The organism is Cellulosimicrobium sp. BMG9.23 (assembly GCF_059159985.1).
This window is the reverse complement of sequence record NZ_JBZGBZ010000001.1, coordinates 1-115,343: the sequence shown is the minus strand read 5'-3', so window position 1 is coordinate 115,343 and position 115,343 is coordinate 1. Positions and strand designations below refer to the sequence as shown.

The window sequence follows — 115,343 nt, the reverse complement described above, 5'->3', positions numbered from 1 at the left end:
CGAGAGAGGTCACGTAGCTCCCGGCACCGGCGGCCGCGTCGTCCACGACCTCGACGCCCTCGGCCGCGTCGTACCACTCGGCCTGCTGCACCTCGGGCTTGAGGATGTGCGTGGCCTCGGCGGTGATGGCGGGCACCTCACCCTGCGCCTGGTCGGTGTACGTCACGACGAGGGTGCCGAAGATCTTCTCGCCCTCACCGTGCTCGACCGCGTCCGGGCTCGTCTGGATCGTGAAGCCGCAGCCCGCCTCGGTGGCCGCGGCACGTCCGCTCACCTCGGGGTGCGCGTGCGTGTTGTGGCCGAGACCGAACGTGTACTGGATGTTGCGGCACGTCGGCTGGTCGCCGTCCTCGGCGTCGTTCACCGAGACGGTGTACGGGACGGCGTCGCCCCAGGTGAAGATGGCGCCGTCCGGCTGGTCCAGCGTGATCTCCGGAGCGGTGTTGCCGACCGTGATCCGCTGGATCGCGAGGCCGAAGTTGCCGCCCGGGTCGGTGACGCGCAGCTGCACGTTGTACTGACCGAGCTCGGTGAACGTGTTCGTCACCGTCTCGCCCTCGGCGTCGTACTCACCGTCGGCGTCGAAGTCCCACTCGAACGTGAGCTCCGAGTTGGGGGTCTCGGCGTCCGTCGTCGCCGACGCGTCGAACGTCACCTCGAGCGGCGCGGTGCTGCCCGAGATCGGGTCGGCCGAGATGAACGCGCGCGGAGTGCGGTTCTCGGAGCCGTACGTGATCTTGTACAGGCCCGCGTCGGGGTTCTGGCGGAAGAAGCCGTCGCCGTACTCGAGGACGTAGAGGGCGCCGTCAGGGCCGAACTCCATGTCCATGACGTTGTCCCAGATCGGCTGGTTGACCGTCTCGAGGTGGTCGTTCGGCAGGAAGTCCTCGACCGCGGTGACCTCACCGGCGGACGAGAGCTCGTCCATCGTGAAGGCCACCACGTAGTCCTGCGAGAACTCCGCCATGAGCGGGTGCCCGTCCCAGTACTCCGGGAACTTGACGTCGGACTCGAGGTTCTCGTCGTAGCGGTAGATCGGGCCGCCCATGGGCGCCTGACCGCCGCCGCCCAGCTCCACCAGCGGGTCGAGCAGCTCGGGCTGGTCGCCCGGGTTGTCGCCGTAGTAGACCTGCGGCGCGGTGACCGACGGGACCTGGTCGAGACCCGTGTTCCACGTCGAGTTGTTCTCGGGTCCGGCCTCGCAGTCGAATAACTGCGCCCCCGGCGTACCGGTCGCGTAGTCCCACTCGTTGTACGCGGCGTTCGGGCCGTGGCAGTACGGCCAGCCGCCGTTGAGGGGCTCGGTCGTGAGCTGCCACTCCACGTAGCCCATGGGGCCGCGGTCGGCCTGCGCAGCGCCGGCGTCGGGCCCGTAGTCGCCCCAGAAGAGCGAGCCGGACTCGAGGTCGTAGTCGATCCGGAAGGGGTTGCGCACACCCATCACGTAGATCTCTTCACGCACGAGGTCGGACTGCTCGGCGCCGTCGAAGAGGTTGCCCTCGGGAATCGTGTAGGTGCTGTCGGGGCCGACCTCGGTGTCGGCCGCGAGGTCCTCGATCGGGTTGATCCGCAGGATCTTGCCGCGCAGGTCGTTGGTGTTGCCGGCGCCACGTCGGGCGTCGAAGCCGGGGTTCATGCCGGGCGCGTTGTTGATCGGCGCGTAGCCGTTGGCACCCGGGGTGCCGGCGGGGGTGTTGTCACCGGTCGACAGGAACAGGTTGCCCTCGGCGTCCCAGGCCATGTCCGCACCCACGTGGCAGCACTGGCCGCGCTGGGCGTCGACCTTGATGATCTCGCGCTCGGTGGAAAGGTCGAGCGTGGCGGTCTCCGGGTCCCACGTGAACCGGGAGAGCTGGTTGTAGCCGAGCCACTGGTCCCAGTAGCTCTCGTCCTCGCCCGCGGGCAGCGAGTTGGGCGCGCTCCCCTGCGGGGTCGTCTCGGGGTACTCGACCCCCGTCGGCGACGTGCCCTCCATCACGCGGGGCGCGTAGACCATGTAGACGAAGTTGTTCTCCTCGAAGCTCGGGTCGAGGGAGATGCCCTGCAGCCCGTCCTCGGAGTTCGAGTAGACGTCGAGGTCCGCGATCTGCGTGGTCCGCCCGGTCGCCGGGTCGGAGAGCCGCACGACGCCGTCGCGTGCGGTGTGCAGGATGCGCGAGTCGGGCAGCACGGCGAGGTCGATCGGCTCGCCCGTGTTCTTCGAGATCAGGGTCTTCTCGTACTGGTTCCAGTCCGTCGCCGGTTCCTCGGCGGACGGTTGTTCCTCATGGCCGGGGTGCGCGCTCGCCGCGCTGATCGTCAGTGGTACGACCACCGCGGCGGACAGCGCCGCTGCGATGGTTCGGGACAGCCAGCGGCGGCCCATGGTCGGTCTGTGCACAACGTCCTCCTTGACGTGGATCGAGGAGCCGGCGGCCCGGATCGTGTGCAAGGCGTCGTGACCGTTCGTCGTGCCGCCCCGCACGGATCGGTGGACCTCCAGACAGGCTGGGAGCACTCTGCCTCGAGAGCTCCCGTGCGACGGACGAGAGAGATCTCCCGCGTCACGCGATCGACCCTACCCGGCACTTTTGCCGATGCCAATACCAAAGGCGGTAGGTATTCTCGCAGTTGCGTCGTCGCGATGTCTGAAGTAAAGGCCCCGTGGCGATCGGCCGGAACGGGCCTCAGGACGGCACGCGGCCGGGTGGTGCGGGATCGGATCCCGCACCACCCGGCCGTGAGATGCCGCTCGCCGGGGACGTCAGCCGCAGGTCGCGGCGTCGTAGCCCTCCGTGACGGTCGTCGTGGCGCCGTCACCGTCGGTCGCCGTGACGGTCACCTCGCCGGCCCCGACCGACGTCGCGCGCACCGCGAACGACTGGTACGCGTTCTTCCCGGGCTGGACGTCCACGACCTCCCTCGAGCCGTACGGCGTCGTCAGCACGACGTCGACCGGTGCGTCGTCGTCGTTGGTCGCGCGGACGGCCACGTAGACCTTGCCCGCGAGGCACCTCGCCTGCGCCGTCGCCGAGACCTCGGGCCCGACCGGCCCGCCGTCGCCGACCGTGAGGGTGAGCGTCGTCGTCGTCGTGCCGGCCGTGCTCACGTAGTCGGGCAGGACGAGGTCGCCCTGGATGACGTAGACGCCCGGCTGCTCGACGACCGACTCGTCGTAGCCCCACTCGACGCCGATCGCCTGGTTGTCGCGCGAGCCGTCGTTGTACGACACCGCCACCTTCGTGGGCAGCCAGGGCTGCTCGCCGACGTCGACGCTCTGCTCGAACTGTTCGGCGCCCTGGATCGAGATGCCGCCCGGCGAGTCCTCCGGCCGCACGTAGACCTGCGCCTCGGCGATCAGGCCGTACGTCGTGTTGGTCCCGTAGACCGTGAACGGCTCGACGTTGGTCTCCGCCACCATGGCCGGCGTGATCGGCTGCCACGTGAAGTCGACCGTGCCCCGGCGACCGCTCGAGTAGACGACGTCGAGCGCCGCCGGGAGCGTCGGGACCACGCCGGTCACCGTGCGCATCACGACCGGGCTGGCCACGGTGTCCACGGTGTCGCCGTTGACGCGCCACCGCAGGACGCCGGTGCCGGCACCCGTGCCTTGCACGCCGGTGATCCGGACCCGCAGGTACTGCGCCTCGACGGCCTCGAACTCGAGGTGGTTGTACGCGTCGCGCTGGAGCGCGCCCGCGTACGTCGAGCCACCGGTGAGCGTGACGGGCGTCCAGTCGGTGCCGTTCTGCGAGTGCTCGACCACGTACGTGTCCGCGCGCGGCATGCGCGTCCCGCCGTTGTCGTCGTACCAGTAGAGGTCGGTCGACGCGACGAGCACGGGCGACTCCCACGCGTACCGGATCCACGCCGCGTTCTGCGGGCTCGTCCCGTTCGCGGGCTGTCCCCACGTTCCCCAGCCGTTGCCGGCGCCGGGGTTCGAGCTCGCCGGGGTGGTCGCCTCGTTGACGCGCAGCGGGTTCTCCCACGACGCCGACCCGCTCGTCGTGATCGTCGCGAGCGCACCGAACTCGGCCGACGTGGCCTTCTCGGTGAGCTCGACCTCGACGTCGCGCTCGGTCGTGAGCTCGCCGTCGGTGGCGGTGAGCCGGAAGACGTACGTCCCCGGCTCGGTGCCGGTCACCGTGGTCCTGAGCGCTGCGGCGTCGCCGTAGATCACGCCCGCTCCCTCGGGCGCGGAGACGGTCGACCACCCGGAGGTGAGCTCGCCGTCGTCGGGCAGGCCGTCGTCGGTCACCGTGGCGACAAGGCTCGTGGACAGGTTGCCGTCGGTCGAGCGGTCGACGTTCACCGAGACCGTCGGCGCATCGTTGACCACCTCGGGGACGTCCCGACCGGAGTCGAAGACCTGGATCTCCGAGATCGCCGTCCAGAACGACGGCGTGTTCGTGAAGGCGACGCGCACGCGGTCGGTCGTGACCGACTCGAAGAGCGCCTCGTTGAACTTCGGGCCCGGGACCTTGGGCGCCTTGAACGTGTCGGGGACCGTGGTCCAGCCGCCGGAGCCGTCCGGGACCTGGATCGAGTACCGCGACGGCTCGCGATAGCCGTCCACCTGCCGGTCGCTGACGAACCACACCTTGACGTTGTCGAACGACGTCGGCTCGCCGAGGTCGAGCTCGACGTACCCGGTGTCGCCCTCGGTCCCGTAGTTGCCCCAGTAGGGCTCGTTGACGGTCGTGCCGTCGGTGACCGCGTCGAGGGACACGGGCTGCTCGGTCGTGCTGATCGCGCCCGGGGTGTAGTTCATCGACCCCGTGCTCCAGCCGGGCGTGTGGAACTGGCGCCACGGCGTCGGCCGCGGACCCTCCTGCGTCGCGGACGACGACAGCTCGGCGCCGAGCGCCAGGTTCTCCGCGTCCTCGGTGAGGTCGATGCCGGCCGTCTTCAGGTACGACACGACGCGCTCGTCGTCGATCGGGGTGTCGACGGCCGTGGGCACGTCGGCGCCCGTGTCGTCGACGACCTCCACGGTGAGGCCCTCGTCGGACTCGACGACCGCGTTGGTCGCCGGGTCGTAAACGAACCGGCCGAGCGCGTCGGCGGTCACCTTGCGCTCGCCGTCGACGAACAGCGAGTAGCCCTCGCCGAGGCCGTAGTGCGAGCCGTCCTCGTCCCACACGATCGTGACGTCGTGGCCGTGGTACCGCAGGTTGTTGACCATGAAGTGGTCGTACCCGAGGTCGATCGGCCAGAGCTCGATCTTGTCGTCGGACCGCGGCTGGATGCCGCCCATGTCCTCGACGTAGATGTAGTTCATGTTCCCGAGCATCACGTGGTTCGGGTTGTTGCGGTTGTACGTCTGCGTGGCCGGGTTCCAGCTCGAGTAGTACTCGGCCTGGTTCGGCGCGCGCAGGTCGCCGCCCGGGTAGACGCTCCACGCCATCCAGTCGAGCAGCCGTGCGGCGTACTCGGGCGTCACGTACTTCTGGTCGGGGTCGTAGTGCCGCAGCGCGGAGCGCACGGCCCGGTACTGCACGGTGAAGTTGATGTTGGAGAAGTTGTTCGACCCGCCGATGTTGTACTTCGTCTTGTCGTACTGGTTCGCCGTGTAGAACGGGAAGATCGGGAAGTTGTCCCCGTAGCGCAGGAAGCGGAACCCGTCGACGTACTGCTCGGCGTCCTCGACCGGGATGAGGTCCTGGGCGTAGACGTCGTACAGGTTGGACTCGCGCGCCGGGATGAGGTCCCGCTCGGACTCCGGGAGCGGGTTCACCGCACCGTTGTTCGAGGTCGGGGCCGACTGCGCGCCGTGCGACGTGCCCGCGAGGAACATGCGTGCCGACTCGCTCCAGAGCCGGTCCAGGACCGCCGTCCGGATCTCGTCCGCCTGGGTCTGCATCTCGGCGACCTTGGCGTCGTCGGCGCCGGACATGGCGTACAGCTGCGCGGCCGCGTCGAAGTCGCCCCAGACGTAGGCCGACTCGGGCCGCTCGATCGTGCGCGCGCCCGGTGCCCCGGCGTTCACCTTGGGGAACCCGAACGAGATGGCGTCCGAGTCGTTGCCGGGCATGTAGTTCGTGTCGTACGCGATGAGGTGGTCGTCGTTGCCGTCGTAGTGCTCGAGCTGGCCCTTGCCGTCGCCCTCGAAGTACGTCGCGAAGCGCTCGGCGACCGCCGGACCGCCGCCGTGCACGTTGTACGCCTCGAGGCCCGCGGTGCCGAGGTACTGCGAGTAGTGGTTGTTCCAGCTCGTGTGCCCCGGGCTGTCGAGGAACGCCGACGAGCCGGACAGCTCGCCGATGTTGAGGATCTGCCCGTACCCGAGGTAGGGGTTGCGGATCCACTTCGTGTCCTGCAGGTGCATCGGCTGCGTGAGGGCTACCGAGTTCTGGTACAGGTTCACGCCCTCGATCGTCGTCGGGTACTGGTACACGTAGCCGGGCTCGTCGGTGTCGAGGCTGTTGTAGCGCTCGCCCCACCAGCGGTAGACGATCGCCTTCTCGATGGCGTCGCTCGGCACGTCGATGTACGGGATGTCCTGCGCCCACTGCCGGTTGAACGCCGTGACACCGTCACGGAACGCCTCGGCCGGCGCCATCGCCGCGTACTGGTCGAACTGCTCGAACGACTGCGGCAGTGCGGCCGACCCGAGGACGCCCACGACCGACAGCTCGACGGACCCGCCCGCAGGCACCGTCACGGCACGGTCCAGGTTCGTGCCCGACCGCTCGAAGCCCTCGGCCTTCAGGCCGACCGTCACGGTGGACCAGGGCGTGTCGACCAGGCCGTTGTTCGCACCGCTCGTCAGGGTGCGCGTGCCGGTCAGCTCGTCGGCCGCGTCGGTCGACGTCGTCGCGAGCGGCGATGCCGCGCGGACCGTGAACGACGCGTCGGCCGCGCCCGGGTTGGTGAACGTGATCGTCGTGAGCGCCACGTTGTCGTACGTGACGAGCTTCCTGAGGTCGGCCGTGACACCTGTGGTGCCGACCGTATACCGCGCCTTCGCGTGGCTCGGTGCGTTGAACCGCTGCGCCCCGACCTCGGTCACGGTCTGCCCCGGGACCGTCACGGTGTAGAGGTTGCCGAGGTTGTTCGGCCCGCCCGCGAAGGCGGACCCGGCGAAGCCCATGACGTTCCAGTTGCTGTTGCCCCGCAGGTAGAGCGAGCGCCCGCGCGTCTGGAGCACCCCGTTGCCCTGCGTCCCGCTGACCCCCAGGACGCGGTCCAGGTAGTAGTCGGTGCCCCCCGCGGCCAGGTCCTTGTCGAAGATCGACCCGTGCATGGACCCCGCGGTCCACGGGACACCGGGCGCGAGCGCCGCGCTGGCGGCGTCGAGGCCCGTGTACGTGGGGTCACCGATGTCCATCGAGTCGGTCTCGCCGTTCGTGTACACCCCCACGTCGCTCTCGTTGCCCGGCAGCACGTCGGCGTGCGCGGACGCCGGTACCAGCGCGACGCCCGTGACGGCGAGCGCGCCCGTCATCGCCGAGGCGACGACCCTTCTCAACGTTCTCCCCGACATCACTGTGTCCTCTCCATCGGGAACCGGAACGGGACAGGGCACCGTCGCCGACGCGTCGGCGCGGGACGACGACGTCCCGTGCCGCGCCCCGTCGCACCCGCGACGACCACGCACCCTGCTCGCGTCCCGTCCTCCAGACGTCCCCGCCCGGGACGACGGCGCAGCGGGGGTGAGCGCTTCAGCGCGCCACCCCGTGCCACCGCCCCGTGAGCACCTGGGCCGTCTCGACGACGAGATCGCCAGCCGCTCGTCAGTCAACCAGCCCGACCACTCGACCGCAATGGTTTTCGGTGAAGCGAGCGGCAGGCGTCGACGTCGAGGCCCGACCGCAGATCGGCCAGTTCTCCCGGATCGGCGCCATTCCGCGCCCCAGAGATCAGCGGGGAGGCATCACGGATCCGCAGCGTCTCGCGTGTCGCTCGAAACATCACGGAGGGGTTTTCGGTCCGCGGTGACCCGGGTGCCGCGGATCCGCCGTCGACGAGGTGCCCTCAGCCCGCCGGCTCGGCCGGCTGCTCGGCCGGCTTCGGGGTCTCGGCCGGCTTCGGGGTCTCGGCCGGCGCCGGGGTCTCGGTCGGTGCGGGGGTCTCGGTCGGTGCGGGCTTCTCGGTCGGTGCGGGCGTCTCGGTCGGCGTGGGCCCGAGGATCGTGAACGTGGCGGGGTCGCTCGTCGCCCCCTCGACAGCGGCGACGCTCACGAGCGCCGTGTACGTGCCGGGCCCTGCGACGGGCTGGTCGGGCGCGCAGCCCTCCGCGGAACGGCGCATGTCCCACCGCACGGTCGCCGACACCTCGTCCCCCCGGCTCATGAGCAGGAGGTTGTCGCCGGACGCGCAGTGCGCCGACGACCACACGAGCTCGTCCCCGGCGCGCACGAGCACCTGGCGTACCGCGTCGGAGCCGTCGACGAGGCACGGCCGCGCCCCGACGTGGCGCATCGTCACCGCGAGCTCCACGGCCTCGTTCTCGGTGAACTCGCTCTTCGCGGGGGCGACGGTGAGCTCGAGGGATGCGGCGCCGCAGTCCTGGGGGGGCCCTGCCGCCTCGGGCGTGGGTGGTGCCGAGCGCCCCTCCTGCGGCGCGCCGTCGCCCGAGAGCATCGGCTGCACGGCCCGGACGACGACCTGCCCGAGCAGGACGAGCGCCACGACGAGAGCGGCGAGGAGCGCGAGCGCCACGACGCGGCGGCGCCAGAGGACGCCCCGTGGGGGTCGGGCGTCGGCACCTCTCGGGGTGCTGCTCGTCCGCGGCGTGCTCAACGAGGGCCTCCAGGTCACGGGCTGTCGATGGTCGTCCAGGGGTCGGCCGATACCGCTCGACCCCGCTCGTGCCCACGCTAGTTCCGCGCGCGCCGATGCCGACCGAGCCGCGCCGAGGCGCCCCGACCTCGGGGCACAATGGGGCCGTGGCCGGGGCCCTCGACGTCCCGACAGCCGCTCGACGCCCCGCCAACCGCCACCGCCACCAGGAGGGCCGCCCAGGTGCCCGACACGCTCGACCGCAGGCCGTCCGTGGACGCTCACGCCGAGCTGCGCGGCGCCGTCGGGCGGTGGTTCCGGCGCACGGCCCGGGACCTGCCGTGGCGCGCGGACGACCGGACCGCGTGGGGCGTGCTGGTCAGCGAGGTCATGCTCCAGCAGACGCCGGTCGTCCGGGTCGAGCCCGTGTGGCGCGAGTGGATGGAGCGCTGGCCCACCCCGGCCGACCTCGCGGACGCCCCGACGGCGGACGTCCTGCGCGCGTGGGGACGCCTGGGCTACCCGCGCCGCGCGCTGCGCCTGCAGGACTGCGCGCGGGCCGTCGTCGACCACCACGACGGCGAGGTGCCGACCGGCGAGGAGGCGCTGCGCGCGCTGCCGGGGATCGGCGAGTACACCGCCGCGGCCGTCACCGCGTTCGCCCACGGCCGTCACGCCGTGGTCGTCGACACGAACGTGCGGCGCGTCCTCGCGCGGGCGGTCGACGGCGTCGCGCTCCCCGCGCCGTCGTACACGGCGGCGGAGCGGCGCCTCGCCCACGCCACCGCGCCCGCGGACGACGACGCAGCGACGCTGTGGGCCGCCGCGTCCATGGAGCTCGGCGCGCTCGTGTGCACCGCCCGCGCGCCTCGGTGCGGCGCGTGCCCCGTCGCGGACCTGTGCGCGTGGCGGCGCGCGGGCCGGCCCGCGGACGCCCACGCGGGCCGACGCCGCACCCAGGCCTGGGCGGGCACGGACCGCCAGGTCCGGGGCCGGGTGATGGGCCTGCTGCGCGAGGCCCCGGGGCCGGTCCCCCGGGACGTCGTCACGGGGTCGTGGCCCGACGCCGCGCAGCTCGACCGGTGCGTCGCGAGCCTCGTGGAAGACGGCCTGGTCGAGCAGGACGGCGACGCGTACCGCCTGCCGGCCTGAGCGCGCCCGGCTCAGCGTGCCCGCCGGCTCAGGTCGTCGGGAGCCAGACCCGCATCGTCGACGGTCCGCGGCTCGCCCAGTCGTGGTAGGCGACGAGCGGCACGTCGATCCCCGCCACCCCGTCCTCCTCGTCGCGAGCGCCGGGGCGTGCGCCGCCCGGCGCGTACGGCCACGGGGCGGTCCGCCCGTGCTCGACGACGACACCCCGCACGACGACGCGCCCGTCGACCTCACGGGGCGGCACCGAGGGGTCGACGCGCAGGTCGGCGACGTCGCGGCCGCCGGGCAGGTCGACCGACTCGACGCACAGCACCTCGGGCCCGCGCTGCACGGCGACGCAGCCGCGGACCGCGTCGATCCGGTCGTCGGGACGCAGGAAGCGCGGCGACGTGTCGAGGTCGAGGACGACGACGCTGCCCTCCCGCAGGTCCGGCACGGCCACCGAGCCCGCGGGCACCGTGCGCTCCGCCCCGTCGTCCACGGTGAGCGTCGCGGTCGGCGACCACGCGGGGACGCGCAGCGTCAGCGCCCAGCGGCCCGCGGGCGCCTCGACGACCCGCACGCGCACGCGCCCGTCCGCCGGGTAGGCCGTCTCGACGTCCACGGCGACCGCCGCCCCGGACGGGAGGGTCGCGCGCACCTCGCTCGTCGCGTACTGGTGGAGCTGCAGGCCGCCGTGGTCGACGGTCGCGACGTACGCCGCGAGGCTCGCGAACGTGCGGGCGACGTTCGGCGGGCAGCACGAGACGTGGAACCACGGGGCGCGCAGGGACGACTCGGCGCGCGCGCTCGCGACGTCGGTCGCGGCGGGCTCCCCCGGGACGCGCTGGTGGAGCGTGTTCGCGTAGTAGAAGGCCCGGCCGTCGTCCGCGGGCGACGTCGCGACGACGTTGAACAGCGCGCGCTCGATCGCGTCGGCGTACCGCGCGTCCCCCCGCGCGAGCAGCAGCCGCCACGCGACCATGACCGACCCCACGGCGGCGCACGTCTCGGAGTAGGCGCGGTCGGGCGGGAGGACGAAGTCCTCGCCGAACGCCTCGTCCTGGTGGTGCGAGCCCTGCCCGCCGGTGACGTACGTGCGCGCCGCTGTCGTCCGTGCCCACTGCCGGGCGACGGCCTCGACGAGCGCGTCGTCGCGCGAGTCCACCCCGACGTCGAGCGCACCGGCCGCCAGATAGTTCGCGCGCACCGCGTGGCCGCGGAACACCTCGGCGTCGCGCACGGGCACGTCGTCCTGGTAGTAGGAGCGCCCCCACTCGATGTCGGCGAGCGTCCCGTGCCCGCGGCGCTCGACGAACAGCGCGGCCTGGCGCAAGTACCGCGGCTCGTCGAGCGCGCGGCCCAGCTCGGCGAGGCCGACCTCGATCTCGGCGTGGCCGCACACGCCCTGGTTTCCCGCCGGCCCGAACGTCTCGCAGACGTGGTCCGCCGACGCGCGGGCGACCTGGACGAGCAGGTCGCCCGGGTGGCCCGTGCGGGCGCGGGCGACCGCCGCCTGCAGGAGGTGGCCCTGGCAGTACAGCTCGTGGCCCCACTCGAGGTCGGAGTACCGCGCGCCCTGCCCGGGGCGGCCGAACATCGTGCTGACGTACCCGTCGGGGTCCTGGGCGGCCGCGACGCGCCGCACGATCGCGTCGAAGCGCTCCTCGAGCCCGAGGTCCGGGTGACGGCCGAGCTCCCACGCCATCGCCTCGAGCAGCTTGTACACCTCGGAGTCGCTGAACTCCCGGCCGCGGCGTCCCTCGGGGAGCCCGCCCTGCGCCGCGAGGTCGAAGTTCGGCAGCCAGCCCTCGCGCTCGAGCCAGTGCTCGATGTGCCCGAGGGTCGCGGTGCGGTTCACGTCCTGGCGCCGTGCCCAGAAGCCGTCGGTGATCCGCACCTCCGCGAGGCCGAGCGGCTGCAGGCGCCCGGAGGCGGGGACGACCGGCCGCCCGCCGTCGCCCGCGGGGGCGGCGCCGGTGGGCGGGGTCGCGGCCGGGCGCGACGGGGTCATGGTCATGGGGGAACCTCCGGGGGCGGCGCGTCCGCCCGGGTCGTCGGGGAGGCCGCCCGGGGGCGGCGGCGGGTTCGGGGACGGCGTCGTGGACGCCCGGTCGTCGGTCATCCCTTCAGCGCGCCGGACATGAAGCCCCGCACGTAGTGGCGCTGGAGGAGCAGGAACAGGACGATGCACGGGACGGCGAGCACGACGACGCCCGCCTGGGTCGCGCCGTAGTCGACGATGCCCATGACCTGCTGACGCATGTTCGCGACGGCGAGCGGCAGGGGCGCCTTCGTGGAGTCGGTGATGAGGATGAGGGGTGCGACGAAGTCGTTCCACGCCGCGAGGAACGCGAACAGCCCGACCGTGATGAGCCCCGGCTTGACCGCGGGCAGCAGCACGCGCCACAGCGCGCCGAACGACGAGCAGCCGTCCACGAGCGCGGCCTCGTCGAGCTCGCGCGGCACGGACTCGAAGGAGATGCGCATCATGAACGTGGCGAAGGGCAGCTGGAACATCGCGAGCACGAGCGCGAGCCCGACGAGCGAGTTCTGCAGGCCGATCTCGTTGAGCAGCACGTACAGCGGGATGAGCAGCGTCGCGTACGGGACCATGAGGATCGCGAGGGTCACGAGGAACAGCACGTCGCGCCCGGGGAAGCGGAAGCGCGCGAACGCGTACCCGCCGAGCAGCGAGACGCCGAGCGTGAAGAGCACGGTGAGCCCCGAGACGACGACCGAGTTCCACAGGTACTGGACGATCCCGGCCTGGTAGCCCGCGAGCGTCACGTAGTTGCCGAAGCCCCACCCGTCGACCTGGTTGGAGCCGGGCTGCGGCGAGACCGACGCGACGCCCGCCCACACCAGGGGGAAGAGGAAGACGAGCGCGAGCCCGCCCGTGAGGACCCAGTACGGGGTGCGCGTGGCGACGCCGGCGATGCGGGCGCGCGGGGCCCGTGCCCGCGGCGTCGGCCGGGCGGGGGCCGGTGCGGTGGCGGTTCCGGTCATGTCACTTCTCCTCGGGGGCGCGCATCGCACGGATCTGCGCGAGGTTGATGAGGACGAGGGCGGCGAGCACGATGATCGACAGCGCGGCCGCGACGCCCAGGTCGTTCTGTCCCTGGAAGGCCACGTTGTAGATGAGCTGGACCACGGTGATCGTGCTGTTGTCCGGGCCGCCCTTCGTGAGGATGTAGAACTGGTCGAACGCGAGCAGCGACCCGGTGACGCAGAGGATCGTGCACAGCGCGAGCGACGGGCGCAGCAGCGGGAGCGTCACGCGCGAGAAGGTCTGCCAGCGGCTCGCGCCGTCCATGCGCGCGGCCTCGTACACCTCGTGCGGGATGCCCTGCAGCCCCACCATGAGCAGGAGCATGTAGAACCCGGCGAAGCGCCAGACGACGAGGAACACCGTCGACCACAGCGCGCCCTCGGGCGTGCCGAGGAACGACACGGGCTCGTCGACGACGCCGAGCGCCTCCAGCACGGGCGAGATGGGCCCGACCTGCGGCGAGTACAGCGCGTAGAACAGGAGCGACGCCGACGCGAGCCCGAGCGCGCTCGGCACGAGGACCGCGGTGCGCAGGAAGCTCTTCCAGCGCGAGGCCTCCTGCACGAGGAGCGCGAGGCCGAGCCCCAGCCCGATGAGCAGGACGGTCGCGATGACCGTGTACTTCAGCGTGAAGACGACCGAGTCCCAGAAGAACCGGTTGTCGACGGCGTCCTGGAAGTTCTCGGGGAAGTTCGGCCCCTGGTTGCCGGCCAGGAGCGGCCAGTCGGACGCGGACATCTGGCCGACGAGGAGCACGGGGAGCACGAAGAAGACGAGGACGAAGATCGCGGTCGGCGCGGCATAGGCCCAGCCGCGCGAGGCCTGATGCCGACCGGGCCGCCGACGCCGGCCGGTGGCCGGGGGCGGCGGGGTCCCGGGCCCCACGGTGTCGCTCGAGAGCGGGAGCTGCACCGGCGTGGTCCGTCGGGACGACGGCGGAGGTGCGGACTGCACGGACATGACGGTCTCCAGGAAGGTGCCGAGGGAAGGCGTGCGGGGCGCGCCGCCGTCGCCCGGCGTCCGGGCGACGGCGGCGCCGTCCTGCTACTGGGAGAGCACCGCGGTGATCTCCTCGTTGTCCTCCTCGATGCTCGACGCGTCCTCGAACACGGCGTTGCGGACGAGCGTGAGCCACGGGCTGTTCGGCGCGTTGAACGCCTGCTGGAAGTTGCGCGCGACGGGCGTGCGACCGGCGGCGGCGACCTCGTTGATCGTCACGACGCGCGGGTCGGCCGAGGAGTACTCGTTGTCGACCAGGTCGGCGCGCGAGACGACGTCGCCGTTCTGCGCGAGGACCTCGACCTGCGCCTCCTCCGACATCAGCCAGGACAGGAAGTTCCAGGCCTGGTCGGCCTTCACGCTGTCCTTGGAGATGCCGATGCCGTCGCCGCCGACGAAGGTCGAGCTGCCGCCGCCCGGTCCGGGGATCGGCGCGACACCCACGTCGACGGTCTCGTCCGCCGTCGACAGGAGCGTCGCCGGGTACGGCATGACGCCGATCTTGCCCTCCTGGAAGGGTGCGACCCACGTCGCACCGGTCTCGTCGCGCGTGCCGGCACCGACGGCGTCGGAGTCGACGAGGTCCTTGTAGACGGCGTAGACCTCCTGCGCGGTGTCGCTCGCGAGGAGCGACTCCGTGCCCTCCGCGTTCATGACGTCCTCGTCCGCGGCCCAGATCGACGGGAACCACGTGAACACCAGGCACCCGCCGCAGTTGCCGCCGAAGAAGGTGCCGTCGACGCCGCCGCCGAGAGCGTCGACCGCCTTCGCCTGCTCGGCGAACTCCTCGAGCGACGTCGGCCCGGCCTCCGGGTCGAGGCCGGCCTGCTCGTAGAGGTCCTTGTTGTAGAAGAGGACCGACACGTCCAGCACGAAGGGCAGGACGTGCTCCGCGTCCTCGGAGGTGCCGGCCTCGAGGTGGCCAGCGTTGATCTCGTCCGCGAAGTCCAGCTGGTCGATGCGGCTCGTCACGTCCTGGAAGAGGCCCTGCTCGACCCAGTTCGGCACGTACACGATGTCGGCCGCGAAGAGGTCGGGCAGACCGTCGCTGCCCGCCGCGGCACCGACCTTGGCGACGTAGTCGTCGTTGGGGACGATGGTCAGCTCGACCTGGTTCTCGTGGCTCTCGTTGTAGGCGTCCACGAGCAGGTTCGCCTGCTTCTCCAGCGGTGCTCGCGTCCACAGCGTGAGCGTGCTGCCGTCGTCGACGCCCTCGGCACCTCCGGCGCCGGCGGTCGCGGGGGCGTCGTCGCCCCCGTCGGAGCCGCCGCACGCGGCGAGGCCGAGAGCGGTCAGGCCGATCACCAGCGTCGAGGCCGCGGCCTTCGTCGCCGTCGTCCTGCGGTGGTTCGTCATCTCGCGTCTCCTGTACTCGTCGTCGAGCCCGATGCGCTCGCCCAGCAGGTCCGCCGGACGTCCGAACGCCTTTTCGGTCCGGGTGTCGCCGCCGGGATCGTCGCCTGGCCGTCCTGCCCCGCTGACGGCTAGTCTTCGATGCTCCAGGGCCCCACCGGGCCGGTTCTGCACGATCTCCACTTGACCGAAAGCACCCGAAAAGGTTTTCTGAATCTAGGACAGCCGCGCGGAGCCGTCAAGCGGTGCGCAGGGTTACAGTTCGATCACGGCACTCGGTCGACGGCGACCACGCCGTGGGACCAGGAGGGGGCACGGCCTCATGACCACCCAGAACGGCAGCGCGACGCCGCGCGCCGCGACGCTGACCGACGTGGCCCGCCTCGCCGGCGTCTCGATCGCCACGGCGTCCAAGGCGATCAACGGGCGCGACCAGGTGAAGGCCGAGACGCGCCTGCGCGTCCTCGAGGCGGCGGAACGGCTCTCGTTCGCGCCGAACGCGCTCGCGCGCGGGCTCCTCAAGGGCCGCACGGGCACCGTCGGGCTGCTCACGAGCGACCTCGAGGGCCGCTTCTCGATCCCGGTGCTCATGGGGGCCGAGGACGCGTTCGGTGCCGGTCGCGTCTCGGTCTTCCTGTGCGACGCGCGGGGTGACGCCATCCGCGAGCAGCACCACGTCCGCGCGCTGCTGTCGCGACGGGTCGACGGCCTCATCGTCGTGGGCTCGCGCACCGACCCGCGACCGCCCCTGAGCGCCGAGATCCCGGTCCCGGTGGTCTACGCCTACGCCCCCTCGGAGGAGCCCGGGGACGTGTCGATCACCGCCGACAACGTGGGCGCCGGGCGGCTCGCGGTCGAGCACCTCCTCGCGTGCGGACGACGCCGCGTGGCCCACGTGTCGGGCGACCCCGGCTACCAGGCGGCCCAGGACCGCGCCGCCGGCGCACAGTCCGCGCTGGCCGCCGCCGGGCTCGAGGTCGTCGGCGGGCACACGTACTTCGGCTCGTGGAGCGAGGGCTGGGGCCGGGGCGCGGCCCGCATGGTCGTCGAGCAGCACCCCGACGTCGACGGGTTCTTCTGCGGCAGCGACCAGATCGCGCGCGGCGTGCTCGACGCGCTGCGCGAGCTCGGCCGCGACGTCCCCGGGGAGGTGTCCGTCATCGGCTTCGACAACTGGGAGGTGCTCTCCGCGAACGCGCGACCGCAGCTGACGAGCGTCGACATGAACCTCGAGCGGCTCGGCCGCGTGGCCGCCCAGCGACTCTTCGCCGCGATCGACGGGACGGTGCGGCCGGGCATCGAGGAGCTCCCGTGCCGCGTCGTCACCCGCGCGTCGACGGCGCCCATCGCCTGAGCCTGGCGGGCGAGCTCAGTCGAGCTCAGTCGAGCTCGAGGAGCATGCGCGTGTTGCCGAGCGTGTTCGGCTTCACGCGCGCGAGGTCGAGGAACTCCGCGACGCCGTCGTCGTGCGAGCGCAGCAGCTCGGCGTAGACGTCGTGCGTGACCGGGGTCCCGTCGATCGGCCGGAAGCCGTGCCGCACGAAGAAGTCGACCTCGAACGTCAGGCAGAAGACACGGCGCAGCCCGAGCGCCCGGGCGCGGGCGAGGAGCTCCACGACGAGCGCGTGTCCCACGCGGTGCCCGCGCCAGGCCGGGTCCACGGCGAGCGTGCGGATCTCGGCGAGGTCGTCCCACATGACGTGGAGCGCCCCGCAGCCGACCACCTCAGGAGCCGCGCCGGGCTGCGCGGCCGGGCGGACGGCGTCGGCCACGACGAACTCCTGCACGGCCTCGTAGTAGCCGACCATCTCCTTCGCGAGGAGGATGCGCGCCTCGGCGTACGGCTGGACGAGAGCCCGGATCGACCGGACGTCCGCGGGGAGCGCGGGGCGCACGCGGACCCCCGTGGGGTCGGGGCGCGCGTCGTCGGCGGGGGGCGTCAGCACGACGTCACTGTACGACGATCCGGCCTCTACTGCATACTCACGCAGGCGAGTGCATACCTGCTCATGCGCTCGCGACGAGCCGCGACGCGGTGATCTCGTCGATCACCAGGTCCGTCACCACGCCGGCGCGCAGCGCCGCCCGCAGCGGCGCGACCTTGTTGTCCCCCGCCACGACGCACACGCGTCGCGGGACGCGGCGCAGCTCGTCCGGCGCCGGACCCGTGGCGCGCGCGTTGAGCGCGATGTCGCGATAGGTCCCGTCCGGCCGCAGGAACACGGTGCACACGTCGCCGACCACGCCCTCGCCGTCGAGCACCGCGATGTCCTCCCGCTCCAGGTAGCCCGCGGAGTAGACGTGCGAGGGCACGCCGCCGGCGACCGCCCCCACCGAGAAGAGCGCGATGTCCGCCCGGCGCTGGACATCCAGCACGCGCCGCACCGACCGCTCGCGCCACATCGCCTGCTTGGTCTCGGCGTAGTCGAAGAACGCCGGCACCGGGAAATGGTGCACGTGCGCGTCGAACGCGGTCCCGAACCCGGCGATGAGGTCACCCGCGTAGTGCACCCCGGACGTGCGCGTGTTCGCGGCGCCGTTGAGCTGCACGACGGCACTGCCGCGCGTCGGCTTGCGGGGCAGGTGCCGCGAGACGGCGGAGAGCGTCGTGCCCCACGCGATGCCGAGGACCATGTCGGAGTCGAACCACGTCGAGAGCAGGCGCGCCGTCGTCATCGCCACCTGCTCGAGCCGGTCGACCTGCGGCGCCTGGTCCGGGACGGGGACGACGTAGGCGTCGATCCCCCACGTGCTCGCGACGTGCTGGCCGAGACCCGGCGCGCGGCTCTGCGTCGGCCGCAGCGAGATCTCGACCAGGCCGGTCTCGCGGGCGCGCTTCACGAGCCGCGACACGGTCGACCGCGACGTGCGCAGGTGCTTCGCGATCGCCTCCATCTTCATGTCCTGCAGGTAGTACATCGACGCTGCGCGCAGCACGTCCTGCTCTCGGTCGACCATCACGGCTCCGTCCGTCGGGAACCCCCATTCTGCACGTTCGTGCACAGGGCTTGCGCGTCCGTTCGGGCCGTGGTGGTGTGAAGGGCGTGCGAGGACGCGACGGTCCGCCCGGACCAGGACGTTTCCGGCTCGCGCGCCTCGGTCGTGCGTGGGAACGTCGGCTGTGAGCGTCACCTGAGCGGTACCTGAGCGGCGTACGACGCCGCAGCGGTCGCGTCGGCGTCCCGCACGCAGGACGACACGGACGGGAAGAGGTTGGACGGATGGCATCCACGAGACTCACCGCGGACTCGCGTCGCCAGGCGCTCGCAGCGCTCGAGGCGAGCACGAGCGCCGACGCCGAGCTGGACGTCCTCGTCATCGGTGGCGGTGTGACCGGGGCCGGCATCGCCCTCGACGCGGTGACCCGCGGGCTCTCGACGGCGATCGTCGAGGCCCAGGACTGGGCCGCCGGGACGTCGAGCCGGTCGAGCAAGCTCGTCCACGGCGGCCTGCGGTACCTGCAGATGCTCGACTTCCACCTCGTGCACGAGGCGCTCACCGAGCGCGACCTGCTCCTCAAGGAGATCGCGCCCCACCTCGTCCGCCCCGTCCCGTTCCTCTACCCCCTCGAGCACCGCGTCTGGGAACGCGCCTACGTCGGCGCCGGCATCGCCCTGTACGACACGCTCGCGAGCGTCGCCCCTGGCAAACGCGCCCTCCCGTTCCACCGGCACCTGAGCCGGAGCCGCATGGAGAAGAAGTTCCCCGATCTCGCGCACGACGCGGCGGTCGGCGCGGTGCAGTACTGGGACGCGTCCGTCGACGACGCCCGCCTCGTGAGCACGCTCGTGCGCACCGCCGCCTCGTACGGCGCGCACGCGGCGTCGCGCACGCAGGTGGTCTCCCTCACCAAGGGCGCGACCGGCGCGGTCAACGGCGCGGTGCTCGTCGACCTCGAGACCGGCCACGAGCTCACCGTCCGCGCACGCTCGGTCATCAACGCGACCGGCGTCTGGACCGAGGACACCGAGGCGCTCGCCGGTTCCGAGGGCGGACTGCGCGTGCTCGCCTCCAAGGGCATCCACATCGTCGTCCCGCGCGAGCGCATCAAGGGGCAGGTCGGGCTGATCCTGCAGACCGAGAAGTCGGTCCTGTTCGTCATCCCGTGGTCGCGCTACTGGGTCGTCGGCACCACGGACACCCCGTGGGAGCAGGAGCTGCAGCACCCCGTCGCGACGTCCGCCGACATCGACTACGTGCTCGAGCACGCCAACGCCGTGCTGGCCCACCCGCTCACGCGCGACGACATCATCGGCACGTGGGCCGGCCTGCGCCCGCTCCTGCAGCCCGGCACCAAGGAGGGCACGAGCTCCGCCAAGGTGTCGCGCGAGCACACCGTCGCCTCGCCGACGCCGGGCCTCACCGTCATCGCCGGCGGCAAGCTCACGACCTACCGGGTCATGGCCAAGGACGCCGTCGACTTCGCGATCGGCCAGCGCGCGAGCGCCCTCGGGTCCATCACCCACAAGGTCCCCCTGCTCGGCGCCGTCGGGCTCGACGCCGTGCGTCGCCAGGCGCGGCCCTGGGCGTCGCGCTACCGCTGGACGCCCGCGATGGTCGACCACCTGCTGCACCGGTACGGCTCGAACCTGCGCGAGATCGTCGAGCTGTGCGAGGAGCAGCCGGACCTCGCGACGCCGCTCGAGCACGCGCCCGCCTACCTGCGCGCGGAGATCGCGTACGGCGTGTCCCACGAGGGCGCCTTGCACCTCGAGGACCTGCTGCTGCACCGGACGCGGCTCAACTACGAGGTCGCGGACCGCGGGCTCGCCGCCCTCCCGGAGATCGCCGAGATCGCGGCTGGTCTCCTCGGCTGGGACGACGCGACGCGGGACGCCGAGGTCCGCAGCTACACCGACCGCGCGAACGCCGAGGCCGCCGCCGAGCAGCAGCCGGACGACGACGCGGCCGAGCGCACCCGCCTCGCGGTCGACGACGTCGCCCCGCTCCAGCCGCTGCGGGACAGCTGAGCGGGCAACGAGACATCCCGGGCGCACCGCGACCCGGGCCGGTTGAGACAGAGCAGTCCACCACGAAAGAGAGCGCACCATGGATCAACTCCTCATGAACGCCTTCTGGTCCGAGGTCCTCGGAACGGCGACCCTGATCCTCCTCGGCGCGGGCGTCGTCGCGAACGTCGTCCTGCCGAGGAGCAAGGGCTTCAACGGCGGCTGGCTCCTCATCAACTTCGGATGGGGCCTCGCCGTGTTCGCGGGTGTGTTCGTCGCCTTCAAGTCGGGCGCCCACCTCAACCCCGCGGTGACGATCGGGCTCTTCGCCGCGGACATGCCGTTCGCCACGCTCACCGGGCCTGAGGGCGCGGTGACGGCGACGATCGAACCGACCGTCGGCAACATGTTCATGTACTTCGGCGCGGAGCTGCTCGGCGCGATCATCGGCGCCGTCCTCGCGTACCTCGCCTACAAGAAGCACTTCGACGAGGACGCGCCCGCCGCCACGAAGCTCGCCGTGTTCTCGACCGGCCCGGAGATCCGCTCCTACGGATGGAACTTCGTCACCGAGGTCCTCGCGACGTTCGTGCTGGTGTTCTTCGTCGTCGTCTCGGGCAGGACGCCGTCCGGGCTCGGTCCGCTCGCCGTCGCGCTCATCGTCGTCGGCATCGGCGCGAGCCTCGGTGGCCCGACGGGGTACGCCATCAACCCTGCCCGCGACCTCGGCCCGCGCATCGCCCACGCCCTGCTGCCGATCCGCGGCAAGGGGTCGAGCGACTGGGCCTACTCGTGGGTCCCGGTCGCCGGTCCGCTGGTCGGCGGCGTCCTCGCCGGCCTCCTCGGCGGCGTCTACGCCTAGGTCGCCCGTCGCGTGACCGGGGTGCCGGGGGCCACCCCGGTCAGGCGGCCACGCGGCGTCGGGCACCCGTGACCGACGCCGCGACCCTGACCAACCCGACCCGCATCAACTTCCCCGTACACCACACCGACGTGAAGGACTGAACTCACCATGGCCGACTACGTTCTCGCCATCGACCAGGGGACCACGAGCTCCCGGGCCATCGTCTTCAACCACTCCGGGGAGATCGTCTCCACGGGCCAGCTCGAGCACGACCAGATCTTCCCCCGCGCCGGGTGGGTGGAGCACAACCCGGAGCAGATCTGGAACAACGTGCGCGAGGCCGTGGGCCTGGCGCTGACCCGGGCGAACGTCACCCACAACGACATCGCCGCCGTCGGCATCACCAACCAGCGTGAGACGGCCGTCGTCTGGGACAAGACCACCGGCAAGCCCGTGTACAACGCCATCGTCTGGCAGGACACCCGCACGCAGAAGATCGTCGACGAGCTCGGTGGTTCGGACGGCCCCGAGAAGTACAAGTCGATCGTCGGTCTGCCGCTCGCCACCTACTTCTCCGGGCCGAAGGTCAAGTGGATCCTCGACAATGTCGAGGGAGCGCGCGAGAAGGCCGAGGCCGGCGACCTCGTCTTCGGCAACACCGACACCTGGACCCTGTGGAACCTCACGGGCGGCGTCGACGGCGGCGTGCACATCACCGACGTGACCAACGCGTCGCGCACCATGCTCATGGATCTCGACACGCTCTCGTGGCGTGAGGACATCGCCGCGGACATGGGCATCCCGCTGTCGATGCTCCCCGAGATCCGGTCGTCGTCCGAGGTCTACGGCAAGGGTCGCCAGCAGGGCCTCCTGCCCGGCGTGCCGATCGCCGGCATCCTCGGCGACCAGCAGGCCGCGACGTTCGGCCAGGCGTGCTTCGAGATCGGACAGGCCAAGAACACGTACGGCACAGGCAACTTCATGCTGCTCAACACGGGCACCGAGAAGGTCATGAGCGAGAACGGGCTCCTGACGACGGTCTGCTACAAGATCGGCGACCAGCCGCAGCGCTACGCGCTCGAGGGCTCGATCGCGGTCACCGGGTCCCTCATCCAGTGGCTGCGCGACAACCTCGGCATGTTCGAGGACTCGCCCGACGTCGAGTGGCTCGCCGGCAAGGTCGAGGACAACGGCGGCGCGTACTTCGTGCCCGCGTTCTCCGGCCTGTTCGCGCCGTACTGGCGGCCCGACGCGCGCGGTGCGCTCGTCGGCCTCACGCGGTACGTCAACCGCAACCACATCGCGCGCGCCGCGCTCGAGGCCACCGCGTACCAGACGCGCGAGGTGCTCGACGCCATGAACGCCGACTCTGGCGTCGACCTCACCGAGCTCCGCGTCGACGGCGGCATGGTCGCCAACGAGCTGCTCATGCAGTTCCAGGCCGACCAGCTCGGCGTCGACGTCGTGCGGCCCAAGGTCGCCGAGACGACGGCGCTCGGTGCCGCGTACGCCGCGGGCATCGCCGTCGGGTACTGGAAGGGCGAGCAGGACGTCATCGACAACTGGGCCGAGGACAAGCGCTGGACGCCCGCCGTCGAGGAGGTCGAGCGCGAGCGGCTGTACCGCAACTGGAAGAAGGCCGTGACGAAGACGTTCGAGTGGGTGGACGAGGACGTGGAGCAGTAAGCCCGCACTCGACGTAGGTCTCGCCTTCTCGTCCGGAGGGGGTGGGATGGGATCGCCGGTCTACCATCCGCGCGCTCGTTCCTCGCGCGCTCCCGCCAGACCCGCCACGACCGGCGATCCCATCCCACCCCCTCCTTTCGTGTCGCCTTCGCGGGGGTGCGGCCGGGCTGCTGGCCGACGTGGGCGGGGGGTTGGGTGTGTGGTGCGCTCGCTCCGGGGTCACGGAGTCCCTACGGTGGTCGGGTGCGCGCGTGGGTGTACGAGCGGTACGGGTCGGTCGACGAGCTGCGGTTCCGGGAGGTGCCGACGCCCGCGCCGGCGCGGGGCGAGGTGCTCGTCGAGGTCGTCGCGACGTCGGTGAACCTGTCGGACTGGGAGGCGCTGCGGGGCAGTCCGGGCTACGCGCGCCTCGACGGGCTCCGCGCCCCGCGCACGAGGACCCTCGGGTCAGACGTTGCCGGGCGGGTCGTCGCGGTCGGCGAGGGCGTCGTGCGCTTCCGGCCGGGTGACGACGTCTACGGCGACAACCTCCCGCGCCGCGGCGGGTTCGCGGAGTTCGTGGCTATGCCGGAGAAGGTGCTCGCGCACAAGCCGCCGACCCTGACCTTCGCCGAGGCGTCCACGATCCCGCAGTCGGGCGCCATCGCCCTGCAGGCCCTCGCGTCCGGTGCGCCGGGTCGACGTCTTCTCGTCAACGGCGCCGGCGGGGGCACCGGGAGCTTCCTCGTCCAGCTGGCGGTGGCGCGGGGCATGCACGTCACCGGTGTCGACGCCGAGGACAAGCTCGACTTCGTCCGCCGGCTGGGCGCGCACGAGGTGATCGACTACCGGCGGACCGACTTCACGCGGACCGGCCCGTACGACCTCGTCGTGGACCTGGTCGCACACCGGTCGGTGTTCGCCTACCGGCGCTCGCTCGCCCGTCGCGGTCGGTGCCTCATGGTCGGCGGGACGCTGCGGACTCTGCTCCGCATGCTCACCGTCGGGCCGGTCGTGGGAGCGCTGACCGGCGCCCGGCTCGGCGTCCTGCTCGTGCGGTCGGGTCCTCGCCACTTCGGACCGCTCGCCGACCTGTGCGCCGCCGGCGACGTCGCGATCCACGTCGACCGCACGTTCCCCCTCGCGGAGGTGCCCGAGGCTCTCACCGTCCACGGCACGGGTAGGGCCCGGGGCAAGGTCGTCGTCGTGCGCGACGTGTGACCGCACGCCCGACCCGACCTCGGGCCTCGGGTCTCGGGCTCGGCGAGCGAGCGGGGCGAGGGCTGCCTAGCGTCGAGTACGGGCCGCACGACGGCGGTCCGCCATCCACGGGAGGCGACATGACCGACACGCACCACGAGCTGCCGCACGCGGGGTCCGACGAGGTCGCGAAGGTGCGCGAGCTCATCAAGGACGAGAACATCGCGATGCTGACGACCGTCGCCGAGGACGGGAGCCTCGTCAGCCGGCCGATGGGCGTCCAGGCCGTCGACTTCGACGGCGACCTGTGGTTCTTCGCGGCCCAGGACTCGCACAAGGTCGCGGAGATCGCGCACGACTCGTCGGCGAACGCCGCGTTCTCCGGGTCGAGCTCGTGGGTCTCCCTGTCCGGCCGGGCGAGCGTCGTCCGGGACCGCGCGAAGATCCGCGAGCTGTGGAACGCCGTCGCCGACGCGTGGTTCCCCGACGGGCCCGACACCCCCGAGGTCGTGCTCATCCGGCTGCACGCGGACACGGCCGAGTACTGGGACTCCCCCGGCGGTCGCGTCGCGACGCTCTTCAGCCTCGTCAAGGCCAAGGTCACCGGCACGCCCTACGACGGCGGCGAGAACGAGACCGTCCAGCTCTGAGCGGACGCCTGCCGCGTGCTGTGGGCAACCGTGCGGTGGCTAGGGTGGCGGGCGTGAGCACCACGCGCGAGACCAGCTATGCCGTGCCCGGGATGCACGTCACGGACCGTGAGGTCGAGGTGCCGCTCGACTGGTGGGACGACGGCGACCCCCGCCGGCTCACCGTGTTCGTCCGCGAGGTCGTGGACCCGGCCCGACGCCGCGACGACCTCCCCCTGCTCGTGTTCCTCCAGGGCGGGCCGGGCGGGAAAGGGCCGCGGCCCACCGGCCCCGACGGCTGGCTCGGCGAGGCGCTGAAGACCTACCGCGTCGTCCTGCTCGACCAGCGCGGCACCGGGCGGTCGTCCGCGGTGCGCGGCGCCGCGCTCGTCGCGCGCGGTGCGGCCGGGGCTCAGGCGGAGTACCTCACGCACTTCCGGGCGGACGCGATCGTCGCGGACGCCGAGCACGTGCGGCGGACGGTCTACGGCGGGCGCCGCTGGACGTCGCTCGGCCAGTCGTACGGCGGCTTCCTCACGATGACGTACCTGTCTCGCGCGCCCGAGGGCCTCGCCGCGTGCCTCGTCACCGGCGGCCTTCCCGGGCTGCGCGCCGACGCGCGCGAGGTCTACCGCCGGACCCAGCCACGCGTCGTCGGGAAGAACGCGCGCTACCGGTCGCGGTACCCCGACGACGAGTCGCGCCTCGCGCGCATCGCGGACCGCCTCGCCGTCGGCGACGTCCGGCTGCCCGACGGCGGCCCCCTCTCCGTGCGCCGGTTCCAGTCGGTCGGAATGGACCTGGGCATGAAGCCCGGCGCCGAGCGGATCCACTGGATCGTGGACGAGGCGTTCGACCCGGGCGCCCCGGACGAGCTCACCGACACGTTCCTCGCCGAGGTCGCCGCCGCGACGTCGTTCCGCACCAACCCGCTCTACGCGGTGCTGCACGAGTCGATCTACGCGCAGTCGCACACCGGCGCGACGGCCTGGGCCGCCGAGGCGGTGCGCACCGAGGACCCCGCGTTCGACGTGGACGCCAGGCCGCTGCTGCTCACGGGCGAGATGATCTACCCCTGGATGTTCGACGACATCGCGGCGCTGCGACCGTTCCGCGCAGCGGCCGAGGCGCTCGCGGCATGGGAGGACTGGCCCGACCTCTACGACCTCGACGCGCTCGCCCGCAACGAGGTTCCCGTCGAGGCCGCGGTGTACCACGACGACATGTTCGTCGACGCCGGGCTGTCGCTCGAGACGGCCGCGCACGTCGGGAACGCCGAGGCGTGGGTGACCAACGAGTTCGAGCACGACGGGCTCCGCACCGGCGACGTCTTCCAGCAGCTCGCCGAGCGCCTCGCCGCGCGGGGTGGTGCGCTGCCCGGCTGAAGCGCGCGGCGCAACGGACCTCGGTCCGGCAGGTACCCGGGGAGGTGGGCTGTCGCAGCGTGAGGTTGGCATGCCGAACCCCGGGTTACGCGTTGATCAGCCCGTTGGGTGGCGTACAACCCGGGGTTCGGCAAGCCAGGACCGGTCGAGTCAGGATCCGTCGGACGACGGGGCGTGCTTGTCGAGGAACGCGTAGACCTCGGTCGCGTCGACGCCGGGGAACGCGCCGGTCGGGAGCGCCGAGAGCACGTGCTGGTGCATGCGCGCGCTCGGCCACGACGCGTCCTGCCACTGCGCCGCGGACTCGGCGACGGGGCGTCGGCAGCACGACTCGTCGGGGCAGCCCGACTGCCGGCGCACCGTCGTGTCCCGCCCGCGGAACCACTTGGCCGAGGCGAACGGGACCCCGACGGCCAGGGAGAACTGGCCGCTCGTCGTCGTGCCGGTCTGGGTGGAGCACCAGAAGGTCCCGGCCGGCGTGTCGGTGTACTGGTACGACTCCTGGGCGCGGTCGCGGCGCGTGAACGCCTCGCGCACGGCCCAGCGCCGGCACACCATCTGGCCCTCGATCGCGCCCGTGACGTCGGCGGGCAGCGGGAGCCCGTCGTTCTCGTACCCGCGGAACAAGGCGCCGTCGTCACCGACGCGCAGGAAGTGCAGCGGGATGCCGAGGTGCTCGGTCGCGAGGTTGGTGAACCGCTGCGCCGCGGCCTCGTGCGTGACGCCGAACGCGTCGCGGAAGTCCTCGACCGCGAGGTCCTTCTCGCGCTTGCGGCGCTCGAGGAAGTCGACGGCGGCCGACTGCGGGATGAGGCAGCACGCCGCGAAGTACGTGATCTCGACGCGCTGGCGCAGGAACTCCGCGTACGACCGCGGCCGCTCGTGCCCGAGCACGCGGTGCGCGAGGGCCTGCAGCGCGAGCGAGCGCAGGCCATGGCCGCCCGGGATCGACGCCGGCGGGAGGTAGATGCGCCCGTGGCGCAGGTCCGTCACGGTGCGGGTCGAGTGGGGCAGGTCGTCGACGTGCCAGATCGTGAACCCGAGCTGCTCGGCCATCCGCGCCACGGTCCGGTGCGTGAGGGCACCGACCGTGTACCCGGCCCGGCGGGTCATGTCCTCCGCGAGCGCCTCGATCTCCGGGTAGTAGTTGTTGCGCGCCTGGCGCTCGAGCCGGAGCTCGGTGTTCGCGCGGCGCGCCTCCTCGGGCGTCGCGATCGCCTCGGTCGCGCGGCGCTGCAGCTCGGCGTGCAGCCCCACGAGGTTTTCGAGGACCGGCAGGGGAAGCTTCTGGCTCGCCTTCACCGACGGCAGACCGAGCGCCGCGAACAGCGGCCCGCGCTGCGCCCGGTCGAGCTCGATCTCCAGGGCGGCCCGGCGCGACGGCGGCTCGTCCGTGAGCAGGTCGGCCACCGACACGTCGAGGGCCTGGGCCACCTGCTGGAGCAGGGAGAGCCGCGGCTCGCGGCGGCCGTTCTCGATCATGGAGAGGAGGCTCGGCGCCGTGCCGACGGCGTCGCCGAGCGCGTCCAGCGTCAGACCCCGGGCGGTCCGGAAGTGGCGGACGCGGCGGCCGAGGGTGATGAGGTCGGCCTGCGGTGCCCCGTGCGGGGCGGCGGTGTCACCGGGGGTCGGCTCGTACGCGCGTGGCATTCCTTCACCGTACGTCAAGATCATGGAAACTTCACAGCGCTGCAGAGCGAAAGCGCGCAGTAGCAGGGGTGAGAGTGGAGGCGACGCCAGGAATTCCCCCCACTCCACGGGAGCCCTTCATGACCGCGACTGCGAACCCCCGCCGCACCCGACTCGCCGCGCTGCTCGACGACGTCGAGACCGAGCTCGTCGGCCTCACGTCGCCCGCGTCCGGCTCTCCCGCGCACACCACCGACCCCCGCCCCCGCGACTCCCGCGCCTGGGTCCGCGAGATCGCGACTCTCACCGAGCCCGACGCGATCGTGTGGTGCGACGGCTCCGCCGAGGAGAAGCAGCGCCTGGTCGACCTCATGGTCGACGCCGGCACCCTCCTGCCCCTGAACCCCGAGCTCCGCCCGGGCAGCTACCTCGCGCGGTCGGACCCGAGCGACGTCGCGCGCGTCGAGTCCCGCACGTTCATCTGCTCGCGCGACGAGGCCGACGCCGGCCCGACGAACAACTGGCGCGAGCCCGAGGAAATGCGCGCCGAGCTCCGCGGCGTCTTCGAGGGGTCGATGCGCGGCCGCACGATGTACGTCGTCCCGTTCTCGATGGGTCCCGTCGGCGGGCCGATCTCGCAGGTCGGGGTGCAGGTCACCGACTCGCCGTACGTCGTCGTGAGCATGGGCGTCATGACGCGCGTCGGCCAGGACGTCATGGACCTGATCGACGGCGGCGCGCCCTTCGTGCCGGCCGTGCACTCGGTCGGTGCCCCGCTCGTCGACGACACGGGCGCCGCCACGGAGGACGTCCCGTGGCCCTGCAGCGACACGAAGTACATCGCGCACTTCCCCGAGACCCGCGAGATCTGGTCCTACGGGTCGGGCTACGGCGGCAACGCGCTGCTCGGCAAGAAGTGCTTCGCGCTGCGCATCGCCTCGGTCATGGCGCGTGACGAGGGCTGGCTCGCCGAGCACATGCTCGTCATCCGCGCGACGTCGCCCGAGGGCCGCCGCTACCACCTCGCCGCCGCCTTCCCGTCCGCGTGCGGCAAGACCAACCTCGCGATGCTGCGCCCGACGATCCCCGGCTGGACCGTCGAGACGATCGGTGACGACATCGCGTGGCTGCGCACCGGCCCCGACGGGCGCCTGCGCGCCATCAACCCCGAGGCGGGATTCTTCGGCGTCGCGCCGGGCACGGGGGTCGAGACGAACCCGGCCGCCGTCGAGACGTTCGACCGGGACACGATCTTCACCAACGTCGCGCTGACCGACGACGGCGACGTCTGGTGGGAGGGACTGACCCCCGAGGCGCCCGCGCACCTCGTCGACTGGACCGGGCAGGACTGGACGCCGGACAGCGACCGGCCGGCTGCGCACCCCAACTCGCGCTTCACCGTCGCGGCGGCGCAGTGCCCGACGATCGCCGACTCGTGGGAGGACCCCGAGGGCGTCCCGATCGACGCGATCGTCTTCGGCGGCCGTCGAGCGAGCAACGTCCCGCTCGTCGCGCAGGCGTACGGGTGGGAGCACGGCGTGTTCATGGGTGCGACGATCTCGTCCGAGCAGACCGCGGCCGCCGAGGGGACCGTCGGCGAGCTGCGCCGGGACCCCTTCGCCATGCTGCCGTTCTGCGGCTACAACATGGCCGACCACTGGGCGCACTGGCTGCGCGTCGGCGCGTCGATCGACGCCGACAAGCGGCCCAAGATCTTCCAGGTCAACTGGTTCCGCAAGGACGCCGACGGGAGCTTCCTGTGGCCGGGGTTCGGCGAGAACTCGCGCGTCCTCGCGTGGATCGCCGCGCAGGTCGACCGCGCGCACGGCGTCCGGACGGACTGTGGCGCCGTGAAGAGCCCGGCCGGCCTCCTCCCGGCCCCCGGCGCGCTGGACACCGACGGGCTCGACCTGCCCGACGGCGCCCTCGACGCCCTGTTCGACGTCTCGCCCGAGCCGTGGCTCGCCGAGGCCGAGCTCACCGCCGAGTTCTTCGACACCTTCGGCAACCGCGTGCCGGACGAGCTGTGGGTCCAGCTGGCGCGGCTGCGGGACCGGCTCGGGACCTGAGCAGCGCACCCGTCGCGGTGCGGACGTGGGCAGACGGCACGGACGGCGCTGCCCGCCCACGTGCGTGCGGACTCGACCCTGCGCACCCTGGAGACGTCGGCTCCAGCAGACGGGCCTCTCGAGCGCGAGCCGCTGCGGCAGCGCGGGACCGAAGGACCCACCATGATCAGCACGGACCAGATCGAGAGGCTTCTCCACGGGGGAACGGTCGTCTCGAGCACCGGGGAGAAGATCGGCAAGGTCGGCCAGGTCTTCCTGGACGACCGCACCGGGGACCCCGAGTGGGTGACCGTCAAGACCGGCCTGTTCGGCACCGCGGAGTCCTTCGTCCCGCTCGCCGACGCCGACGTCGAGGGCGACGAGATCCGTGTCCCCTTCGGCAAGGACCAGGTCAAGGAGGCGCCGCGCGTGGACGACTCGGAGGGTCACCTCTCCCGGGAGGAGGAGGGCGAGCTCTTCCGCTACTACGGACGGGCGCAGGCCGCCGCCGGTCCCGGCCCGTCCGGCACCCCCGGCCAGGACGCCCACCGTGGCGAGGACGACCACGACGACCAGGGCGATCGCGGCACGCGGGACGACCGTGCGGCCGAGGCGGGCGCCGTCGGGAGGCACGCCGCCGGTCCGGCCGCCGACGACACGTCGGCCCGCTCGGACGACGACGTGGCGACGAGCCAGGACGCCGACGCCGGAGGCACGGTCCAGCTGCGCCGATACGTCGTCACGGAGTACGTGACGGAGACGGTGCCGGGCGACCAGGCAGGTCCGGGGGGCCAGTCCGCCCGCGAGGAGCGGAAGGTCACGGAACGTGTCCGCGAGGAGATCGTCGCGGCCGACGGAGAGGAGAACCGGTCATGAGCACCAGCTACGGGGCGACCCCGCCGGAGAACGACCCGACCGCCCGCGACGCGGGCGACACCCGCCGTCCGGTCGGGCACGACGCCGATCCCGTCGCGCGCGACCGCGAGACCGTCGTGGCGCGCGAGAAGGAGGAGCACGGGGGCATCAAGATCGGCTCGGCCTTCTTCGGGTGGCTGACCGCCACCGGGACGGTCGTCCTGCTCACCGCGCTGGCCGCGGCCGCCGGTGCCGTCTTCGGTCTCAACACCACGACCGACATCCAGGACGCGGCCGACCAGGCGACCGAGAACGCCGAGACGATCGGCATCGTCGGCGGCATCGTCCTGCTCGTCGTCCTGTTCGTCGCCTACTACTGCGGCGGGTACGTCGCCGGCCGCATGGCGCGGTTCGACGGCGCGAAGCAGGGCCTCGCGGTCTGGCTGTGGGCCGTGGTGATCGCGATCGTGCTGGCGCTCGTCGGTCTTGTCGCGGGCAGCCAGTACAACGTGCTGTCGGAGCTCAACGCGTTCCCGCAGATCCCGGTGAGCACGAGCGACCTCACGACCGGAGGCGTCATCGCGCTCGTCGCAGCCGCGGTGGTGAGCCTCGCCGGCGCCGTCCTCGGTGGCCTCGCCGGCATGCGGTTCCACCGCAAGGTCGACCGGGCAGGTCTCGGCAGCTGACGAGGGCGGGTCGCGGCTGACGAGGGCGGGTCGCGGCTGACGAGGGCGGGTCGCGGCTGACGAGGGCGGGTCGCGGCTGACGAGGGCGGGTCGCGGCTGACGAGGGCGGGTCGCGGCTGACGAGGGAGGCTCCTCAGAGCCAGTCGTGCTCCCGCGCGTACCGCGCGGCCTCGTGCCGCGTGCGCGTCTGGGTCTTCTGCATGGCGCTCGACAGGTAGTTGCGGACCGTGCCCTGCGCGAGGTGCAGCCGGGCCGCGATCTCGGCGACCGAGAAGCCGTCGCGCGTCACGCGGAGCACGTCGAGCTCGCGGTCCGTCAGCGGGACGTCATCGATGAGCGCGGCGGCGGACACGTCCTGGTCGATCCAACGCCGACCCTCGTGCAGCGCCGCGATGACCGCGGTGATGTGGCTCGGCTCGGCGGACTTGCTCACGAAGCCCTGCACGCCGAGCCGCAGCGCGTGACGCAGGACGCCGGGCCGGGCGTGCCGCGTGAGCATGAGGACCACCTGGTCGGGCAGGACCCGCCGGATCCGCTCGACGGCCTCGAGCCCGTCGACGCCGGGCATCTCGAGGTCGATGACGAGCACGTCCGGCCGGTGCGCGAGCGTCGCCTCGACCGCCTGCGCCCCGTCGGCCGCCTCCGCCAGGACCGTGACGTCCCCCTCGAGCGGGAGCAGGGCGGCGAGGGCGCTGCGCAGGAGGACCTCGTCGTCGGCCAGCACGACCGTGGTCATGACCCCTCCCCCTCGCTCTCGCGCGCCTGGTCTGCGTCGTCGCCCGTCGTGCCCGCCTCGGACCGCGGGCCCGGGAACGTGGCCGCGGTCCGGAAGCGACCGTCCGCGACCTCCGCGGTGAGCACCCCGCCGGCGTCCGACACCCGCTGCGCGAGGACGGCCAGTCCGTGCAACGCCGGAGGCCCCTGGGCCGTGACGCCGTCGTTGACGACCGTGATGCGGTCGTCCGCGAGCGCGACGTGGACGAGCGTGGCGCGCGAGTGGCGCAAGACGTTGGTCGTCGTCTCGCGCAGCACCTGCGCGAGGAGGTCCCCGGAGTGCACGCCCAGGTCCGCCGGGCGGTCGACGTGCACGTGGATGCCCGCGGCCTCGAGGAGGTGGCGCGCGTTCTCCAGCTCCGCGGACAGGTTCGGCCGGCGCTGCCCGTACGCGAGCTCCTTCGCCTGCGCGATGGTGTCGCCGACCAGGGCGTACGTCTCGCGCAGCTCCCGCTCCGCACCCTCCGTGTCGGTCCGCAGCAGCTTCTGCGCGAGCGCGATCTTCAGCTTGACCACGTGCAGCGTGTGGCCCTGGATGTCGTGCAGGTCGCTCGCGAACCGCATGCGCTCGCGCACGACGGCGAGCTCGGCCTCGCGCTCCCGCGCCTCCTCGAGCTCCGCCATGACGTCGTAGAAGCCCTTGTGGGGGTAGCGCAGGCCGATGAGGACCACCGTGATCCCGGTGGGGACGAGGACGTAGGCGACGACTGCCGCGGCGTCGACCGGTACGGTGACCACCAGGCCCCAGACGCCCACCGCGGCGACGTACCCCGCGAGGCCGACGGCCGCCGCCGCGCGGTGGCGGCGAAGCTCGGGGATCGTGAGGCTCCCTACGAGGGCCAGACCGTAGTACGAGGCCTCAGGGCCGCCGTCCACCACGAGGACGCCGTACGGCCAGACGGCTGCGGCGACGACGAGGCAGGGCACCTGGACGCGCGCGAGGTCGCCCGCCGTCCACCGTTCGAAGGCGAGCAGGGCCGCCACCGTCCCGAGACCCAGCACGACGGCCTGCGCCGCGTCCTGCGCCTGCACCGCGACGAGGTACACGCCCACGAGCGCGAGCAGCGGCAGGAGGGTGAGGAGGTTGAGCCGCCGGAACCGCCGTCGCGACGCCACGGACGTCCCGGACGTACCCGAGCCCCACGGAGACCGGTAGCGCGACCGGTACGCCGTGGTGCCCTCGCGGGACGCCGTCGGGACCTCCGGCGCGGAGGGGCGTGGGTCCATGGGCAGCTCGCTGGGTGGGGGACGGTTCCGGGCCAGTATCCGGTGCCGGGCGACGCCCGACCAGTGACGCCACGTCACACGGGAGCACCCGCGGACGTCACGCCCGGTTCCTGACGCCGCGGCACTGGGAGCGCGCGACGGTCCGGGCTGTGATGGGGGCATGACCTCGAACCCCGTGATCGACGTCGACGACCTCGACGTCACGTACGGCGACTTCCGCGCCGTGAAGAACCTGTCGTTCCAGGTGGGACGCGGTGAGCTGTACGCCCTCCTCGGCACCAACGGTGCCGGCAAGACGTCGGTGCTGGAGGTCGTCGAGGGCCACCGCGCGGCGGCCTCCGGCACCGTGCGCGTCTTCGGCGAGAGCCCGCAGGACCGCGCCGCCGTGCGCGCCCGGACCGGGATCATGCTCCAGGAGAGCGGCTTCTCCCCCGACCTCACCGTCGCGGAGACGGTCCGGCTCCTCGGCCGCCTCTCCGGGCGCTCGGACTCGGTCGACCGCGTGCTGGGTCTCGTCGACCTCACGCACAAGACGGAGACGCGGGTCGCCCAGCTCTCGGGCGGGGAGAAGCGGAGGCTCGACTTCGCGACCGCGGTGTTCGGCAGGCCCGAGCTCGTCTTCCTCGACGAGCCGACGACCGGTCTCGACATCGCGTCCCGCGACGCGTTGTGGGCGACCGTGCAGGACCTGCGCGAGGACGGGACGACCGTCGTCCTCACCACCCACTACCTGGAAGAGGCGCAGCAGCGTGCCGACCGTATCGGCCTGATGCACCGCGGCACGTTCCGCCACGAGGGCACGGTGGACGAGCTGACGCGGACCCTGCCGGCCTCGATCCGCTTCTCGCTCCCGCCGGACGCACCCGTGCCACCCGTGCAGGCCGTCCCGCAGGACGACCGGTCCTGGGCGATCGAGACGTTCGAGCTCCAGCGCGACCTCAAGCAGCTCCTCGACTGGGCCGACGACCACGCCGTCGGCCTCCACGGGCTGTCCGCCGCCCCGACCCGCCTGGACGACGTCTTCCGCGCCATCGGCACCGACGACGCGCCCGTCCCGACCGCGCTCCCGTGACACCCGACTCCCCGAACAGGAACCCGTCCATGCTTCCCATCGCGCACAGCGAGCTGGTCCAGCTCTTCCGGAACCGGGCGGTGCTCATCACCAGTCTCGTCATGCCCGTCGCCGCGGCCGTGTTCTTCATCAGCTTCCGCGACGTCTTCGCCCGGATCGGCAGCGTCGGTTACGTCGCGGCCGTGCTCGTGTTCACCATCGCGGCGTTCAGCCTCTACGCGACGACCGTGACCACGCTCGCCGCACGCCGTCAGGACCTGTTCCTCAAGCGGCTGCGCTCGACCGCCGCAGGGGACGCGAGCATCCTCACGGGCCTCGTGCTGCCCGTCTCCCTGATCGCCCTGGTGCAGGTCGGCGTGATGCTCGGCGTGTTCGGCGCGGTCGGTGGCGGTCCGGCCGACCCGGTGCTGCTCGTCGTCGCGGTCGTCGCCACGTTCGTCATGATGCTCGCCCTCGGGATCGCGACGGCCGGGGTCACCACCTCCCCCGAGCACGCCCAGGTCACCGGCCTGCCCCTGAGCCTGGGCGTCGTGGCGATCGCCAGCTGGGTCGGGATCACCGGGACCGAGAGCCTGCCGCTGCTCAAGCGGCTCCTGCCCGGAGGCGCGGCCACCGAGCTCGTCGTGACCGCGTGGGAGGGCGGCGTCGCCGTCACCGACTCGCTCCTCCTGCTCGCCCCGACGCTGGCGTGGGTCGTCGCGGCCGTCGCGTTCGCGGCGAGGATGTTCCGCTGGGAGCCTCGACGATGACCGCCGCACCGACCAGCACGCACCACCTCCGAGAGGACCGACGATGAGCGACCCGACACCCACCCCTGAGCCCGCCGGCAGCCGCGCGGATCCCGGCGACATGCTCGTCGTCGACGACCTCATGCTCCTCCTGCTGGACGACGACGGCGCCTCCATCCAGGGCGCCGGGACCCTGTACTACACGCTCGGGGGCGCGGTGCTCACCGAGCTCGCGCTGCTCGGGCGGGTGGAGACCGACGACACCGGGGTGCTCAACGGCCCGCGCGTCACCCCGGCGGGGGCCGGGCCGCTGCCCGACCCCCTGCTGCAGCGGGCCTACGACACCGTCGCGGAGAAGACGCAGCGCGTCCAGCCGCTGCTCGTCGCGCTCGGGGCAGACCTCTGGCGCGAGGTGATCGACCGGCTCGCACGACGCGGTCTGGTCGAGCGGCAGGAGTCGCGCGTGCTCGGGCTGTTCCGCACGACGCGGTGGCCGGCCGCCGACCAGGAGCACGAGGCACGGCTGCGCGAGCGGATCCGCGCGGTGCTCGAGGACCGCGAGGCGCCCGACGCGCGCACCGCCGCGATCATCGGGCTCCTCTCGGCCAGCGGCTCTCTGCCGACCCTGCGGCCTCCGCTGCCGTGGACCACACGGACGGCGACGCGGGCCAAGGAGCTCGAACGGGGACAGTGGGGGCCGGAGGCCGTGGCCACCGCCGTCACGCGCACGGCGGCGGCGATCGCCGCCTCCAGCGCGGCCGTCGCCGTCAGCGTCGCGACGAGCGGGCGTTGACGGCACGGCCGGCACTGACTGCGCCGACGGCGCGGAGGACGCAGGCGACGCGACGCCGGAGGCGCCCGCTCAGTACCGCATGCCCATGAGCTCGCAGACGTCGGCGAGAGTGCGGTCCGCGATCTCGTTCGCGCGGGCGTTGCCGCGGGCGAGCACGTCGAGGGGGTCTGGTCCGTCGCCCTCGGCGAGCGCGCGCCGTCGGGCACGGAGCGGGCGCAGGTGCTCGACGAGCGCGTCCGTCACCACCTGCTTGAGGCGACCCGCTCCCCCGGCGCCGACCTCGTCCGCGAGCGCTTCGGGTGTCGTCCCGGACGCGAACGCGCCGAGCGTGAGCAGGTTCGCGACCTCCGGACGACGGTCGGGCTCGAAGGTGATGTGGCGCTCCGAGTCGGTGCGGTGGCGGCGGACGAAGCGCGCGGTGGCGTCCTCGTCGTCGCGTAGCTCGAGCGCGTTGCCCGCGGACTTGCTCATCTTGCGCCCGTCGGTCCCGAGGATCGTCGGCGCGGGCGCGAGGAGCACCTCGGGCTCCGGGAAGTACGGGCTCGTCGGGGCGTAGCGCTGGTTGAAGCGCCGCGCGACCGTGCGCGTGATCTCGACGTGCGGGAGCTGGTCCTGACCGCCCGGGACGAGGTTGCCGTGGCAGAAGAGGATGTCCGCGGCCTGATGGACCGGGTAGGTGAACAGCAGCCCGCTCATCGGCCGTCCCTGCCGCCGCGCCGCCGCGAGCGCCTCGGCCTTGACGGTCGGGTTGCGCTCGATCTCGGCCGTCGTGACGAGGCTGAGGAACGGTAGGAGGAGCTGGTTCAGCGCGGGGACCGACGAGTGCGTGAAGATCGTCGTGCGCTCCGGGTCGATGCCCGCCGCCAGGTAGTCCAGCACGATCTCGCGCACGGTGCCGCGCAGGTCGCCCGCCTCGTCGCGGTCGGTGATGACCTGGTAGTCCGCGACGACGAGGAACACCTCGACCCCGGCGCGCTGCAGCCGGACGCGGTTGGCGACCGTCGCGACGTAGTGGCCGAGGTGCAGCGCCCCGGTCGGTCGTTCTCCGGTGAGGACGCGGAAGCGTGCGGGGTCGGCGGCGATCTGCGCCTCGAGCTCGGCGCTGCGGTCGCGCGCCGCGGCGACGGAAGCGGTGGACGACGGCGCGGTCAGGATCTGGGACATGGTGGCTCTCCTTCGGTGAGGGGAGCCGCGCGCCGCGGGCCCGGTGGTCCGTCGGGGGACCGGTCGGGCGCCCGGGCGGCGCCGCACATGACGACGTCCCGGCTGCGGAGCGCAGCTCGGGACGTGGGCACGACAGGTCACGGCTGCGGGGGCAGCCACCACCAGTCGCGCGTGAACATGGCTCCAGGCTACGCCTCCGTGCGAGAGTGGGCGCGTGCCGGACGACGACGAGAGCGGGCGAGCGGGCGACGCGGACGGGCGCGTGGAGCCCGCGGGCGATCCGTTACCGGAGACGGGCTGGTTCGCGTACGCGCCCCTGTCCGGCAGCGTGTTGGTCCCCCGCACACGACCACACGGCGCGCCCGAGCCGACCGGGCGACCGACTCGCCCCGACCCGCATGCCGTGCGGCTCATGAACGACTACGGCGCGCGCTGGCCGCTCTGGCCGAAGGTGCCGGACGTCGGCTCCCAGGTACGGGACCTGCTCGACGAGGCGCTCGTCGCACGGCTCCGCGCCTGGGCCGCGACGTTCGACGCCCACTACGACCCGTTCACCGGCTGGGACGACCCGCGCGTCGCGCGCGACCACCGGGTCGAGGCCGACCGTCTGCTGCTCGCGCTGCGCGACGCCCTGCCCGAGCCGTGGACCGTGACGCTCGACTACTGGGAGACGAGCGGGGCGTGAGCGCCTCGGGCAAGATCGAGCACATGCCCGAGCTGAGAGCGCAGAACGTCACCGGTCCCGTCGCGTACCACGCGGAGGGGCCGGTGTGGTGGCCGGGCTGGGGCGGGCTGCGGTACGTGGACATGCTCGCCGGTGACCTCCTGACGCTGCGGCCCGACGGCGGCGTCGACCGCCTGCACGTCGGCGACCACGCGGCCGTGGTGCGGCCGCGTGCGGGCGGAGGGTTCGTCGTCGGGCTCGCGCGGTCGATGGCGGTCGCGGACGCCGACGACGCCCCGGTGCGCGTGCTGACGACGCTGTGGGACGACCCGACGGTCCGGCTCAACGAGGGGTCGGCCGCACCCGACGGCGCGTTCTACGCGGGCGGCATGGCGCAGGGCGAGCGGCCCGGCGCGCTGTACCGGGTGGAGCCCGACGGCAGCTCGCGCGTGGTGCTCGACGGGATCGGGACGTCGAACGGGCTCGGCTTCTCTCCCGACGGCTCGCTCGCGTACTACGTCGACTCGGCGACGAAGCGCGTCGACGTGCTCGACGTCGTCCCGGCCGACGAGGACCCGCGCGGGCTGGTGCGGCGTCGGCCGTTCGTCGCGGTCGACCCCGACGACGGGACGCCGGACGGGCTCACCGTCGACGCCGACGGCGGCGTGTGGGTCGCGCTCTGGGGCGGGTCGACGGTGCGCCGCTACTCCCCCGCCGGAGTGCTCGACGCGGAGGTCCGGTTCCCCGCGAGCCAGGTGAGCGCATGCACGTTCGGCGGCGACGACCTGGACGCGCTGTTCGTCACGACGTCACGCCAGGACCTCGACGCCGACGACCCCCACGAGCGCGAGGCCGGGTCCGTGTTCCGCGTCGACGTGGGCGTGCGCGGGCTGCCGGTGCTGCCGTTCGCGGGCTAGCGCCCCGCTGTGCTGCCCGTCGCGCGCCGGCGCCGCGGGCCGCCGCCGTCGCGAGCCCTCCGCCGCGGGAGCGTCGCCAGCGCGACGCCCGCTAGGCTCAGGACGCCGCCCGCGAGAGTGAGACCCGCGGGGACCTCGGCGAGCATCGCCCACGACAGGACCACCACGAGGGGCGGCACGAGGTAGGTCGACGCCGCGAGCCGACCGGCGCTCGTCCGCGAGAGCGCGTAGCCCCACGTGGTGAACGCGACGGCCGTCGGGAAGAGCCCGAGGTAGACGACGGCGAGCGTGGACGACCCCGCTGCGGCCGACGCCTCGCGGACGAGCGCGGGGGTGAACGGCAGGCACGCGACCGTGCCGGCGAGGCACCCGACCCACGTCATGGTGAGGGCGTCGACGTCAGCCAGGATCCGCTTCTGCGCCGTGGCAGACCCGGCGTAGAGCGCCGCGGCGGCGAGACCGAGCACGACGCCGAGCACGTCGGCGTCGCCGGTCGACGTGGTCACCGCGATGACGGCGACGCCCGCGAACGCCACGGCCATCCCCGCGAGCAGCCGGCGCGGGAACCCCTCGCCGAGGAGCAGACCGGCCAGGACGGCGACGAGCACGGGAGCGACGTTGACGAGCAGCGCCGTCGTCCCGGCGTCGAGATGCTGCTCGGCCGCGTTGAGCGCGACGTTGTAGAGCGCGAACCATGCCACGCCCCACGCCGCGACGGCGACGAGCGTGCGTCCCCGCGGCAGGGCGGGGAGGGCTGTCACGAGCTGCGCGACGCCACCGGGTCCCCCCGCCGGCGCCCGGCTCGCGACGCGGGCCGCCCGGACGAGCACGATCGCCGTGAGCCCGCCCGACCCCGCGAGCTGGCGGCCCAGCGCGAGAGCGCCGGGCGAGTAGTCGTGACCCGCCGCGCGGACACCGACGAACGCCGACGCCCACAGCACGACGGTCACAGCGGCCGCGAGCAGGACGAGTCCCGCCGTGCGCCGCGTCGCCTCCACCGACATCTTCTCCGTGACAGCCATGCGACGATCGTCGTCGCTCTGACGATGAAGCACCAGTACGGGTTACTACCGCTCGATGCAGTCTCGCTGTACGGTCGGAGGATGCTCGACGTGCACCGTCTCCGCATCTTCCGCTCCGTCGTCGCGAGCGGCTCCGTCCAGGCCGCCGCCGCGAACCTCGGCTACACGCCGTCCGCGGTGAGCCAGCACGTCGCCGCGCTCCAGCGCGAGACGGGCCTCGTGCTCCTCGAGCGCGCGGGCCGCGGCGTGCGGCCGACCGCGGCCGGGCTCACGCTCGCCGCCCAGGCGGACAGCGTGCTCGTCCGCCTCGGCGAGGTCGAGGCGGTGGTGTCCGACCTGCGCGCCGGCCGCACCGGCTCGCTCTCGATCGCCTACTTCGCGTCCGTCGGCGCGGCGTGGCTGCCCGCCGTCGTCCGCCGGCTCACTGAGGAGAACCCCGGCGTCCGGCTCGACCTGTCGCTCGCCGAGACCATCCCCGACGACCCCGACCGGCGCGCCGACGTGCAGATGGTCGTCGCGCCGCGCGGCTTCGACCCGGGCCCTGGCTTCCGCGCGCACCATCTCCTCGACGACCCCTACGTCGTCGTCGTGCCGCCCGGCCACCGGCTCGCCGACGAGCCGCACGTCGACCTCGCGGAGCTCGCGGGCGAGCGCTGGGTCGACAACGACTTCGCCCGCGGCTGGTGCCGGCGCACCGTCCTCGACGCCTGCACCGCCGCGGGGTTCGCCCCGCCCTTCCACGTCGAGGCGCACGACTACCCGACGGCGCTCGCGTTCGTCGCGGCGGGCATCGGCGTGACCGTCCTGCCCGCCCTGGGAGCAGCGCACCTGCCCGACGGGCTGACTGCCGTCCCCATCGTCCGGCCCACACCGGTCCGGTCGATCCACGCCGTGCTGCGCGACGCCGTCGCCCTCACCCCACCGGCCTGGACCGTGCTCGACGAGCTGCGCCGGGCGGCGACCGCGCCGACCGACCGCGCACCGGCCGGCCACGCGTCGGCCGAGCACGCGCCGTCGCGCGCCTACTCCGCCGCCGTGTAGGGCTTCCCCGGCCAGTACGCCCACTCCTCGAAGTGCGCGACGCGCCCGTCGGCGGCGAAGCGCAGGAGCCACAGGTCGCGGTACTCCTGCTCCTCCGACCCCGTGTACCGCACCTCGAGCCGCACGACGGCGGAGTCCCCCTCCACGGCGACCGGCTCGGCGGTGACGGTGAACGTCGCGCCCTCGTCGGCGGTCCAGAAGCCGCGGATCGCGTCGTGGCCGTGGAGCGGCTCGTCGTCGTAGGGCGACCGCAGGTACGTCGCGTCCTCGGTGAACAGCCGCTCCACGGCGCCCGGGTCGCTCGCCCGCCACGCGCGCTCGTACCCGTCCACCCACGTCATCACCGCGTCGCGGTCCATACGCCCCACCTCGCTCGCAGGCCTCGGCGGCCTCTAGCGGCCGCGGTCCCGACCACCCTGCCCGAGCAGGCGCAGCCCCGCCCGCCGACGAGGGTCGATCTCGACAGCGAGCGCAGTGTCGATCTCGCACTGTCCCGTTCGACCTGTGGATGAGAGGGTCGGAAGGACCGGCCCACCGACACCGGGAGTCAGCGATGAAGTACATGCTCATCATGCGCAGCAGCGACGAGGCCAAGGCCGCGTTCGAGAGCGTCTCCTTCGACGAGATGCTCGAGACCATGGGCCGGTTCAACGACGAGCTCATCCGCGCAGGCGTCCTGCTCGCGGCCGAGGGGCTCGACGACCCGGCGCAGGGCGTCGTGGTCGACCTGTCGTCCGACGTGCCCGTCGTGACGGACGGCCCGTACGGGGAGACCAAGGAGCTGTTCGGCGGCTACTACATCCTCGACGTCGCCTCCCAGGAGGAGGCGGTCGAGTGGGCCAAGCGGCTGCCGTACTCGGGCCCCGGGACGAAGGTCGAGATCCGCCGCGTCCCGTCGATCGACGAGTTCCCGCAGGACAACGAGTGGATCCGCCGGGAGCGCGCGTGGCGCGAGGCGACCGGCCAGGTGTGACGGCAGCCACCGCGGAGACGCAGCCCGACGGCCGGCGCGCCGTCGAGGCCGTGTGGCGCATCGAGTCGGCGCGGATCGTGGGCGCCCTCGCCCGGTACACCGGGGACTTCTCGCTCGCCGAGGACCTCGCGCAGGAGGCGCTCGCCGAGGCGCTCGCCTCCTGGCCGCGCGACGGCGTGCCGCGCAACCCGTCGGGCTGGCTGCTCACGGTCGGGAGACGTCGCGCGATCGACACGTTCCGGCGTCGCTCCGCCCTCGACGAGCGGTACGCCGCCCTCGCCCACGACCTGGGCGAGGGCGGCGCGACCTCCGGAGGGCCGCCGTCGGGCGGGCGGGCACCAGGCACGAGCGCCATCGGCGGCGACGACGACAACATGCAATGGGACCCCGACCGCGTGGACGACGACGTGCTCGCCCTCATGTTCGTCGCGTGCCATCCCGTGCTCTCACGGGAGGCAGCCGTCGCGCTCACGCTGCGGGTCGTCGGCGGCCTGTCGAGCGACGAGGTCGCGCGCGCGTTCCTCGTGCCCACGGCAACGGTCCAGGCCCGTATCACGCGCGCGAAGAAGACCCTCGCGGCAGCAGCCGTGCCGTTCGGGGTGCCACCGGCCGACGAGCGCCGCGAGCGCCTCGGCTCCGTCCTGGGCGTGCTGTACGTGATCTTCACGGAGGGCTCCACCGCAACGTCGGGCGACGAGTGGCTCCGCCCGGACCTCGCGCACGAGGCGGTCCGGCTCGCGCGCGTGCTCGCCGGGCTGGTGCCCGACGAGCACGAGGTCCACGCGCTCCTCGCCCTGCTCGAGCTCACCGCGGCACGCTTCCCGGCTCGGACCACGCCCGACGGCGACCCCGTCCTCCTCGCGGACCAGGACCGGCGGCGGTGGGACCGGTCCGCGATCCGTCGCGGCCGGGCCGCGCTCGCGCGCGCCGACGCCGTGGGGCCGTCGGGTCATGGCCGCGGTCCGTACGGGCTCCAGGCCGCGGTCGCGGAGTGCCACGCCGTCGCGCCGTCGGTCGAGGAGACCGACTGGGACCGCATCGTGCTGCTGTACGAGGCGCTGGGCCGGGTGGCGCCGTCGCCGGTCGTGGAGCTCAACCGGGCCGTGGCCGTCGCGATGGCGCACGGCCCGGCGGCGGGGCTGCGGATCGTCGACGAGCTCGTCGCGACGGACCGGCTGCCCCGGTTCCACCTCGTGCCGAGCGTGCGCGCCGAGCTGCTCGGGCGCCTGGGCCGCGCCGACGAGGCCCGCGCTGAGTACGCCCTCGCGGTGCGGCTGTGCCCGAACGTGCGCGAGCGCGCCCTGCTCGAGCGCAAGGCGGCCGAGCTCCGCGCGTGACCGCCCACGTCCGCGTGCCACACGACGGCCGCGAGCGCCGTCACGTCCGTCAGCGCTCGTCAGCGCTCGTCGCGCAGCACCACGTCGAGCCGTTCGAACCGCACGTCCTTCGTCGCCATGACGGGCTTGCGGACCGGGCGCCCGGCGTCGTCGAACCTCGTGTCCGTGCCCGGCCGTCGTCCGCGACGGACGGCCCGGGCGGTGGGAGAGAATCGACCGTGTGAGCCTCTCCCCCGACCCCGGCACAGACTGGCGTCCGCACGTCGCCGACCCGGCGGCGCGACCGCCGTCGACCCTTCCGCACGTCGTGTTCTTCGAGCCGCGCATCCCCGGGAACACGGGGAACGCGATCCGGCTCGCCGCGGTCACGGGCGCACGCCTGCACCTCGTCGAGCCGCTGGGCTTCGACCTCGACGAGCCGAAGCTGCGCCGTGCCGGGCTCGACTACCACGATCTCGCGGCGGTCGAGGTGCACGCGGATCTCGACGCCGCCCTCGCCACGCTCCCGGGCCGGGTCTTCGCCTTCACGACACGCGCGACGACGTCGTTCACGGACGTGACCTACCGGCCCGACGACGTGCTGCTGTTCGGCCCGGAGCCCACCGGCCTGCCAGACGGCGTGCTCGCGCTCCCGCGGATCACCGACCAGCTGAAGATCCCCATGCAGCCCGGGCGACGGTCGCTCAACCTCACGAACGCGGCGTCGATCGCGGTCTACGAGGCGTGGCGCCAGACGGGCTTCACGGGCGCCGCCTGACCGCCTCCCGCTGTGGGCATGAAAAGGGCCCGGTCCTGGGGTCAGGACCGGGCCCAATTCATGCCCACAGCGGGGGTGGGTCAGGTGAGGTCGCGGACCTCGGCGTAGCGCTCACGGATCGCGGGCACGGGTTCCGCCTCGATGACCGTGCCCGACGACGCCGCCCAGGTCGGCGGGTCGACGTCGCCCGGTCCGGTGGAGCCCTCCGCAGCACCCTCGGCGGCCCGGTGCGCGGCGAGGACCCATGCGGCCTGGCGCGCCGCGCCGTCGGCCACGTACTCGCCCGGCTCCGGGACCGAGACCGGCAGCCCGAGGACCTGGGGCGCGATGCGCCGCACGGCGTCCGACTGCGCGCCGCCGCCGATGAGCTGCACGCGCTCGACCGGGACGCCGAGCGCGCGCAGCGCGTCGAGCCCGTCCGCGAGGCCGCACAGCATGCCCTCGACGAACGCCCGGGCCAGGTGCGGCCGCGTCGCGGTGCCGAGCCGGATCCCGTGGAGCGTGCCCGACGCGTCGGGCCGGTTCGGCATCCGCTCGCCCTCGAGATAGGGCACGAGGACGAGCCCGTCGGCGCCCGGCGGCGCCTCGAGCGCGAGCCGCGACAGCTCCCGGTGGTCGACCCCGAGCACCTCGCGCGCGGCGTCGAGCACGCGGCTCGCGTTGAGCGTCACGGCGAGCAGGAGGTACCGGCCCGTCGCGTCCGAGAACCCGTTGACGAGCCCCGAGCCGTCGGCCGTGCGGGCGTCCGCGACGGCGGACACGACGCCCGACGTCCCGATCGACACCGCGACGTCGCCCGCCGTCATGCCCAGGCCGAGCGCCGCACCGGCGTTGTCGCCGGCGCCCGGGCCGAGCAGCGCACCGCCCTCGACGCCCGCTCCGGCCACGGTCGGGTGCGCGACGCCGGCGACCGCCGACGGCGCGAGCACGCGCGGCAGCACGACGTCGGTCCGGCCGAGCGCGAGCTCGAGCAGGTCGAGGCGGTAGCCGCCGCGACCGTCGTCCGCCGACCCGGACCCGGACCCGGACCCGGACCGACCGTCGGCGCCGGACGCCGCACGCGTCGCGTCCCAGTACCCCGTGCCCGAGGCGTCGGACGCGTCGGTCACGAGCGCGTCGAGGTCGGGGCCGAGCGGCGCCGTCGGGTCGCCCGCCGGCCCGTACCCGGCGATGCGCCACGTGAGCCAGTCGTGCGGCAGCGCGACGGCCGCGACGCGCGCCGCGTTCTCCGGCTCCGCGTCGCGCAGCCAGCGCAGCTTCGTCACGGTGAGCGACGCGACCGGGACCGACCCGATCGCGTCGGCCCACGCCTGCGCCCCGGCCTCCTCGGCCGACTCGACCCGCACGCGCGCGTCCGGGACCCGTTCGGCGAGGCGTGCCTCGCCGAGCTCGCGGACGAGGTCCCGGGCCGCGGGCGCGGACCGCGTGTCGTTCCACAGCAGCGCCGGGCGGATCACCCGGCCCTCGGCGTCGAGCGCGACCATCCCGTGCTGCTGGCCGCCGACGGCGAGCGCCGCGACGTCGTCCAGCCCACCGGCCGCCGCCACCGCGGCACCGAGGGCGTCCCACCACGCGGCGGGGTCGACCTCGGTGCCGTCGGGGTGCTTCGCCGCGCCGAAGCGCCGGAGCGCCCCGGTCTCGGCGTCGCGCACGACGACCTTGCAGGACTGCGTCGACGTGTCGATCCCGGCGACCAGGGTCCGAGCGGCGGGTCCGCCCGCCGCCCCTTCCACGGCGTCTTCGTGCGTCGACACGTCAGCCGATGAGGTGCTCGAGCGCGAGCTGGTTGAGGCGCACGAAGCCGAAGTCGCGGTTCGCCGCGGCATCGACGTCGAAGTCCTCGTACGCGCTGCGGTCCGCGAGGATGTCGGCCACGGTCTCGCCCACGGCGAGGGTGGGCTCGCCCAGCTCGAAGACGCCGGAGTGTGCGAACGCCTCCTGGACGCGGCTGTCGGCGCGGTAGGCCGCGGCCTTGCGCGCGAGCAGGCGGTACGTGTCCATGTTGGCGCGTGCGGAGTCCCACACGCCGACCTCGTTCTCGGTGCGCGAGGGCTTGTAGTCGAAGTGGCGCGGGCCGGTGTACGTCGGGCCGCCGTTCGGGAAGCCGTTCTCGAGCAGGTCGACCGTGAAGAACGCGGAGAGCAGGTCGCCGTGGCCGAACACGAGGTCCTGGTCGAACTTGATGGACCGCTGACCGTTGAGGTCGATGTGGAAGAGCTTGCCCGCCCACAGGGCCTGCGCGATCCCGTGCGTGTAGTTGAGGCCCGCCATCTGCTCGTGGCCCGTCTCGGGGTTGAGACCCACGATGTCGCCGTGCTCGAGCTTCGCGATGAGCGCGAGCGCGTGGCCGATCGTCGGGAGGAAGATGTCGCCGCGGGGCTCGTTGGGCTTGGGCTCGAGGGCGATCTTGAGGTCGTAGCCCTGGTCCTTCATGTAGCCGGCGACGGTGTCGATGCCCTCGGCGTAGCGCTCGTGGGCCGAGTGCAGGTCCTTGGCGGCGTCGTACTCGGTGCCCTCGCGCCCGCCCCACATGACGAACGTCTTCGCGCCGAGCTCGGCGGTCAGGTCGACGTTGCGCAGCACCTTGCGCAGCGCGTAGCGGCGCACGCCGCGGTCGTTCGACGTCACGCCACCGTCCTTGAAGACGGGGTGGCTGAAGAGGTTGGTCGTCACCATCTCGATGACGAGGCCGGTCTCGTCGGCCGCCTTCCGCACGGAGTCGAGACGGCGGGTCCGCTCGGCGTCGTCGGAGCCGAACGGCACGACGTCGTCGTCGTGGAACGTGAAGCCCCACGCGCCGAGCTCGGCCAGCTTGCGGACCGAGTCGGCGGGGTCGAGCGCGGGGCGGCTCGCGCTCCCGAACTGGTCCTGCGCGGTCCAGCCCACGGTCCACAGACCGAAGGAGAAGTTGATGTCCTGAGTGGGCTCGTCGGCCACGATGGTCTCCTCGTCGAGAGAGTCGCGGCGTGCTCGGCACGCCGACGACGCATTTTTGTCGTATGGCTGAACTTATGCGCCCGAGTCGGTAAGGTCAAGACCGTGAACCGCAGCGTCGCGACCCGGACGGGTCCCCCAGCAGCCCGGCAGGCCACGCTGCGCGAGCACAACCTGGCCCTCGTCGCCCGCGCCGTCTTCGAGGCGCCGGTCCCGTGCTCGCGCGCCGACATCGCGGCGGCCAGCGGGCTCACCCGGGCGACCGTCTCGACGCTCGTCGACCGCCTGGTCGCCGCGCGCATCGTCGCGGAGCTCCCGCCCGCGACGCCGCAGCGCGCCGGCCGACCCGCCGTCCCCCTCGCGCCCGCGGCGCGCACGATCGTCGGCCTGGGCCTCGAGGTCAACGTCGACTACCTGGGTGGTCGGGTGCTGGACCTCACGGGCACCGTCGTCGCGGAGCACATCGACCCCGACGACCTCCATGACAGCGACCCCGCCGAGGTGCTCGCACGCCTGGGCCGCATCGCGCGCGACCTGGTCGAGCGCGTGCGGGCCGACGGCATGACGGTCGCCGGGGCACGGCTCGCCCTGCCCGGCCTCGTCGACTCCCGCGCCGGACGCCTCGAGGTCGCGCCCAACCTCGGCTGGTCCCGCCTCGCTCCCACGCCGCTCCTCGCCCTCGACCCGGACCTGCCCGTCGAGATCGGCAACGAGGCCAAGCTCGCCGCCCTCGCCCAGTCGAGCCGCGGCGTCGTGCCCGACGGCGCGGAGCGCCTCGCGCTGGACGGCACGCCCCGGTCGGTCCCGTCCACCTACCTGTACGTCTCGGGCGACGTCGGGATCGGCTCCGCGATCGTCGTCGACCGCCGACTGTTCCACGGCCGGCACGGCTGGGCGGGAGAGATCGGGCACGTCGTCGTCGACCCGAGCGGCCCGCGCTGCCGGTGCGGCGCGACGGGCTGCCTCGAGCAGTACGCGGGCAAGGACGCGCTACTGCGCGGCGCCGGCCTCGACGTCGGGGCCGACACCGCCGAGCTCGTCGCCCTCCTCGATGCCGGCGCGCCCGCCGCGCGGGAGTCGGTCGCACGCGCCGGGACGGCGCTGGGCAGCGCGCTCGCGGACTACGTGAACCTCGTCGACATCGACACGGTGCTGCTGGGCGGGATCTACCCGGCACTGCTGCCGCACCTGCGCGCGCCCGTCGAGGCGGAGCTGCAGACGCGGGTCCTCGCCGCACCGTCGGTCGACCTGCACGTCGCCGCCGCACCGGTGGGCGACCACGCCGCCCTCACGGGCGGTGCACGCGAGGTCCTGCGCGGCGTCGTCGAGAACCCGAGCGCCTGGGTCGACGCCGACTGACCCCGCGCGAGGTAGTACCCCGGTCCAGCTGGAGAGCACCCACTGGCCTGCCGAGGTAGAACGTCAAGTCGCGAGGTAGAGCTCGGCGGGCTCTACCTCGCGACCGGAAGTTCTACCTCACGGTGCGTCTCGCCCGTAGCGAGCGAGGACCGGGGCGAGACGACGCCGGGAGGGGTGGGTGGGGCGACCACGCGCCGTCGGGCACGACCGCGGTACTAGCTCGCGCGACCGGGGTACTACCTCGGGGGCGGCGCCGTGCTCGCGCGGGCGACGAGGCGCGTGGGGACGAGGCGCGTGCCCGCCTCGTGCACCCCTTCCCGCACCTGCCGGAGCACCTGCTCGACGCACCGGCGGCCGACCTCCGCGAAGTCCTGGTGGACCGTCGTGAGCGGCGGCAGGAACTCGCTCGACTCGGGCAGGTCGTCGAACCCGACGACGCTCACCTCCTCCGGCACGCGCCGGCCCGCGTCGTGCAGCGCGCGCACGAGCCCGAGCGCCATCTGGTCGTTGGCGACGAACACGGCGGTGACGTCGTCGCGCGCGGCGAGGCGACGACCGGCGTCGTACCCGGAGGTCGGTGACCAGTCGCCGCGCTCGACGGGAGGCACCTCGCGCCCGGCTTCCTCGAGCGTCGAGCGCCACGCCGCGGTGCGTCGCTCGGCGGCGAACGAGTGCGCAGGCCCGGCGAGGTGGTGCACGGTCTCGTGCCCGAGGTCGAGCAGGTGCCGCACGGCCTGCCGCGTCCCGTCGGCCTGGTCGGTGTCGACGACGGCGTAGCTCTCGCCCGCGTCGGAGTCCGCGACGACGACCTGGACCCCGGGCGGCAGGCTCACCTGCGCGACGTCGAGCAGGTGCACCTCCATGAGCAGGATGATCGCGTCCACCGCGAGCTCACCGAGCCGTGTGAACGCGCCGCGGACGCCGTCCTGCGTGGGTGCGGCGACGGGGATGATGGTGATGGCGTAGCCCTCGGCGGCGGCGGACGTCGCGATCGCCTCGAGCGTGCGGACGTTGCCGGTGGTCGCGAGCGAGAAGAGGATGACGCCGATCGTGCGGAACGAGCCGCTCTTGAGCGCGCGGGCTGCGCTGTTCGGCCGGTAGCCGAGCTCGGTCATCGCGGCGAGCACCCGGGTCCGCGTGGACTCGACGACGCCGGAGTGGCCGTTGGACACGCGGGAGACGGTCTGCGCGGAGACCCGGGCGACGCGTGCGACGTCGGCCATCGACACCCGGCGCACGGGCGACGGCCCGCCCGCCGGCTCTGTCACGACGGCCGTCGCGACCGCGGTGGGAACCACCGTGGAGGCCGCCCCGGCGACCGACGTGGAGACCGCCGTCGTGACGGCGGTGGTGCCCGTGGTGGCGGGGGCGTCCTCGTCGAGCCCGTCGTTCATGGTCCTCGTCCTCGTGGTCCGGTCCTGCAGGTGATGGTGCGGCGGTCGTGCCCGGTGGCGATCGTGCCAGGTGACGGTCGTGCCGCGGTCCCGGCGTGGCCGTCCGAGATCAGCGTAGGCGATGTTTGCGTAAACACCGCACCCTCGTGCATGCTGATGTTTGCGTAAACACCCCGGGCGACGATCGACGTCTCCCACCCCGACGACGAGGAAGCAGCATGACGACGACGTCCCCACCCGTGGCGGTGCCGCACCTGCCACCGGTCGACGGCACCTCCTCCCGACCGACGCGACGCCGACGTCGCTCGTGGATCGGGTGGGGGTTCGTGGGCCCGTTCATGGCGGTCTTCGCGCTCGTCTTCCTCGCCCCGATCGCGTACTCGATCTACCTGAGCCTGTTCCGCACGCAGATGGTCGGCGGGACGCAGTTCGTCGGGTTCGAGAACTACGCACGCGCCTTCTCCGACCCGCAGTTCTGGTCGGGCGTCACGCGCGTCGGGCTCTTCCTCCTCGTGCAGGTGCCGATCATGCTCGGCATCGCCCTGCTCGTCGCGCTGGCGATCGACAGCGGCCGCCTGTACGGCAAGAACTTCTTCCGCATCTCGATCTTCCTGCCGTACGCCGTCCCCGCCGTTGTCGCGACGCTCATGTGGGGCTTCATGTACGGCACGCGCTTCGGTCTCGTCGGCAACCTCAACGACGCGCTGGGGACGTCGATCCCCAACCCGCTGTCGCCCGAGTGGGTGCTCCTCGCGATCGGCAACATCGTGACCTGGGAGTTCGTGGGCTACAACATGCTCATCTTCTACTCGGCGCTGCGCGTCATCCCGACGTCGCTCTACGAGGCCGCCGAGCTCGACGGCGCGAGCCAGTGGCAGGTCGTCCGGTCGATCAAGATCCCCGCGATCCGCGGCTCGCTCGTCATCGCGACGATCTTCTCGATCATCGGCTCGTTCCAGCTCTTCAACGAGCCCAGCATCCTGCAGAGCCTCGCGCCGAACGCCATCACGACGTACTTCACCCCGAACCTGTACGCGTACTCGCTGTCGTTCTCCGGCCAGCAGTACAACTACTCGGCGACCGTCGCCATCATCATGGGCGTCCTCACGATGATCGTGGCCTACGTCGTCCAGCTGCGCGGCATGCGCAAGGAGGCCTGACCGTGACCGCGACGACCCCCACCACCCCGTCCGCCTCGTCCGCCGCGCCCGCTGCGCCCGCTGCGCCCACAGTCCGCACCGCCGCGCGCAAGCCCGTCCGACTGCGCTCGCGCGCCCCGCACAGCGTCTCGAAGCCCCGCCGCAGCACGCTGCTCACGGTCCTCAGCGGCGTCGTGCTCCTCTACGCGCTCGTCCCGCTGTTCTGGCTCTTCGTCAACGCGACGAAGACGCAGTCGAGCCTGTTCTCGTCGTTCGGGCTGTGGTTCAGCGGCGACTTCGCGCTGTTCGACAACATCGCCCGGACCCTGACCTACAACGGCGGCATCTTCGGCCGCTGGTTCGCCAACACGGTCCTGTACGTCGTGGTGGGCGCGGGCGGCGCGACGTTCCTCGCCGTGCTCGGCGGCTACGCGCTCGCGAAGTTCGACTTCCCCGGCAAGCGCGGCGTGTTCGCGACCGTGATCGGTGCGGTCGCCGTGCCGGGCACCGCGCTCGCCGTCCCGACGTTCCTCATGTTCAGCCAGATGGGCCTGACGAACACACCGTGGGCCGTGATCATCCCGTCGCTCATCTCGCCGTTCGGGCTCTACCTCATGTGGGTCTTCGCGGCCGAGGCGATCCCCACCGAACTGCTCGAGGCCGCGCGCGTCGACGGGTCGAACGAGTTCCGCACGTTCTTCCAGGTCTCGCTGCCCCTGCTCGCGCCCGGGATCGTCACCGTCCTGCTCTTCACGATGGTCGCGACGTGGAACAACTACTTCCTGCCGCTCATCATGCTCAAGGACCCCACCTGGTACCCCCTGACGCTCGGCCTCAACGCGTGGAACGCCCAGGCCGCGACGGCGGGCGGCGAGGCGATCTTCGACCTCGTCATCACCGGGTCGCTGCTCACGATCCTGCCGCTGATCGCCGCGTTCCTGCTCCTCCAGCGCTACTGGCAGTCCGGCCTCGCGGCCGGGTCCGTCAAGGAGTGAGCCCCCGGTCGCGCGACGCACGGTCGCGCGTCCGCACCGCACCGCACCGCACCGCACCGCGATCGCCCACCTGCACGCACCCCCGCACCACCATCCGTCTGACGACGCAGTGAGAGGAACCCTCATGTCCATCCGCACCACCCGCACCCTGCGGGCCGTCGCCGCCACCGGCGTGCTCGCCCTCGGCCTGGCCGCGTGCAGCTCCGGCAGCGGCGACGACGCCGGCTCCGGTGCCGACGGCGGTTCCGCCGACGACGTCGCCGCGGCCCTCGAGGAGGGCGGCTCGCTCACCGTGTGGGCGTGGGAGCCCACGCTCGAGCAGGTCGTCACCGACTTCGAGGCCGAGTACCCGAACGTCGACGTCGAGCTCGTCAACGCCGGCACCGGCAACGACCAGTACACGGCGCTCCAGAACGCGATCGCCGCCGGCTCGGGCGTGCCCGACGTCGCGCAGGTCGAGTACTACGCGCTCCCCCAGTTCGCGCTGTCCGACGCCGTCGCCGACCTCTCCGCGTTCGGCGCCGCCGACCTGGACGGGACCTTCACGCCCGGACCGTGGAACGCCGTCCAGCAGGGCGAGGGCGTCTACGGCCTGCCGATGGACTCGGGCCCCATGGCCCTCTTCTACAACGAGGAGGTCTTCACGCAGCACGGCATCGAGGTGCCGACGACGTGGGACGGCTTCGTCGAGGCGGCCCGTGCGCTGCACGCCGCCGACCCGAACGTCTACATCACCAACGACACGGGCGACGCGGGCTTCACGACGTCGCTCATCTGGCAGGCCGGCGGCCAGCCGTTCCAGGTCGACGGCACCGACGTGACGGTCGACCTCGCGGACGAGGGCAGCACGCAGTTCGCCGAGACGTGGCAGACGCTCATCGACGAGGACCTCCTCGCCCCCGTGAGCTCGTGGAGCGACGAGTGGTACCAGGGCCTCGGCAACGGGACCATCGCGACGCTCGCGATCGGCGCGTGGATGCCCGCCAACCTCGAGTCGGGCGTGCCCGACGGCGCCGGCAAGTGGCGCGTCGCCCCGCTCCCGCAGTGGGAGGAGGGCGCGTCCGCGAGCGCCGAGAACGGCGGCTCCGCGCTGTCCGTGCCGGCCGCGAGCGAGAACCAGGCGCTCGCCTACGGCTTCCTCGAGTACGCGAACGCCGGCGACGGCGTGCAGGCCCGCGTCGACGGCGGCGCGTTCCCGGCCACGACGGCCGAGCTCGAGTCCGACGAGTTCCAGGGCTACGAGTCCGAGTACTTCGGTGGCCAGAAGATCAACGAGATCCTCGCGCAGTCGGCGGCCGACGTCGTCGAGGGCTGGTCGTACCTGCCCTTCCAGGTCTACGCGAACTCGATCTTCAACGACACGGTCGGCCAGGCGTACGTCTCGTCGACGACGCTGACCGAGGGCCTGCAGGCCTGGCAGGACGCGTCCGTGAAGTACGGCGCAGAGCAGGGCTTCACCGTCAACGAGTGAGGCACGCCGGTGGCCGGGCCTCCAGGCCCGGCCACCGGTCCCTGCCCGGCCCGCACGAGCCCGGCCTGCACGAGCACAGCGCGTCTCGCGCCACCCGAGCACCATCCGAGGAGCACCCCCGTGTCGACCACGACCGACCGACCCGTCCCCCACCGCTGGCTGCGCCGCCCCGGGCCGCACGCGCCGTCGGGCACGCCCGCCGCGACCGCTGCCGACGACGCGCCCGGCGCACCTGCCGAGCACGCGCCGTCGGGCCTGTCCTACGGGGCGGACTACAACCCGGACCAGTGGCCGCGCGAGGTGTGGGACGACGACGTGCGCCTCATGCGCGAGGCCGGCGTGACCGTCGTGTCGCTCGCGATCTTCTCGTGGGCGCGGATCCAGCCGACCGAGGACACGTGGGACTTCGCGTGGCTCGACGAGATCATGGACCTGCTGCACGAGAACGGCATCACCGTCGACCTCGCGACGGCGACCGCGTCGCCGCCGCCGTGGCTCACCACGAAGCACCCCGAGATCCTGCCGCAGACCCGCACGGGCGAGACCCTGTGGCCGGGCGCGCGCCAGCAGTGGCGCCCGACGTCCCCGGTCTTCCGCGAGCACGCGCTGCGCCTCGTGGAGCGCATGGCCGAGCGCTACGGGGACCACCCGGCGCTCGTCGCGTGGCACGTGTCGAACGAGCTCGGCTGCCACAACGTCGACGACTACAGCGACGACGCCGCCGCCGCGTTCCGGACCTGGCTGCGCGAGCGCTACGCGACCCTCGACGCGCTCAACGCCGCGTGGGGCACCGCGTTCTGGTCGCAGCGCTACAGCGCCTGGGAGCAGATCCTGCCGCCGCGCCTCGCCGCGTCGCACCCCAACCCCACGCAGCAGCTCGACTTCAAGCGCTTCTCGTCCGACGCGCTGCAGGACTACCTGCGCGCCGAGGCCGCGATCCTGCGCCGCGCGACCCCCGACGTCCCCGTGACGACCAACTTCATGGTCATGGGCGAGACGAAGGGCATGGACTACGCGGCGTGGGCCGACGAGCTCGACTTCGTCTCCAACGACCACTACGTGCTCCCCGGCCCGCAGGCGCTCGACGAGCTGTCGTTCTCCGCGAACCTCACGGGTGGCATCGCCCGGCACCGCCCGTGGTTCCTCATGGAGCACTCCACGAGCGCCCTGAACTGGCAGCCCGTGAACGTCGCGAAGAAGCCGGGCGAGCTCGCGCGCGACTCCCTGACGCACGTCGCGCACGGCGCGGACGCCGTCTGCTACTTCCAGTGGCGCCAGTCCGCCGCGGGCGCGGAGAAGTACCACTCCGGGATGGTCCCGCACGCGGGCGAGCACTCGCGCCTGTTCCGCGATGTCGTCGCGCTCGGCGCGACCCTGCGCGATCTCGCGCCCGTCGCGGGCAGCGAGCAGAAGCCGTCGCGCGCCGCGATCGTCTTCGACTGGGACTCGTGGTGGACGTCCGAGCTCGACTCGCACCCGACCGACCGCCTGCGCTACCGCCAGGAGGCGCTCGACTGGTACTCCGCGTTCCTCGCGCTCGGCGTGCCCGCGGACGTCGTGCCGGTCGCCGCGGACCTCACGGGGTACGACGTCGTCGTGGCCCCTGTGCTGCACGTGGTCCCGGCAGCGCTGCGGGACCGCCTCACGACGTTCGTCGAGGGCGGTGGCCATCTCGTCACCACGTACTTCTCGGGTGTCGTCGACCAGGACGACCACGCCTGGCTCGGCGGGTACCCCGGCGCGCTGCGCGACCTGCTCGGCGTCCGCGTCGAGGAGTTCTCGCCGCTGCTCGACCACGAGTCCGCGACGGTCGAGCTCGGCGGCGAGCAGCTCGAGGCGACGCTGTGGACCGAGCCGGTCGACGTCGTCGACCCCGACGTCGAGGTGCTCGGCTGGTACAAGACCGGCGAGCAGGCGGGACGCGCCGCCGTGACGCGCCGGGTCGTGTCGGCCGGCGAGCGCGCCGGGTCCGCGGCGTACGTCTCGACGCGCTTCGGCCGCGAGGGCCTCGTGCCCGTGCTCGCGCGCTTGCTCGACGACGCGGGTGTACGCAGCGAGCTGCCCGCCGCGGTGCGCGGCCAGGTCGAGCTCGCCGTCCGCACGAACGGCACCGACGACTTCTGGTTCCTCGTCAACCGCACGGCCCTGCCGGTCGAGGTGCCCGACGTCGCGGGCGACGTCCTCGCGGGCCGTCGCCTCGCGCCGTCGGGCACGGCAGGCATGGCTGGCACTGCGGGCACTGCGGGCACTGCGGGCACTGCGGGCACTGCGGGCACTGCGGGCCCTGCGGGCACGGACGCCGTGGCCACGAGCGACGCGACCGGTGCGCTCCTGCTCGACCCGCGCGGCGTGGCGGTCGTCCGCCGCCCCGCGAACCCGCCGAGGTAGTACCCCGGTCCGCCGAGGTAGTACCCCGGTCATCCACCGGGGCACTACCTCGCGAGGCCCCGGAACTACCTCGCGCGACGGCTCCGGGCCGTCGTACGCGATCACGTGGACCGACGACGCCGTACGGGTCGCGGTCGTTCACCGACGTCTCCCCGGGCGCGAACGCGTACCAGTCGTTCGCGGCGCGCTCCGCGTCCGCCCCCGCCGGGACGGCCCAGGTCGTCGTCGACGGCTTCCCGCCGGTCGACGTCGCCTACGCGGCGCGCACCTGCTGACGACCCGCACCACCATGACGGCGGCCCGCCGGGGAGGAACTCCTCGGCGGGCCGCCGCCCGTGCTGGGGTGACGGTCCCGAGGCCCGGTCGAGACACGATCGGGACACGATGGGAACGCTTCCGCGGGACCCACGAGCGGAGGAGGCGGACATTGCGTAGCGTAGGCACCTGCGCCCTGGATCGTCCGGGGTGCGCTGAAGGAGGCGCGTCGGTGGCCGAGAGCGGTGTGCGGGTGCAGGACGACGGGACCCTGTGGGTCATGTACGGCGAGATCGACGCCTCAGTTCAGGCGCGGCACGAGGACGACCTGCAGCGGCAGGCACAGGCGGCGACCGCTCAGATCCGCATCGACCTGACCGACGTGACGTTCATGGACTCGGGCGGCCTGCGGCTGCTGTACCACGCGGCGACTGCGGGCGGGACCCCGCCGGCCCTCCTCGGCACGCCGCGCCGCGTCCGCGACCTGCTCGAGCTGAGCGGCGTCGACTCGCTGTTCCAGGTCGAGGACCCCGCGTGACCATCACCGCCGCGGACGTCCCGGTCCGTTTCGTCGAGATCGGCTCGTGGCGCCTCGCCACGCTGGCCGACCTCGGGGACCTGCGCGGGCAGGTGCACCGCACCCTGACGGGCGCGCCCCTGCCGCCCGACCGTCACCTCGACGCCGCCCCGGAGCGCATCGTGCTCGTCGCGAGCGAGCTCGCCACGAACGCGCTCCGCCACGGACGGCCACCGGCGCACGTCCGGCTGCTGAGCGACGGGCGCGAGTTCGTCGTCGACGTCGTCGACCACTCCCCCGAGCGCCCGCCCGTCATCGACCCGCACCGCCCGCCCGGCGCCGGCGGCTTCGGCCTGCAGCTCGCACGCCGCGCGGCCCGCGAGGTCGGCTGGTTCACGACGCCCACGGGCGAGAAGCACGTCTGGGCCCGGTTCGAGGTGCCGGTGTTCCGTGCCGGTACCGGCGCGCGGAGCGCCCTCGCGCTCCTCGCCTGACCACGGCCGGGCTCCCCCGCCCGACCGCAACCCTGCCCGTGCAGCGCCCGAGCACTGGGGGCGCCGACGCGTCAGGGCTCGCGGCGGAGCACGAGGAGGGTCGCGTCGTCCGCCGAGCGCGGGTCACGGGCCGCGGCGAGGATCTCGTCGGCACCCGCCCCCGCACCCCCGGCGAACACCGCGGCTAGCCGCTCGAGCCCTTGCCGGATCGACTCCTCCCGTCGCTCCACGAGCCCGTCGCTGTAGAGCACGAGCGCACCGCCGCGCGGCACCTCGAGGACGTGGGTCGTCGGCGCGCGGTCGACGAGGCCCAGCGGCGGCACGCTCGCCCCCTCGGCCCAGCGCGGCGTCCCGTCCGCCTCCACGACCAGCAGGGGCGGGTGCCCGACCGACACGTGCTCGACGACGCCGCTCTCCGGGTCCAGCAGCGCGACGGCGACGGTCGCCACCTCGCCGGGAAGCGTCCAGCGGGCGAACTCCTCCAGCCGCTCGACCGCCTCGGCCGCCGAGGACGTCCCCACGAGCGCGGCCCGGAGGGTCGTGCTCAGCTGACCCATCGTCGCGGCCGCCTGGAGCCCGTGCCCGGTGACGTCGCCGACGACGAGTGCCACCCGGCCCGACGGCAGGTCGAGCGCGTCGTACCAGTCGCCGCCGACCAGTCCGGTGCCCGCCGACTCGTAGCGCGACTCCAGGGTCCAGCCCTCGACCCGTGGCAGCAGCGCGGGCAGCAGGCTGCGCTGCAGCTCCTCGGTCGCGCGCAGCGCCTTGCGCCCGCGCGCGTAGAGCGCCTCGACGAGGTGCCCGCGCAGCGCCGCGGCGAAGTCCGTCTGGTCCGACGTCCACGGGCGGCTGTGCCCGCGCACGACCTCACGCCACCGTTCGAACGACTTGCGAGGGCTCAGCCGCACGTCGCCGCCCTCGCGGCGGGCGATGGCCTTGTTGTGCGGGTCCCCGCCCCAGTCGACGTGCCGGAGCACCTCGTCCCGGACCCACAGCACGACCTGGCCCTCCGGCAGCACGATGCCCAGGACCCCCGCCACGTCGGGCATGAGGGCGGCGACCTCCGGCGCGTCCCGCGCGAGCCTGTCGGTCACCACCAGCTCCTCGTCCTGCGCGAGCACCCACGAGACGAGCGCCCGGCAGCCGTCGTCCCCCGGGACGTTCCCGACCGACGTGATCCGGCCCTCCGCGACGACCACCGCGCCGTCGGCGCGCACGAGGCGGCGCAGCCATCCGGACCGGGTGATCGCCGTGCCGAGCGGGGCCGCCTCGTCGCGGCTGTCCGCGGCGAGGTGCGCGAGCACGCTCTCCGCACGCCGCACCTCGGCGTCACGCTCCGTCTCGGCCTGCGCCACGAGCCGGACCGACAGCGCCGAGCCGAGGAACTCCGCCGCCGTGCGCACCTCGTACGGCGGCTCGTGCGGCCCCGCGTAGTGGTGGCACGCGATGAGGCCCCACAGCCGCCCCTCGCGCAGCAGCGAGATCGACATCGACGCCCGCACGCCCATGTTCCGCAGGTACTCGAGGTGGATCGGCGAGACGCTGCGCAGCGTCGAGTACGTGAGGTCGAGGGGGGCGCCCGTCGTGGGCAGCACCGTGGGGAGGATCGGCGTCGGCTCGTAGTCGACGTCGGCGATGAGCCGGATCCAGTTCTTCTCGTACAGCGCCCGCGCCTGGGGCGGGATGTCCGACGCCGGGTAGTGCAGCCCCAGGAAGGAGTTGAGGTCCGCGCGGCGCGCCTCCGCGACGACCTCGCCGTTGTGCTCGGCGTCGAAGCGGTAGATCATCACTCGGTCGAACCGCGTGAGCTCGCGGACGTGGCGGGCGGCGTCCTCGTACAGCTCGCCGAGGGTCGCGGCCCGCTCGAGGTCGCGCAGGGAGCGGCGCACCGCGAGGTACGTGTTGGGGAACGTCAGGGGCCGCGCGCCGGCGGCCGGCTCGAGCTCGACGACGAGCACCGGCTCGGCGCCGGGACCGTCGTCGGGCAGCGGCGGCCGGTGCAGCACCGCGTCGACGACGCGACCGGTGGCCTCGAGCTGCAGGCTGAGCGGGTTGCGGTCGGCCAGGTCGCCCGACGCCGACGCGTGCGTGAGGATCCTCGCCGCCGCCTCGGGTCCCAGCGCCGCCGCGAGCGGCCCGCCGAGCAGGTCGTGCGGCGCCGCGCCCAGGAACCGCTCGCTGTTCTGCGAGACCTGGAGCACCGTGTGGTCCGACTCGCGCACCACGAGCAGCGCACCCCGCGGCTGGATCAGCCCCGGTACGTGGATCGGCTCCCGCGCGCAGTTGTCGAGATCGACGGGCTCCCCTGGTGCGAGCAACCCCTCAGGGTCGACCGTGCTGGTCACGCCTACCTCCATCCGCCGCCGCCGCCGTGGCCCTCGCGGGTACGGCGCGGAAAGATCGACGGATCACCTGGGCTCGACGATCCGGTTCGAACGGCTCAGGCTACCGCCTGCGGGAACGAATTTCTGCCACGGATGCCGGTCGTCTCACGCAGGAGACCGCCGGTCCCGACGCCGCGGCGCTGCGCCGTCCCCCCGCGCGACGGTGCGCCCCGGCGTGACCGGTGCCACGGAACCACGCGGTAGCGTCGTACGTCGGACGGGCGGGAGGAACGGAGCGCCGTCCGCCCACGAACCGAGCCTGAAGGTGGCCATGAGCACGACAGTCGACCTGCCCGAACCGATCCTGCGCGCGGCGGACCTCTCCGCGGGATACGCAGGGCCGGACGTCGTCCACGGCATCGACCTCGAGGTCGTCCCGGGCACCGCGCCTGTCGGGATCGTCGGCGAGTCCGGCGCGGGCAAGTCGACCGTCGTGCGCGCCCTCGTCGGGCTCGTGCGGCCCACCCGCGGGCACGCGACCTACCAGGGACGCGCCGTCTCGAAGCTCTCGCGACGCGACAAGAAGACGTTCAAGGCGGAGGTGCGCCGCGTCTCCCAGGACGGGCTCGCGGGCGTGGGGATCGACCCGCGCTGGACCGTCGACCGGACCCTGTCGGCGGCGCTCACCGAGGCGCGCAAGGCGGGGCGGGCGAACGGGCGACCGGTCGCCGACCTCCTCGCCGACGTCTCGCTCGAGCCGCGCTACGCGCCGCGCACGATCCACTCGCTCTCGGGGGGCGAGAAGCAGCGCCTCGCGCTCGCCGTCGCGCTCGCCACGCGGCCCCGGGCGCTCCTGCTCGACGAGCCGCTGACAGCCGTCGACCCGGCGATGCGCGGTGACGTCGTGCGCCGGCTCGGCGAGGCGACGCAGCAGCTCGGGACCGCGGTCCTCCTCGTGTCGCACGACCTCGAGCTCGTCGAGCGCCTGTGCCCCACGGTGCACGTGCTCGCTGACGGCACCTTCGTCGCGTCGGGCGCGCTGCGGGACGTGTTCGCCGGGACGGCGCCGGGTTCGGACCACCCCGCGGTCCGCGGGCTCGCCGAGGCCGCCCCGCTCGCGGTCCAGCGCTTCCGCTGATCGCCGTCGGGAGAACTCGCCCGGAAGAAGTTCGCGCGCGGTGTCGAAGACGGGTACCTCCCGTTCGACGTCCTGGTGAACCCGCCCCCACGGCACTACGGTCGAGGGGCACTCACCGAGGAGGAACATCATGCGCGTCATGGTCCTGATCAACGGCACCGGAGCCGACGAGGACAAGATCGCCCCCACGCAGGAGATGCTCGCCCAGATGGGCGAGTACAACGAGCAGCTCGTCAAGGCGGGCATCATGCTCGACGGGCAGGGCCTGCACCCCAGCGCGAAGGGCGCGCGGGTCGTGTTCGACACGACCGGGACGTCCGTCGTGGACGGCCCGTTCACCGAGTCGAAGGAGCTCCTCGCGGGGTACTGGATCTGGCAGGTCTCCTCGCTCGAGGAGGCCGTCGAGTGGGCGAAGCGGTGCCCGTCCGACCCGCAGTACGGGGTCACGCAGGTGCTCGAGATCCGGCCGATCTTCGAGCCCGAGGACTTCGGCGCGGAGTACACGCCGGAGCTCCGCGAGCAGGACGAGCGCCTGGCCGAGGAGATCAAGGCCCAGCACGGCGGGGCCTGAGCCGGTGCCCGACGCACCGACGACGCGTGGGCGGGTCGCGCCCGCGCGTCACCGGGACGAGGTGCGCCGGACCGTCGAGGCGGTCTGGCGCATCGAGTCTCCGCGGCTGATCGCCGGGCTCGCGCGCACGCTGCGCGACGTCGGGCTCGCCGAGGACGTCGCGCAGGAGGCGTTCGTCGCCGCGCTCGAGCAGTGGCCCGAGCAGGGCGTCCCCGACAACCCCGGCGCGTGGCTCACGACGGTCGTGCGCCGCCGCGCCGTCGACCTGGTCCGCCGCGAGCGCACGCGCGACGCGAAGTACGCGCACCTCGCGGCGGACCTCGTCGCGCCCGGCGCGAGCACGCACGGCGGCACGACGGCGCGCGCGACCGACGGCGGCGCGGTGCTCGTGGGCAGCGTGCCCGCCCCGGACGCCGTGGTCGACGCACCCGTGGATGACGACCTCCTCGCGCTCGTGCTCGTCGCGTGCCACCCCGTGCTGCCGCGCGAGGCACGCGTCGCACTGACGCTCCGGCTCGTCGGCGGGCTCACGACGGAGGAGATCGCGCGCGCGTTCCTCGTCCCGTCGTCGACGGTCGGGCAGCGGGTCTCGCGCGCCAAGCGCACGCTCGCCGAGGCCCGGGTCGCGTTCGAGGTGCCGCAGGCGGACGAGCTGCCCGCCCGGGTGCCCGCGGTGCTCGAGGTCGTGTACGTCGTCTTCACCGAGGGGTACGCCGCGACGTCGGGCGACGCGTGGGTGCGCCGCGACCTCGCCGAGGACGCGATGCGCCTCGGCCGCGTGCTCGCCGGCCTGCTGCCGGCGGAGCCGGAGGTGCACGGGCTCGTCGCCCTCATGGAGCTCCAGGCGTCGCGCTTCGCGGCGCGCACGGGGCCGGGTGGCGAGCCCGTCCTCCTCGAGGACCAGGACCGTTCGCGGTGGGACCGGCTGCTGATCCGGCACGGTCTCGCCGCGCTCGACCGGGCCTTCGCGCTCGGCACGCGGGGCGGGAAGGTCCTCGGGACGTACACGCTCCAGGCGGCGATCGCCGCGTGCCACGCGCGCGCGGCGACGTTCGCCGAGACGGACTGGGAGGCGATCGTGTCGCTGTACGACGCCCTCGCCGCCGTCGCGCCGTCGCCCGTGGTCGAGCTCAACCGGGCGGTCGCCGTGCTCATGGCCGACGGTCCGGAGCGCGCGCTCGAGGTGCTCGACGGCGTCGCGGACGACCCGCGGCTGGCCCGCCACCACCTGCACGGGGCGGTGCGCGGCGACGTCCTGTCCCGCCTCGGACGGCACGCCGAGGCGGCCGAGACGCTCGAACGCGCGTCCGGGCTGGCCCCGACGGCGCGCGAGCGCCGCCTCCTCCTCGGCCGCGCCGCCGCGGCGTCCTCCCGTGCCGACGCCGAGCCCCCACCCACGAGATAGACCCTGGGCCCACGAGATAGAGCCCTGGTCATCGACCAGGCTCTATCTCGGCGACCTCGGCTCTATCTCGTGAGGACGGTCTCGATCGCGGCCTGCTCGTCGTCGGTCAGCGCGGGCGCAGAGAGAGCGGCGACGCTGTTCTCGAGCTGGCGGACGCTGCTCGCCCCGACGAGGGCGGACGTGACGCGCTCGTCGCGCAGCACCCACGCCAGCGCGAGCTGCGCGAGGGACTGGCCGCGCCCCTGCGCGATCTCGTTCAGCGCCCGGGCCGTCGCGAGGTAGTCCTCGTCGAGGTTGTCGGCGGACAGGAACGGCGAGTCGGGGCGCGCGGCCCGCGAGCCCTCGGGCGCGGAGCCCGAGAGGTACCGGTCGGTGAGGAGTCCCTGCTGGAGCGGGGAGAAGACGATCGTCCCGATGCCGAGGTCGCCCGCGACGTCGAGCAGCGACTCCGACTGCACGCCGTCGTAGCGGTCCTCGTGCGACGGATCCTCGACGTGGCGGTTGAGCATCGAGTAGCTCGGCTGGTGGATGAGCAGCGGCGTGCCGAGGTCGGCGAGGATGCGTGCGGCCTCGCGCGTGCGCGCCGGCGAGTAGTTCGAGACGCCGACGTACAGCGCCTTGCCCGCCTGGACGGCGTCGTGCAGGGCCCGCATGGACTCCTCGAGCGGCGTGCTCGGGTCCGGGCGGTGGTGATAGAAGACGTCGACGTAGTCGAGACCCGTGCGCTGGAGCGACTGGTCGAGCGAGGAGAGCAGGTACTTGCGGGACCCGCCGTCGCCGTACGGGCCGGGCCACATGTCGTACCCGGCCTTCGACGAGATGACGAGCTCGTCGCGGTACGCCCCGAGGTCCTGCGCGAGGTGCCGCCCGAAGTTCTCCTCGGCCGAGCCGTAGGGCGGGCCGTAGTTGTTGGCGAGGTCGAGGTGCGTGATCCCGAGGTCGAACGCGCGCCGCAGGACGGCGCGCTGGGTCTCGAAGGGGTTCACGTCCCCGAAGTTGTGCCACAGACCGAGCGAGATCGCGGGCAGGTCGAGGCCGCTGCGCCCCGTCCGCCGGTAGGTCATCGAGTCGTAGCGGTCGTCGGCAGCGACGTAGCGCGGGGTGAGAGGCATGTGCCCATTCTGCCCGTGCGTCACCGCCTGCTGCTCGCCCCGGCACACGGGACGAGCAGCAGACGTCGCGCCCTACGCGACCGCGGTCCCTTCGAGCTCGACCATCTGCCCGGGGATCGCCAGGCGGGTCACCCCGAGCATCGTGGTGGTGGGAGCCACCCTGGCCGCGCCGAGCCGTCCGGCGAGCGCGCCGTAGTGCGGGAGCAGCGCGTCGACGTCGGTGGTGTAGACGGTGAGGCGGACGAGGTTCGCCAACGTCATGCCCGCCTCGGCGAGCACGGCCTCGAGGTTGTCCACGGCGAGCGCGAGCTGCCCGGCGATGTTCCCGTCGTGCTCCGGCCTGCCGTCGCTGCTCGTCGCGGTCTGTCCCGAGACGTACAGGGTCCGGCTCTGCCCGGACACGAGCTCACCCTGGTTGAAGCCCATCGCCAGCGACCACGTCACCGGGTTGACTGCTGTGCGTTCCATCGACACTCCCTCGTTGCGACTGCGCGCGTCCCGCGGCTCGGTAGCCACGTCCTCGACGCCGCAGGACGAGTCTCCGCAGCAATCACGACACCTGGTGTCACGTTTTCTGGGACGATGGGCTCGTGCGTGCGGATCGGCTGGTCTCGCTGGTGCTGCTGCTGCGCCAGCGGGGCCGCATGAGCGCGGACGAGCTGGCGACCGAGCTGGAGGTGTCCACGCGCACCGTCCTGCGCGACATGGAGGCGCTCTCCACCGCCGGGGTCCCGGTGTACGCCGAACGCGGCCGGCACGGCGGGTTCTCGCTGCTGCCCGGCTTCCGCACCGAGCTCACCGGTCTGAACCACGACGAGGCTCTCGCGCTGCTGACGGCGGGCTCAGGGCGCGGCGAACAGGTCTTCGGGCTCGGCTCCGCGCTCGCCTCCGCGATGCGCAAGGTGGTCGACGCCCTGCCGGAAGGCCACCGGGTCAGCGTGGACGACGCCGCCCGGCGGTTCCTCGTCGAGCCCGAGTCGGACCTGCTCTCGCGCCGACGCGCCACCGAGGACGTGGCGGGTGCTGTGATGAGCGAGGTACGCCGCGCGGTGCTCAGAGGCCGCAGGCTGCGCATCCACTACGCCGCTCCTGACACGACGCCTCGTTGGCGCACCGTCGACCCGGTCGGCCTGGTCACCGTCCGCGGCCGCAGCTATCTCCTGGCCCTCTCGGCGGGTGAGGACCGCACCTACCGGCTCTCGCGGATGCTCGCCGCCGAGGAGCTGCCGGAACCCGCGCAGCGTCCCGGGCAGCTCGACCTCGACCGGATCTGGGCCGAGCGCAGCGCACAGTTCCTGTCCGAGAACCATCTCCCCGTCACGGTCAGGGTCGACCCCGGGCGACGGGAAGAGCTGCTGGACACCGCGCGGGCCGTGCGTGCCGAGGAGTCGGACGTCGACGGCTGGGTACGGTTGGAGATCACCTTCGAGGACCTGCGGCACGCCGTCTGGGCGATCTGGCAGCTCGACACCGGCGCGGAGGTCCTCTCCCCCGACCCGCTGCGCGCCGCCCTGCGCGACCGCGCAGCCGCCCTCGTCACCCGCTACGACACGTAGGTCGAGCGCGGACGCCGTCGCGTCACCCACCCGCCGCGGACTACTCCCACGTCGCGGCGTCCGGATCGATGCCGTGGTGGCGCGCGGACTCGTCGATGATCCGACGGAACCAGACGGAGAGCCCGTCGCCGATCCCGTCGTAGTACGACGAGAACCCAGTATCGGCCTCGAACATCCGACCCAGGCACACCTGCATCGGTCGCGTCAGAGGGAAGAAGTTCGAGAACAGCTCACGGTGGCGCTCGGCGAGTCCGTCCGCCTCCTCGCTGCCCGGCTCGACGCCCCGGCCCATCGCCTCGGCGAGGTCGCGCTGGAGAGCGGACATCGCCTCGGAGAGGGCTCGCCACTGACCCGGCGAACGGGACGCGGAGCGCTCCGCGAACTGCGCCCACTGCGTCGACCCGCCCCACCTGGAGCGGGCCGAGGCCGCGTGCTGGGGATCCCAGTCCTCACCGAGGACGTCGCGCTGCTCGTCGTCGCTCATCAGGATGCCGCGCTCGTGCGCGTCGGTCAGACGCTCGAGCTGTCGGTCGAGCCGCTGCAGATCGCGGATCCGTTCAGCCAGCTGCGCCCGTTGCGCCCGCAGGGTGTCGACGATCTCCGCCGTGGCGTCGTCGAGCGCTGCACGGATCGCGTCGAGCGAGAGGCCGGCCTCACGGTACGCCACCACACGGCTGAGACGTTCGAGGTCGTCCCAGGTGTAGAGCCGGTAGCCGGCGGGTGTGCGGCGGGACGGCGACGCGAGACCGATCTCGTCCCAGTGGTGGAGCGTGCGCACGGTCAGACCGAGAAGGTCGGCGGCGACCCCGACCGTCGCGTCCTCATCCGTCTCGCTCTCGGTCATCGTCGTCATTGTGCTCCTCCGTGAGCGTCCGGCGCGAAGATGCCGACCGATGCGAGATCGCGTCCCGCGTCGCTGTCGGGCTCGTACGGCGTCGCGGCCGTGAACGTGACGTGCGCGCCCTCCGGGGTGCGCACGTCGATGTCACGGGTCCTCCACGGCGTCTCGTAGGGGCCGGTCACCGAGTCCGGGGACAACGCGCGGCACGCGTCGGCCACCGCCTCGAGCTGGCTGAGCACGCACGAGACGAACACCTGCACCGGCGATGGCGATGGCGACGGCGTCGGCGATGGCGACGTCTCCGAAGGCTCGGCGCTCTCCGCCGGGACGAGCAGGACGTCCTGGAACGCCCACCGCCGCAGATGGACCACCTGGCCGGGAATGCTGAACAGGTCGACGAAGCCGAGCCCGCGCACCCAGAAATCTGTCGACGCCGCCAGGTCCCGCGTCGTGATCTTCACGAACATCGGCATCGCGTAGATGCCGCGGTACGGTTCCGGCGCCACCGCGTCAGGGCCGTCTGGGACAGGACTCATCTCGAAGGCGTTGAAGTAATCAGGCATGCGAGCCAGGCTGGAGCCTCACGTCGCGTGAGGGTCAAGCCCGCGTGGTCGCAGGCGCGTCGGCGACGAGCTCACGGCGCGGGACACGGTGCGGCGCGAGTGGCACGGCCCCTCTTGCTACGCGGACTCGCGCACGACGAGCGTCGGCTCGAAGATCACCGAGGTCACCCGCGGCTCCCCCTCCTCGACCTGCTCGAGCAGCATGCGCGCCATCTCCGCGGCCATCTGCTCGACGGGCTGCCGGACGGTCGTGAGCGTCGGGTGCGACTGCGTGCCGACGGGGCTGTCGTCGAACCCGACGACGGCGACGTCCTCCGGGACGCGGCGGCCGAGGCGCTGCAGGGCGTGAATCGCACCGCGAGCCATCATGTCGTTCGAGGCGAAGACGCCGTCCAGACCGGGGGCGCGCTCGAGCAGCTCGCGCATCGCGGCCTCGCCGCTCTCGGCGGTGAAGTTGCCCTCCGCGCTGGGGACGTAGGCGACGCCGTGGCGCGCCATCGCGTCCCGAAATCCGTCGAGGCGGTCGCGGGCCGCGAGCACGCCGAGGGGCCCCGAGATCACCCCGAGCCTCCGGCGCCCCGTACCCAGCAGGTGCTCCGCGGCGAGGCGTGCGCCGTCGCCGTTGGCGAGGTCGACGTAGCTCACGGGCAGCGGTCGGGGCGGGCGGGCGAACAGGACGGCGGGCCTGCCGGTCGCGAGGAGCTGTTCCGGCAGCGGGTCGTCGGCATGGGTCGTGACGAGGAGCGCGCCGTCGGCGTTGCCGAAGCGCAGGTACGAGACCACCTGCTGCCGCGCCTCGTCGCTGTCGGCGACCATCAGCACGGGGTGCACGTCGTGGGGTCGGAGCGACCGGACGAAGGACCCGACGGCGCGACCGAAGAAGGGGTCGGCGAGGATCCGGGAGAGGTAGAGATCGTCGTCGGGTCCCGGCTCGGCACCTGAGACGACCACCGCCACGGTGCCGGTGCGGCGCGTGACGAGCGAGCGCGCCGCGCGGTTCGGGACGTAACCGGTGGCAGCGACGGCCTGGAGGACCACCTCCTGGACGGCGGGCGCGACCTTCCGCTTGCCGTTGACGACGCGAGAGACCGTGGCACGCGAGACGCCGGCCACCTTGGCCACGTCCTCCAGGGTGGGCGCACCGCGCCGGACCTCGCTCACGAGCCGACGATAGCAGGGGTGAGAGCGATTGCCGAGCCCTCCACCCGAGGCGAGAGAACGGCCTCCGGGGCGGAAAAGTTACTGACTAGTAGGTCAGCGTAAGGAGCCGTTTTATTACCCTCTGTCCCGTTTTTTGCGCCAAGGGAGGCGCCGCTTCCCCTTGACACTCCTGTAGAGCGGGTGAAAACTCGGCCTCGGGTAAGAGCGCTCTCCCAAACAGCTCCCGGTCGCGGCGCCGCGACCGGGAGCACGGCTCGACGACGAACTGGGCCCGGGTCGACGACGACCTCGGGCGGACGGAGAGGTAACGACGACGATGCGCACCACACCCCCCACCGCCACCGGGCGGCACCGCACACCACGAGGAAGAGCCCGCGCCGTGCGCGTTGGCCTCGCCGCCCTGACCACCACGGCGCTCGCGGGCGCCGCGCTCGTCGTGCCGGCCGCGACGGCCAGCGCCGAGCCGGTCCTCCTCTCGCAGGGCAAGCCCGCCACGGCGTCGTCCGTGCAGGACGACTGGGCGGGATACGCCGCGGCGAAGGCCGTCGACGGCGACCTCGGGACCCGCTGGTCCAGCGCGTACTCGGACCCGCAGTGGCTCCAGGTCGACCTCGAGCAGGACGCGAGCATCGACCGCGTCGAGCTCGTCTGGGAAGGCGCCTACTCGACGTCGTACCAGGTCCAGGTCTCCGACGACGCCTCCACGTGGACGACGGTCCACTCGACGGGCTCCGGCGACGGCGGTACCGACGTGCTCGACGTCGACGGGGAGGGCCGCTACGTGCGCCTCCTGTCGACGGCGCGCAACGGCGGCTACGGCAACTCGCTCTGGGAGCTCCGCGTGTTCGGCGAGGTCGACGGCTCGGGTCCGACGGATCCCACCGACCCGCCGGACCCGACGGACCCGGACTACGTCTTCCCCGGACACCCGGACGTCCCCGTCAAGGACTCGGGCCCGAGCGTCGTGGACGTCACCGGCGGCAACGGCGACTGGGACCTCCAGGTCGACGGCGAGCCCTACACCGTGCGCGGGTTCACGTGGGGACCGTCGTTCGCGGAGGCCGACCACTACATGCCGGGCCTGACGGGCATGAACGGCAACACGACCCGCACCTGGGGCACGGGCCCGGACACGGTCCAGCTCCTCGACTCGGCAGCCGACCACGATGTCCGCGTGATCATGGGCTTCTGGCTCCTGCCCGGCGGCGGGCCCGGCTCGGGCGGCTGCATCGACTACCGCACCGACACGCAGTACAAGTCCACGACCAAAGCCGACATCCTCAGCTGGGTCGAGACCTACAAGAACCACCCGGCCGTGCTCATGTGGAACATCGGCAACGAGGCGATCCTGGGCCTGCAGAACTGCTACTCCGGCACGGACCTCGAGGAGATCCGCCACGCCTACGCCGCGTTCGTCAACGAGGTGAGCGTCGCGATCCACCAGATCGACCCGAACCACCCGACCACCAACACCGACGCCTGGGCCGGCGCCTGGCCGTACCTCAAGGCGAACGCCCCCGACCTCGACCTGCTGTCGATCAACGCCTACGGCGACGTGTGCAACATCGCGGAGAACTGGGAGGCCGGAGACTACGGCAAGCCGTACGTCCTCACCGAGGGCGGCGCGGCCGGCGAGTGGGAGGTGCCCGACGACGCGAACGGCGTCCCGGACGAGCCCACCGACATCGAGAAGGGCGCAGCGCTCGTCAGCTCCTGGAAGTGCCTCATGGAGCACGAGGGCAAGGCGCTCGGCGCGACCTTCTTCCACTACGGCACCGAGGGCGACTTCGGCGGCGTGTGGTTCAACGTCATCCCGGGCGACAACAAGCGCCTCGGCTACTACGCGATCGCGAAGGCCTGGGGCGTCGACACGAGCGCCCTGAACACCCCGCCGCGCATCACGCGCATGGACGTCCCCGGCAGCACGAGCGTGGTCTCCGGCGGCACCGTGGACATCGAGCTGACCGCCACGGACCCCGACGGCGACCCGATCGAGTACGTCGCGTTCCTCAACAGCAAGTACATCGACGGCGCGGGCGGCCTCGCCTGGACCGAGCTCACGCGGACCGGCGACGGGACGTTCACGGTCAAGGCTCCCGAGCGGCTCGGCGTCTGGAAGGTCTACGTCTGGGCGGAGGACGGCCAGGGCAACGTCGGCGTCGAGACGCGCTCGTTCCGCGTCGTCGCACCCGCTGTCCAGGGCACGAACATCGCGCTCGGCAAGACCGCGACGGCGTCGACGTTCGACCCGTGGAACGGGGACTGGACCCCGGCGCGCGCGATCGACGGCGACCAGTCGACCCGCTGGGCGAGCCAGTGGGGCGCGACGGCCTGGTACCAGGTCGACCTCGGCTCGGTGCAGTCGTTCGACCACCTCCAGCTCGTGTGGGAGGCCGCGTTCGGGAAGTCCTACGAGATCCAGACCTCGAACGACGGCAACGCGTGGACCACGGTCCGCACCGTCACCGGGGGCAACGGCGGGGTCGACAGCATCGACGTCGCCGGCACGGGGCGCTATGTGCGCCTGAACCTCACCGAGCGAGGCACCGACTGGGGCTACTCGCTGTTCGAGCTCGGCATCTACCGGCGCTGACCGGACGGACGGGGGCGGCGTCGCCGTCCCCGTCCTCCTCGTGCCCGGCCACCGACGGACGGGCGCACGCACCACCAGACGACGACGTCCACGGAGGAAGCATGCACACGAGAACCAGCACGCCACGATCCCTCAGCGATCCCCCGGACCGCACATCCACCCCTGGTGTCCGACGCCGTTCGCGCGGCCTCACGGGCGCCCTCGCCCTCGGCCTCGTCGCGTCGTCGCTCGTGGTGGCCGGCGGCGCCGCGGCGGCACCCGGGACCTTGCTCTCGCAGGGCGCGCTCACCGCGGCGTCCAGCTCCGAGTCGGGCGGCCTCGGGCCGCGGTTCGCCGTCGACGGCGACCGCGCCACCCGCTGGGCGAGCTCCCCGAGCGACGACCAGTGGTTCCGCGTGGACCTGGGCACGGCCCAGCAACTCGAACGCGTCGTCCTCGACTGGGAGGCGGCGTACGGCAAGGACTTCAGCATCCAGGTGTCCCACGACGCCCAGACCTGGTCGACGGTCGCGACGGTGACCGACGGTCCGGGCGGCGTCCAGACGCTCGACCTCGACACCACGGGTCGCTACGTCCAGCTGGTCGCCACCGAGCGCGGCACGCAGTACGGGTACTCGCTGTTCGAGCTACAAGTGTTCGGCGACGGCGAGGCTCCCGACCCGGACGACCCGACGGACTGGGGCGACGAGGTGACGCACCACGAGTTCCAGGCGAACTGCTCGTTCTCGCACTTCGCGCCGGACGACCCGATCGTGTTCCCGGGCCAGCCCGGGAGGTCGCACCTGCACACCTTTATCGGGAACCGCGTCACGGACGCATTCACCACGCCTGAGGACCTGTTCGAGAACACCGACTCGACGTGCACCGTGCCGCAGGACCACTCGTCGTACTGGTTCCCCGCGATCGAGAAGAACGGCGTCCCGATCGAGCCGGACATCCCGATGACCGTCTACTACAAGTCCGGGATCGACGACTACACGAAGGTCGTGCCCTTCCCGGCCGGCCTGCGCTTCGTCGCCGGCAACATGATGGCGACGTACGACGAGTTCCGGACCGCGCCCGGCGCGGTCGAGGGCTGGGAGTGCGGTGAGATCTCGAAGAGCTGGGACATCCCTGCGCACTGCCCGGAAGGCTCGCAGCTCAACATCCGCTACCAGGCGCCGAGCTGCTGGGACGGTATGCACCTGTCCCCCGACGCGGCGTCGCACATGGGGCACGGCACGCACATGGCGTACCCCGTCAACGGGCAGTGCCCGATGAGCCATCCCGTCGCGGTGCCGATGATCGAGTTCAAGATCGCGTGGCCGGTGAGCGGGGACATGTCGGACGTGAGGCTCGTGAGCGGTTCCGACCAGTCGTGGCACTACGACTTCATCAACGGCTGGGAGCCCGAGGTGCTCGAGCGCCTCGTCGAGCACTGCATCAACGGCGGGCTCCAGTGCAACCCGCGCGGGTACGACCTCTACAAGCCGCATCGCGGCACGGTCCTCGACGAGGACTACGAACTCGTCGGCTGACCCTCTCCTGACCCACCCAGACGGTGCGGCGCCGCCCTTTCAGACCCTGGCGGCGCCGCACCGCAGGCACCCGTGTGCCCGAAGCGGCCGCGGTCCGATCGCGGCCGCCGCTCCACCGACCCGAAGAAGGCAGGAACATGCACATCCGAGAACGGTCCAGGACCTCCCTGGCAACCTTCGCCGCCGCGGTGACCGCGGCGTGCGTCGCGGCCCCGCTGGTCGCGACCGCGGCGCCCCTCAGCACGGCGGCCGCCCCGGTCAACCTCTCGCAGGGCAAGCCCGCGAGCGCGTCGAGCGTGCAGGGCGACTACGTCGCCGCACGGGCAGTCGACGGCGACCTGAACACCCGCTGGAGCAGCGCATTCACCGAGGGCCAGTGGCTCCAGGTGGACCTCGGCCAGGTCTCGACGCTCACGTCCGTGGCGCTGACCTGGGAGGGCGCGTACGGCAAGGGCTTCCGCATCGAGGCGTCCGACGACGGCGCGACCTGGCGCACGGTCCGCACCGTGACCGACGGCACGGGCGGGCAGCAGACGCTGCCCGTGTCCGGGACGGGACGCTACGTACGCGTCCTCGGCACCGAGCGCGGCACGGGCTACGGCTACTCCCTGTGGGAGCTCCAGGTGTTCGGCACGCCGGGGACCGGCGGCGGGACGGGCGACCCGGGCGACCCCGGTGGCGAGGACTGCACGACGAACGCCGCGCTCGGGAAGGCGGCGACGGCGTCGTCCACGGAGGGCGCGTACGCCGCCGGGCTCGCGGTGGACGGCAAGGCCGACACGCGCTGGGGCAGCCAGTTCTCGGACGCGCAGTGGCTCCAGGTGGACCTCGGTTCCGTGCAGGACGTCTGCGGGATCGAGATCGACTGGGAGGGCGCGTACGGGAAGGGCTTCCGCGTCGAGGCGTCCGACGACGGCTCGACGTGGCGCACGCTGCGCACGGTCACCGACGGGACCGGGGGGAAGCAGGTCCTCGACGTCACGGGGTCGGGACGCCACCTCCGTCTGGTCGGGACCGAGCGCGGGACCGGCTTCGGCTACTCGATCTGGGAGCTGCGCGTGCTGACCTCCGGCGACCCGACGGAGAACCCCGGCCCGGGCGGACCGATCGAGGGCGGCGGCGACCTGGGACCGAACGTGCACGTGTTCGGTCCGGACACGCCCGTCGACCAGATCCAGTCCGCCGTGGACGAGGCGTACGCGGCCCAGGAGACCAGCCAGTTCGGCGAGCGCCGAGACCAGTTCCTCTTCGAGCCCGGCACGTATCCCGTGCACGTGAACGTCGGCTTCAACACGTCGGTCAACGGCCTCGGCCGGAACCCCGACGACGTGAACATCACCGGCGGCATCTGGGCCGACGCGGAGTGGTTCGAGGGCAACGCGACGCAGAACTTCTGGCGCTCCATCGAGAACCTCTCCGTCACCCCGACCGGCGGCGACATGCGCTGGGCCGTCTCGCAGGCCGCCCCGATGCGACGCATCCACGTCAAGGGCAACCTCATGCTGCACTCGTCGCGCTACGGCTGGGCGTCCGGCGGGTACACCGCCGACTCCGTCGTCGACGGCCAGGTCCGCGGCTACACCCAGCAGCAGTGGTACACCCGCGACTCGACCCTCACCGGCGGCTGGGACGGCACCCTGTGGAACATGGTGTTCTCCGGCACCGAGAACGCCCCGCCGACGACGTTCCCCGAGCCCGCCGTGACCACGCTCGATACCTCCGGCGTCATCCGCGAGAAGCCGTACCTGTACCTCGACGGCGACGACTACGCGGTGTTCGTGCCCGAGCTGCGCGACGGCACACGCGGCGCCACGTGGAAGAACGGCTCCACCCCGGGCTCCTCGATCCCGATCGACGAGTTCTACGTCGCGCAGCCCGGCGACAGCGCGGACCGCATCAACGCCGCGCTCGACCAGGGTCTGAACCTGCTCCTCACCCCGGGCATCTACCACCTCGACGAGACGATCGAGGTGAACAACCCCGACACCGTCGTGCTCGGGCTCGGCTACGCGACGATCGTCCCGGACGCCGGGCAGACCGCGATGCGCGTCGGCGACGTCGACGGCGTGAAGGTCGCGAGCGTCCTGTTCGACGCCGGTGCGAACGAGTCCCCGAGCATGCTCACCGTCGGCACCGAGGGCTCGACCGCCGACCACGCCGACGACCCGATCTCTCTCCACGACGTGTTCGTCCGCGTGGGCGGTGCGCACGCCGGCAAGGTCGAGGCCGCCATCGTCGTCAACGCGGACGACACGATCGTCGACCACATCTGGTCCTGGCGCGGCGACCACGGCGAGGGCATCGGCTGGACCGTCAACACCGCCGACTACGGCCTGATCGTCAACGGTGACGACGTGAGCGGCTACGGCCTCTTCGTCGAGCACTACCAGAAGTACAACACCCTGTGGAACGGCGAGCGCGGGCGCACGATCTTCTACCAGAACGAGCTGCCCTACGACCCGCCGAACCAGGCCGCCTGGAACCACGACGGCATCCGCGGGTGGGCCGCCTACAAGGTCGCCGACGACGTGAAGTTCCACGAGGCCTGGGGCCTGGGCTCCTACTGCGTGTTCACCTCGGACGCCTCGATCGTCTCCGACAACGGCTTCGAGGTCCCGGTCACCCCGGGCGTGAAGATGCACTCGCTCCTCACCGTCTCCCTCGGCGGCGTCGGCACGTACGAGCACGTCATCAACGGCGTCGGCCCGAGCGCGAGCGGCACCGCGACGATCCCCGCGAAGGTGGTGAGCTACCCGTGATCCCCTGGTGACGGTCGTCGGGTCGTGTGGTCAGGTCCGGTCCGACGCCTCCACGGGGCGCCGTCCGGTCACCTCCGGCCCGACACCTCCACGGAGGGCGGGGCGGGTCTACCATCCGCCGCTCGTTCCTCGCGGCTCCCGCCAGACCCACCACGACCCGCCCCGCCCTCCGTTCCGGCGCCGGACCTCGTCCTGGCCCCCCACCTCAGGTGGTGGTCCGGGGAGTGTCCGTACGGCGTCAGGAAGATCACGACCGTCACCTTCGACCCGGTGCAGGGGCCGGATCGAAGGCGACGCGTCGCTCGCCCCTCCCCACCGACAGAACGCGAGATGCGAGTCGTTGCCCTTCCGGAAGCGGAAGGACCGGCAACGACTCGCATCTCGTCGTTCGTGCGGCGACGCTCTCGCGCGACAGCCTCCGCGAGGCGGGGCGGTCTACGAGGCCGTGGGGCGGGCGGTCGAGGCGAGGCGGCCAACGAGGCCGGGGGCGGAGCGACGGGTGGGGCGGGTCGTGGTGGGTCTGGCGGGAGCCGCGAGGAACGAGCGGCGGATGGTAGACCCGCCCCGCCCCTCGCGCAGCCCCCGGCCGGACTCGCCCCGCCCCTCGCGCAGCCCCCGGCGGACCGACCCACGAACGCTCAGCGCGACGGCGTCTCCACGACCTGGCCCGCCCACGCGAACCCGCCACCGAAGCCGAACAGCAGCGCGGGCGCCCCGGCGGGGATCTTGCCGGCGTGCCACCACTTCGACAGCCCGAGCGGGATCGACGCGGCCGACGTGTTGCCGGACTCGACGATGTCCGTGACGACGACCTTGTCCTCCATGCCGAGCGCCTTGGCGAGCGGCTCGATGATGCGCAGGTTGGCCTGGTGGGCGACCAGCACCTCGATGTCGTCGAGCGCCACGCCGGACCGCTCGACGACGAGCTTCGCGCGCTCTGCCGCGCGCGTGATGGCCCACTTGAAGACCGCTCGGCCGTCCTGGGCGAACTTGTCGGCCGGCGCCTCGATGAGCACGGCGGGCGTGAGGTCCGGCTCGGAGCCCCACGTCACCGGGCCGACGCCCGGGGTGTCGGACGCCTGGAGCACGGCGGCGCCCGCGCCGTCGGCGGTGAGGATGCACGTGCTGCGGTCGGTCCAGTCGGTGAACGCGGTGAGCTTCTCGGCGCCGATCACGACGGCGGTGCGCGCGGACCCGGCGCGGATCGCCTGGTCCGCGAGCGCGACGGAGTGCGCGAAGCCGGAGCACGCGACGTTGACGTCGAGCACCGCAGGGCCGACGACGCCGCGCAGGTCGAGCTCGGACGCCTCCTCGGGGGTGGACTGCCCGGGCATGACGCCGGTGCGCAGGTGGTAGGCGACGCGTCCCGCGGTGTTGGGCGAGCGGTCGACGGCGGTCGCGGTCGCGACGATCACGAGGTCGACGTCGGCGGCCCCCACGCCCGCGTCGTCGAGCGCGTGGCGGGCTGCCCCGACGGCCATGTCGGCGACGGTCGTGTCGTCGTCGGCGACGTGCCGGGTGACGATGCCCGTGCGCGACCGGATCCACTCGTCGTTCGTCTCGACGAGCTGCGCGACGTCGTCGTTGGTGAGCGTCTTCTCGGGCTGGTGGTGTCCGAGGCCGACGATGCGCGATCCGGCCGCGCCGGTGGCAGGTGTGAGCATGCGTCGATCATTCACCGTGCCCGGCGGATCGTCCAAGCCGCCCGGTCGCCAGCCCGTTCGCACGGGCTCAGGTGACGGTGCCGAGCTGCCACGGGACGAACTCCTCGCCGCCGATGTCGAGGTCCTCGCTCGAGGTCAGCTCGCCGGACGCGACGGCGAGGATGCGCGCGAAGATCTCGTCGGCGACGGCCTCGAGCGTGGCTGTGCCGTCGACGATCCGGCCGCAGTCGATGTCGACGTCGTCGCCCATGCGCGCGTACAGCTCGCTGTTCGTCCCCAGCTTGATCGACGGCGTGGGCTTGCACCCGAACACCGAGCCTCGTCCGGTCGTGAAGCACACGACGTTCGCGCCGCCGGCGACGAGCCCCGTCACGGACACCGGGTCGTAGCCCGGGGTGTCCATGAACACGAAGCCCTTCGTCGTCATGGGCTCGGCGTACTCGTGCACCGCGGCGAGGTCGGCCTGGCCGCCCTTCGCGACGGCGCCGAGGGACTTCTCGAGGATCGTCGTCAGGCCCCCCGCCTTGTTGCCGGGCGACGGGTTGTTGTCGAGGCTCCCTCCGCCCGCGGCGGCGTAGTCCTGCCACCAGGCAAGGCGGTCGAGCAGCCGCTGACCGACCTCGGGCGTGACGGCCCGGCGTGTCAGCAGGTGCTCCGCGCCGAAGACCTCCGGGGTCTCGGCGAGAGCGGACGTCCCGCCGTAGGCGACGAGCCGGTCGGACGCGAGGCCGAGCGCGGGGTTCGCGGTGATGCCGGAGTAGCCGTCGGAGCCCCCGCAGTTGAGGCCGAGGACGAGCTCGGACACGTCGCACTCGGTGCGCTCGAAGCGGCCGTCGATCTCCTCGACCATCTCCCGGACGGCCTGCGCCCCGGCCTTGACGGTCGCGCGCACGCCTCCCGAGTCCTGGATGGTCAGCGTCCGCACGACGGTGTCCGGGGAGACCTGCGCGCCGGCCAGGACGGTGTCGACGGCGATCATCTCGCAGCCGAGGCCGAGCACGAGCACGCCCGTGACGTTCGGGTGCCCCGCGTACCCGCGCAGGGTCCGCAGCAGCACCTGGGCGCCCTCGCTCGTCGGGACGAGCCCGCACCCGGACTGGTGGGTGAGCGCGACGACGCCGTCGACGTGCTCGTACCCGTCCATCGCGAACCCGCGGAACTGGTCGGCGATCATCTTGGCCGTGCTCGCCGAGCAGTTCACCGACGTGAGGATCGCGACGTACGAGCGCGTGCCCACGCGACCGTCGGCGCGGCGGTAGCCGCGGAACGTGGGCCGCGGCCCCGCCGGCGTCTCGAGCGCGGTGTGGACGGTGGCGAGCTCGTGCTCGCGCTCGCCCTCCTCGAAGCCCAGGTTGTGCACGTGCACGTGGTCGCCCGGCTCGATCGACGCGGACGCGACCCCGATGACCTGCCCGTACTTGCGCACGGGCTCGCCCGTCGGCACCGCCCGCAGCGCGATCTTGTGCCCGCGCGCGACGGCGCCGCGGACCGTGACGGGCTCACCGCCCTCGGCCGCCACGACGTCACCGGGGACGAGGTCGCGCGTGGCGACCGCGACGTCGTCCTCGGCGCGCAGCACGAGGAGCGCGGCGCGCTCGTGGGTGGACGCGGTCATGCCCGCACCGCCTGCACCCGCGCCGCATCGTCTCGGTGCACTCCCCCGACCGCGTCGGCCAGCCGGACCGGCTGGCCGGTCTCGAGCGACCTGTTGGCGGCGATCCCGACACCGGCCGCGAGCAGACCGTCGCGCCAGCCTGCGGGGCGACCCAGCGGGTCGTCGCCCGGACCGCGGAAGACGTCCTGCAGGAGCATCGCGTCACCGCCCCCGTGAGCCCCCTGCCCCCTCGGGATCGGCACCTCCCGCGCCTCCTCCCAGTGCCGCTGCACGACGAGCCGCTCGCCGCGCGGGCGCGTCGGCCCGGTGGCCAGGGCCTCCTGCGCGGAGGGGTCGAGGACCGGTCGCCCGTCGTCGCCGACGAGCACGGCGCCGCGCTCAACGACCTCGAGCTCCGCGCGGCCGCGCGTCCCGGTGACGCTCACGCGGTACCCCTCCCAGGGTCCGTAGGCCGTCAGCGAGTAGGTGAGCAGGGCGCCGCGGGCGTACTGGACGATCACGGCGGCGGTGTCCTCGATCGTCACGCCGGGCGCGAACGGGTCCTGGTCGCGGCGGTACCCGTCGTGCGCCTCGGCGTCGAGGTACAGGTCGGCGAGGCGCTGGTCGTCGGCGAGGTCGAGCAGGAACAGGTCGCGCGGCGCGTCGGCCGCGGGGCCGTCGGGGGCGCCGCGCGTGCCGCGCGCGGGACGGCTCCCCGCTGCCGCGCGGGCGACGCCCGCGCCGTCGGCGCCGTAGAAGCGCAGACCGCCGCGCGCGAACACGAGGTCGGGCTCGTCGTCGACCCACCAGTTCACGAGGTCCGCGTGGTGGCTCGACTTGTGGACGAGCAGCCCGCCGGAGATCTCCTTCTCGCGGTGCCAGCGGCGGAAGTAGTCGGCGCCGTGCACGGTGTCGAGCACCCACTCGAAGTGGACCGCGGTGACCTCGCCGATCTCGCCGCTCGCGACGACCTGCTTGAGCGCGGTGTTGCGGGGCGAGTAGCGGTAGTTGAACGTCACCACGACGTCGCGGCCGTGCTCGGCGACGGCGTCCGCGATCTGGCGGCAGCCCCGCCCGGTCGTGGTCATCGGCTTCTCCAGCACGACGTCGGCCCCCGCGGCGAGCACGCGCGAGACGACGTCCGCGTGGGTGCGGTCCGGCGACGTCACGACGACCGCGTCGACGCGCTCGCGCGCGATCATCGCCTCGAGGTCGTCGGGCGCGTACGTCGGGACGGGAGCCTCCCCGGCGGCCGCCACGAGGTCGTCGTAGAACGCTGAACGGACCGGGTTCGGCTCGCACCACGCGACGAGCCGCGCGACGTCGCGGTGCGGCCCGAGGATCGCGTCGACGTACATCTGGGCCCGGTGCCCGGTCCCGACGACCGCGTAGCGGCGACGGGTTCCGGTGTCTCGGGGGGACTCGGCGAGGGGAGGCACAGCGGTCCTTCCGTGGGTGGTGTCCCGTCCGCCGGTCGGTGGCGGGCGGTCGGCCGGACCGGCCCCGTGGGGCGACGGGGACGGTCCGGCCAGTCGTGCCCGGGTGCCGTCGGCACCCGGTCGGTCAGAGGCGTCAGCCGCCGATGGCGGCCTCGACCTCGGAGGTGAACTGGCTCGCCGCGTCCGCGGGGCTGAGCCGGCCGAAGATCAGCTCGGTGTTCACGCGGGTCGTGATCTCCGGGACGTCGGCGGCACCCTCCGGCGGGACCGGCGGGCCGTCCACGATCTCGGTCTCCAGGCTCGCGAGGAAGTCGGCGGACTGCTGGTCCGCAGGCTCGAGGTCCGCCTGGATGGCCTCACGGACGTCCGTGTTGGCCGGCAGGCCGCGGTCGGCGAGGATCAGCGCGCCGGCCTCGGGGTCGTTGAGGAGGAAGTTGACGAACTTCGCCGCCGCCTCGGGGTGCTCGGTCGTCTTGGAGATCGAGTAGTACATCGCCGGCTTGAAGTACATGCCGGTGCGGTCGAACTCCGACTCGCCCGGCACGCGGAGGAGCTGGAGGTCACGGCCGGCCGCGCTCGAGATCGCGGGCAGCTGGTTGGACCACCAGAAGCCCATCGCGCCGGTGTTGGTACCCAGGAGCGACTGCTCGGGACCGCCCTCGGCGATCTCGATGCTGCGGGCCGGGTCGGGCTGGCCGCCACCCTCGACGAGGTCCATCGTGATCTGGTTCCACTCGGCGAGCAGCTCGTCGTCGTAGCCGACCCCGCCGTCCTCGCCGTAGAGCGACTGGCCGTGCTGGCGGGCGAAGATGCTGAAGCCCGCCTCGTTGCCGCCAAACTCCTGGACGCCGTACACGCCCTCGGGAGCCTTGGCCGAGATCTCGTTGGCGATCTGGACGAAGTCGTCCCAGGTCCACGTGGTGTCGTCGGGCATCTCGACGCCCGCCTGCTCGAAGATCGCCGGGTCGGCGATGATCGAGTACGCGTTCACGCCCGTGGCCACGCCGTACAGGCCGCCCTCGGTCGTCCCGGACTCGAGGACCGACTCGTCGATCGTGCTCGTGTCGACGCCGAGCTCGTCGAGGTCCGCGATGACGCCGCGAGCGGCGTAGTCGGCGAGGTAGCGCTCCTCCTGGGTGATGACGTCGGGGGTGTCGCCACCGGCAACCGTCGTCGCGAGCTTGTCCCAGTACCCGCCCCAGTCCGTGTAGTCCGGGACGACGGTGATGTCGGGGTTCTTCTCCTCGAACAGGTCGATGACCTGCTGCGTGGTCTCGTGCCGGGTGTCCGAGCCCCACCACGAGAACCGAATCTCCACCGGTCCCGAGTCGGTCGTCTCCACGGGGTCGTCGTCCGGTGCAGCGCCGGAGTCACCGCTGCAGGCGCTGAGGGCGAGGGTCCCGGCGGCGAGCAGCGCGCCGACGCGCAGCCAGGTGCGGGTCGATCGGGTCGAGCTCTTCATCGTGCTTTCTCCTTCGGTCGAACGTCGTCGTTCTACGGGTGTGCTGCGATGTGGTCCGGTCGCGGCTGCGACGGACTACTTGAGGCCAGTGGTGGCGATGCCCTTCACGAGATACTTCTGGCCGAACAGGAAGAGCAGGAACAGGGGCAGGAGCGAGACGATCGACATCGCGAACAGCGGGCCCCAGGAGCTCTCGCCGGTCGAGTCGATGAAGGTCCGCAGGGCCACGGGGACCGTGTACATCTCCGGGCGCGTGAGGAACACGAGCTGGCTGAAGAAGTCGTTCCAGGTCCAGATGAACGTGAAGATCGCGGTCGTCGCGAGCGCCGGCACCGACAGCGGCAGCATGATCCGCAGGTAGATGCGGCCGTGGCCGCACCCGTCGATCCGCGCGGCCTCGTCCAGCTCCGTGGGGATCCCGCGGAAGAACTGGACCATGAGGAAGATGAAGAACGCGTCGGTCGCGAGGAGCTTCGGCACGATGAGCGGCAGGAACGTGTTGATCCACTCGAGCTCGGAGAAGAGGATGTACTGCGGGACGATGATCACGTGGATCGGCAGCATGATCGACATGAGCATGATCGCGAACCACAGGTTCCGGCCGCGGAACTTCAGTCGGGCGAACGCGTAGGCCGCCATCGAGCACGAGACGAGGTTCCCCAGCAGCGAGCCGAGGACGATCATCGCGCTGTTGAACAGGTAGTGGTTGAACGGGTGCAGCAGCGCCGTCCAGCCGGCCGTGTAGTTCTCGAGGGTGAGCTCGCTGGGGATCAGCCCGGGCTCGCGGAAGATCAGGTCGTTCGGCTTGAACGAGCTCGCGAGCATCCAGAGCAGCGGGTACAGCATCGTCAGCCCGAAGAGGATCAGGCCGGTGTGCTTGAGCACCGTGCGGACACGTCCGCGCCAGCGGACGGGCCGGCGAAGAGGGGCCGGGAAGTCGGCCGCGACCTCGGTGAGCGTGGGCTTGGCGGGGGGCGCGTCGTCGCGCACGGAGACCTCAGTCATTGTAGAAGACCCAGTACTTGGAGGCGAAGAAGTTCACGGCGGTCATCCCCGCCACGATGGCGAGCAGGAGCCACGCCATGGCCGAGGCGTACCCCATGTCCAGGGAGCTGAAGCCCTTCTGGTAGAGGTACAGCGTGTAGACCATCGTCGAGTCCGCGGGACCGCCGGTGCCGCCGCTGATGATGTTGGCCTGCGTGAAGGTCTGGAACGCGTTGATGACCTGGAGCACGAGGTTGAAGAAGATGATCGGGGTGAGCAGCGGCACCGTGATGGAGCGGAACTGCCGGAGCTTGCTCGCACCGTCGATCGACGCGGCCTCGTAGTACATCTGGGGGATCTGCCGCAGGCCGGCGAGGAAGATCACCATCGGCGCCCCGAACGTCCAGACGTTGAGGATGATCAGGGTGTCGAGCGCGTAGTCGGGGTGCGAGACCCAGCCCTGCCCCTCGATGCCGAACAGCGCGAGGAACTGGTTGACCAGGCCGTCGGCACCGAACACCTGGCGCCACAGCAGGGCGACGGCGACGCTGCCGCCGAGCAGCGACGGCAGGTAGAAGACCGAGCGGTAGAACGCCAGGCCGCGCAGGCCCTTGTCCAGCAGCAGCGCGAGCCCGAGGGCCGCGGCGAGCTGGAGCGGGACCGACACGAAGACGTACCGGAACGTCACCTCGAGCGAGTTGAGCAGGCGAGGGTCCTCGAACATCCGCGTGTAGTTCTCGAGCCCGATCCACTGCGGAGCCTCGAGGAGGCTGTAGTCCGTGAAGGACAGGTACCCGGAGGCGACCATCGGGCCTGCGGTGATGACGATCAGCCCGACGAACCACGGGGCGAGGAAGACCGCGGCGGCCCTGCCGTCGTGGCGGTGCGCCGCAGACTTACGCCTCGCCGTCCCCCGCGGCGTCTTGCTCGACGTACGGACACGTCGCAGCTCATCGACGACAGCCATGCCACACCTCCTCGCGCAGCTCGACGCCACAGCGTCGATGCCGATGCGTTCCCGCCATTGGGACACCTCCGGATCTTCGTCGGCCCTGCCGGATCCCCGTCAGTGGGAAACCGGTTGCACGTCGAGGACGGTACCACATGAGCAACCGGTTTCCCATGGTGTACCGTCATGCCATCGCGACCGGCCCGAGGCCGGGAGTGCGTGCCCGCGACGACGCGGGGGGCGCCAAGGACGCGCGCCCGACGACCCGAGGGAGAACGATGGCCAGCGTGAGCACACGCCGAGACCAGATCACCATCGCCGACGTGGCGACGGCGGCGGGTGTCTCGCGCGCGACGGTGTCGAGGGTCATGAACGGCCGATCGACCGTCGACCCCGAGATCACCGAGCGCGTGCGCCGCGTCGCCACGGAGCTGAGCTACCGCCCGAGCAACGTCGCGCGCAGCCTCTCGATCGGGCGCACCCACACGATCGCGCTCGTCGTGCCCGACCTCGGCAACCCGGTCTTCCAGCAGATCCTGCGCGGCGTGACCACGGCCGCCGCGCCGTCGGGCTACCGCGTGCTCGTCGCGGACAGCGCGGAGGACCCGAGCGAGGAGGCCGCGATCGCCCTCGAGGCACGGCTGCGGTGCGACGCGCTCGTCCTCGTCTCGCCCCGCATGCCCGACGCCCTGCTCGCCGACCTCGTCCCCCAGGTCGCGCCCGTCGTCCTCGTCAACCGCTCGCTCGCCGGCGCAGACGTCCCCGCGCTCGTCGTCGACTACGCCCACGCCGCCGAGCAGGTGCTCGAGCACCTCGTGAGCCTCGACCACCGCCGCGTCGTCTACCTCGCGGGCCCTCCGGGCAGCACGTCCGACGGACAGCGCCGCGAAGGGCTGCGCCGCGTGCTCGACCGCCGCCCCGACGTCGAGGTCGTCGAGCTCCTCGGCGGCTCCGACATCGCCGCGGGCCACGCCGCCGTCGACGAGGTGCTCGCCGCCCGCCCGACGGCGGTCATCGCGTTCAACGACCTCGTCGCCTTCGGCCTGCTCGCGGGCCTCAACGAGGCCGGGGTCGCGATCCCGGCCGACCTCTCCGTCGCAGGGTTCGACGACATCGACCTCGCGCGGTACGCCACACCGTCACTGACCACCGTCGCGGTTCCCCAGGCCGAGCTCGGCCGGCACGCGTGGAAGGAGCTGTCGGCCTTGATCGACGCGAACCAGGGCGCCTCGCACGCGACGCGCTTCGACCCCTCTCTCGAGATCCGGGCGAGCACCGGCCCCGCGCCCCGCGGCGTCGTCCGGTCGCAGGCCACCCGGACCGAGTCCAGGGCACCCGAGACGAGCGGCGTCCCCGTGCCCGCGCCCGGGGACGTCGTGCACTGGGAGACGGACGGCGACGCCGTCGGGCTGCGCTACGGCGACCTGCGCCTCGCGCGCTACCAGCAGGGCGACCGGCTGCCGCAGGTGCACGCGCCCCGCAGCTTCCTGCACCCGGTCCACACGCTCGCCGGCGTGCCGCTCACCGACTCCGGCCCCGTCGACCACCGCCACCACTACGGCGTCTCGGTCGCCGTCCCCGACGTCAACGGCACCTCCTACTGGGGCGGGCGCACGTTCGTCACCGACGTCGGCCCGACGCTCCTGCCGAACCACGGCCGCCAGCTGAGCCGCGCCCTGATCGTCGACCCGGTCGAGCCGCACCTCCTGCACGACCGGGTCCGCTGGAACGACGAGCACGGCGTGCCCCAGCTCGAGGAGGACCGCCGGCTCGACGCCTGGCTGCTCGACACGGACGCCTGGGTGCTCGACTGGAGCTCGACGCTGCGCGCGGAGCGGGGGGCGCTCGTCATCGGGTCGCCCGCCACGAACGGACGGCCGGGCGCCGGCTACGGCGGTCTGTTCTGGCGCCTGCCGATCGCCGGCAGCACCGAGGTGCTCAGCGCCGCAGGCGTCGGCGAAGTGCTCGCGCACGGGAGCACCTCGCCCTGGGTGGCGTACGTCCAGGAACACGGAGAGCGCCGGACGACGCTCGTCCTCGTCCAGCCCGGCGAGCCGCTGCCGTGGTTCGTCCGCGCGTCGGAGTACCCGGGCACGGGCCCGGCCCTCGCGTGGGAGACGCCGCGGACCGTCCCCGCCGGCGGGACGTTCGAGACCGGGTTGCGTGCCGTCCTCGTGGACCGGGCGCTCGACCTCGACGAGGCGGCCTCGTTCGCGGGACGCGTCCGATGAGCGACGCGACGCCGGTCGCGGTCGTCGGCATCCACGGCCACGGCGGCTCCCACCTGCGCGCCGTCGCGGCCCTGGCCGAGCGCGGCCTCGTGCGCCTCAGCGCGGTCGTCGACCCGCGCCGGCCCGACGACGCCCCCGCGCCCTGGTTCCCGACGCTCGGCGACCTGCTCTCGGCGCCCGAGCTCGAGGTCCGGCCCGAGGTCGTGATCCTGTGCACGCCGATCCACACGCACCTCCCCCTCGCTCGGGTCGCGATGGAGGCCGGGCTCGACGTCCTGCTCGAGAAGCCCACCGCGGCGTCGCTCGCGGAGCACGCGGCGATCGCCGAGACCGCCGAGCGCACCGGACGCCTGTGCCAGGTCGGGTTCCAGTCGTTCGGGTCGCACGCCATCGACGCCGTGACCGAGATCGTCGCGGACGGCGAGATCGGCGACGTCGTCGGGTACGGCGCGGTCGGGACCTGGGTCCGCACGGCGGGCTACTGGGGTCGGGCGGCCTGGGCGGGCCGCCGTCGCCTCGACGGGCGCGACGTCGTCGACGGCGTCGTGACGAACCCGCTCGCCCACGCGGTCGCGACCATGCTGCGCGTCGGCGGGGCGAGGACGTCCGCGGACGTGGCGCACGTCGTCGTCGACCTGTACCGCGCCAACCCGATCGAGTCCGACGACACGTCGTCGCTGCGGGTCGTGACGGCGGACGGGAGGCGTTTCGGTGCCGGGCTCACGCTGTGCGCGCCGGAGCGGACGCCTGGGCGCGTCCTCGTGCTCGGCACAGACGGTGAGATCTCGTTCGAGTACGAGCACGACCGCGTCACGCTGCGCACGCCGCAGCTGCAGGTCGAGAAGACGTACGGACGCACGAACCTCCTCGAGGACCTGCTCGCCGCGCGCGAGGAACCGGACCGGCGCCTCGCGTGCGACGTCCGCGACACCGGCGCGTTCATGCGGGTGCTCGAGGCCGTGCGCACGGCGCCCGCGCCGCGCGCGATCCCCGACGACGGCGTGACCTGGCTCGGCGAGGGCGACGACCGCCACCCCGTGGTCGCCGACGTCGCGCGCTGGTGCGAGGACGCGGCCCGGAGCGCTCGGACGTTCTCGGAGCTCGGCGTCCCCTGGGCGCGCTGAGCGGTCTCGACGGTCGAGGGCCCCGGTCGCTGAGCGGTCTCAGCGACCCAGGAGCCAGTCCACCTCGCGTCGCAGGAGCTCGCGGCGCGACGGCGACGCGTACGACTCCACGCCGTGACCGAGCCCGTCGTAGACGGCCCGGGCACCGGCGCTCACCCAGACGACGGGCTGGTCCGTCCCGTCGTGCCGCGCCGTGAGCAGGACTCGCGACGACGGCTCGACGACGAGGTCGCGGTAGCGCTCGTCGTCGGCCACGACCGGATCGAGGCCGTCGACGACGGGGTGGTCGCCCGCCGGGGTGAACGTCGCGACGTCCTGCGGCGGGTGCCAGGACGTCCCGGGCACCCAGCGCCCGCCGAGGAGTCCCGCCCAGTGCGGGCTGTCCGCGAAGGCGTTCGCCGCCTGGTGCAGGCCGAGCAGGGCCCCGCCCGCCGCCGCGAACGCACGGACGGCCTCGTGCGCGGGCGCCCACGCGGCGTCGTCGCCGTCGAAGTCCGGGTCGCGGCGGCCGCGACCCGCGTTGACGACCACGAGGTCGAACGACCCGAGGTCGCCGAACGCGTCCGGGAACGTGGAGCGCACGTGCGCGTCGATGCCCTGCTCGCCGAGCAGCCCCGCCACGACGTGCGACGTCGCGGCGTGGTCGTGCCACGGGTCCTCGTACCGCCCACGGCCGGCGAGGACGAGGGCGCGGCTCGTCGAGGTCACCGCCGGACCGTAGCAGCGTGCCGCGTGCCGGGCACCGGCTCGTAGCGGTGGAGTCCGACGGACCGGCGCACGACGGCGCGCAGCGTGGCGAGCTCGCCGTCGAGCACCCCGACGGCGCGGGCCTGGACGAGCAGGTTGCCCAGCGCGGCGCCCTCGACCGGTCCCGCGACGACCGGCAGGCCGGTCGCCTCGGCGGTCAGCCGGCACAGCAGCGCGTTCTGCGACCCGCCGCCCACGACGTGGACGACGTCGACCGCACGGCCGGACAGGGACGTCACCCGTTCGAGCGCGCGCCGGTAGGCGTCGGCGAGCGAGTCCAGGACGCACCGCACGACCTCGCCGACCGTCGTCGGGACGGGCTGCCCGACGGCGCGCGCGGCCTCGGCGAGGCGCGCCGGCATGTCCCCGGGCGGCAGGAACGCGTCGTCGTCGAGGTCGACGACCGTGCGACCGGGCTCGGCCGCCCCGGCCGCGGCGAGGGCGTCGTCCAGGTCCACCGGGTCGCCCGCCTCCCGCCACGTCCGCAGCGTCTCGGACAGCACCCACAGCCCCATGACGTTCTTGAGGTAGCGCACCGTGCCGTCGACGCCGAGCTCGTTGGTGACGTTCGCCGCGCGACTTTCCGCGGTGAGCACCGGGGCGTCGAGCTCGACCCCCACGAGCGACCACGTGCCCGACGAGACGTAGGCGAAGCGCTCGTCGGTCGCGGGCACGCCGACGACCGCCGAGGCGGTGTCGTGCGAACCGACCGCGACGACCGGGACCGCCCCGAGCCCCGTCTGCTCCTGCACCGCGGGGGTCAACGGCCCGAGCACCGTCCCCGGTTCGACGACGTCCGCGAGGCGCCCCCGCAGCCCGCCGAGCTCGGGGTACGCACCCTCGAGCGCGGCGATCGTCCGGTCGGACCAGTCGCGCGTCGTCGCGTCGAGGAGGCCGGTCGTCGACGCGTTGGTGACCTCGCTCGCGACGACGCCCGTGAGCCACGACGCGAGGAGGTCCGGGACGAGGCGCACGGACGCGGCGAGCGGCCACGCGGCGTCGTGCCGGCCGGCCACGAGCTGGAACGACGTGGTGAACGGGAGCACCTGGAGGCCGTCGACCGCGTACTGCTCGGCCGCGCCCAGGCGGGCGAGCACGTCGCCGGCCACGCCCGCGAGGCGCGGGTCGCGGTGGTGCCGCGGGTTGCCGAGGAGCGTGCCGTCGTCGGCGACGAGCCCGACGTCGACCGCCCACGAGTCGATGCCGATGCCGGCGAGCTCGAGCCCGAGCGAGCGCGCGTGCGCGCCCGCGGCGCGGAGCCCGTCGAGCGTGCCGCGCCACAGGTGCAGGAGGTCCCAGTACAGGCCCGACCCCGCGGCGTGGGGCACCTCGACCGGGCCGTTGGCGAACCGTGCGACCTCGGTGAGGTCGACGCGCTCCTCCCCCGGCGCACCCCGCACGACGCCCACGACGACGCGACCGCTCGACGCGCCGAGGTCCACCGCGGCGAGGGCCGCGCGAGGAGCGGGGTCCGACGGCGCGGCGACCGGGCCGTCGTGCGGGGCGCCGGTCATCGCAGGAACGCCGCGGCGACGCCCGAGTCGACGGGCACGTGCAGGCCGGTCGTCTGCGCGAGGTCCGGGCCGGTGAGCGCGAGGACCGCGGCGGCGACGTGCTCCGGGAGCACCTCGCGCTTGAGCAGCGTGCGCTGCGCGTAGAACGCGCCGAGGTCCTTCTCGTCGACCCCGTAGACCGCGGCGCGCTGCGCGCCCCAGCCCGCGGCGAAGATGCCCGAGCCGCGGACGACGCCGTCGGGGTTGATGCCGTTGACGCGGATCTGGTGCTCGCCGAGCTCGGCCGCGAGCAGGCGGACCTGGTGCGCCTGGTCGGCCTTGGTCGCGGAATAGGCGACGTTGTTGGGCCCGGCGAACACCGCGTTCTTCGACGCGATGTAGACGATGTCGCCGCCCATGCCCTGCGCGATCATCGCGCGCGCCGACTCGCGGGACACGAGGAACGAGCCCTTGGCCATGACGTCGTGCTGCAGGTCCCAGTCCGCCTCGGTGGTCTCGAGCAGCGGCTTGGAGATCGACAGCCCGGCGTTGTTGACGACGAGGTCCACGCCGCCGAACGCGAGCGCCGCGGCGTCGACCATCGCGGCGACGTCGCGCGCGGAGGTGACGTCCCCGCCGACCGCGACGGCGACGTCGGGCCCGCCGAGCGTCTCGGCGACCTCCTGGGCGCCGTCGAGGTTGCGGTCCGCGACGACGACGCACGCGCCCTCGGCCGCGAGCCGCTCGGCGATGGCCTTGCCGATGCCCGACCCGCCGCCGGTCACGAGCGCGACGCGCGTCGCGAGGGTCTTCGGCTGCGGCAGACGCTGGAGCTTGGCCTCCTCGAGCGCCCAGTACTCGATGCGGAACTTCTCCGACTCCTCGATGGGCGCGTAGGTGCTGATCGCCTCGGCGCCGCGCATGACGTTGATCGCGTTGACGTAGAACTCCCCCGCGACGCGCGCGGTCTGCTTGGTCTTGCCGAACGAGAACATGCCCACGCCGGGCACGAGCACGATCGCCGGGTCCGCGCCGCGGATCGCCGGGCTGTCCGGCGTCGCGTGCCGGTCGTAGTACGCGCGGTACGCCTCGCGGTAGGCGGCGTGCGCCTCGCGCAGCGCCTCCACCGTGTCCTCGACCGACGCGTCGGCGGGCACGTCGACGACGAGCGGGCTGACCTTGGTGCGCAAGAAGTGGTCCGGGCAGGACGTGCCGAGCGCGGCCAGCGGGGCGAGCTTCTCGCGGGCGAGGAAGTCGAGCACGACGTCCGAGTCGGTAAAGTGCCCGACCTGCGGCGCATCGGTCGACGCGAGGCCGCGGATCGTCGGCGCGAGCGCGGCCGCCTTGGCGCGCCGCTCGTCCTCGGCGAGGGCCTCGTACCCGGGACGCACGGCGCCGAACGGGTGCTCGGAGCGCTGCGCCGTCCGGTCGGCGATGAACTCCTCCGCGCGGCGGACGATGTCGAGCGAGCGCCGCTCGGCCTCCTCGGACGTCTCTCCCCACGCCGTGATGCCGTGCCCGCCGAGCACGCACCCGATCGCCAGCGGGTTCGCGTCCTTGACGGCGGCGATGTCCAGGCCGAGCTGGAAGCCGGGGCGCCGCCACGGCACCCACACGACCTCGTCGCCGAAGACCTCGCGCGTCAGGAACTCGCCGTCCGCAGCAGTCGCGAGCGCGATGCCCGCGTCGGGGTGCAGGTGGTCCACGTGCGCGGCGTCGACGAGGCCGTGCATGGCCGTGTCGATCGACGGCGCGGCGCCCCCCTTGCCGTGCAGGCAGTAGTCGAACGCGGCGACCATCTCGTCCTCGCGGTCCACGCCCGGGTACACGCCGACGAGCGCGCGCAGGCGGTCGAGGCGCAGGACCGCGAGGTTCTTCGCGGTGAGCGTGCCGAGGTCGCCGCCCGAACCCTTGACCCACAGCAGCTCGACGGGCTCGCCCGTGACCGGGTCGGTCTCCGTGCCCTTGGCGGACGTGTTGCCGCCCGCGTAGTTCGTCACGCGGGGGTCGGAACCCAGACGGTTCGACCGGGCAACGAGGTCGGCGACAGCCTCGGCGCCCGGCTGGGTCGCGGGACGGGTCGTGTGCTGGGTCGGGGTCGTGGTCGTGCCGGTCATCTCAGGCTCCCCATCCGGCCTGGGCGCCACCCGCGCGCTCGGCCACGATCGTCTCGGTGTAGCCCGACGCCGCGAACGCGGCCATCGGGTCGGGCGCGAGGCCCTGCTCGGTGCGCAGGTCCGCGAGGAGCGGGCGCACGTCGGTGCTGTACGCGTCCATGAGGGCGCCGTTCGCGGCGAGCACGTCGCCCGCGACCTGCGCCGCCTCGAGCGCCTCGGCGTCGACGAGCAGCGCCTTGGCCGTCGCCTCCTGGACGTTCATCACGGACCGGATCTGGCCCGGGATCTTCGCCTCGACGTTGTGGCACTGGTCGAGCATGAAGTTCACGCCCGAGTCCGGGGAGAGCGCCCCCGCCTGGACGATCTCGTGCATGATGCGGAAGAGCTGGAACGGGTCGGCGGCGCCGGCCATGAGGTCGTCGTCGGCGTAGAAGCGTGAGTTGAAGTCGAACGCGCCGAGCCGCCCCTGGCGCAGGAGCTGCATGACGATGACCTCGATGTTCGTCCCCGGCGCGTGGTGACCCGTGTCGAGCACGACCTTCGCCCGGTCGCCGAGGGCGAGGCAGTGCAGCAGGGACGTGCCCCAGTCGGGGATGTCCGTCGCGTAGAACGCGGGCTCGAAGAACTTGTACTCGAGCACGAGCCGGTTCTCGGGGTGGGCGGCGGTCAGCGCCGCGTAGATCTCGGCGAGCGAGTCGGCGAGGCGGTCCTGGCGCGCGCGGAGCGAGTCCTGGCCCGGGTAGTTGATCCCGTCCGGGAGCCACAGCTTGAGCTCGCGCGAGCCCGTCGCCGCCATGACCTCGAGGCACTGGAGGTGATGCTCGACGGCCTTCTTTCGCACGACCGGGTCCGGGTGCGTCAGGGAGCCGAGCTTGTAGTCGTCGTCCTGGAAGAGGTTCGAGTTGATCATGCCGATCGACACGCCCTGCTCGGCGGCGTGCCGGGCCAGGTCCTCGTAGTCGTCCACGAGGTCCCACGGGATGTGCAGCGACACGCGCGGCGCGACGCCGGTGTACCGGTGCACCTGCGCGGCGTCCGCGATCTTCTCGTAGGGGTCGCGCGGTACGCCCGGCTGGGCGAAGACCTTGAAGCGCGTCCCCGAGTTCCCGAACGCCCACGAGGGCAGCTCGATCGTCTGCTGCCGCAGGGTGGCACGCGCCGCCTCGGTGCGGTCGGTCATGTCCGTCTCCTTCTCCGCGCAGCCTCGCGCGCCGTCGCTGGCCGACGTCGGCCCGGCGACCGATCCAGGAATGAATCGATTCATTGCGAATGTACGGGAGCGGATCGCTCGCGGTCAAGACGCCGACGGCGCCCTCTCGACCCGGGGTGGAGGCCGGCGGGACGGTCAGGCGGTCGGGAGGCCCGCTCGCTCGAGCTGGGCCTCGAGGTGGAAGACCTCGTCGAGCACGACGAACCCCTCGTCGGGGCTGCCGTCGGCGACGAAGAAGTCACCCATCGCGGCCTGCCACCGCGCGTTGACCGCCGTGCGCGCCATCGCTGCCTGGGCCGCGGCGTAGTCGCCGGTCTCGAGGATCCCGACCAGCAGGCCGTCGGGGCGCAGGAACAGGTGGTAGTCGCGCCACCCGGAGTCGCGCAGCGCCTCGAGCATCTCCGGCCACACCGCCCCGTGGACGGACCGGTACTCGTCGAGCCGCTCCGGGCGGACCTGGGAGGTGAAGCAGACGCGCGTCGCGCGGGATGCGGTCATCGGTACCCTTTCGTGTGCGTGAATCGCTTCATCATGGTGCCTGACCGACGAGAGAAGTTCTCATGACCACCGAGCCCCAGCGCCGTCGCGCGTCGGTGAGCGACGTCGCGCGGCGGGCCGAGGTCTCCGTCGGCACGGTGTCGAACGTGCTCAACCGGCCGGACCGCGTCTCCCCCGCGACGCGCGAGCGTGTGCTCGCCGCGATCGACGACCTCTCGTTCGTGCCGAACGGGTCCGCACGCCAGCTCCGCGCGGGGACCATCACGACGGTCGGCGCGATCGTCCTCGACATCGCGAACCCGTTCTTCACCGACGTCGCTCGCGGCATCGAGGACCGCCTCGCGCGCGACGACTACACGCTCATGGTCGCGAGCTCCGAGGAGGACCCGGAGCGCGAGTCGCGCTACCTGCGCCTCTTCGAGGAGCACGGCGTCCGCGGCGTGATGGTCGTGCCGGCGACGGAGCGGGTCGACCACCTGCTGGCCCTGCGCGAGCGCGGCGTCGGGGTCGTGCTCCTCGACCGCCCCGCACCGACGCCCGACCTGTCGTCGGTCGCCGTCGACGACGTGCGCGGCGGCGAGCTCGCCGCGCGCCACCTCCTCGACCAGGGTCACACGCGGATCGCGTTCCTCAACGGGCCGCACTCGATCCGCCAGTGCGCAGACCGCCTGCGCGGCGTCGAGCACGCGCTCGCGACCGCGGGCCTCGACCCGGCGGAGCACCTCACGGAGATCACCCTCCCGTCGCTCAACGCCGACGGCGGCGAGGCCGCGACGCGCGCCCTGCTCGCGCGCGACGACCGCCCCACCGCCGTGTTCTGCGTCAACGACCTCGTCGCGCTCGGCGCGCTGCGCACGCTGCGCCGCGAGGGGGTCGACGTGCCGGGCGAGGTCGCCGTCGTCGGGTACGACGACGTCGCGTTCGCCGCGGAGCTCGCGACCCCGCTCACGTCGGTGCGCCAGCCGACCCACCTGCTCGGCGAGAGCGCCGCCGACCTGCTCCTGCGCGGGCGGGACGCCGTCGCCGAGCAGATCCTGTTCCAGCCGGAGCTCGTCGTCCGGGCCTCGAGTGCGGACGACCGCGTCTGACCCCGGAGCAGCTCAGTCGCTCGTGGCGTCGGCGCGAGCGGCGCCCCAGCCGTACCAGCGCTCGACCTCGATCCACGCGCTGACGCGCGCGTTCTCCCGGTTCGCGTACTCGTGCCCGGTGTAGTGCGTCGAGATCCGGTCGATGTCCCCGAGCGCCTCGTCGTCGCGCAGTTCGACGACGAGGCCGAGGAGCGTCACGTGCGTGTACCAGTTCTCGTCGAGCACCGTGAGCGAGACGCGCGGGTCACGACGCAGGTGCTGGAGCCGCACGCGGCTCTCGTCGAGGTTGACGAGCACGCGTCCGTCGTCCTCGAGGACGTACCAGGTGGCGGCGGTGACCGGCGCGCCGTCGGACCGCGTGGTCGCCATGACGGCGGCGTTCGGTCGGCGCAGCAGGTCGACGAGCGGGGACGGCAGCGGGGGTCGGGGCATGACGGCTCCTCGGGTCGACGGCAACAGTGCCTCGACCGTACGGCACGCCTCGCGCACCGGCACAGGGCGACCTGGCTCAGGGCGCGCGGTAGCGGAAGGCGTCCCAGGCGCCGAGCAGGTACTGGATGCCGAGCGCCCGGTCGTACAGGCCGTAGCCGGGCCGGGGCTTGTTGGTCGTGTTCTCGTCCCACAGGTGACGCCCGTGGTCGGGACGCACGTAGCCCTGGTAGTCGGCCTCGGCGTACGCGCGCATGATCCCCGTCGTGTCGACGCTCCCCTCGCAGGCCCGGTGCGCGACCTCGGTGAAGTCGCCGTTCCCGAGGTGCTTGATGTTGCGCACGTGCGTGAAGTGGATGCGGTCCATGAACGTGCGCACGGCGTCGACGGCGTCCGCGTCGGGGTTCGCCGAGAAGCTGCCGAGGCACAGGGTCAGCCCGTGGTACGGGCTGGGGTGCAGCCCGAGGACCGTGGCCAGGTCCTCCTTCGACGAGACCACGCGGGGCCACCCGAACACGTCGAACGGCGGGTCGTCGGGGTGCACGCCGAGCTTGACGTCCACCTCCTCGCACACCGGGATCACCGCGTCGAGGAAGTAGCGGTAGTTCGCGTACATGTCCGAGCGCGTCACGCCCTCGTACGCGGCGTTCAGCTCGCCGAAGCTCGAGAGCCGCTCCGGTTCCCAGCCGGGCAGCGTGAGCCCGTACGTGTTCGTCTCCATGTCCGCGATGAGCCGTTCCGGGGACATCGCGTCCACGGCGGCACGCTCGAAGAAGAGCGCGGTCGAGCCGTCGGGCAGGGGGTGCCACAGGTCGGTCCGCAGCCAGTCGAAGACCGGCATGACGTTGTAGCAGACGACCTTCACGCCGGCCCGGCCGAGGCGCCGGATCGTCGTGCGGTAGTTCTCGATCGCCTCGTCGCGGCCCATGCCGAGGACGGTCCGGCCGAGCTTGATCGACTCGTGCACGTTGACCGACTCGACGACCTCGGCGTCGAACGTCCGCGTGATCCCCCGGGCGCGGGCCTCGTCCGTGAGGCCGGTGATCTTCGCGACCTCGGCGTCGATCTCCGCCTGCTCCCACACCTCGCCGGCCTGCTTGTCGTGCAGGCTCCACACGATCGTCTCTACGCCCGGGACCTGCCGCACGTGGTCGAGCGTGACGGTGTCGTTCCCCTCGCCGTACCAGCGGAAGCCCATCTTCACGACGTGCGCGCCTCCGCCCCGCCGCCGGCCGTCGTCCGGGCCGTCGTCCCGGCCGCGGCGACCACCGCGTCGGCGAGGGCGTCGAGCGGGCCCGCGCCCGCGACGTCGGGCAGGAGCCCCGGCAGGCGCACGAGCGCACGGACCGCCGCGGCGTCGCCGTCCGCCGCCTCCACGACCGAGCGCAGCTCGTCGGCGCGGGGGTCGTCGACCCCTCGGCCGGCGCGCACCTCGGCGACCACGAACGCCGCCCACGCCGCGAGCGCCGCCACGACACCCTGCGGCAGCGCAGCTCCGGCGGACCCGTCAGCGAGGCGGTCCGTGAGCGTCCCGCCCCAGCGGAACGGGATCTTCTGCGTGCCGTCCATCGCGACCTGCCGGGTCGTGTGCCCTGTTGCGGGGTTCGCGAAACGCTTCAGCAGCTCCTCGGCGTACGCGGCGAGGTCGACGCCGTCGGGGGCCTCGAGCGTCGCGATCGCGTCGGCCTGCAGCGCGCGGGCCTGTGCCGCGAGCGCCGGGTCGGCGACGGCCTCGGCGATCGTCGCGTACCCGGCGAGGGAACCCGCGTACGCGAGGAGCGAGTGGGCACCGTTGAGGAGGCGCAGCTTGGCGCGCTCGTACGGCGCGACGTCGTCCGTGAAGGTCGCCCCGCCCTGCTCCCACGCGGGGCGCGGCCCGGCGAAGCGGTCCTCGATCACCCACTGCAGGAACGGCTCGGCGACGACGAGGCCCTCGTCGCGCGCGCCGAGCAGCGTCTCGACCTCGTCACGCTGGGCGGGCGTCGTCGCGGGGACGATGCGGTCGACCATGCTGCACGGGAACGTGACCGACGCCGCGAGCCACGCCCGCAGGTCGTCGCCGTCCGCGCCGGGCAGGGCCGCGTCCACGGCCTCGCCCACGAGCGCGGCGAGGACGCGGCCGTTGTCCGCGAGGTTGTCGCAGCTCAGCACTGTGAGGGGTGCGCCCCCGGCCCGACGGCGCGCCGCCAGGCCGCGCACGAGCAGACCGATCGCGCTCGTCGCCGTCTCGGCGTCCTCGCGGAAGCCCGCGACGTGCTCCTCGCGGGCGAGCGCGTCGAGGTCGCGGCGCACTGCAGCGACGTCCAGGCCGCCGTCGGCCGTCCGCGAGTAGCCCTTCTCCGTGATGGTGAGCGTCACGACGTGGGTCGTCGGCGTGGCGAGCGCGGCGAGGACGCGCGGCGTCTCCTCGGCCGGCCACGCGACGTCGGTCACGGACCCGACGACGCGCGGGGACCCGCCGTCGGGGCCGACCGTGAGCACCGTGTAGACCCCGCCTTGCGGGTGCAGCTGGTCGCGGACCGACGCGGAGCGCTGCGTCACGCCGAGGATGCCCCAGCGCGTGTCGCCCGTGGCGAGCGCGGCGTCCTCCGTGGCGACGGCCTGGTGCGCGCGGTGGAACGCCCCGATGCCGAGGTGCACGATCCCGACCTGCGTCGGACGGACCGGCGCACGGAGGTCGGACGGCACCGCGTCCCGGTGCAGGCGCGCGCCGGCCTGCTCGGTCGGCGCGTCGGCCGGGGCGGCGGTCGAAAGCACGTCAGGCACCGTGTCCGGGGTGGCGTCGGACGACGTCGGGGTGGCGGTCGGGGCGGTCACACGGCCTCCTGCGGCTGGGTGGTGCCGGGGCGGTCGGCCCGGGGCACCGTGGTCGGTGGGTCGGTCGGGACGGTGCTGCCCGGCGGGACGACGGTGGCCGGCGGGACGGTGGTCGAGCCGCGCACGACGAGCTCGACGGGCAGCTCGTCCGCGGCCCCGGACGCTGCGGCGCCGGCGGTGCCACCGTCCGGCTCGGTGCCCCCGCCCGCGGCAGGGCCACCGCGGCCGGGGCGGCGCGCGTCCAGTGACGCGACGAGGCGGTCGACCGCGCGCGCGCCGAGCTGGGCGAGGTCGGTGCGCACGGTGGTGAGCGGCGGGGAGGAGAGCGTCGCGACGAACGTGTCGTCGAACCCGATGACGCTGAGATCCTCGGGCACGGAGACGCCGCGCTCGCGCAGCCGGGCCACGAGCCCGAGGGCGACGAGGTCGTTGTAGGCGAGGGCCGCCGTCGCGCCGGACGCGACGACGAGGTCGGCCGCGGCACGCCCTCCCTCGACCCGAGGGCGGAACGAGCCGAGGGCGACCGTCGCGACGTCCGGGAACCGGGCCTGCGCGAGCTCGAGGCCGGCGCGCCGGCGCCCGTCCGACCACGACCGCGCCGGGCCGCCGACGTAGGCGATGCGCCGGTGACCGAGCGCGCGCAGGTGCTCGACGGCGAGGACGACGCCGTGCGCGTCGTCGGCGGAGACGGACGGCACCGGGTCGGCGCGGAGGTTCACGAGGACGACGGGTGCGTCGCGGGCCGCCTCGAGGTCGGCCTCGACGGCTCGGGGGGAGCACAGGACGAGCCCGTCGGTCTGCGACCGCAGGCCCGCGACGAGCTCGGTCTCGAGCGTCGGGTCCTCCCCCGCGTCGACGACGAACACGGCGTGACCCGTCCGGCGCGCGCGCGCCTGGACGCCCTTGGTCACGGACGCGAAGTACGGGTTCTCGAGGTCGGGAACGACGAGCCCCAGCGCTCCGGTCCGGCCCGCGCGGAGCCCGCTCGCGGCGCGGTTCGGGCGGTAGCCGAGCCTGCTCGCGACGGCGACGATGCGGTCGCGGGTCTCGGGGGCCACGCGGTCGGGCTCGGCGAGGGCGCGCGAGACGGTGGAGATCGACACCCCGGTCTCGCGGGCGACGTCGCGGGCGGTGACCACGGCGGCCTCCTCGGTGCTGCGGCTCGGACGAACTGTTGCGAACGATTGTAGCGTTCCCGCTGCCAGGCGCGATGGATCACGCATGCCGTAAGATGCAAACGTTCGCAACGACGCTGCTGGAGGCCTTCCGTGACGACCACGGCCCACCGTGACACCACCACCGCGACGACGCCGTGGTCCCTGCACCCCGACCGCGCGCTGCCCGCGGACCCCGCCCTGCGACCGATCGCGCGCGAGGTCTACGCGGCGACGCGCGACCTGCCGATCGTGTCGATGCACGGCCACGTCGACGTCGCGCTGTTCGCCGACGACACGCCGTTCGGCAACCCCGCCGAGCTGTTCGTCACGCCGGACCACTACCTCGTGCGGATGCTCGTCGCCCAGAGCACGTCGCCCCACGGCGCGCCCGGCGTCCGGGGGATCCAGGACCTCGGCGTCGCCCCCGTGCCCGGAGCGCCCGCCGGGACAGCTCCGGCGGAGACCGACCCCCGCGAGATCTGGCGCCGGTTCTGCGCCGGGTGGCACCTGTTCCGCGGCACCCCCACGCGCTACTGGACGGAGCACGCGCTCGTCGAGGTGTTCGACGCGCCCGTCCGCCCGTCGGCCGAGACCGCCGACGAGCTCTACGACCACCTCGCCGACCGCCTCGCCCGCCCGGAGTTCCGCCCGCGCGCGCTGTTCGAGCGGTTCGGCCTCGAGATCCTCGCGACGACCGACCCCGCGCAGTCACCGCTGGCCGACCACGCACGCCTCGCCGCGGACGGCTGGGGCGAGCGCGTCGTGCCGACGTTCCGCCCCGACCCGCTCCTGCACCTCGACCGCGCGGACTGGCTCGCGCAGGTCGGCGAGCTCGGCGCCGCGGCCGGGACCGACGTCGTCGACTACCGCTCGTACCTCGAGGCGCTGCGCTCCCGGCGTGCCGCGTTCGTCGCCGCGGGGGCCCGCGCGACCGACCACGGTCACCTCCGCGCCGACACCACGCCCCTCGACGACGCGGACGCCGCGCGCATCCTCGACGCCGCGCTGCGCGGCGAGGTCACGACGGCCGAGGCGGACGCGTTCTCGGCGCACATGCTCTTCCAGATGGCCGCGATGTCCGCCGAGGACGGGCTCGTCATGCAGCTGCACCCCGGCGTGCTGCGCGACCACTGCGAGGGTGTCGCGCGCGCCTACGGCCCGGACAAGGGGTACGACATCCCCGAGCAGACGGAGTACGTGCGGGCGCTGCGCCCCGTGCTCGAGGCGTTCGGCCACCACCCGGGCTTTCGGATGATCGCCTTCACGGTCGACGAGACGTCGTTCTCGCGCGAGCTCGCCCCGCTGGCGGGCGTCTACCCCGCGCTGCGCCTGGGCGCGCCGTGGTGGTTCCTCGACACGCCCGAGGGCATGCGCCGCTTCCGCGAGGCCGCCACCGACACCGCGGGCTTCTACAACACCAGCGGGTTCGTCGACGACACGCGCGCGTTCTGCTCGATCCCGGCCCGGCACGACCTCGCGCGGCGCATCGACGCCGGCCACCTCTCCCGCCTGGTCGCCGAGCACCGGCTCGACCTCGACGAGGCGCTGGAGACCGCCGTCGACCTGGCCTACCACCTGCCGAAGGCGTGCTACCCCCCGCTGAGTGCATGAGATAGTCGCGCCGCGCGGCGGTTCTCGCGACCATCTCATGCACTCACGGTTGCCGGGCAGGGTGGTGTCGGGTGGCGATCTCGACGGGGGTCGCAGCCACCTCGGCCGGCTCCGCGACGAGGTCGAGCGCCACGACGCGCCCGTCCCGGACCGTGACGCTGAGCACCGACCGCACGACGCCGCCCGGCGCGTAGACCGCACCCCACACGCCGTCGACCAGCGCGACCTGCGTCTGGCGGGCCTTCCCGACGAACGCCTGCGCGACGGCGTGCGCGCCGACGAGCTCCGGCTCGATCGCCGGCGCGCCGTGCGCGAGCGCGGCCCGCGCGGACTCCACCGCGGCGGGGTCGGCCCGCAGGACGACGTCGGGGTCGAGCAGCGTCAGCAGCCGCTCGAACCGGCCCTCGCGCGACGCGGCGAGGAACGCCTCGACCACCTCGCGCTGGCGCGCGGCGTCGGGCTCGGGGTCGCCGCCGCCCTGCACCCGGCGACGGGCGCGCGACGCGAGCTGGCGCGTCGCGGGCACCGACTTCCCGACCACGGTCGCGACGTCCTCGAACGGGACCGCGAACAGGTCGTGCAGGACGAACGCGAGCCGCTCCGCCGGGGAGAGGGTGTCGAGCACGAGCAGCAGAGCGGCACCGACGGCATCCGCCTCCTCCGCCAGCGCCTCGGGCCCGGGCCCCGCCGCGGGCCGGTCGAACGCCGGACCGCCGTCGGACCCTGGCACGTCCCAGGACGTCTCGCGTCGCGTGCCGCGCGAACGCAGCAGGTCGAGGCAGATGCGCGACACGACCGTCGTGAGCCAGCCCCGCAGGTTCGCGACGTCGCTCGTGTCGGAGCGCTGCAGCCGCAGCCACGTCTCCTGGACGGCGTCGTCGGCCTCCGCCGAGCTGCCCAGCACCCGGTACGCGACCGCGCGCAGGTGCGGGCGGGCTTCCTCGAACTCCTCGGTCAGGCGGTCCTGGTCCATGCGGCCATCCTCTCGTCGTCCCCCACGTCGGGCTCTACCACCCCGACGGGCGAGTCCCCGAGAACGTGACCGGGCGGATCAGCAGGGCTGCCGCGCCCAGGAAACCGCCCCTCGGCCGGACTGCTCCCGGCCGGTCGGCTGTCGCCTGTTCGTGGCCGGGTACGTCTAGGGTCGCCACCATGGACGTTCTTCGGCCCGGCCCCCTCGCCGTCGCGCCCGGTACGGTCTTCGGTTTCCGCACGTCCCCGTTGTTCGAGGACTCGCCGCCCGACACAGGACGTTATGGAGCGGTGATCGTTCTCGCCCATGACGAGGAGATCGTCGCGCTCGGGGTGCTCGACGGTGTCTGGGGATCGTTGCCGACCGTGAACGAGGTGGAGAGGTGCACGATCCTGCGGCGCAACCGTTCTTCTTCAAGAACCGGATCGCAGCATTCGCCTGCCGTGTCGATGACGTGCCGGCTCTCGACGAGTTCGCCCAGATCGGCTGGATGTCGCTGACGGAGGAGCAGCAGCGGATCGCGGAGAGATATCTCGGCGGCGGGCGAAGCGGCACCAGCTGTGGAGGCCCCGACGGGGCGAGCAATGACGTCGAGGGGGAATGGCGCTGGGAGCACGACCGTGCGGCAGTGATCCGCGAGCACGAGCTCAAGGAACAGCGCGCAGCCGAAGCGCGCGCCGCCGCTCAGGAGCGTTACGAGACGCGGCTGAAGGGTCTGACGTGGGAGCAGCTGCTCTCAGAGACTCCGTTCACGAACTGGGATCCGTCACCGCCGTTTCCTCCGGCAGACTTCCGAGACGCTGCGGTCGCACGCCCGCACGAGGCCTGTCGGGTGCTGGAAGATCTGGGTACGAAGCCTCGCAAGACCGCCGCGCGAAAGGTTCTCCGGGGTCTGGTGCAATGGTTCAACGACGCCGACGACCAGGCCGGTGGGGTGATCGAGACCGAGGAGCGTGAGGACATCGTCCTCGCTCTGGAGGAGATTGCGTACGCCGCTCGGCAGCCCGCACTCATCGAGGAGTTCGGCGCCTGGCGAAAGTGGTGAGATCGCTCGTCCGAGAGGCTCAGCGTGCCGTCCCGGTCGCGCGGTCCTCGACACGCACGGGGCCGAACGCGACGCGCGCGTCGTCGGGGACCGGCCTCGTCGAGGTCCGGCCGCCGGCGAACAGAGCGATCTCCGCGCCGATCCAGTGCCCCTCGACGGCCTCGAAAGGCGCGTCCACCGCGTGCCAGGCGCCGTCGGAGCCCGCGCGCCACGCGAACGTGACCTTCCCGGCCTCGTCCGTCTCGAGCCGCAGGCCGACCGACCCGTGCCCGGCGGGCAGCTCGACCGGGTCCATGAGGTCGGTCTCGGGGACGCGCAGCGAGTCCTCGTCGCGGCGGCGCGCGACGAGGCGCGACCGCCCGTCCGATCTCTTGACGCCGACCCACGCGTAGGCACGGCCGAGCACGAGCAGGCCCGCGCGAACGTCGTGGTCACCGGCGTCCGCGGCCCCGGCGGACAGGTCGAGCGTCGTGGTCACCCGGCACGGGTAGCCGGGGAGCTGCTGGCCGAGGACGCCCGCGACGTCGCGCAAGGTGCCCAGGTCGTCCGGCGCGACGGCGAGACGCAGCGTCCCGGCGTCGGTGACGGCCGTGGCCGCGGGCACGTTCCCCTGGAAGGACCACTGCGGGCCGGGCGCCGCGCCGTCGAACAGGTCGGTGCGCCGCGGCTCGCCCTCGCCCCGGGCGACGTCGACGCCGGGGGACGTCGCGGCGTCGGGCACCACGTGCCGCAGGACGGGCTGCCCGCAGCGCGGGTCGTCGGCCATCGGCTCGCCGATCACCGGCCAGCCGTCCTCGGCCCAGGCCATCGGCTGGAGGTGGACCACGCGACCGAAGACGCCGCGGTCCTGGAAGTGCAGGAACCAGTCCTCGCCGCCGGGTGTCGTGACCCACGCGCCCTGGTGCGGGCCGTTCACGGGCGTGCCGCCCTGGCGCAGCACGATCCGGTCCTCGTAGGGCCCGAACGGCGAGTCGGCGCGGAAGACCGACTGCCAGCCCGTCGCGACGCCGCCCGCCGGCGCGAAGATCCAGTACGACCCGTCGCGCTGGTACAGCTTGGGCCCCTCCAGGGTGCGGTACCCCGGGAGCAGGTCGCCGTCGACGACCGTCTCGCGGCGCCCGACCACGCGCGTGAGCCCGGGGTCCACCTCGACGAGCGTGAGCAGGTTCTTCTGCCCGCTGCGGCTCGCGGCCCAGCCGTGCACGAGGTAGGTGCGGCCGTCGTCGTCCCACAGGGGGCAGGGGTCGATGAGGCCGCGGCCCTCGAGCAGCAGCTGCGGGGCGGACCACTCCCCGAACGGGTCGCGCGTGCGCGTGACGAGGATGCCGTGGTCGGGGTCGGGGTAGACGACGACGTACTCGCCGTCGTGGTGGCGGATGCTCGGCGCCCAGATGCCGGAGCCGTGCCGCGGGCGACGGTAGTGCTCGGCGGGCTCGACGCGCGGCGCCGCGTGACTCGCGATCGTCCACGTGACGAGGTCCGTCGAGTGCAGCACCGGCAGCCCCGGGCTGCGGTTGAACGACGACGCGACGAGGAAGTAGTCCGACCCGACGCGGATCACGTCGGGGTCGGGCCAGTCGGCGTCGAGCACGGGGTTCGTGTAGGTGCGCATGCGTCGGTGAGGTCCTCGTCGTCGTTCCGTCGGTGCGTCGTCCCGCCTGACACGGGCGTCACGGAAGCGGCGGCGCGAGCGCCCGCCCGGACCGCGGGAAACCGATTACCCTCACTCTATCGTCCTGGTCCGGGACGTCCGCACGCCGTCCGTCCGAAAGGTTCACCGTGCTCGACCTGACGCCCCTCGTCCGCGAGTCCGACGCGCTCGGCGCGGCCCTGCACGCCGTCGAGGTCACCGTCGCCGGCGACCCCGTGGTGGTCGGCGCGACCCCGTTCACCGGCCCCGACGTCCCCCAGCGCATGTACTCGGTGAGCAAGACGGTCACCGGCCTCGCCGTCGGGCTCCTCGTCGCCGAGGGCCGTCTGCAGCTCGACGACCGCGTCGTCGCGCACTTCCCGGAGCAGGGGCCGTGCCACCCGTGGGTCGCACGGACCACGGTCCGGGATCTCCTGACGATGCGCGGGCCGCACGCGGCCACCACCTACAAGCTCTCCGAGGGCTCGTGGCTCTCCTCGTGGTTCACGGTGCCGCCGACGCACCCGCCGGGCACCCTGTTCACGTACGACACGAGCGGGTCGTACGTGCTCGCCGCGCTCGTGGAGCGGCTCGCCGGCACGACGCTCGCCGAGTACCTGCGGCCGCGGCTGCTCGACCCGCTCGGGGTGTCCGCGGACCTGCGCTTCCTCACCGGGCCGGACGGCGTGAGTCACGGCGGGTCGGGTCTCGTGTGCCGCCCGCACGACCTCACCCTGCTCACGCGCCTGCTCCTCGACGAGGGCGTGCACGACGGCGCGAGCCTCCTCCCGTGCGAGTTCGTCCGCGAGGCGACGGCGCGCCACACGGACACCGCGCCGCAGACGTGGGGCAGCCCGTTCCGCAGCGGCTACGGGTACCAGCTCTGGGTGCCGGAGCGCGGCGGCTTCCTCGCGTTCGGGCTCGGCGGGCAGGTCGCGTACGGCCTGCCGGAGCGCGACCTCACGGTCGTCGTCACGGCTGACGCGCAGGGGTGCCAGAGCGGTGACCAGCGTGTCCTCGACCTCGTCCTGCGCCACCTCGTCGACCCGGTCGTCGACGTCGGCCCGACCGGCGCGCCGACCACCGGCGCTGCGACGACCGGGGCTGCGACGAGCCGGGCGACCGCGGCCGAAGCGCTCGGGTGGCCGACGCCGCGGCACGACGACGAGCACGCCGTCCCGGTCGCCGGTAGCCACGTCGCCCTCGGCCCGGACGCGTGGCCCGCCGACCTCGAGCTCGACCTCGGACGCCGCGCCGGCGCCGTCGCGTCCGTCATGGGCGGCTGGCGCGTGGAGTACGACGTCGACGCCCCGCGGCGCCAGGTGGTCGGCTCCGCGGGGCGGTCGGTCGTGACGGCGGGCTGGTCGGCGCCGCGCACGCTCGACGTCGAGTGCCGGGTCCTCGACGACGAGCTCGCCGTCGTGCGCCTGCGCCTGGTCGTGGACGACGACGGCACGGTCGCCGTCCGCGGTCAGGGCTTCGGCGAGATGCTCTATCCCCGCTGGTCGTTCGTCCGGGCGTTCAGCCCTTCACCGAACCGATGAGCGCGCCCTTGACGAAGTACTTCTGGAGCACCGGGTAGAGGATCAGCATCGGCAGGGTCGCCACGACGATGACGGCCATCTTGATCGACTGCGCCGGCGGCACGACCTCGACCGCGCCGGCGTCGGCGTTCATGCCGCTCGAGACGAGGACGATCTGGCGCAGGAGCACCTGGATCGGCCACAGGTCCGACGAGTTGATGTAGAGGATCGCGGCCTGGTACGTGTTCCAGTACGACACGGCGTAGAACAGGCCGATCGTGGCGATCGACGCGAGCGACAGCGGCAGGACGATCCGCAGGAACACCCCGAGGTCGGAGCACCCGTCGATGCGCGCGGCCTCCTCGAGGCTGTCGGGGATCGCCTGGAAGAAGCTGCGCATGATGACGAAGTTGAACGCGTTGATCGCGACCGGGAGGATCAGCGACCACAGCGAGTCGATCAGCCCGAGCTCCTTGACCACGATGAACGTGGGGATCATGCCGCCGCTGAACAGCATCGTGAACACGACGAGGAAGTTGAGCACGCGCCGCCCGCGCAGGTAGCGCTTCGACAGGCCGTACGCCATGAGCGACGTGAGGACGAGGCTGACGAAGGTCCCGACGACGGTCACGAACACCGAGACGCCCATGGCCCGGAAGATCGTCGGCGTCGACAGGATGTACCGGTAGGCGTCGAGCGAGAAGACCTCCGGCAGGATGATGAACGGCCGGCGGGTGAGCTCGCCAGGCGTCGCGAACGAGCTGCCGATGATGTTGAGGAACGGGATCAGGCAGATCGCGGCGAACCCGCCGAGCACCAGGAAGTTCACCACCTGGAAGGCCCGCCGGCCCGCCGTCGGCCGACGGCGCCGGCCCGACGTGCTCGTGACGACCTTCGTCGCGGTTGTGCTCATCGTCGTACTCCCATGCTCTGCGCAGCGGCGCTGCTGGTCCGGCTGCTGGTCTGGCTGCTGGTCTGGTGCGCGGCGGTGCGCCCGGCGCGCCCCCGCTCGCGCGGCTCCTCGCGCGGGACCTGCCGCACCACGAAGAGCGCGGCCGCGGCGAAGAAGCAGAACGCGACGGGGTAGAGGATCAGCTGGCTCCCGACGAGGCAGACGAGCCCCGCTGCGAGGAACAGCAGGCCGGCGGCTCGTCGTCGTGGCCGGGACCGGGCGAGGACGATGCCCGGGACCGCGGTCGCGAGGACCGCGACGAGCGTGAAGCCGAACCAGGCGGCGAGCGTCCGGGCGGCCTCGTAGGCGTCGGCCTCCGCGACGGAGATCCCGGCGTCGGTCATCGCCGGGTGCACGTCACGCAGGAAGGCCTGCTCGTCCACGCCGTTCACGACCCCGGCGAACCCTCCGAGGAACAGCAGGCTCAGCGCGAGGCCCAGCCCGCCGAGCACGATCTCCCCCGTCCGGCGCACCACGGTCCGCTCAGTCGACGTACGCACCGTTGATCCTCACGTCGCGGTACCGCACGTCGTCGCCGGGCTCGGTGGTGACGCCGGCACCCTCGCACCCGTCGACGCGGACGCCCGAGAGCACGAGGCCGGAGGCGAACGCGACGACCAGGCCGGCCCGCGCGACGTCGTCCACGTCCGCCGCCATCGCCGGGAAGCCCGGGACGGCGTCCGGGGCGAACGAGATCGCGACGTCCTCGAGCGTGACGTCGGCGACGGGCTGCTCGGGCAGGCCGCGCACGTACGCGGCCGCGGCGTGCACGTTGCGCGCCGTGACGTGCGCGAGGTGGATGCGGCGGAAGAGCGGCGTCGTGGCGTCGACGGGCTGCGGCGCACGGTCGGCGACCACGGGGTCGTCGCCGCCCGGGCCGCAGAAGTAGGCGGTGTTGAGCACGAACGGGCACAGGACGCCGTCCATGACGACGTTCGACACCCGGACGTCCTCGACCACTCCCCCGCGGCCGCGTCGCGACTTGACGCGGATGCCGCGGTCCGTGCCCTGGAAGACGCACCCGGTGATGACGACGTTGCGCACGCCTCCGCTCATCTCGGAGCCGATGACGACACCGCCGTGCCCGTGGACCATCGTGCAGCCGGTGATCGTGATGTTCTCGCACGGGACGCGCTCGGCCGTGGCCTCCGTGCCCGCCTTGATCGCGATGCAGTCGTCGCCGACGTCGATGTGGCAGTCGCTGATCCGCACGTTGCGGCACGACTCGGGGTCGATGCCGTCGGTGTTGGGCGAGTCCGCGGGGTTGAGGATCCGGACGTTCGTGATCGTCACGTCCTCGCACAGCAGCGGGTGCACGGTCCAGCTCGGGGAGTCGCGCAGCGTCACGTCGCGGATCGTCACGCGCCGGCACTCGTGCAGGCCCACGAGCGTGGGACGCGGGTGCGGGAGGGAGGCACGGTCGCGGCGGAAGGCGTCCCACCACGGCCGCCCTCCGCCGTCGACCGTGCCGAACCCGGTGATCGCGACGTTCGTCTCGCCGTGCGCGTAGAGGCACGGCGAGTAGATGCGCGCGGGCGCACCCTCCCACCGGGCGTCGACGACCGGGTACAGGTCCCGGTCGTCGACGAACGCGAGCACCGACCCGGCCTCCAGGTGGAGCTCGACGTGCGAGCGCAGCCGCAGCGCGCCCGTCTCCCAGCGACCGGCAGGGACGACCACCCGCCCGCCCCCGGCCGACGCCGCGGCGTCGATCGCGGACTGGATCGCGTCGGTCACGAGGGTCCCCGGCTCGGCGCCGAGGTCTCGGATGTCGTGCGTGGACAACGTGGTCTCCTGTCGGTGCTGGTGCTGTCGCCGGAAGGGGCCGCGGTGCGCGGCGCCCTCCCGGCGAGGTCGTGCGGTGAGTCAGGCGGGGGTCAGCCCTGGGTCTCGGCGTACGCCGCGGTGAACTCCTCGATCACCGCGTCGACGCCCTGGCCGCCCAGGCTGTCGACGACGTCCTCGAAGCCCGCCATGTCGATCTGCCCGGTGATGTACTGGTTGTAGGCGTCCATGACCTGCTGGTCGATGAGCGACCACTGCGCGTTGTAGGTCTCCGACGTCAGCGCCTGCGCCGGGTTGGAGACCATGAACTCGTCGTTCTCCCTCATGAGCTCGTTGGCGAGGTTCGTGTACGGGTTCGAGGACTTGAACGCCTTGACGACCTCGGACGGGCGCGACGAGCCGAACGGCTGCACCTCCTGCTCCCACACGGCCTCGTCGAGGATCGTCACGACGCCGTCGGCGTCGAGCTCGTAGTGCGTGCCCTCGACCCCGTTGGTCATGAGGTCGAACGCCTCCTCGTCCATGAGGTCGTTGATGAAGCCGAGCACGACCTTGAGGTCGGCCTCGGTCTCGACGCTCGACTTCGGGATCGCGAGCCACCCGCCCATGCCACCGTTGGTGTCGGTGAGGATGCGGCGCGGGACGTCCTCGAACGTCATGTCGTTGATCAGGGCCCACTCCTGGGGCGTGCTCGGGTCGGCGGCGCGGGCGGCCTCCTGGAAGTTCTTCGCCTCGAACAGGCCGCTGACGACGATGCCGCCCTTGCCCTGCGCGATGCCGTCCTTCTGGACCTGCTTCTGGACGGTGACGAACTCCTGGTTCACCCAGCCGTTCTCGTAGACGCCGCGGTACCACTCCATCGCGTCCTTGAACTCGTCCGTGGTGAAGCTCGGGACGATCTCGTCGTCCTCGGTGACCGTGAAGTACTGCCCGGCCCCGAAGTAGCCGGCGAGCGAGCGGAACCCGACCGCGTAGGACTCCTCGCGGTCGTAGAAGCCGACGGTGTCCGCGACGCCGTTGCCGTCGGGGTCGTTCTCGGTGAACGCCTTCGCGACCTCGGTGAGGTCCTCGATCGTGTGCGGGACCTCGAGGCCGAGGTTGTCGAGCCAGTCCTGGCGCACGAGGACGCCGTAACGGGCCTGCGGCTTCTGGTACGGGACGCCGTAGAGCCCGCCGTCGACCCGGGCGACGTCGATCGTCGACCCGGGGATCTCCGCGAGGTTCGGGAACTCGGCGAGGTACTCCTCGACGTCCCAGAACTGCCCCTGCGACATCGCCTGACGGACCGTCGTGTTGTTGATGCTCGTGAGGGAGACGACGTCCGCGAGCGAGTCCGACGCGAGGGCGGCGTTGATCTTCTCGTCGCGCGAGGCGTCGGGCACCCACTGGAACTCGATCGACAGCCCCGTGTGCTCCTCGAGGGCGGTCTCGATGACGCCGTCCGTCTCCGGGGTGGTCGCCGTGTGCAGCATCGTCATCCACGAGACGCTGTCCTTGGTGCTCACGGCACCCTCGGCGTCCTGGTCGGCCCCGCCGTCGCCGCACGCGGTGAGCGCGAGCGCGATCACCGCGGTCGCCGCCATCGTGGCTCCGAACCTGGTCTTCCTCATGCTGGGTTGTCCTCTCGTGACGGTAGGCGACGAACCACGCGCGCCCTTGCTGCTGTGGTGATGAGGTCGCCGGAGGCGGTGAGGCCTGCCGGCACAGCACCTGGCTCCGGCGCCAGGTGTGTGGTGCGTGCGACGGGGGACTCCCCGTCGAGGTCCCGGTAGACGACCCGGGTGACGAACCCGACCACGGCGGCGGGGAGCGCTGCCCCGAGCAGCCCGAGGATCGGGAGGGCGTGCTGGGACAGGACGTATCCCGCCCCGAGCACCGCGGTGCCGCCGAGGACGGTCCAGTGCAGCGAGCCGAAGCCGATCATCAGCGACGCCGCGACGGTCTCCCGGAGGGTGCGCAGGTCGAGCGCCGCCATGACCGAGAACACGTAGAAGAGCGACACGGCGTACACGACGAGGGCGACGACGTTGAGCATCTGGACGTACCAGCTCGTGGCGCCGAAGACGTTCGTGAGGATCACGGTGCCGGCGGCGAGGTAGATCCAGCTCACGACCACCGATCGCCCGTACTGCTCGCGCACGGCGGCGAAGAACGCGCGCGTGACGGGCAGCTCCTCGCCCAGGCGGAACCAGCGGTCCACGTACCGGGCGAGGGCGTAGGACGCGGGCCCGACGCCGAGCACCCCGAGGCCCAGCAGCGTGGTGACGAGCCAGAGGAGGTTCAGGTAGACGAGCTTGTAGGCGCCCGCCAGGACCGTGTTGACGCGGACGAAGCCCTCGAAGGAGAACACGGCGGTGCCGTTCCACCGACGGCCGGGGCCGTCAGTAGACCCCTTCTTCGCCGAGTCGCTTCGCGAGCTTGTTGGCGGCCACGACGAGCAGGAGACCGACGAGGCCCTTGAACAGGCCGACGGCGGTCGCGTAGCTGAACTGACCGTTGACGATGCCCGTCGTGTACACGTACGTGTCGAAGATGTCGGCGACCTCGCGGTTGAGCGAGTTCATCACGAGGAACATGTGCTCGAAGCCGAGCTCCATGATGTCGCCGATGCTGAGGATGAGCATGATGATGATCGTGGGCCGGATCGCGGGCAGCGTGATGTGCCAGGTCTGGCGCAGCCGTCCGGCGCCGTCGAGCTCGGACGCCTCGTAGAGCTGTTCGTCCACGGCAGTGATGGCCGCGAGGTAGACGATCGTGCCCCAGCCCGCACCGCGCCAGATCTCCTGGAACACGTAGAGCGGGCGCAGCCAGTCCGGGTCGGTGAGGAACGGGACCGGCTCGAAGCCCATCGAGACGATGACGTTGTTGATGCTGCCGCCGTCGATCGTGAGCATCACGTAGAAGATCGAGACGATGATGACCCACGACATGAAGTGGGGCAGGTAGACGATCGTCTGCACGCTCTTCTTGAGGAACGTGGTGCGCACCTCGTTGAGCAGCAGCGCGAGCACGATCGGCATGGGGAACGCGAACAGCAGCAGCAGTCCGGAGATGACGAGCGTGTTGCGCAGGAGGACGAAGAACGTGTCCTCCGTGAAGAGGCGCACGAAGTGCTCGAACCCGACCCACTCGCTCCCCGTGAACCCGAGGAACGGCTGGTAGTTCTGGAAGGCGATGACCAGGCCGCCCATGGGGACGTACTTGAACACCAGGAAGTACAGGACCCCGGGGAGGATCATCAGGTACAGGGCACGGTGCTTCCAGAAGCCACCGCCCGGGTGCTTGCGCCGGGTCGTCGCAGGGGGGACGGTGTCCGTCCTCTCGGCGCGCCCGCGGGGCCGCACGGGGGTCGCGACGCTCACGCGAGCTCCCCCCGTCGCGGGTCGCGCGCGGTCGTCGACAGGCGGTGAGCACGGGGCTCACCGACCGTCATCAACGTCGTCGTCGCCGGCATCGGCTTCCTCATCTCTTCCTCGAGCGTGGTGCCCGGCAGCCGCGACTTCCTCGGCGGGTAACCGGTTTCCCGCACGCAAGTTAGCAGCCTCGGGCGCCAGCGCCAAACGCCGTCCGCGGGCGATCGTCCGCGCGCGAGAGGGTCGCGACGACCGTCAGGCGTTCGGGTCCGCGTCGGCCCAGGTGAACCACGCGGCGGGTACGTCCTCGTCGAGCCGCACGACGGCGTCTGGCCCGAGCGCGCCCACCGCGACGAGCCCGGACGCGACGAGGCGCGCGACGGCGCCGGCCCCGAGCGGGCTCAGATGGGTGTCGTCGCGCCGCCCGTCGGGCGTGTGGAGGAAGTACCGGCGCGTCTCGTCCGGACCGAGCTCCTGCCACAGCGCGAGAGAGCTCGCCTGCACGTCGACCAGCGGGACGCCCTCCCGGCGCGCGAGCTCGCGCATCGCCGCGGGGTACTCCCCGTGGCTCGTGACCGCCCGGCCGGCGGCGTCGAACGAGCGACGCTCGACGGACGTCGCGAGCACCGGACGCGCGCCCCGGCGGCGCGCCACGTCGAGGTGCGCCGCCAGCGACTCCTGGTAGCTGGTCCAGGGCTCGGTGTACCGCACCGGGTCCTCGATCTTCGCGTCGTTGTGCCCGAACTGGACGAGGAGCAGGTCCCCTTCGCGCAGCACCGCATCGACCTGGTCGAGGTGGCCGAGGCTGATGAACGACGCGCTGCTGCGACCGTTGCGCGCGTGGTTCACGACCTCGATCCCGGGGACGTAGAAGGGCAGCGCCATCCCCCATCCCGTCTCCGGGGCGGCGACCACGCCCTTCGGCGCGGCCGTCGAGTCGCCCGCGATGTGGAGCGCGCGCGGCCGGTCGTCCCTGGTGGTGCTCATGATGCTGGTCCCTCTCGGTGGGTAAGCGATTTCCGGGAGCCTAGACCACGGGCGGCGCGGTCCAGGACGAGGTCAGAGACCTGTCTCCCGGTAGAACCCCTCGATGTGGTCCCGCACCGCCCGCGCAGCACCCTCCCCGTCCCGCGCCACGACGGCCGCGAGGACCTGCCGGTGCTCCGCCCGCAGTCGCGCCGCGGTGCGCTCCCACGACACGAGCCCCGCGCTCCCCTGCGCGACGTACGACTCGATCGCCCCGCGCAGCCCGGTCATGACCGCCTCGACGAGCGCGTTGCCGGCGAGCCGCACGAGCAGCACGTGGAACGACGCGTCGAGCTCGCGGAACGCGGCGGGCGACAGGTCCGGGGAGTCCATGCGGTCGAGCAGCGCGCGCGCCTCGGCGAGCGCGCTCTCCGCGGTCCCCTTCGCCTCGGTGGCGCCCGTCGCGCGCCTCGCATCGGCGGCGTCCGACGGCGCCGCTCGCCCGGCCGCCTCGCGCACCGCCCAGGTCTCCAGCAGCACGCGCGTCTCGACGACGTCGCGCACCGCGAGCGTCCCGGACGCGACGTGCAGCCGCACCGCCGCCCCCAGACCGGCCGCCGGCCGGTCGACCACGGTCGCTCCGGCGTCGGGCCCGGAACCCACCGCCGTGCGGACGATGCCCATGGCCTCGAGGACGCGGATCGCCTCGCGGACCGACGACCGCGAGACGCCGATCTCGTCGGCGAGCGCGCGCTCGGCCGGTAGCCGCTCGCCGAGCGCCCAGCGGCCGGAGGCGAGGTCCGCCTCGATGCTCGCGAGGACGCGTTCGTGGGTGCGCACGGGGTCAGCGTAGGCGGTCGACCGGCGGGCGCAGCGGGAGTCGACAGGGTTCGTCTGGCTGTGGTCGGACCACATGGTCTACGGTGGCGCTCGTGTGGTCCGACCACACGTCTCGCCTCGGCCCTCATCGGGTCCTCGCCGGATCCCTCACCGCGCGCCCCGGGTACCGGACGACGAGACTGGACCGAACCGCCTCTCCCCCGGAGCACCGATGCGCATCGCCCTCGCCAGCACCTGCATCGGGGACGTGATGTTCCCGCAGGCGCCCCGCGCCACCGCCCTCCTCCTCGAGCGCCTCGGGCACGAGGTGCACGTCCCCGACGGCCAGGCGTGCTGCGGGCAGATGCACGTCAACACGGGCTACATGGCCGAGGCGGTGCCGGTAGTGCGGAACCACGTGAAGGCGTTCTCGCCCGTGCTCGACGGCGTGTGGGACGCGGTCGTCGTGCCGTCCGGGTCGTGCACCGGGTCGATCCGGCACCAGCAGGGCATGGTGTGCCGCCGCGCCGGGCTGGACGCGCTCGGCGCGCAGGCCGACGCCGTCGCGGCGAAGACGTACGAGCTCTCCGAGCTGCTCGTCGACGTGCTCGGCCTGACCGACGTCGGCGCCTACTTCCCGCACCGCGTCACCTACCACCCCACGTGCCACTCGCTCCGGATGCTCCACGTCGGCGACAAGCCGCTGCGGCTCCTGCGGGCCGTCGAGGGCATCGACCTCGTCGAGCTCCCCGGCGCGGAGTCGTGCTGCGGCTTCGGCGGGACGTTCGCGCTGAAGAACGCCGAGACGTCGACCGCGATGCTCGCCGACAAGATGACGTCCGTGAAGTCGACGGGCGCCGAGGTGCTCACCGCGGGCGACTCGTCGTGCCTCATGCACATCGGCGGCGGGCTCTCGCGCATCCGCGCGGGCGTGCGGACGATGCACCTCGCGGAGATCCTCGCCTCCACGAAGGACATGTCAGGGCCACAGACCACCCTGGTGTCCTCTCGCCCTGACACGACGCGGGCGGGCGCCCACCTGTCAGGGCCACAGGTCACCGGGGTGTCCTCTCGCCCTGACACGAGCGGGGGTGCACGGTGAGCCGCACGTTCCTCGGCCTGCCGGTCCCGCGCCGCACGCCGGGCGCCCGCACCCTGCCCGACGACGCCGCGCGCCCGGGCGGTCACGGCACCTCCACGGGTGCGGGGGCGGCGTCGGACACGTTCGGCGACGTGCCGCACCCCGACGAGCCGCTGCGCTGGGGCGACGACTTCCCTACTGCCGCGCGCCACGCGCTGCAGAACACGCAGCTGCGCCGCAACCTCGCGCACGCGACGTCGACGATCCGGGCGAAGCGCGCCGCGGTCGTGGGCGAGGTGCCCGACTGGGAGGCGCTGCGCGACGCCGGGTCCGCGATCAAGACCGACGTCATGGCGCGCCTGCCCGAGCTCCTGGAGGAGCTGGAGCGCAACGTCGTGGCGCGCGGCGGCGTCGTGCACTGGGCGCGCGACGCGGACGAGGCCAACCGGATCGTCGCGGACCTCGTGAAGGCCCAGGGCGTCGACGAGGTCGTCAAGGTCAAGTCCATGGCGACGCAGGAGATCGGGCTCAACGAGGCGCTCGCCGCCGAGGGGATCGCGGCCTACGAGACCGACCTCGCGGAGCTCATCGTGCAGCTCGCCGACGACATGCCCTCGCACATCCTCGTGCCCGCGATCCACCGCAACCGCGCGGAGATCCGCGAGATCTTCCTCGATCGCATGGGCGACGCCCCACCGGACCTGTCCGACGTGCCGCGCGAGCTCGCGATGGCCGCGCGCGCCCACCTGCGCCGCAAGTTCCTCTCGGCGAAGGTCGCGATCAGCGGCGCGAACTTCGGCGTCGCGGACACGGGGACCCTGACGGTCGTGGAGTCCGAGGGCAACGGGCGCATGTGCCTCACGCTGCCCGAGACGCTCATCACGGTCATGGGCATCGAGAAGGTCGTGCCCACCTACACCGACCTCGAGGTGTTCCTCCAGCTCCTGCCGCGCTCCTCGACCGGCGAGCGGATGAACCCCTACACGTCCCTGTGGACGGGCGTGACACCCGGCGACGGCCCGCAGGAGTTCCACCTCGTGCTGCTCGACAACGGCCGCACCGACGTCCTCGCCGACGAGGTGGGCCGCGCCGCGCTGCACTGCATCCGCTGCTCGGCGTGCCTCAACGTGTGCCCGGTGTACGAGAGGGTGGGCGGGCACGCCTACGGGTCGGTGTACCCCGGCCCGATCGGCGCGATCCTCACGCCGCAGCTCACGAAGAGCTCGGGTGGGCTGGGCGGTCACGGCGACCCCAACGCCTCGCTGCCCTACGCATCGACGCTGTGCGGCGCGTGCTACGAGGTGTGCCCGGTGAAGATCGACATCCCGTCGATCCTCGTCGAGCTGCGGGCGCGCGAGGTCGACGCCGACCGCGGCGGCCTGCCCACCGGGTGGGGCGCCGCGATGAAGGGCGCGTCGTTCGTCATGTCCGACGCGCGGCGGTTCGAGCTCGCGGAGAAGGCGGCGGTCCTCGGGCGCGTGGTCGCCGGGCCGAAGGGCCGCATCTCGACGCTGCCACCGCCGGCCTCGGCGTGGACCCGGTCCCGCGACCTCCCGGCCCCGGCGAAGCAGACGTTCCGCGACTGGTGGCGCACCGAGCACGTCGCTCCCGCTGCCGAACCCCGGGTTGTGCCGCCATCGCCCGCCCGATCGGGTGACAACCCCGGGTTCGGCAGCGAACTCGCCGAACCCCGGGATACGCGGCCATCAGGGTCGCCATCGGACGACAACCCGGGGTTCGGCGAGGAAGGTGAGGCCCGATGAGCGCGCGCGACGACGTCCTGTCCCGCATCCGGGCAGCCCTGGTCCCGACGACGCCCAGCGGCCCGACGACGGACGGTCGCCCGGGTGCGGTCGGTGACACCGCGCCGTCGGGCACCGGTGTGCCGCGGGCCTACCGGACGCGCGGCGAGCACGCGCCGGGCTCGGACGCGGCGGTCGAGATCCTCGTCGACCGGCTCGTCGACTACCGGGCGCACGTGCACCGCGCGGCGTCGCCCTCGGAGGTCGCGGAGATCGTGGGCGAGCTGCTCGCGGAGGTGCGGGCCGTCGTCGTGCCGCCCGCGCTCGACGACGCGTGGCTCGCCGCGCTGCCCCCGACGACGGCGCGCGTAGCGGACTCGCGCGACGACCCCCGGACCGCCGACGAGCTCGATGCCGTGGACGCCGTCGTGACGGCCGCCCGCGTCGCGATCGCGGACACGGGGACGATCGTGCTCGACGGCGAGCCCGACCAGGGGCGTCGCGCGATCACGCTCGTGCCCGACCTGCACGTGTGCGTCGTGCGCACGGACCAGGTGGTGCACACCGTGCCCGAGGGCGTGCGGCTGCTCGCGGCCCATCCCGAGCGCCCGCAGACATGGATCAGCGGCCCGAGCGCGACGAGCGACATCGAGCTGTCGCGCGTCGAAGGGGTGCACGGCCCCCGCACGCTCCACGTGATCCTCGCTCCGCCGAGATAGAACGTCCGGTCGCGGGGGGGGGGTCCCGGGGGTCTCCCTCCCGGACGGAGAGTTTTTC

At 72.9% G+C, this 115,343-nt stretch carries 92 protein-coding genes (1 of these 92 running past the window's edge); 43 read left to right on the top strand and 49 right to left on the bottom strand.

The features are described 5' to 3' along the window. From AC4H2G_RS00460 to AC4H2G_RS00450, 3 genes are all read right to left on the bottom strand, one after another. Positions 1-2,380, bottom strand: partial view of a PQQ-dependent sugar dehydrogenase gene (locus AC4H2G_RS00460; protein WP_494363816.1) — the 5' portion only. It extends 1,379 nt beyond the left edge of the window; 2,380 of the gene's 3,759 nt are visible here — the first part of the coding sequence; the start codon lies at positions 2,378-2,380; the stop codon falls past the left edge of the window. Positions 2,381-2,743: 363 nt separating this feature from the next. Further along, the gene (locus AC4H2G_RS00455) at positions 2,744-7,465 is read right to left on the bottom strand and encodes an Ig-like domain-containing protein (protein ID WP_494363815.1); all 4,722 of its coding nucleotides are present in this window, start codon (positions 7,463-7,465) and stop codon (positions 2,744-2,746) included. Between the two features lie 491 nt (positions 7,466-7,956). Continuing rightward, a complete protein-coding gene (locus AC4H2G_RS00450) occupies positions 7,957-8,742 on the bottom strand; it encodes a hypothetical protein (RefSeq protein ID WP_494363814.1) in 786 nt (261 codons plus the stop codon). Between the two features lie 204 nt (positions 8,743-8,946). Between AC4H2G_RS00450 and AC4H2G_RS00445 the strand changes: the two genes are divergently transcribed. Then, the gene (locus tag AC4H2G_RS00445) at positions 8,947-9,855 is read left to right on the top strand and encodes an HhH-GPD family protein (RefSeq protein ID WP_494363813.1); all 909 of its coding nucleotides are present in this window, start codon (positions 8,947-8,949) and stop codon (positions 9,853-9,855) included. A gap of 28 nt (positions 9,856-9,883) precedes the next feature. On the opposite strand, the gene AC4H2G_RS00440 is transcribed toward AC4H2G_RS00445, so the two are convergent. From AC4H2G_RS00440 to AC4H2G_RS00425, 4 genes are all read right to left on the bottom strand, one after another. Beyond that, positions 9,884-11,854, bottom strand: coding sequence for a glycoside hydrolase family 127 protein (locus AC4H2G_RS00440; protein ID WP_494363812.1), 1,971 nt, complete (start codon positions 11,852-11,854; stop codon positions 9,884-9,886). A 101-nt stretch (positions 11,855-11,955) separates the two neighbouring features. Beyond that, a complete protein-coding gene (locus AC4H2G_RS00435) occupies positions 11,956-12,843 on the bottom strand; it encodes a carbohydrate ABC transporter permease (protein WP_494363811.1) in 888 nt (295 codons plus the stop codon). Between the two features lies 1 nt (position 12,844). Beyond that, positions 12,845-13,846: a carbohydrate ABC transporter permease gene (locus AC4H2G_RS00430; RefSeq protein ID WP_494363810.1), complete on the bottom strand. Its 1,002-nt coding sequence runs from the start codon at positions 13,844-13,846 to the stop codon at positions 12,845-12,847. Between the two features lie 84 nt (positions 13,847-13,930). Beyond that, positions 13,931-15,241: an ABC transporter substrate-binding protein gene (locus tag AC4H2G_RS00425; RefSeq protein WP_494363809.1), complete on the bottom strand. Its 1,311-nt coding sequence runs from the start codon at positions 15,239-15,241 to the stop codon at positions 13,931-13,933. Between the two features lie 319 nt (positions 15,242-15,560). Here AC4H2G_RS00425 and AC4H2G_RS00420 point away from each other — a divergent pair, with 319 nt between their 5' ends. Continuing rightward, positions 15,561-16,592 (top strand): LacI family DNA-binding transcriptional regulator, encoded by a 1,032-nt coding sequence (locus AC4H2G_RS00420; RefSeq protein WP_494363808.1) that lies wholly within the window; start codon positions 15,561-15,563, stop codon positions 16,590-16,592. Positions 16,593-16,617: 25 nt separating this feature from the next. Here AC4H2G_RS00420 and AC4H2G_RS00415 read toward each other — a convergent pair whose 3' ends face one another. Together AC4H2G_RS00415 and AC4H2G_RS00410 are read right to left on the bottom strand one after the other, a co-directional pair. Further along, positions 16,618-17,181, bottom strand: coding sequence for an amino-acid N-acetyltransferase (locus AC4H2G_RS00415; RefSeq protein WP_494364099.1), 564 nt, complete (start codon positions 17,179-17,181; stop codon positions 16,618-16,620). A gap of 64 nt (positions 17,182-17,245) precedes the next feature. Further along, positions 17,246-18,199: a sugar-binding transcriptional regulator gene (locus tag AC4H2G_RS00410; protein WP_494363807.1), complete on the bottom strand. Its 954-nt coding sequence runs from the start codon at positions 18,197-18,199 to the stop codon at positions 17,246-17,248. A gap of 260 nt (positions 18,200-18,459) precedes the next feature. On the opposite strand from AC4H2G_RS00410, the gene AC4H2G_RS00405 reads away from it, so the two are divergent. The 6 genes from AC4H2G_RS00405 to AC4H2G_RS00380 all read left to right on the top strand — a co-directional run bounded on the left by AC4H2G_RS00405 (position 18,460) and on the right by AC4H2G_RS00380 (position 25,910). Beyond that, a complete protein-coding gene (locus AC4H2G_RS00405) occupies positions 18,460-20,208 on the top strand; it encodes a glycerol-3-phosphate dehydrogenase/oxidase (protein WP_494363806.1) in 1,749 nt (582 codons plus the stop codon). A 79-nt stretch (positions 20,209-20,287) separates the two neighbouring features. Further along, positions 20,288-21,049, top strand: coding sequence for an MIP/aquaporin family protein (locus tag AC4H2G_RS00400; protein WP_494363805.1), 762 nt, complete (start codon positions 20,288-20,290; stop codon positions 21,047-21,049). Between the two features lie 150 nt (positions 21,050-21,199). Continuing rightward, a complete protein-coding gene (glpK, locus tag AC4H2G_RS00395; protein ID WP_494363804.1) occupies positions 21,200-22,717 on the top strand; it encodes a glycerol kinase GlpK in 1,518 nt (505 codons plus the stop codon). A gap of 243 nt (positions 22,718-22,960) precedes the next feature. Continuing rightward, the gene (locus tag AC4H2G_RS00390) at positions 22,961-23,917 is read left to right on the top strand and encodes an NAD(P)-dependent alcohol dehydrogenase (protein WP_494363803.1); all 957 of its coding nucleotides are present in this window, start codon (positions 22,961-22,963) and stop codon (positions 23,915-23,917) included. A 119-nt stretch (positions 23,918-24,036) separates the two neighbouring features. Continuing rightward, positions 24,037-24,546, top strand: coding sequence for a pyridoxamine 5'-phosphate oxidase family protein (locus tag AC4H2G_RS00385; protein WP_494363802.1), 510 nt, complete (start codon positions 24,037-24,039; stop codon positions 24,544-24,546). Between the two features lie 92 nt (positions 24,547-24,638). Beyond that, positions 24,639-25,910 (top strand): alpha/beta fold hydrolase, encoded by a 1,272-nt coding sequence (locus AC4H2G_RS00380; protein WP_494364098.1) that lies wholly within the window; start codon positions 24,639-24,641, stop codon positions 25,908-25,910. 150 nt (positions 25,911-26,060) lie between these two features. Here AC4H2G_RS00380 and AC4H2G_RS00375 read toward each other — a convergent pair whose 3' ends face one another. After that, positions 26,061-27,560 (bottom strand): helix-turn-helix domain-containing protein, encoded by a 1,500-nt coding sequence (locus AC4H2G_RS00375; RefSeq protein WP_494363801.1) that lies wholly within the window; start codon positions 27,558-27,560, stop codon positions 26,061-26,063. Between the two features lie 119 nt (positions 27,561-27,679). On the opposite strand from AC4H2G_RS00375, the gene AC4H2G_RS00370 reads away from it, so the two are divergent. The 3 genes from AC4H2G_RS00370 to AC4H2G_RS00360 all read left to right on the top strand — a co-directional run bounded on the left by AC4H2G_RS00370 (position 27,680) and on the right by AC4H2G_RS00360 (position 31,128). Then, a complete protein-coding gene (locus tag AC4H2G_RS00370) occupies positions 27,680-29,608 on the top strand; it encodes a phosphoenolpyruvate carboxykinase (GTP) (RefSeq protein WP_494363800.1) in 1,929 nt (642 codons plus the stop codon). 162 nt (positions 29,609-29,770) lie between these two features. Next, on the top strand, positions 29,771-30,463 hold the full coding sequence (locus tag AC4H2G_RS00365; protein WP_494363799.1) for a PRC-barrel domain-containing protein: 693 nt from the start codon (positions 29,771-29,773) through the stop codon (positions 30,461-30,463). Further along, a complete protein-coding gene (locus AC4H2G_RS00360) occupies positions 30,460-31,128 on the top strand; it encodes a hypothetical protein (RefSeq protein WP_494363798.1) in 669 nt (222 codons plus the stop codon). The genes AC4H2G_RS00365 and AC4H2G_RS00360 overlap by 4 nt, the downstream gene beginning before the upstream one ends. Positions 31,129-31,261: 133 nt before the next feature. Here the strand turns inward: AC4H2G_RS00360 and AC4H2G_RS00355 are convergent, their stop codons facing one another. Both AC4H2G_RS00355 and AC4H2G_RS00350 read right to left on the bottom strand, forming a co-directional pair. Then, positions 31,262-31,864 carry a response regulator transcription factor gene (locus tag AC4H2G_RS00355; RefSeq protein WP_494363797.1) on the bottom strand — a complete coding sequence of 201 codons (603 nt, stop codon included), beginning with the start codon at positions 31,862-31,864 and terminating at the stop codon, positions 31,262-31,264. Beyond that, positions 31,861-33,129: a sensor histidine kinase gene (locus tag AC4H2G_RS00350; protein WP_494363796.1), complete on the bottom strand. Its 1,269-nt coding sequence runs from the start codon at positions 33,127-33,129 to the stop codon at positions 31,861-31,863. Before AC4H2G_RS00350 ends, AC4H2G_RS00355 begins: the two co-directional genes overlap by 4 nt. 160 nt (positions 33,130-33,289) lie before the next feature. Here AC4H2G_RS00350 and AC4H2G_RS00345 point away from each other — a divergent pair, with 160 nt between their 5' ends. Genes AC4H2G_RS00345 through AC4H2G_RS00335 form a run of 3 tightly spaced genes read left to right on the top strand, consistent with a single transcriptional unit; the run spans position 33,290 to position 35,722 of the window. Then, positions 33,290-34,201 (top strand): ABC transporter ATP-binding protein, encoded by a 912-nt coding sequence (locus AC4H2G_RS00345; protein WP_494363795.1) that lies wholly within the window; start codon positions 33,290-33,292, stop codon positions 34,199-34,201. Between the two features lie 29 nt (positions 34,202-34,230). Then, positions 34,231-34,950 (top strand): ABC transporter permease, encoded by a 720-nt coding sequence (locus tag AC4H2G_RS00340; protein ID WP_494363794.1) that lies wholly within the window; start codon positions 34,231-34,233, stop codon positions 34,948-34,950. A gap of 43 nt (positions 34,951-34,993) precedes the next feature. Beyond that, positions 34,994-35,722, top strand: a complete 729-nt coding sequence (locus AC4H2G_RS00335; protein WP_494363793.1) for a GOLPH3/VPS74 family protein — start codon at positions 34,994-34,996, stop codon at positions 35,720-35,722. 69 nt (positions 35,723-35,791) lie between these two features. Here AC4H2G_RS00335 and trpS read toward each other — a convergent pair whose 3' ends face one another. Continuing rightward, positions 35,792-36,886 carry a tryptophan--tRNA ligase gene (gene trpS, locus AC4H2G_RS00330; RefSeq protein WP_494363792.1) on the bottom strand — a complete coding sequence of 365 codons (1,095 nt, stop codon included), beginning with the start codon at positions 36,884-36,886 and terminating at the stop codon, positions 35,792-35,794. 412 nt (positions 36,887-37,298) lie between these two features. On the opposite strand from trpS, the gene AC4H2G_RS00325 reads away from it, so the two are divergent. After that, positions 37,299-37,571, top strand: coding sequence for an immunity protein CdiI family protein (locus tag AC4H2G_RS00325; protein ID WP_494363791.1), 273 nt, complete (start codon positions 37,299-37,301; stop codon positions 37,569-37,571). A 23-nt stretch (positions 37,572-37,594) separates the two neighbouring features. Next, positions 37,595-38,467, top strand: coding sequence for an SMP-30/gluconolactonase/LRE family protein (locus AC4H2G_RS00320; protein WP_494363790.1), 873 nt, complete (start codon positions 37,595-37,597; stop codon positions 38,465-38,467). On the opposite strand, the gene AC4H2G_RS00315 is transcribed toward AC4H2G_RS00320, so the two are convergent. Further along, positions 38,464-39,489 (bottom strand): DMT family transporter, encoded by a 1,026-nt coding sequence (locus tag AC4H2G_RS00315; protein WP_494363789.1) that lies wholly within the window; start codon positions 39,487-39,489, stop codon positions 38,464-38,466. The two genes, AC4H2G_RS00320 and AC4H2G_RS00315, sit on opposite strands and share 4 nt — an antisense overlap. An 81-nt stretch (positions 39,490-39,570) precedes the next feature. On the opposite strand from AC4H2G_RS00315, the gene AC4H2G_RS00310 reads away from it, so the two are divergent. Continuing rightward, complete coding sequence (locus AC4H2G_RS00310) at positions 39,571-40,530, top strand: LysR family transcriptional regulator (protein WP_494363788.1); 960 nt, start codon at positions 39,571-39,573, stop codon at positions 40,528-40,530. Here the strand turns inward: AC4H2G_RS00310 and AC4H2G_RS00305 are convergent. Continuing rightward, complete coding sequence (locus AC4H2G_RS00305) at positions 40,512-40,889, bottom strand: YybH family protein (RefSeq protein WP_494363787.1); 378 nt, start codon at positions 40,887-40,889, stop codon at positions 40,512-40,514. The two genes, AC4H2G_RS00310 and AC4H2G_RS00305, sit on opposite strands and share 19 nt — an antisense overlap. Before the next feature lie 194 nt (positions 40,890-41,083). Here AC4H2G_RS00305 and AC4H2G_RS00300 point away from each other — a divergent pair, with 194 nt between their 5' ends. The 3 genes from AC4H2G_RS00300 (at position 41,084) to AC4H2G_RS00290 (ending at position 43,597) form a co-directional block, all read left to right on the top strand. After that, positions 41,084-41,503 carry a YciI family protein gene (locus tag AC4H2G_RS00300; protein WP_494363786.1) on the top strand — a complete coding sequence of 140 codons (420 nt, stop codon included), beginning with the start codon at positions 41,084-41,086 and terminating at the stop codon, positions 41,501-41,503. Further along, positions 41,500-42,840, top strand: a complete 1,341-nt coding sequence (locus tag AC4H2G_RS00295; RefSeq protein ID WP_494363785.1) for an RNA polymerase sigma factor — start codon at positions 41,500-41,502, stop codon at positions 42,838-42,840. The genes AC4H2G_RS00300 and AC4H2G_RS00295 overlap by 4 nt, the downstream gene beginning before the upstream one ends. Positions 42,841-43,147: 307 nt before the next feature. Next, on the top strand, positions 43,148-43,597 hold the full coding sequence (locus tag AC4H2G_RS00290) for a tRNA (cytidine(34)-2'-O)-methyltransferase (RefSeq protein WP_494364097.1): 450 nt from the start codon (positions 43,148-43,150) through the stop codon (positions 43,595-43,597). A gap of 80 nt (positions 43,598-43,677) precedes the next feature. On the opposite strand, the gene AC4H2G_RS00285 is transcribed toward AC4H2G_RS00290, so the two are convergent. Together AC4H2G_RS00285 and xylA are read right to left on the bottom strand one after the other, a co-directional pair. Next, positions 43,678-45,330 carry a xylulokinase gene (locus tag AC4H2G_RS00285; protein WP_494363784.1) on the bottom strand — a complete coding sequence of 551 codons (1,653 nt, stop codon included), beginning with the start codon at positions 45,328-45,330 and terminating at the stop codon, positions 43,678-43,680. 22 nt (positions 45,331-45,352) lie between these two features. Further along, a complete protein-coding gene (gene xylA, locus AC4H2G_RS00280) occupies positions 45,353-46,534 on the bottom strand; it encodes a xylose isomerase (protein WP_494363783.1) in 1,182 nt (393 codons plus the stop codon). A gap of 102 nt (positions 46,535-46,636) precedes the next feature. Here xylA and AC4H2G_RS00275 point away from each other — a divergent pair, with 102 nt between their 5' ends. Next, a complete protein-coding gene (locus AC4H2G_RS00275; RefSeq protein WP_494363782.1) occupies positions 46,637-47,890 on the top strand; it encodes an ROK family transcriptional regulator in 1,254 nt (417 codons plus the stop codon). A gap of 236 nt (positions 47,891-48,126) precedes the next feature. On the opposite strand, the gene AC4H2G_RS00270 is transcribed toward AC4H2G_RS00275, so the two are convergent. Then, a complete protein-coding gene (locus AC4H2G_RS00270; RefSeq protein ID WP_494364096.1) occupies positions 48,127-49,113 on the bottom strand; it encodes a LacI family DNA-binding transcriptional regulator in 987 nt (328 codons plus the stop codon). A 389-nt stretch (positions 49,114-49,502) separates the two neighbouring features. Between AC4H2G_RS00270 and AC4H2G_RS00265 the strand changes: the two genes are divergently transcribed. From AC4H2G_RS00265 to AC4H2G_RS00240, 6 genes are all read left to right on the top strand, one after another. Then, entirely contained in the window at positions 49,503-50,444 is a 942-nt protein-coding gene (locus tag AC4H2G_RS00265) for a carbohydrate ABC transporter permease (protein ID WP_494363781.1), read from the top strand. A 2-nt stretch (positions 50,445-50,446) separates the two neighbouring features. Beyond that, complete coding sequence (locus tag AC4H2G_RS00260; protein WP_494363780.1) at positions 50,447-51,418, top strand: carbohydrate ABC transporter permease; 972 nt, start codon at positions 50,447-50,449, stop codon at positions 51,416-51,418. 124 nt (positions 51,419-51,542) lie between these two features. Next, positions 51,543-52,889 carry an ABC transporter substrate-binding protein gene (locus AC4H2G_RS00255; RefSeq protein ID WP_494363779.1) on the top strand — a complete coding sequence of 449 codons (1,347 nt, stop codon included), beginning with the start codon at positions 51,543-51,545 and terminating at the stop codon, positions 52,887-52,889. Between the two features lie 120 nt (positions 52,890-53,009). Then, complete coding sequence (locus AC4H2G_RS00250; protein ID WP_494363778.1) at positions 53,010-55,277, top strand: beta-galactosidase; 2,268 nt, start codon at positions 53,010-53,012, stop codon at positions 55,275-55,277. Between the two features lie 487 nt (positions 55,278-55,764). Then, the gene (locus AC4H2G_RS00245; RefSeq protein WP_494363777.1) at positions 55,765-56,070 is read left to right on the top strand and encodes an STAS domain-containing protein; all 306 of its coding nucleotides are present in this window, start codon (positions 55,765-55,767) and stop codon (positions 56,068-56,070) included. Next, a complete protein-coding gene (locus AC4H2G_RS00240) occupies positions 56,067-56,543 on the top strand; it encodes an ATP-binding protein (RefSeq protein ID WP_494363776.1) in 477 nt (158 codons plus the stop codon). Before AC4H2G_RS00245 ends, AC4H2G_RS00240 begins: the two co-directional genes overlap by 4 nt. 71 nt (positions 56,544-56,614) lie before the next feature. Here the strand turns inward: AC4H2G_RS00240 and AC4H2G_RS00235 are convergent, their stop codons facing one another. Then, a complete protein-coding gene (locus AC4H2G_RS00235) occupies positions 56,615-58,888 on the bottom strand; it encodes a SpoIIE family protein phosphatase (protein WP_494363775.1) in 2,274 nt (757 codons plus the stop codon). A gap of 310 nt (positions 58,889-59,198) precedes the next feature. Between AC4H2G_RS00235 and AC4H2G_RS00230 the strand changes: the two genes are divergently transcribed. From AC4H2G_RS00230 to AC4H2G_RS00220, 3 genes are all read left to right on the top strand, one after another. Beyond that, positions 59,199-60,005: an ABC transporter ATP-binding protein gene (locus tag AC4H2G_RS00230; RefSeq protein ID WP_494363774.1), complete on the top strand. Its 807-nt coding sequence runs from the start codon at positions 59,199-59,201 to the stop codon at positions 60,003-60,005. 139 nt (positions 60,006-60,144) lie between these two features. Beyond that, positions 60,145-60,576 carry a YciI family protein gene (locus tag AC4H2G_RS00225; RefSeq protein ID WP_494363773.1) on the top strand — a complete coding sequence of 144 codons (432 nt, stop codon included), beginning with the start codon at positions 60,145-60,147 and terminating at the stop codon, positions 60,574-60,576. Between the two features lie 4 nt (positions 60,577-60,580). Further along, complete coding sequence (locus tag AC4H2G_RS00220) at positions 60,581-61,981, top strand: RNA polymerase sigma factor (RefSeq protein WP_494363772.1); 1,401 nt, start codon at positions 60,581-60,583, stop codon at positions 61,979-61,981. Positions 61,982-62,043: 62 nt separating this feature from the next. Here AC4H2G_RS00220 and AC4H2G_RS00215 read toward each other — a convergent pair whose 3' ends face one another. Together AC4H2G_RS00215 and AC4H2G_RS00210 are read right to left on the bottom strand one after the other, a co-directional pair. Continuing rightward, positions 62,044-63,093, bottom strand: a complete 1,050-nt coding sequence (locus tag AC4H2G_RS00215; protein WP_494363771.1) for an aldo/keto reductase — start codon at positions 63,091-63,093, stop codon at positions 62,044-62,046. A gap of 72 nt (positions 63,094-63,165) precedes the next feature. Further along, positions 63,166-63,561, bottom strand: coding sequence for a RidA family protein (locus tag AC4H2G_RS00210; protein WP_494363770.1), 396 nt, complete (start codon positions 63,559-63,561; stop codon positions 63,166-63,168). A 122-nt stretch (positions 63,562-63,683) separates the two neighbouring features. On the opposite strand from AC4H2G_RS00210, the gene AC4H2G_RS00205 reads away from it, so the two are divergent. Then, positions 63,684-64,649: a helix-turn-helix transcriptional regulator gene (locus AC4H2G_RS00205; RefSeq protein ID WP_494363769.1), complete on the top strand. Its 966-nt coding sequence runs from the start codon at positions 63,684-63,686 to the stop codon at positions 64,647-64,649. 40 nt (positions 64,650-64,689) lie between these two features. On the opposite strand, the gene AC4H2G_RS00200 is transcribed toward AC4H2G_RS00205, so the two are convergent. From AC4H2G_RS00200 to AC4H2G_RS00190, 3 genes are all read right to left on the bottom strand, one after another. Then, positions 64,690-65,493, bottom strand: a complete 804-nt coding sequence (locus AC4H2G_RS00200) for a MerR family transcriptional regulator (RefSeq protein WP_494363768.1) — start codon at positions 65,491-65,493, stop codon at positions 64,690-64,692. Positions 65,494-65,498: 5 nt separating this feature from the next. Beyond that, on the bottom strand, positions 65,499-66,053 hold the full coding sequence (locus AC4H2G_RS00195) for a VOC family protein (RefSeq protein ID WP_494363767.1): 555 nt from the start codon (positions 66,051-66,053) through the stop codon (positions 65,499-65,501). 117 nt (positions 66,054-66,170) lie between these two features. After that, positions 66,171-67,214 carry a LacI family DNA-binding transcriptional regulator gene (locus AC4H2G_RS00190; protein ID WP_494363766.1) on the bottom strand — a complete coding sequence of 348 codons (1,044 nt, stop codon included), beginning with the start codon at positions 67,212-67,214 and terminating at the stop codon, positions 66,171-66,173. A 379-nt stretch (positions 67,215-67,593) separates the two neighbouring features. Between AC4H2G_RS00190 and AC4H2G_RS00185 the strand changes: the two genes are divergently transcribed. The 3 genes from AC4H2G_RS00185 to AC4H2G_RS00175 all read left to right on the top strand — a co-directional run bounded on the left by AC4H2G_RS00185 (position 67,594) and on the right by AC4H2G_RS00175 (position 74,083). Then, the gene (locus AC4H2G_RS00185) at positions 67,594-69,807 is read left to right on the top strand and encodes a discoidin domain-containing protein (protein ID WP_494363765.1); all 2,214 of its coding nucleotides are present in this window, start codon (positions 67,594-67,596) and stop codon (positions 69,805-69,807) included. Positions 69,808-69,908: 101 nt separating this feature from the next. Further along, on the top strand, positions 69,909-71,324 hold the full coding sequence (locus AC4H2G_RS00180; protein ID WP_494363764.1) for a DUF1996 domain-containing protein: 1,416 nt from the start codon (positions 69,909-69,911) through the stop codon (positions 71,322-71,324). Positions 71,325-71,461: 137 nt separating this feature from the next. After that, positions 71,462-74,083 (top strand): pectate lyase-like domain-containing protein, encoded by a 2,622-nt coding sequence (locus AC4H2G_RS00175; protein ID WP_494363763.1) that lies wholly within the window; start codon positions 71,462-71,464, stop codon positions 74,081-74,083. Between the two features lie 638 nt (positions 74,084-74,721). On the opposite strand, the gene AC4H2G_RS00170 is transcribed toward AC4H2G_RS00175, so the two are convergent. The 6 genes from AC4H2G_RS00170 to AC4H2G_RS00145 all read right to left on the bottom strand — a co-directional run bounded on the left by AC4H2G_RS00170 (position 74,722) and on the right by AC4H2G_RS00145 (position 82,193). Next, positions 74,722-75,747, bottom strand: coding sequence for a 3-oxoacyl-[acyl-carrier-protein] synthase III C-terminal domain-containing protein (locus tag AC4H2G_RS00170; protein ID WP_494363762.1), 1,026 nt, complete (start codon positions 75,745-75,747; stop codon positions 74,722-74,724). 67 nt (positions 75,748-75,814) lie between these two features. Continuing rightward, positions 75,815-77,362 (bottom strand): UxaA family hydrolase, encoded by a 1,548-nt coding sequence (locus AC4H2G_RS00165; RefSeq protein WP_494363761.1) that lies wholly within the window; start codon positions 77,360-77,362, stop codon positions 75,815-75,817. Then, complete coding sequence (locus AC4H2G_RS00160) at positions 77,359-78,699, bottom strand: Gfo/Idh/MocA family protein (protein WP_494364095.1); 1,341 nt, start codon at positions 78,697-78,699, stop codon at positions 77,359-77,361. Before AC4H2G_RS00160 ends, AC4H2G_RS00165 begins: the two co-directional genes overlap by 4 nt. A 214-nt stretch (positions 78,700-78,913) precedes the next feature. After that, positions 78,914-80,242 (bottom strand): ABC transporter substrate-binding protein, encoded by a 1,329-nt coding sequence (locus AC4H2G_RS00155; RefSeq protein ID WP_494363760.1) that lies wholly within the window; start codon positions 80,240-80,242, stop codon positions 78,914-78,916. 75 nt (positions 80,243-80,317) lie between these two features. Then, positions 80,318-81,247 carry a carbohydrate ABC transporter permease gene (locus tag AC4H2G_RS00150; protein ID WP_494363759.1) on the bottom strand — a complete coding sequence of 310 codons (930 nt, stop codon included), beginning with the start codon at positions 81,245-81,247 and terminating at the stop codon, positions 80,318-80,320. Next, positions 81,240-82,193, bottom strand: coding sequence for a carbohydrate ABC transporter permease (locus AC4H2G_RS00145; RefSeq protein ID WP_494363758.1), 954 nt, complete (start codon positions 82,191-82,193; stop codon positions 81,240-81,242). The genes AC4H2G_RS00150 and AC4H2G_RS00145 overlap by 8 nt, the downstream gene beginning before the upstream one ends. 260 nt (positions 82,194-82,453) lie before the next feature. On the opposite strand from AC4H2G_RS00145, the gene AC4H2G_RS00140 reads away from it, so the two are divergent. Beyond that, positions 82,454-84,406 carry a DUF6807 family protein gene (locus AC4H2G_RS00140; RefSeq protein WP_494363757.1) on the top strand — a complete coding sequence of 651 codons (1,953 nt, stop codon included), beginning with the start codon at positions 82,454-82,456 and terminating at the stop codon, positions 84,404-84,406. After that, positions 84,403-85,530, top strand: coding sequence for a Gfo/Idh/MocA family protein (locus AC4H2G_RS00135; RefSeq protein ID WP_494363756.1), 1,128 nt, complete (start codon positions 84,403-84,405; stop codon positions 85,528-85,530). The genes AC4H2G_RS00140 and AC4H2G_RS00135 overlap by 4 nt, the downstream gene beginning before the upstream one ends. Positions 85,531-85,569: 39 nt before the next feature. On the opposite strand, the gene AC4H2G_RS00130 is transcribed toward AC4H2G_RS00135, so the two are convergent. The 5 genes from AC4H2G_RS00130 to AC4H2G_RS00110 all read right to left on the bottom strand — a co-directional run bounded on the left by AC4H2G_RS00130 (position 85,570) and on the right by AC4H2G_RS00110 (position 91,595). Then, positions 85,570-86,238, bottom strand: coding sequence for a ThuA domain-containing protein (locus AC4H2G_RS00130; RefSeq protein WP_494363755.1), 669 nt, complete (start codon positions 86,236-86,238; stop codon positions 85,570-85,572). Continuing rightward, positions 86,235-87,791 carry a rhamnulokinase gene (locus tag AC4H2G_RS00125; RefSeq protein ID WP_494363754.1) on the bottom strand — a complete coding sequence of 519 codons (1,557 nt, stop codon included), beginning with the start codon at positions 87,789-87,791 and terminating at the stop codon, positions 86,235-86,237. Before AC4H2G_RS00125 ends, AC4H2G_RS00130 begins: the two co-directional genes overlap by 4 nt. Further along, complete coding sequence (locus tag AC4H2G_RS00120) at positions 87,788-89,887, bottom strand: bifunctional aldolase/short-chain dehydrogenase (protein ID WP_494363753.1); 2,100 nt, start codon at positions 89,885-89,887, stop codon at positions 87,788-87,790. The genes AC4H2G_RS00125 and AC4H2G_RS00120 overlap by 4 nt, the downstream gene beginning before the upstream one ends. Before the next feature lies 1 nt (position 89,888). After that, positions 89,889-91,067 (bottom strand): L-rhamnose isomerase, encoded by a 1,179-nt coding sequence (gene rhaI, locus AC4H2G_RS00115; RefSeq protein ID WP_494363752.1) that lies wholly within the window; start codon positions 91,065-91,067, stop codon positions 89,889-89,891. Positions 91,068-91,232: 165 nt separating this feature from the next. Then, a complete protein-coding gene (locus AC4H2G_RS00110; RefSeq protein ID WP_494363751.1) occupies positions 91,233-91,595 on the bottom strand; it encodes an L-rhamnose mutarotase in 363 nt (120 codons plus the stop codon). 62 nt (positions 91,596-91,657) lie between these two features. Between AC4H2G_RS00110 and AC4H2G_RS00105 the strand changes: the two genes are divergently transcribed. Next, positions 91,658-92,683, top strand: a complete 1,026-nt coding sequence (locus AC4H2G_RS00105; protein ID WP_494363750.1) for a LacI family DNA-binding transcriptional regulator — start codon at positions 91,658-91,660, stop codon at positions 92,681-92,683. Positions 92,684-92,695: 12 nt separating this feature from the next. On the opposite strand, the gene AC4H2G_RS00100 is transcribed toward AC4H2G_RS00105, so the two are convergent. The 4 genes from AC4H2G_RS00100 to AC4H2G_RS00085 form a co-directional block, all read right to left on the bottom strand. Then, entirely contained in the window at positions 92,696-93,115 is a 420-nt protein-coding gene (locus tag AC4H2G_RS00100; protein WP_494363749.1) for a TIGR03618 family F420-dependent PPOX class oxidoreductase, read from the bottom strand. 76 nt (positions 93,116-93,191) lie between these two features. Continuing rightward, complete coding sequence (locus AC4H2G_RS00095; protein WP_494364094.1) at positions 93,192-94,310, bottom strand: mannonate dehydratase; 1,119 nt, start codon at positions 94,308-94,310, stop codon at positions 93,192-93,194. A 2-nt stretch (positions 94,311-94,312) separates the two neighbouring features. Then, positions 94,313-95,929, bottom strand: a complete 1,617-nt coding sequence (locus AC4H2G_RS00090; protein WP_494363748.1) for a mannitol dehydrogenase family protein — start codon at positions 95,927-95,929, stop codon at positions 94,313-94,315. Further along, positions 95,926-97,068, bottom strand: coding sequence for a LacI family DNA-binding transcriptional regulator (locus AC4H2G_RS00085; protein WP_494363747.1), 1,143 nt, complete (start codon positions 97,066-97,068; stop codon positions 95,926-95,928). The genes AC4H2G_RS00090 and AC4H2G_RS00085 overlap by 4 nt, the downstream gene beginning before the upstream one ends. 129 nt (positions 97,069-97,197) lie before the next feature. On the opposite strand from AC4H2G_RS00085, the gene uxaC reads away from it, so the two are divergent. After that, entirely contained in the window at positions 97,198-98,697 is a 1,500-nt protein-coding gene (gene uxaC / locus AC4H2G_RS00080; RefSeq protein WP_494363746.1) for a glucuronate isomerase, read from the top strand. A gap of 43 nt (positions 98,698-98,740) precedes the next feature. Here uxaC and AC4H2G_RS00075 read toward each other — a convergent pair whose 3' ends face one another. Next, positions 98,741-99,670 (bottom strand): sigma-70 family RNA polymerase sigma factor, encoded by a 930-nt coding sequence (locus tag AC4H2G_RS00075; RefSeq protein WP_494363745.1) that lies wholly within the window; start codon positions 99,668-99,670, stop codon positions 98,741-98,743. Positions 99,671-100,052: 382 nt separating this feature from the next. Here AC4H2G_RS00075 and AC4H2G_RS00070 point away from each other — a divergent pair, with 382 nt between their 5' ends. After that, positions 100,053-100,715, top strand: a complete 663-nt coding sequence (locus AC4H2G_RS00070; RefSeq protein WP_494363744.1) for a hypothetical protein — start codon at positions 100,053-100,055, stop codon at positions 100,713-100,715. Between the two features lie 19 nt (positions 100,716-100,734). On the opposite strand, the gene AC4H2G_RS00065 is transcribed toward AC4H2G_RS00070, so the two are convergent. Further along, complete coding sequence (locus AC4H2G_RS00065) at positions 100,735-102,327, bottom strand: glycoside hydrolase family 43 protein (RefSeq protein ID WP_494363743.1); 1,593 nt, start codon at positions 102,325-102,327, stop codon at positions 100,735-100,737. 167 nt (positions 102,328-102,494) lie between these two features. Here AC4H2G_RS00065 and AC4H2G_RS00060 point away from each other — a divergent pair, with 167 nt between their 5' ends. After that, positions 102,495-103,889, top strand: coding sequence for a serine hydrolase domain-containing protein (locus AC4H2G_RS00060; RefSeq protein WP_494363742.1), 1,395 nt, complete (start codon positions 102,495-102,497; stop codon positions 103,887-103,889). On the opposite strand, the gene AC4H2G_RS00055 is transcribed toward AC4H2G_RS00060, so the two are convergent. From AC4H2G_RS00055 to AC4H2G_RS00020, 8 genes are all read right to left on the bottom strand, one after another. Further along, entirely contained in the window at positions 103,867-104,781 is a 915-nt protein-coding gene (locus AC4H2G_RS00055; protein WP_494363741.1) for a carbohydrate ABC transporter permease, read from the bottom strand. The two genes, AC4H2G_RS00060 and AC4H2G_RS00055, sit on opposite strands and share 23 nt — an antisense overlap. Then, positions 104,778-105,320 (bottom strand): hypothetical protein, encoded by a 543-nt coding sequence (locus AC4H2G_RS00050; protein ID WP_494363740.1) that lies wholly within the window; start codon positions 105,318-105,320, stop codon positions 104,778-104,780. Before AC4H2G_RS00050 ends, AC4H2G_RS00055 begins: the two co-directional genes overlap by 4 nt. Further along, positions 105,304-106,605, bottom strand: coding sequence for a glycoside hydrolase family 28 protein (locus tag AC4H2G_RS00045; RefSeq protein WP_494363739.1), 1,302 nt, complete (start codon positions 106,603-106,605; stop codon positions 105,304-105,306). Before AC4H2G_RS00045 ends, AC4H2G_RS00050 begins: the two co-directional genes overlap by 17 nt. 92 nt (positions 106,606-106,697) lie before the next feature. Beyond that, entirely contained in the window at positions 106,698-108,215 is a 1,518-nt protein-coding gene (locus AC4H2G_RS00040; protein ID WP_494363738.1) for an extracellular solute-binding protein, read from the bottom strand. Continuing rightward, entirely contained in the window at positions 108,212-108,955 is a 744-nt protein-coding gene (locus AC4H2G_RS00035; RefSeq protein ID WP_494363737.1) for a YesL family protein, read from the bottom strand. Before AC4H2G_RS00035 ends, AC4H2G_RS00040 begins: the two co-directional genes overlap by 4 nt. 31 nt (positions 108,956-108,986) lie before the next feature. Next, entirely contained in the window at positions 108,987-109,967 is a 981-nt protein-coding gene (locus AC4H2G_RS00030; RefSeq protein WP_494363736.1) for an ABC transporter permease, read from the bottom strand. Between the two features lie 246 nt (positions 109,968-110,213). Beyond that, entirely contained in the window at positions 110,214-110,945 is a 732-nt protein-coding gene (locus AC4H2G_RS00025; RefSeq protein WP_494363735.1) for a rhamnogalacturonan acetylesterase, read from the bottom strand. Positions 110,946-111,017: 72 nt separating this feature from the next. Continuing rightward, on the bottom strand, positions 111,018-111,764 hold the full coding sequence (locus AC4H2G_RS00020) for a FadR/GntR family transcriptional regulator (RefSeq protein ID WP_494363734.1): 747 nt from the start codon (positions 111,762-111,764) through the stop codon (positions 111,018-111,020). Positions 111,765-111,975: 211 nt separating this feature from the next. Between AC4H2G_RS00020 and AC4H2G_RS00015 the strand changes: the two genes are divergently transcribed. From AC4H2G_RS00015 to AC4H2G_RS00005, 3 genes are all read left to right on the top strand, one after another. Next, positions 111,976-112,845, top strand: coding sequence for a (Fe-S)-binding protein (locus AC4H2G_RS00015; protein ID WP_494363733.1), 870 nt, complete (start codon positions 111,976-111,978; stop codon positions 112,843-112,845). Positions 112,846-112,976: 131 nt separating this feature from the next. After that, positions 112,977-114,587 carry a LutB/LldF family L-lactate oxidation iron-sulfur protein gene (locus AC4H2G_RS00010; RefSeq protein ID WP_494364093.1) on the top strand — a complete coding sequence of 537 codons (1,611 nt, stop codon included), beginning with the start codon at positions 112,977-112,979 and terminating at the stop codon, positions 114,585-114,587. After that, complete coding sequence (locus AC4H2G_RS00005; protein ID WP_494363732.1) at positions 114,584-115,285, top strand: LutC/YkgG family protein; 702 nt, start codon at positions 114,584-114,586, stop codon at positions 115,283-115,285. Before AC4H2G_RS00010 ends, AC4H2G_RS00005 begins: the two co-directional genes overlap by 4 nt. The last annotated feature ends 58 nt before the right edge of the window (positions 115,286-115,343 follow it).

Coding starts and splice junctions, on each gene's coding strand:
- AC4H2G_RS00350 (WP_494363796.1), bottom strand. CDS start 33,129: ATGGACCCACGCCCCTCCGCGCCGGAGGTCCCGACGGCGTCCCGCGAG.
- AC4H2G_RS00360 (WP_494363798.1), top strand. CDS start 30,460: ATGAGCACCAGCTACGGGGCGACCCCGCCGGAGAACGACCCGACCGCC.
- AC4H2G_RS00025 (WP_494363735.1), bottom strand. CDS start 110,945: ATGAGCACCACCAGGGACGACCGGCCGCGCGCGCTCCACATCGCGGGC.
- AC4H2G_RS00055 (WP_494363741.1), bottom strand. CDS start 104,781: ATGAGCACAACCGCGACGAAGGTCGTCACGAGCACGTCGGGCCGGCGC.
- AC4H2G_RS00345 (WP_494363795.1), top strand. CDS start 33,290: ATGACCTCGAACCCCGTGATCGACGTCGACGACCTCGACGTCACGTAC.
- AC4H2G_RS00400 (WP_494363805.1), top strand. CDS start 20,288: ATGGATCAACTCCTCATGAACGCCTTCTGGTCCGAGGTCCTCGGAACG.
- AC4H2G_RS00160 (WP_494364095.1), bottom strand. CDS start 78,699: ATGTACGTCGACGCGATCCTCGGGCCGCACCGCGACGTCGCGCGGCTC.
- AC4H2G_RS00315 (WP_494363789.1), bottom strand. CDS start 39,489: ATGGCTGTCACGGAGAAGATGTCGGTGGAGGCGACGCGGCGCACGGCG.
- AC4H2G_RS00405 (WP_494363806.1), top strand. CDS start 18,460: ATGGCATCCACGAGACTCACCGCGGACTCGCGTCGCCAGGCGCTCGCA.
- glpK (WP_494363804.1), top strand. CDS start 21,200: ATGGCCGACTACGTTCTCGCCATCGACCAGGGGACCACGAGCTCCCGG.
- AC4H2G_RS00195 (WP_494363767.1), bottom strand. CDS start 66,053: ATGCCTGATTACTTCAACGCCTTCGAGATGAGTCCTGTCCCAGACGGC.
- AC4H2G_RS00110 (WP_494363751.1), bottom strand. CDS start 91,595: ATGACCGCATCCCGCGCGACGCGCGTCTGCTTCACCTCCCAGGTCCGC.
- AC4H2G_RS00005 (WP_494363732.1), top strand. CDS start 114,584: ATGAGCGCGCGCGACGACGTCCTGTCCCGCATCCGGGCAGCCCTGGTC.
- AC4H2G_RS00155 (WP_494363760.1), bottom strand. CDS start 80,242: ATGAAGAGCTCGACCCGATCGACCCGCACCTGGCTGCGCGTCGGCGCG.
- AC4H2G_RS00100 (WP_494363749.1), bottom strand. CDS start 93,115: ATGCCCCGACCCCCGCTGCCGTCCCCGCTCGTCGACCTGCTGCGCCGA.
- AC4H2G_RS00105 (WP_494363750.1), top strand. CDS start 91,658: ATGACCACCGAGCCCCAGCGCCGTCGCGCGTCGGTGAGCGACGTCGCG.
- AC4H2G_RS00340 (WP_494363794.1), top strand. CDS start 34,231: ATGCTTCCCATCGCGCACAGCGAGCTGGTCCAGCTCTTCCGGAACCGG.
- AC4H2G_RS00265 (WP_494363781.1), top strand. CDS start 49,503: ATGACGACGACGTCCCCACCCGTGGCGGTGCCGCACCTGCCACCGGTC.
- AC4H2G_RS00270 (WP_494364096.1), bottom strand. CDS start 49,113: ATGGCCGACGTCGCACGCGTCGCCCGGGTCTCCGCGCAGACCGTCTCC.
- AC4H2G_RS00310 (WP_494363788.1), top strand. CDS start 39,571: ATGCTCGACGTGCACCGTCTCCGCATCTTCCGCTCCGTCGTCGCGAGC.
- AC4H2G_RS00075 (WP_494363745.1), bottom strand. CDS start 99,670: ATGGACCAGGACCGCCTGACCGAGGAGTTCGAGGAAGCCCGCCCGCAC.
- AC4H2G_RS00015 (WP_494363733.1), top strand. CDS start 111,976: ATGCGCATCGCCCTCGCCAGCACCTGCATCGGGGACGTGATGTTCCCG.
- AC4H2G_RS00225 (WP_494363773.1), top strand. CDS start 60,145: ATGGTCCTGATCAACGGCACCGGAGCCGACGAGGACAAGATCGCCCCC.
- AC4H2G_RS00375 (WP_494363801.1), bottom strand. CDS start 27,560: ATGCCACGCGCGTACGAGCCGACCCCCGGTGACACCGCCGCCCCGCAC.
- AC4H2G_RS00420 (WP_494363808.1), top strand. CDS start 15,561: ATGACCACCCAGAACGGCAGCGCGACGCCGCGCGCCGCGACGCTGACC.
- AC4H2G_RS00425 (WP_494363809.1), bottom strand. CDS start 15,241: ATGACGAACCACCGCAGGACGACGGCGACGAAGGCCGCGGCCTCGACG.
- trpS (WP_494363792.1), bottom strand. CDS start 36,886: ATGTCCCAGATCCTGACCGCGCCGTCGTCCACCGCTTCCGTCGCCGCG.
- AC4H2G_RS00325 (WP_494363791.1), top strand. CDS start 37,299: ATGAACGACTACGGCGCGCGCTGGCCGCTCTGGCCGAAGGTGCCGGAC.
- AC4H2G_RS00175 (WP_494363763.1), top strand. CDS start 71,462: ATGCACATCCGAGAACGGTCCAGGACCTCCCTGGCAACCTTCGCCGCC.
- AC4H2G_RS00180 (WP_494363764.1), top strand. CDS start 69,909: ATGCACACGAGAACCAGCACGCCACGATCCCTCAGCGATCCCCCGGAC.
- AC4H2G_RS00170 (WP_494363762.1), bottom strand. CDS start 75,747: ATGCTCACACCTGCCACCGGCGCGGCCGGATCGCGCATCGTCGGCCTC.
- AC4H2G_RS00300 (WP_494363786.1), top strand. CDS start 41,084: ATGAAGTACATGCTCATCATGCGCAGCAGCGACGAGGCCAAGGCCGCG.
- AC4H2G_RS00440 (WP_494363812.1), bottom strand. CDS start 11,854: ATGACCATGACCCCGTCGCGCCCGGCCGCGACCCCGCCCACCGGCGCC.
- AC4H2G_RS00335 (WP_494363793.1), top strand. CDS start 34,994: ATGAGCGACCCGACACCCACCCCTGAGCCCGCCGGCAGCCGCGCGGAT.
- AC4H2G_RS00320 (WP_494363790.1), top strand. CDS start 37,595: ATGCCCGAGCTGAGAGCGCAGAACGTCACCGGTCCCGTCGCGTACCAC.
- AC4H2G_RS00145 (WP_494363758.1), bottom strand. CDS start 82,193: ATGGCTGTCGTCGATGAGCTGCGACGTGTCCGTACGTCGAGCAAGACG.
- AC4H2G_RS00135 (WP_494363756.1), top strand. CDS start 84,403: ATGAGCGACGCGACGCCGGTCGCGGTCGTCGGCATCCACGGCCACGGC.
- AC4H2G_RS00370 (WP_494363800.1), top strand. CDS start 27,680: ATGACCGCGACTGCGAACCCCCGCCGCACCCGACTCGCCGCGCTGCTC.
- AC4H2G_RS00430 (WP_494363810.1), bottom strand. CDS start 13,846: ATGTCCGTGCAGTCCGCACCTCCGCCGTCGTCCCGACGGACCACGCCG.
- AC4H2G_RS00210 (WP_494363770.1), bottom strand. CDS start 63,561: ATGGAACGCACAGCAGTCAACCCGGTGACGTGGTCGCTGGCGATGGGC.
- AC4H2G_RS00385 (WP_494363802.1), top strand. CDS start 24,037: ATGACCGACACGCACCACGAGCTGCCGCACGCGGGGTCCGACGAGGTC.
- AC4H2G_RS00305 (WP_494363787.1), bottom strand. CDS start 40,889: ATGGACCGCGACGCGGTGATGACGTGGGTGGACGGGTACGAGCGCGCG.
- AC4H2G_RS00200 (WP_494363768.1), bottom strand. CDS start 65,493: ATGACCGAGAGCGAGACGGATGAGGACGCGACGGTCGGGGTCGCCGCC.
- AC4H2G_RS00230 (WP_494363774.1), top strand. CDS start 59,199: ATGAGCACGACAGTCGACCTGCCCGAACCGATCCTGCGCGCGGCGGAC.
- AC4H2G_RS00255 (WP_494363779.1), top strand. CDS start 51,543: ATGTCCATCCGCACCACCCGCACCCTGCGGGCCGTCGCCGCCACCGGC.
- AC4H2G_RS00095 (WP_494364094.1), bottom strand. CDS start 94,310: ATGGGCTTCCGCTGGTACGGCGAGGGGAACGACACCGTCACGCTCGAC.
- AC4H2G_RS00040 (WP_494363738.1), bottom strand. CDS start 108,215: ATGAGGAAGACCAGGTTCGGAGCCACGATGGCGGCGACCGCGGTGATC.
- AC4H2G_RS00165 (WP_494363761.1), bottom strand. CDS start 77,362: ATGACCGCGTCCACCCACGAGCGCGCCGCGCTCCTCGTGCTGCGCGCC.
- AC4H2G_RS00140 (WP_494363757.1), top strand. CDS start 82,454: ATGGCCAGCGTGAGCACACGCCGAGACCAGATCACCATCGCCGACGTG.
- AC4H2G_RS00365 (WP_494363799.1), top strand. CDS start 29,771: ATGATCAGCACGGACCAGATCGAGAGGCTTCTCCACGGGGGAACGGTC.
- AC4H2G_RS00065 (WP_494363743.1), bottom strand. CDS start 102,327: ATGCGCACCTACACGAACCCCGTGCTCGACGCCGACTGGCCCGACCCC.
- rhaI (WP_494363752.1), bottom strand. CDS start 91,067: ATGACCGACCGCACCGAGGCGGCGCGTGCCACCCTGCGGCAGCAGACG.
- AC4H2G_RS00435 (WP_494363811.1), bottom strand. CDS start 12,843: ATGACCGGAACCGCCACCGCACCGGCCCCCGCCCGGCCGACGCCGCGG.
- AC4H2G_RS00125 (WP_494363754.1), bottom strand. CDS start 87,791: ATGACCGGCGCCCCGCACGACGGCCCGGTCGCCGCGCCGTCGGACCCC.
- AC4H2G_RS00380 (WP_494364098.1), top strand. CDS start 24,639: ATGCACGTCACGGACCGTGAGGTCGAGGTGCCGCTCGACTGGTGGGAC.
- AC4H2G_RS00120 (WP_494363753.1), bottom strand. CDS start 89,887: ATGACCGGCACGACCACGACCCCGACCCAGCACACGACCCGTCCCGCG.
- AC4H2G_RS00150 (WP_494363759.1), bottom strand. CDS start 81,247: ATGACTGAGGTCTCCGTGCGCGACGACGCGCCCCCCGCCAAGCCCACG.
- AC4H2G_RS00355 (WP_494363797.1), bottom strand. CDS start 31,864: ATGACCACGGTCGTGCTGGCCGACGACGAGGTCCTCCTGCGCAGCGCC.
- AC4H2G_RS00215 (WP_494363771.1), bottom strand. CDS start 63,093: ATGCCTCTCACCCCGCGCTACGTCGCTGCCGACGACCGCTACGACTCG.
- AC4H2G_RS00455 (WP_494363815.1), bottom strand. CDS start 7,465: ATGTCGGGGAGAACGTTGAGAAGGGTCGTCGCCTCGGCGATGACGGGC.